The organism is Lysobacter yangpyeongensis (genome assembly GCF_042655745.1).
Lineage (GTDB): Bacteria > Pseudomonadota > Gammaproteobacteria > Xanthomonadales > Xanthomonadaceae > Agrilutibacter > Agrilutibacter yangpyeongensis.
Genome location: NZ_JBHSNM010000001.1, coordinates 288358 through 399213, shown reverse-complemented (window position 1 = coordinate 399213; position 110856 = coordinate 288358). Strand labels below are relative to the sequence as shown.

Below are 110856 nucleotides of genomic sequence, written 5' to 3'. Positions count from 1 at the left end.
CCCGCCCGCCCCTTCGAGCTCCTCACCACAAACCAAAGCGCACTCCTTCCCGCTCGTTGTCCCAGATCGTGCTCACCACCCACCAGCGCCCGTCCTCGTGGCACAGCTGGATGCTGTTGGCGCCGCGCTTGATCACCACCGGCGAATCCGGCGCCGTGCGCGCCTCGTACAGGCTCCACGCATGCGCCACCTGGCCGAAGATCTCCACCCGGTGGGCGATGTCGATCTCGTAGAAGTCGTTGGCCGCGAAGAACGGCGCGACATCCGCGACGTACTGCTCCTGGGTGAAGACCTGCGCCCGCGTCGAGCCGTCCGGTTCGACCACCGTGCGCAGGCTCAGGGCTTCGGGCCGGTGCAGGAAGCGGAAGCGTGCCCAGTCGCGGGGTGCACCGGCCGGGCCGGAAATGCAGGCATAGATCGCGCGGATCAGCGTCGGAATCTCGCGCACGTCGTCGTTCCACTGCGGGTTCATCGCGCCCTCCGGTGATGGAGGCGTCGAGCCTGGGCCCGGACGCCTGCCGTTACACTATGCGCCCAGACCGGCCACGCGCCGGCGTCATCGAGGCTGCCATGAGCGCCCCCGTCCCCCCGAACACTCCGACCACGGACGCCCCGTCCGCGAAATTCGCCGACCTCGGCCTGCCCGACGGCCTGCTCAAGGCCCTGGCCGAAGTCGGCTACGAAACGCCCTCGCCGATCCAGGCCGCCACCATCCCGCCGCTGCTGGCCGGCCGCGACGTGCTCGGCCAGGCCCAGACCGGCACCGGCAAGACCGCGGCGTTCGCGCTGCCGATCCTGGCCCGCATCGATCCCGCGCAGCAGAAGCCGCAGGCCCTGGTGCTCGCGCCCACCCGCGAACTCGCGATCCAGGTCGCCGAGGCGTTCCAGAAATACGCCCACCACCTGCCCGGCTTCCACGTGCTGCCGATCTACGGCGGCCAGAGCTACACCCCGCAGCTGGCGGCGCTCAAGCGCGGCGTGCAGGTCGTAGTCGGCACGCCCGGCCGCGTGATCGACCATCTCGAACGCGGTTCGCTCGACCTCTCGCAGCTGCGCCAGCTCGTGCTCGACGAAGCCGACGAGATGCTGCGCATGGGCTTCATCGACGACGTCGAAGCCGTGCTGAAGAAGATCCCCGAAACGCGCCAGGTGGCGCTGTTCTCGGCGACGATGCCGCACCAGATCAAGCGCATCGCCACCACCTACCTGCGCGATCCGGTCGAAGTGGCGATCAAGGCCACCACCACGACCGCCGCCAACATCCGCCAGCGCTACTGGGCGGTGAGCGGCGTGAACAAGCTCGACGCGATCACCCGCATCCTCGAGGCCGAGCCCTTCGACGCGATGATCGTGTTCGCCCGCACCAAGCTGGGCACCGAGGAACTCGCCGACAAGCTGTCCGCACGCGGCATCTCCGCCGCCGCGATCAACGGCGACATGGACCAGAAGGCGCGCGAGCGCACGATCAACCAGCTCAAGGACGGCCGCATCGACGTGCTCGTCGCCACCGACGTGGCCGCGCGCGGCCTCGACGTCGAGCGCATCAGCCACGTGCTGAATTACGACATCCCCTACGACACCGAGAGCTACGTCCACCGCATCGGCCGCACCGGCCGCGCGGGACGCAAGGGCGAGGCGATCCTGTTCGTCGCCCCGCGCGAGCGCGGCATGCTGCGCGCGATCGAGCGCGCCACGCGCCAGCCGATCGAGCCGATGGCACTGCCCACCGTGGAAACGGTGAACGAGCAGCGCGTGTCGAAATTCCTCGGCCGCATCACCACCGCGCTGGAAAGCGCCGACCTGGCGATGTTCCGCGACCTGGTCGAACGCTACGAACGCGAGAAGAACGTGCCGGCGGTGGAGATCGCCGCGGCGCTGGCCAGGCTCGTGCAGGGCGACATGCCGCTGCTGTTGCAGGCCACGGCGGAACAGCTGCGGCCGCATCGCGAAGGTTTCGAAAAGCCCGGCTTCGACCGGCACGACGGCGGCAAGCCGTCCTTCGCCAAGCGCATGTCCGAACGCGCGCGCGGCGACTTCGACGGCCCGCGCACCGGCAAGTTCGAACGCGACCGCCCGCGTCCGCACGGCGGCGAACACACCGCGGCCATGGACGCCGTCGCGTCCCGGCATGGACACAACGATGCCGAAGCCTTCTTCGACGACGAAGCCCCGCGCGCCCCGCGCCCGCCGCGCGAAGAGCGCCGCGCGCCCGAAGCGGGCATGGAAACCTTCCGCATCGAGGTCGGCCATCGCCACGGCGTGAAGCCCGGCAACATCGTCGGTGCGATCGCCAACGAAGCCGAGCTGGAGAGCCGCTACATCGGCCGCATCGACATCCGCGACGAGTTCAGCCTGATCGACCTGCCCGAAGGCATGCCGCGCGAGATCATGGATCACCTCAAGCGTGTGCGCGTGGCCGGCCAGCCGCTGCGCATCAGCCGTCCGGGCGAGGCGCGTTCGTTCGGCGGCGACGACGGACGCGAACGCCGCGGGCCGGGACCGCGCGGCAACAAGCCAAACCGATCCGGGCCGCCGCGCCGACCGCGTTGATACGATGCGGGGCATGAACGATCGTGCCCCGCTCCGTTTGCTCCTTCCCATCGCCGCCGTCATGGCGGCGATGTTCGTTGGCGGCTGCACGCCGCAGGCGAGCATCGAGGCCGAATGCCGCGCGCATCCGGTCGTGATGCCCGCGCAGCCCCTCCGCACCGACGGCTACTACGCCGCGACGGCCGCGTTGCGTGGCGAGGATGCGCTGGACTGGGCCGCGCGCATGCTGCTGCGACGCGGCTTCGAGCAGGTCGAAACCGATGGCCGCGCATTCGCGTCCGTCGCGGGCGGCCATCCCGCTTACGCGCGCCTGCGCATCGGCCGTGGCGAGGGCGAATGTGCGGCGATGCACGCCCATCTCGAAGGGATGCATCCGCAGCGGCGCGGCAGCTTCACCCGTCAACTGGCCGACATGGGCATGCGACCTTCCGAATGCCTGGTGGTCGAACCGCGCGACGTGCCCGGATCGCGCTACCGACTGGAAGCGCTCGACCTCTCGCCGCGCCGCCACTGGTACGACGGCATCACCGCGCGCTACCTGCTGAGGACGGATTACCGGCTGCGCGACACCCGCGCGCCCGACGTGGCGCCGCCGCTCGCGCATATCCGCAGCACCACCCTTTCCTATCAGGTCACCGTGTCCGGCTATCCGGTCTACGGATGCGGTCGCACCCGCGAACTGCGCCGGTTGCAGGAGGAGTTGCTGCAACCGCTGCACCCGGGACGCGAACCCGCCGCCGTATCCGGATCGCCGGAGTCCGCATCGACGGCCTCCGCGTCCACCGCTTCCATCGTGCGCGCCGCATCGGCACCGTTCGCCGTCGTTGCCGAACGCCCGCTGCAGGTTTTGTCACGACAACCCGGCACCGGCGCGATCGACTGGCGCGAACACAACCGCCTCGGCGAAGTGCGTCCGCCGCCGCTCGCCAACGCCACCGTCTCCACGGCCGGCGGCTGGACCCTGCGCCTGGCCGGTGCCGACGATCGCTGGCACGAAGTGCCGCTGCCGTGGATAAGCGAGCGCACCGAAGCGACAGCGGATGCGGAGCGCATGTACGTCGACCAGCCATTCTGGCTGCTCGCCACGCCGCGTGGCGGCGTCGCCTTCTTCGCCATCTGGCGGCGCGTGTACGACGGCGGCACCGGCGCCGCGCGCCTGACCTACGCCGAATACGACGCGACGGGGACGCCGCTGCGTCGGATCGAAGCGCCCCTGCCGCTCGCCGCGGGCGTCAATCCCTTCATGGCCCATCCGGGCGTGCCGCAGTGGGACGGCAACGCGCTGCGCTTCCGCGTGATCGAGCTGGCCACGCCGCCGGTCGGCGCGGCCGAACGTGGCACCTATCCGCTCGTGCGCACCAGCGAGTACCGCTGGGACGTGCTGGACTGATGGCAATCGGGCATGTCGATGGGCGATGAAGTGCGGTCGCGCCATCGCAGCGCGGGCTAAGCTGCATCGGCCTCCCACGCGCCTTTCGGCCCGCCCCGCTGCATGTCCCGCCTCCTCGTCTTCCAGCACGTCGCCGCCGAGCCGCTGGGCACGCTCGATCCGCTGATCCGCGCGCGCGGCCACCGCATCCGCTTCGCCAACTTCGAGCGGCAGCCCAATGCCGAGCCCAACGTCGACCGCTATCACGGCCTGATCGTGCTGGGCGGGCCGATGAACGTCGAAGACCAGGCGCATCGCCAGCACCTGCGCACAGAGTTGCGCGCGATCGAACGCATGCTGGCGCAGGGCAAGCCCGTGCTCGGCATCTGCCTGGGCGCGCAGTTGCTCGCGCATGTGCTGGGTGCGCCGATCCAGCGCACGCGCGAACCGGAGATCGGCTGGTACCGGTTGCAGACGACCGATGCCGGCCGCCGCGATCCCGTGCTTGCACCACTGGGAGAGCACGCCGACGTGTTCCAGTGGCACAGCTACCACTTCGGGATTCCGCAGGGCGCGGTGCACCTCGCGCGCACGGAGACCTGCGAATCGCAGGCGTTCCGCTACGGCGACAACGCTTACGGCTTCCAGTTCCACCTGGAAATGGACGAACCGCTGATCGAGCGCTGGCTCGCCAATCCAGCCTATCGCGCCGAGCTGGCCGCACTGGGCCACACCGATGAAGCCGCGATCCGCGCGCAGACCCGCGAATGCATCGCCGGCATGCAGCGCCAGGCCGATGCGGTGTTCAACAATTTTCTCGACCTGGTCGGCCGCCCGCAGCGGCTGCGCACGCAGCCCTCGCGCGAAGGCGCCTGAGACCGCGCGGCGTCAGAAGAAGCGCGGCAATCCGAGGTACGGCGCGGCCAACCAGTAGATGCCGAAGATCACCAGAGCCCACAGCAGCAGCTTGAAGAAGAAGCCGGCCACCTTGAACGCAAGGTAGAGGCAGAGGATCACCAGGACGATACCGATCCAGCTCATTTCAGGTCTCCACGGAATGGAGGGAGCTTAACGCCGGCGCCGCGGCGATGGCGTCGATGCCGCCACTGCGACGCCGGCGCATCGCGATCACGCGCGGTTTGCCTCGAACACAAGGCTGCAGCAGGTCGTCGCGCCCTCGGCCTTCTGCAGCTCGGATACGTCGACCGTCACCACTTCGATGCCCGCGTCGCGCAGGCGTTGCGTCGTGCGCGGAAAGCACGCGGGCATCACCGCGACTTCGCCGATCCGTAGCACGTTCGCGCCGTGCTCTTCGTCGGGATCCACTTCGATGACGCGGAAACCGGGGAACGAGGCCGCATCGGCCCAGCGCGGCTGCAGGAGCACGGTGTCGTCGCGCACCGCCGTCACCGCCGACTTCAGGTGCAGGCAGCCGCGGATCGCCACGGGCTGCACGCGATAACCGAAAGCGGCGACCGCGTCCTGCAACTGCGCGATGCCGTCCGCGTTGCTGCGGCCCGACCGGCCGACATAAAGCGTGCGACCGATCCGAAGCACGTCACCGCCGTCCACGGTGCCCGGCGCTTCGATCGCGCGCAGCGGGCGGTAGCGTCCCAGCAGCTCCGCGACGGATGCGCCTTCCGCGCGCCGCGATTCCGCTCCGGGACGGGTCATGACCGCGACTTCGTCCAGCACGATCGCCACGTCCTCGACGAACACCGCATCGGGCAGCGCCGGTTCGGCCGGCAGCGTCAGCACGGTGCAGCCGAGCGAGGCCAGCACGCGCTGGTAGTTGCGGTGCTGGGCATCGGCACGCATGACATCGATCGGCGTGCGCGCGACGTGGGTGAGCTGGCAGTCGGCCAGGCTCGGGCTGACTTCGCGGGTGATGGCGATGCGCATGGTGGACCGGCGTTTGGGATACGGTGTTTTAGCATCCGGGACGCATTGGCACACGTGCGGCAAGCCCGACGATGACTCCGCGACAAACGCTCAGCGCTCGTGTTCTACCGCGCGCTGCGGCGCGTTCGGACGCTTCGCGGCGGAAGGCTTGTCGCGGCGCGGCGCGGCATAATGTGCCGCCCAACGCTCCGGCTGCCCATGTCGTCCTCGCGCATCTCCCTTCCCGGCCTCGCCATCGTCGGCGGCGGCCCCGCCGGCCTGATGGCGGCCGAAGTCGCGCGCGCGGCGGGCGTTGAGGTCGACCTCTATGAAGGCAAGGGCTCGGTGGGACGCAAGTTCCTCATCGCCGGCAAGGGTGGTTTGAACCTGACGCATGGCGAACCGCGCCCCGGTTTCGATGCGCGTTACGGCGCGCGCGCCGGCGAGGTCGCCGCCTGGCTCGACGATTTCGACGCGGACGCGTTGCGCGAATGGGCGCGCGGTTTCGGCATCGACACCTACGTCGGCACCTCGGGGCGCGTGTTCCCCATGGACCGCAAGGCCGCACCGCTGCTGCGCGGCTGGGTACGACGACTGCGCGACCAGGGCGTGCGCTTCCACGTGCAGCATCGCTGGATCGGATGGAACGACGACGGATCGCTGCGCTTTGCCACGCCCGACGGCGAACTGGTCGTGGACGCGCCGGCCACCGTGCTCGCGCTCGGCGGCGGGAGCTGGCCCGAACTGGGCTCGGATGGCGCGTGGGTGCCGGCGTTGCGCCAGCGCGGCATCGACGTCGTCGACCTGCAGCCGTCCAATTGCGGCTTCGACATCGGCTGGAGCGAGCCCATGCAGCGGCATGCGGGCGCGCCGCTGAAGCCGGTGATTGCGCACTGGCGCGATCTTTCCGGGCTCGAACACACATTGCAGGGCGAATGCGTCGTCACCGCCGGCGGCATCGAGGGCAGCCTGATCTACGCACTCTCGGCCACGCTGCGCGACACGATCGCGCGCGATGGCAGCGCCACCCTGCACCTGGACCTCGCGCCGGGGCGCGACCTGGAGCGGTTGCGCAACGATCTGGCGAAACCGCGCTCGGGCCGCAGCTTCAGCGAACACCTGCGCCGGCAGACGGGACTGACCGGTGCCAAGGCGGCCCTGCTGCGCGAAGTGCTGACAAAAGCGCAACTCGATGACGCGACCGCGGTGGCAGGGGCGATCAAACGCTTGCCGTTGACGCTGCGCGCTCCGCGCCCGATCGCCGAAGCCATCAGCAGCGCCGGCGGCGTGCGGCTGGAAGCGCTGGACGCGACGTTGATGGCGAGGGCATTTCCCGGCGTGTTCTGCGCCGGCGAAATGCTGGATTGGGAAGCGCCGACCGGCGGCTATCTGCTGACGGCGTGCTTTGCGAGCGGCGTGCGTGCGGGGCGTGGGGCGGTGGCGTGGTTGGCTGCGCGACGGTAGCGGCGAAAGCAAAAGTGCCCCTCATCTGCCTCCGATTAGAGCATTCGGGGGCAGGCTCTTCGGGCATCTTCTCCCCGCGATGCGGGGAGAAGAGAGTCAAAGGCTAGCTATGCGGAGCAACGCAGGGTGAGGGACGTCTCTACGCCTTCCGCCCCGACACCACCGGCACCTGCCACACCGCGTAATACGGCGGCGTCGCGATCGCGGCGATGATCGTGTCGAAATCCGCGGCGACTTCCGCCGCCGTACGACCGGACGCTTCCGCCAGCACCTGCGAATAGCCATCGCGCCACGCCTGCATGATTCCCGCGAACGTCCCGCGCGGCACACGCAGCGTATCGACGACCACGTAATCCAGCGCGATGTCGCCATACCCTGCATTCGCGAGCAATGCCGGCGAATGCCGGCCAATGCGCCCGTCGCAACCGATACCGCGCAGGTAGGCGATGGCGTTCTCGTTCCAGAAGCGATCCGGATCGAACTGCACGCCATCGCGCTCGATCACCGGCATGTGCAGCATGCCGTAGTCCTCCGACAGCAGGTGCAGCCAGCCGCCGGGCCTGAGCACGCGCGTGATCTCGGCCAGCACCAGCGGGAAATCCGGCACGGCCTGCGACATGTGCCGGCAGACGACGAGGTCGAATGCAGCAGCGTCGTATTTCAGCGCGAACGCGTCGCCCTGTTCGTAATGGATGCGGTCGCCGAACGACGCGCTGTCGCGTCGGGCCAGCGCGAGGTTCCCCTCGAGGATGTCGACGCCTTCGATCCTTGCCTGCGGGTAACGCGAGGCCAGACGCCGCGTGATCTCGCCGGTACCGCAGCCCAGATCGAGGATGCGCAACGCACCGGAAAGTCCGTAGCGATCGAACAGCGGCGCCTCCTGCGGCCAGATCGCCTCGGCCTGGTGTGCGAGGTTGCGCGCCATGGACTCGTCGCCCATCTGTTCGGCTTGCGGATTGCGATCGGCGCTCATGGCAGGGACTCCGTGGGGACTGCTGCGGTTACGGCGTGTCGGGCATCGCGGCGATGGCGTTGCAGCCACCACGCCATCAGGACCAGCCAGGCCAGGATCAGCACGATCACCAGCTTCTGGGTCAGGCCGCGCGGCGCATCGCGCCACAGCGCATGCACCCACATCGCGATGAAGCTCACCGCGGCCAGCGGAAACGCGACGCCGAAGCGCCGCCGCCATTCGCTGTCACGACGCAACCGCACCGCCTGCAGCATCATCGCCACGGTGATGCACAGGAAAGCCGCGCTCGCCGCAAGCCCATGCACCAGCGCGGCCAGCGACGCCCGGTCCGTGTCAGGACCGGAATCGGTACTCGCCGTCACGCCCAGGGCCAGCCCGGCGACGACGAACAGCAACAGCGGCGCCCCACTGCGCGCCGGAACCGCAAGCGCGCGGTAGTAGCCGGCACCCAGCAGCGCCAATGCAGCACCGAGGCCGAAGTACGCGACCCGCACCAGGCCACCGTAATTGCCCAGCAGATAGAAACTCAGCGGCGCGCGGAGCCAGTCGAGGTCGCCGCGCAACACCTGCACCGCACCGGTGACGAGCGCGAAGAAGATCACGGCGGCAAGCGCGGCGCCGCCGAGAACACGGGGTTCGAGCCGGGATGGGCCGGGCAAGGTTTGCATGCGACTCCTTTCCTGTTGGAGCACGCCATCGATGGCGCGCGTCGGGCGGGCGATTCCGTCAGGCGGCGGGATCGACCAGCGGTTTGAGTTCGTGGTCCAGCGCCACGCGCTCGTCGAAGACGAAGCAGCGGCCTTCGTAGCCAAGGCCACCCACGCGTTCGAAGTAGCCGAGGATGCCGCCATCCAGCTGCAGCACGTTGTCCATGCCTTCGGCCTGCATCCACAGCGCGGCCTTTTCGCAGCGGATGCCGCCGGTGCAGAAGCTGACCACCACCGCATCGGCCAGGGCCGTGCGGTGCGGCGTGAGCGCCTCGGGCAGGTCGGTGAAGTTGTCGATCGGCAGCGTCAGCGCACCGCTGAAGGTGCCGTAGGCGACTTCCTCGCGGTTGCGCGTATCCAGCAGCACCAGCCGGCGGCCCTGGTCGTCCGCGCCCTTTTCGATCCAGCGGGCGAGATCTTCAGGCGCGATGGTGGGCGCGCGAGCTTCCAGCGGCGACGAATTGTCGCGGCGGAAGGCGATGATTTCCTTCTTCAGCTTGACCTTGAGTCGCGCGAACGGCTGCGCGTTGCTGCGACTCTCCTTCACCACGATGCCGGCGAAACGCGGATCCTCGCGCAACGCATCGAGGAACACGCGGATGGCCGACTCCGCGCCGGCAAGGAAGAGGTTGACGCCCTCGCCCGCCACCAGCACGGTGCCGCGCAGGTCGCCCGCTTCCGCGAGTGTGCGCAGTTGCACCGCGAGCGCGGCCGGATCGTCGATGGGAACGAAGTGGTAGGCGGCGATATTCAGGATCACCCGCGCATTTTACCGGGCCGCCGCGCCGTGTCGCAGAAAGCGACCCCGCCGGACGACGGGGTCGAAGAGCGGCGGCCGTGGCAGACCGGTGAAACCGCGGCCGCCCCCAGGGATCATGGCAAGGGCACGCCGAGGAACGCCTTGCGCACGCCGGCCGCATCGACTGCACGTCCGGTGATCGCTCCGGTGTTGTTTATGTCCTGCGCGCTGGTCAGCACGCCCGCATAACCCGCTTGCCGGCTGATGTCGCGAGTGATGCCGTTCTCCCACAGGAAGGCGCGGCAATCGACGGCGCCTTCCTTGCACGAGGTGCCCACGACCTGCCGTGCGTCGTTGATGCCCTGTGCGGAGGCATACGCATCGCCCGGCAGCGGCGCGATCATCTGCACCTGCGCGGCACCGTGCATCCAGATGAAGGCGCGCAGGCGGTTGCCGTCGGGATCGTCGGGCGTGCCCATGAAGCCGACCACATCGCCGTTCCGGTTGATGGCATTGGGCGTGTTCCAGTACGGCGCGTCGAAGCCGCCGAGCGTGATCGTGCGCCCGCGATCCCACAGCACCGCGTGCGCGGCCGAATAGCGGCCCACCGCCATGTCGCAGATGCCGGAGATGCCGACGATCTGGCCGCGATCGTTGATCGCGGTCGCGGCGCCGGACGTATCGCCTTCGGGCAAGGGCAGCGCACGGACCGGCCGGCGCCCCGGTCCCCACACGACCGGCTTGAACTGGAGCTTCTGCGGCGCGACGCAGCTGTCGTCGACGGTGCCGTTCTCGGCCCAACCGACGATCTCGCCGATGTTGTTGGCGCCTGCGGCGAAGCTGTGCGTGCCGCCGGGCAGCGGCTCCAGCGGGCGCAGCTTTCCGCGTTCCCAGGCGAAGCCGCGGCAGGCCTTGCCGTTGGCGGCGTGCGGGCCGCTGAAGAAAAAGAAGCAGCTCCACAGTTCGTTGTTCGGATCGGGGGCGTCGGTCTGGCTGATGCCCACGATCGGGCCACCCAGCGCCTTCACCGGCCAGGGCACCGTGCTGTTGCTGGTCGCCGGATCGCCCAGCGTGCCCAGGTCGAGCGTGCGTCCGAAGAACCACGCGGTGGCATGGCGGACGCTGTTGTCGGCGACGGTCGAGTAACCGGCCACGACGCCGAAGTCGTTGATGCTGTTGCCGCGTGCGTTGTTGCCGTCGAGCGATCCGAGTTCTTCGACGCGATAGTGGGTCTGTGCGGCGACGCTGCCGCTGGCGAGACAAGCCAGCAGTGCCAGCGCCGGCGCGGAATGCAAGGTCTTCATGTCGATCTCCCTTCGTGCACGGATGGACGGGCGCGGAAGCCCGCGCCGGAATGGAGGAACCGTGAAGACGCACGCCTGCCCTGGCGGCGAAACCGCACCGGGAATGGCGCATCGTGCGATTGCGCCTTGCATGTGCAGAAGGAAGCGGCGCCTTCCCGTACGACGCTAGGACCGCGGCCTCCGCGCTACTCGCCGCAATCGGACGAGGTTCACCCGTGCCACGCGTTCAGCCGGCGAACGCGCCAACGATCGCCAGGTGCGTCGCGCGCGTCAGGACGCGATGCAGGCGGCCGCGCGTTCCAGCAGCAGGTCGCGCTCGCGTTCGTTGCGGGTCATCTCCGCGGCGCGGGTGAATTCGGCGCGCGCCTCGTCCTTGCGGCCGAGCTTGAACAGCAGGTCGCCCCTCACGCTCGGCAGCAAGTGATAACGAGCCAGCGCGGGATCGCCCGCCAGTGCATCGACGAGTTCGAGACCCGATGCGGGCCCGAACAGCATGCTCAAGGCCACGGCACGGTTGAGTTCGACGATCGGCGAACCGGTCAGCCGCGACAGTTCGCCGTAGAAGCCGACGATGCTCGCCCAGTCGGTGTCTTCCGGCCGCAGCGCGCGTGCATGGCAGGCGGCAATGGCGGCCTGCAACGTGTAGATGCCGCGCGTGCTGGCGAGCTTCTCGGCGCGTTCCAGCGCCGCCAAGCCGCGTCCGATCAGCAATCGGTCCCAGCGCGCGCGATCCTGGTCGAGCAACAGGATCGGTTCACCCGACGGCCCGGTGCGCGCGCCGGCGCGCGAGGCCTGGATTTCCATCAATGCGACCAGGCCGTGCACTTCCGCCTGTTGCGGCATCAGGCCGGCGAGCACGCGGCCCAGACGCAGTGCGTCCTCGCACAGGTGCGGCCGCAGCCAGTGCTCGCCCGCGGTCGCGGAATAGCCTTCATTGAAGATGAGGTAGACGACCGCCAGCACCGCGGCGAGCCGCTCGACCAGATCCTCGCCGCGCGGCACTTCGTAGGGCACGTTGGCTTCGGCGAGCGTGCGTTTGGCGCGGACGATGCGCTGCGCGATGGTGGGCTCGGGCACGACGAACGCGCGCGCGATCTCGTCGGTGGTCAGGCCGCCGAGCAGGCGCAACGTCAACGCGACGCGCGCGTCCTGCGACAGCACCGGATGGCAGGCGGTGAAGACCAGGCGCAGCAGGTCGTCGCCGATCGGATCGTCCAGCGCATCGACGATGTCCTCCTCGTGCACGGGCTGGTGCAGTTCGATCTCGTATCCGAGCTCCTCGTGCTTGCGCTGCTGCAGCTGGTGGCGGCGCAGGCGGTCGATGGCGCGGTGCTTGGCGGTAGTCATCAGCCAGGCGCCGGGGTTCTCGGGAACGCCGGTCTGCGGCCACTGTTCGAGCGCGGTCACCAGCGCATCCTGCGCGAGCTCCTCGGCGAGGCCGACGTCGTGCAGCATGCGCGCCAGGACGGCGATGAGCTTGGCCGATTCCATGCGCCATACCGCGTCGATGGTGCGGCGCACCTGCTGCGCGTTCGCGGTTTCCGGAGATTTGTCGGGGGAATCGGCCATGCCCGGGATCACACCACCGCGCCGATGACGGTGCAAGCGCAAAGCTTGCTCTTCCGGTGCCGGAACCGGCGTCGCCCTGCGACGCCGTTCCCCGCGTATCGCGAGAGTCGCAGTCAGGACTGCAGCCCCCCGTTGACCATCCACGGCACGCCGAAGCGATCGGTCAGCATGCCGAAGCGTTTGGCCCAGAACGTCTCCTGCATCGGCATCGTCACCGCGCCGCCTTCGGCGAGTTCGCCGAAGATGCGCTCGGCCTCGGCCGGCTCGTCGACGGCGAGCGCGATCGAGCAGCCCTTCATGCCGTCGTACGGATGGTCGGGATGATTGTCCGAGGCCATCAGCACCTGGTTGCCCGCCTGCAGGCGCGCATGCATGACCTTGTCGCGCTGCGCCGCCGGCATGCCTTCGCAACCGGGCGTGTCGCCGAAGCGCTGCAGCATCGCCAGTTCCGCGCGCAGGCAGCGGGCGTAGAAGGAGAAGGCTTCCTCGCAGTTGCCGTTGAAGACCAGGTAAGCGTTGATCTGCATGACGGTCTCCTCAGTGCTGCAGCTGTTCGCGCAGGCGGGCGCCCTGCTCGACGAGTTCGGGCGTCATGGCGTCGCCGAAATCCTCGGCCTCGAACAGCGGACGGATCTCGATGGTGCCTTCCTGGCCGGGGTGCGGATGCGGGCAGCGCTTCACCCACTCGACCGCTTCCTCGAGCGAGCTCACCTGCCAGATCCAGAAGCCCGCGACCAGCTCCTTGGTCTCGCTGAAGGGACCGTCGACGACGGTGCGCTTGCCGCCGGTAGCGGAAAACTCGATCCGCTTGCCACGCGACGAGGGATGCAGGCCCTCGCCGGCAAGCATGACGCCCGCCTTGACCAGTTCTTCATTGAACCGGCCCATGTCGGCAAGCAGTTGTTCGCTCGGCAGGATGCCGGCCTCGGATTCCGGGGTGGCCTTGACGATGACCAGGACGCGCATGTTCGTTCTCCTCGTTGGGGTGGGGAGCGCCGTTGTCCGTGGGGGCTTTCCGCGCTCTTGCAGGTACGACGAACCGGTGACGGGGAAATCGACATGGCGGACGGATCTTTTTTCGGCACCACTCCGGCCCGACGGGCGGATAGGCGGAACCGGATTGCGAGGGCGCGGCTCGGCGGGCGCAGGCCGACTTCGCGCGACGTTACGACGCGTCGTGAACGCGCGGCAGATCGACTTCCCCTTGCGCGTGTCGCGATGAACGCGCGCATGACGCCCCGCGGCGGCACCGTGAACGGTGCACGTCGACATCCTCACCGCATCGATGACTGGCAACGACACCCGCACGCTGCTCGCGCTGCGAGGAAACGATCGGCGCGACCATTACTTCCGCTTTACTCGCGGTGGCCGCTGGTCTAACGCGCACTTCCCTAACCTCGCGCATGTCCACCGACTCCGCGATGCGACGGGAGGACGGAGGATCAGAAGCGATGCAACCCGTATCGCGCAGCGACAAGGAGCACAACCGATGCCTACCAACCAGAACCAGGGCCAGAACCGCAACCAGGGCAACCAGGGCCGCGGCTTCGCCGGCATGGACGACGACAAGCAGCGCAAGATCGCCCAGAAGGGCGGCGAAGCGGTCAGCCGCGACCGCCAGCACATGTCCGAAATCGGCCGCAAGGGCGGCGAAGCCTCGGGCGGCGGCAATCGCCAGGGCAGCAATCGCTGACACCCGACCACATCTGCCGGATCGACGAGGGCGCCTTCGGGCGCCTTCGCCATACGGGCGGACCCGTCACTCGACGGAAGGTCGCCCGGCATGACTCCCTGACTGCGCGACACGGCTAGAATCGTGGGCGAACTCCACCCGCAGGGCGCTCATGGCCCTCGTGCGCACACCGTCAACGGATCGGCTGTTGGGCGTGATCCAGGCGCAGACGGAGATCGCGCGCCTCGGCGTGGACCTGGGAGGGGTGATGGCGCTGGCCGCCGAGCGGGCGCAGGCGCTTACCCACGCCGCCGGCGCCGCCATCGAACTCGTCGAAGCGGACGACCTCGTGTACGGGGCCAGCTGCGGTATCGCCGAAATGCACCTCGGCCTCCGCCTGGCCCGCGGACGCAGTCTGTCCGGCCTGTGCGTGGAGCACGGCCGAGCGTTCCGCTGCGAAGACTCGGAGACGGATCCGCGCACGGACACCGAGGCCTGTCGCCGCGTCGGTCTGCGTTCGATGATCGTCGTGCCGTTGCGGCATCACGAGCGGGTCGTCGGTGTGCTGAAGGTCCTGTCTCCGGAACCGTCCGCTTTCGACGACGAGGACCAGCACGTGCTCGGGCTGATCGCGGAACTGATCGCCGCCGCCATGTTCCATGCCACGCAACACGAAAGCGGTGAACTGTTCTATCGCGCCACCCACGACGTGCTGACCGGACTGCCCAACCGCGCATTGTTCTTCGAACGCTTGCGCGCTGCCCTCGCCGTGGCCGCCCGCGAGAAACGCCGCTTCGGCGTGATGAGCCTGGACATGGACGGACTCAAGCCGATCAACGATTCGCTTGGCCATCGTGCGGGCGACGCGGCCATCTGCGAAGTCGCCGCGCGCATTCGCCATGCGTCACGGCCCGCGGACACCGTCGCACGCGTGGGCGGCGACGAGTTCGGCGTGATCCTGGCGCAGGTATCCGGGCGCGAACGCGTGCAGGCCCACGCGCAGCACCTGGTTGCGCGCGTCGGCGCCGCGTTCACGTTCGAATGCGAGCCGGTGCGCCTGGGCACCAGCATCGGCATCGCGATGTATCCCGACGATGGCGCTTCGCTGGAGGCATTGCTGGAAACCGCCGACCAGGCCATGTACGCGCACAAGCGCGCCGCGCGTGCGGCGCGCTGACGGAAAGCTCAGCCGCGGGTACCGCCCCGCCTGGCATTGCCGCCGCCGTTGCCGCGACTGTCGCCGGCCTGGCCATTGCCGCGACCGTTGCCGCGCTGCGGACGCGGTCCGGCATGCGCGTGGCGCTGGGCCGGCTTGCCGTGCGGACGGTGTCCGCGCTGCGAACGCGGAGCGCTGCCGGGCTTGGGCAGTGGTGCATTGAGCTGGATCGGACGGCTCGGCGCGAAGCCGTCCACCGTCACCAGTTCGATCGATGCCCTGAGCATGTTCTGCACCTGGCGCAGCAGGCCGCCTTCCTCCGGCGCGACCAGCGACAGGGCTTCGCCGCTGGCACCGTTGCGACCGGTGCGACCGATGCGGTGCACATAGTCCTCCGCCACCATCGGCAGGTCGTAGTTGATGACCAGCGGCAGGTTGGGAATGTCGAGGCCGCGCGCGGCGACGTCGGTCGCCACCAGCACGCGGGCCTTGCCGGTCTTGAACTGGATCAGCGCCTTGGTGCGCTGCGCCTGGCTCTTGTTGCCGTGGATGGCGACGGCCTTCAGGCCCGCGGTCTCGAGCTGTTCGGCCAGGCGGTTGCAGCCGTGCTTGGTCTTGCCGAAGACCATCACCTGGTCGGTGTGGCGCGTGGCCAGGATCTGCGTCAGCAGCTCGCGCTTGCGCGAGGCGTCGACCGGATGGGCGCGGTGGGTGATCGTCTCGGCGATGGTGTTCTGCGCGGCGATCTGGACCTGGCGCGGATTGCGCATGAATTCCAGGGCCAGCGCCTTGATCTGCGCCTCGAAGGTCGCCGAGAACAGCAGCGTCTGCCGCTGCGCCGGCAGCTTGCCCAGCACCCGCTTGATCGCGGGCAGGAAGCCCATGTCGAGCATGCGGTCGGCTTCGTCCAGCACCAGCATCTCGACGTTGTCCAGGCGCGCGGTGCCGCGCTCGAGGTGGTCGATCAGGCGGCCCGGGCAGGCCACGAGCACGTCGACGCCGCGACGCAGGTTGTCGACCTGCGGCTGCATGCCGGCGCCGCCGTAGATCGCGGTGATGTTCAGACGCAGGTGCTTCGCGTAGGCGCGCAGGCTGTCGGTCACCTGCATCGCGAGTTCGCGGGTCGGCGTGAGGATCAGCGCGCGCGGCTTGCGCGGGCCGCTCGGCGGCGTCTGCTTGGACAGGCGGTTCAGCAGCGGCAGGCCGAATGCGGCGGTCTTGCCGGTGCCGGTCTGGGCGCCACCGAGGACGTCGTGGCCGGCCAGCGCCAGCGGGATCGCCTCGGCCTGGATCGGCGTCGGCGTGGTGTAGTTGTTTTCGGACAGCGCGCGCAGCAGCGCGGGGGCGAGCCCGAGCGATTCGAAGGTCATGTTGAAGCTCCGTTGATCGCAGCCGGCGAACCGGTTGCGAAACTCGAAGCTTTCCTTGGTACCGCGCTTGCGAGTGATCTGATTGAACGGTGCCGGAAGCTCCGGACCGTGTCTGCGCGACGAAAGGCGTACGGGATATGCCAGCAGAAGCTGGGGCCGCGGGGGCCGGCCGGAGGCCGGGAGCGGCGGGGCTTACCTAGGAAAACGGATCAGCCGTGCGCGAAACGGGGCGAACTGTACGCGAATCGGCCCCGTTTAGCCACCTGCGCCGGCCCTGGCCCCGACGCCGCCACGCGTGCTGCAGCGCATTCATCCGCGCTGCAACCCGCCGATTCAAGCCTTTTTCAGGAAGCAGGTCTTCAGCACCAGCCCCTTGATCTTGTCCGAGTTGCCTTCGATGTGTTCGGCGTCGTCCTCGACCAGGCGGATGTTCTTGATCACCGTGCCCTGCTTGAGCGGGATCGAGGATCCCTTGACCTTGAGGTCCTTGATCACGACCACCGTGTCGCCGTTGGCGAGCGTGTTGCCGTTGCTGTCACGAACGACCAGGGCGCCCTCTTCCGTTCCCCCGCCCGCCATCGGCCATTCGAAGCCGCAGTCGGCGCAGACGAAGTTGGTGCCGTCGGCGTAGGTGTTCTCGAGGGTGCATTGCGGGCAGGCGGGCGCGGTGGGCATCGGGGCGGTCCGTGGGGAAACGCGCATTTTACCGCCCCGGGCCGTTCAGTCGTCCGGCGACCCGTAGCGCAGCCAGCGCTCGGCCTCGCGCTGGTCGCTGAAGATCCGCACGTTGATGCCCATGCCTTGGCCGAAGATTTCGGCGTATTCGATCGCCGGGACGAATTCCGGCGTCGGTTCGATCACCGCAACGCGGTCGAAATGGCGCGCCTCGTGCTGGAACAGGCCCGCCAGTTCGGCCAGTTCCGCGGGCGTGGCCGGATGGCCCTTCCTGCGATCGGTCACCAGCAGCTTGCGGATTCCACGCGTCCTGCCTTCGCTGGCGATCTCCTGCCAATAGGCGATCCGCACCCGCTGGGCGTCGATATCGCCGCTCACCTGGACCTGCAACATGTCGCCCCGTTCCTCCAGGCGCAACGCGTAGTCATCGTGGATGCGCTGCTCGGCCATGCCGGAGGGTCCTGCGTCGCCCGATGCGGGTCACTGCGTCCGGTAGAACGCGGCGGCGCAGCGGTAGCGGCCCACGGACGAAGCCGGACCGCCCGACCCGCGCTCACCCGTAGAATCGACGCCCGCTTCCCGCCGCGATCTCCATGCCCGTTCACGCCCCCGCCACCGCCGCCACCGTCGACGTGCTGATCATCGGCGCCGGTGCGGCGGGATTGATGTGCGCGATCACCGCGGGCCAGCTCGGCAAGCGCGTGCTGGTGGTCGAGCACGCCAATCGCGTGGGCAAGAAGATCCTGATGTCCGGCGGCGGCCGCTGCAATTTCACCAATACCGGCGCGTCGCCGGCGAACTACCTGTCGGCGAATCCGCACTTCTGCAAGTCCGCCCTCGCCCGCTACACGCCGGCCCACTTCATCGAGATGGTCGAGCGGCACGGCATCGCCTACCACGAGAAGGAGCTCGGCCAGCTGTTCTGCGACGAATCGTCCAAGCTGATCGTGAAGATGCTGCTCGACGAATGCGCCGACGCGAACGTGCGCATCGAAAGCTCCTGCAGCATCGAGCGCGTGGTGCACGGCGACAGCGGCGACTTCCACCTGCACACCACGCGCGGCGTCTTCACCGCGCCGGCGCTCGTGGTCGCCAGCGGCGGGCTGTCGATCCCGAGCATGGGCGCCACCGGTTTCGGCTACGAACTGGCGCGCCAGTTCGGCCACGACGTGCTGCCCACGCGCGCGGGCCTGGTGCCGTTGACGCTCAGCGGCAAGCACCAGGAGCGATTGCAGGACCTCAGCGGCGTCGCCTTCCCGGTGGAGGCACGCTGCAACCGCAAGTCGTTCTCCAACTACCTGCTGATCACCCATCGCGGCGTGAGCGGCCCGGCGATCCTGCAGATCTCCTCGTTCTGGCAACCCGGCGACGACCTGCGCCTGGATCTGCTGCCCGGCATGGATGCCGCCGACACGCTGCAGCGCCTGCGCCACGAGCGCCCGGCTGCCGAACTCAAGACCGTGCTCGGCGACCTGCTGCCCAAGCGTTTCGCGCAGCGCCTGTGCGAGCACTGGCTGCCGAACCGGCCGATGAAGCAGTTCAACGAACCGCAACTGCGCGAGATGGCCGAACTGCTCGCGTCGTTCCCGCTCGTCGCCAGCGGCACCGAGGGCTATCGCACCGCCGAGGTCACGCTCGGCGGCGTCGATACCGACGGCCTGTCCTCGTCCACGATGCAATCGAAGAAGGTGCCGGGCCTGTATTTCATCGGCGAAGTCGTCGACGTCACCGGCTGGCTGGGCGGCTACAACTTCCAGTGGGCCTGGGCGTCGGGGCATGCGGCGGCACAGGCGGCCTGACTACCGGGTCGGCGACCGCGCGGGCACACGCTGGGCCAGGGACCTGCACGCCTGCGCATCGCAACCGAGGTATTTCACTTCATTGCCGCGTTTCAACATCACCTGCGCAGCGGTGTCGATGGTGAACTGCCACGTGCGCCCCTCCCTGCGCACCAGCCCACCGATCCTGCAGGGCGCGGAACCGCGGTGGCTCCGCTGATAGGCCTGCGCATCGATCTCGTGACTCCGAGTGATCAATGCTTCTGCCTGTGGAGCGGTCACCGTCCACTGCCGGCAAATGGCCGTGTCACCTTCCTGGGCGGAGGCCGCCGGATCGACTTCCGCACTGGCTATGGTCGTCACGATGACGCCTTCCACCAATGGCGCTCGCGGGCTCTCGACAACGGGCTGCGGAGACTGAGCGGTGGGGCGGCACGACGGCAGTAGGATCAGGAGCGCGACAGAGACCAGTCCGCTTGCGCGCCACCTTCCATTCGGGACCAGGGCGTTCATCAGCGCTTTTCCGTCACCGCGCGGCGCAGGTTGATCCGCGCCTGCGCATCCAGGCGCTGGTGGAACCAGTCGCTGAGGAAGATGCGCTCCTTCGCCAGCAGCGCCTTGAGGAAGCGCCGACGGTTGAGCTTGAACAGCCACGCGGGAACGTGGCCGCGGTATTCGGCGGTGATGCCGCGATCGTAGGCGGCGAACACCGCGGGCTCGGCGGCGAGGATCGCCATGTCGCAATCGAGGAACAGCGCGGCATCGCGATCGACGTCCTGCGGCGCGAGCGTGCCGTGGCGCGCGGTCAGGTTGATCAGGTCGGCGACGCGCGCCGCGTCGATACCACTATCCGCAAGCCACTGGTCGATGTGCGCGACGGCCAGCTCGGCCGAGCGCGCTTCGTTGTCCTTGCGGCCGGCTTCGTAGATCGCATCGTGGTAGAGCACGGCCAGGCGCACTTCCTCCGGCTGCGTCCATCCCGGCCCCGCCGTGACTTCGTCGTAGTGGCGCAGCACTTCTTCGACGTGCGCGAAGTTGTGGTAGGCGCGCGGCGGCGTCGCATAGGCGGCCTTCAGGGCATCGAGCTGCGCGGAGGGAAGCGGCAAGGGCGACATCGGGCGCGTCCGGACGGAAACGCCGCGAGCATACGCGAGCTACTGCTTCTGGCAGGTACCGATCAGCTCCGCCTGCGCGACCACGTGGCCTTCCATCGCCTTCAGCAGCGCGGCCTTGTCGGGCTCGTGCAGGTCGGGCAATTCGACATCCAGGGCGTAGAGCTTGAAGAAATAGCGGTGACGCCCCTTCGGCGGGCAGGGACCGCCGTAACCGGTGCGTTGCCAGTCGTTGCGGCCTTCGCGCGTGCCCGCCGGCAGCGGTGCCGCCTTTTCGGGCAGGCCGTTCGCGGCGACCGGCAGGTTGTAGAGCACCCAGTGCACCCAGGTGCGCTGCGGCGCGGTCGGATCGGGCGCATCCGGATCGTCGACGATCAAGGCGAGGCTGCGCGCGTTCGGCGGAACGCCGGTCCACTGCAGCGGCGGCGCCACGTCGCCGCCCTGGCAGGTGTGGCGCGGGGGAATCGACGCGTTCGCGGCGAATGCCGCCGAAGTGAGCTTCATCGACATGGCGGGGGCCCTCGTCTCGCTGCATGCGCACGGCGTGCCGACGAGTGCCAGCACGAGAAGGAACGTGCGGAGCGTGGTGTGGGAACGCACGGTCATGGGCGGCGTCCGTGGGACGATGCAGGGGCGATTCTAGGTGCGCAGGGCGAAAGGCCACGCGAAGCCGGACATCCGGCCGGCGAACGGGGGTCACGGTTCGTCCGTATCATGGCGCATGACCGAATTCACCGATTTGCCGCTCAACCCCGCCCTGTTCCAGGGCCTGGATGCCCTCGGCCACGTGCAGATGACGCCGGTGCAGGCGCAGAGCCTGCCCGCGCTGATCGAAGGACGCGACCTCATCGCCCAGGCGCCGACCGGCAGCGGCAAGACCGCGGCCTTCGGGCTGGCGCTGCTGCATCGCATCGATCCGGCGCAGGTGCGCGTGCAGGCGCTGGTGCTTTGCCCCACGCGCGAACTGGCCGACCAGGTCGCCAAGCACATCCGCAAGCTCGCGACCGGCATTCCGAACGTGAAGCTCACCACGCTGACCGGTGGCGTCGCGCTGGCGCCGCAGCTGGCCTCGCTCGCGCAGCATGCGCCGCATGTCGTGGTCGGCACGCCGGGCCGCGTGCAGGAACTGCTGCGCAAGCGCGCGCTCGACCTGCGCGACGTGCGCGTGCTCGTGCTGGACGAAGCCGACCGGATGCTCGACATGGGTTTCGAGGAACCGATCCGCGAGATCGTCGGCAAGACCCCGTCGAACCGGCAGACGCTGCTGTTTTCCGCCACGTATCCCGAGTCGATCCGCGCCATCGCCGGCAACCTCCTGCGCGAACCGCTGGAAGTCACGGTGGAGGGCGCACAGCAGCAGGCGACGATCGACCAGCGCTTCTTCGACGTCGATCCCGCACAGAAGCCCGCCGCACTGGCCGGGCTGCTGATGGAATACAACCCGGAATCCGCCGTGGTGTTCTGCAACATGAAGCGGGACATCGACGACGTGGCGGCCTCCCTCGCCCACCTCGGCTATTCCGCGCTGGCGCTGCATGGCGATCTGGAACAGCGCGATCGCGACGAGGTCCTGGTGCGTTTCGCCAACCGCAGCTGCAACGTGCTGGTGGCCAGCGACGTCGCCGCGCGCGGTCTCGACATCCACGATCTGGGCGCGGTGATCAATTACGACGTACCCACCGACGCCGATACCTACGTGCACCGCATCGGCCGCACCGGCCGCGCCGGTCGCAACGGCATCGCCCTTACCCTGTGCACGCCGCGCGAACTGCCGCGTTCGACTGCGCTGGCGCAGCAACTGGGCATCGCCATCCGCTGGGAACGCCCGACGCTGGCCACGCTGCGACCGCGCTCGGCGCCTGCGGCATCGACGGTGACCCTGCGCATCGACGCAGGCCGCACCGACAAGCTGCGGCCGGGCGACATCGTCGGCGCGATCACCGGCGAGGCCGGGCTGCCGGTCGAGGCGATCGGCAAGATCGATGTCTTCCCCACCCGCAGCTACGTCGCGATCCAGCGCAACCAGGCCGACAAGGCGCTGGCGCGGCTGCAATCGGGAAAGATCAAGGGCCGCAAGTTCCGCGTGCGCCGGATCTAGCGCGCAGCGAATGCCTCGCGCACGGTGCCGAACACGGCGCGCAGGTCGCGCTGCGCGGCCGATGACAGCGTCATGTCGCCCTCGCCCGTCGTCACGGGCCCCGTCCAGGCGAACGCCACGCGGTTGCTCTGCCGCGGCTCCTCCATCACCAGCACGGACGACGCACCGAAGGCGCGCTGCAGTCGCTCCACGTGCGCGGCGGCATCGGCGCAATAGAGGTTTGCGGCCATCGCGCCGCCTTCCGTCAGCGCGGCGCGGCAGTCGTCGTAGAAGGCCTGCGTGGACAGGGCCTCCGGAATGCCGGTCTCGTCGTAGCCGTCGACCAGCAGCAGGTCGTAGCGACCGGCACGCTCGTGCAGGAAACGCGCACCGTCATCGAGGAACACCCGGAAACGCGCATCGTCGTCGGGCACATGGAACTGGCGCCGCAGCGCCAGCACGTGCGGGTTGTTCTCGACGACCTCGATCTGCGCCTCGGACAGATGCCGGTAGCAGTACTTCGCCTGCGATCCGCCGCCCAGGCCGATCATGCCGATGCGGCGCGGCCGCGGCACGAACACCAGCGCGCCCAGCATCGTGCGGGTGTAGTCGATCAGCAGCCGCTGCGGATCGCGCGTCACCATCGCGCTCTGCGAGACGCCTCGTGCGAACTGCAGTTCCGTGGTGGTGCCGCGCTCGCGGATCCGCGGCTTGCGCAGATGCGGCGGAACATCCGCGCGGCGCGCGCCGAACAGCGCCGCCAGCCACGCGCGCCAGCCAATTCCTGTCGATGCCATGGAAGAACCTCAGCGCAGCTGGCTGTCCTTGCTGCCGCGGCGGTTGTAGCCGCTGAAGCCGGCCTGCTCCTGGTCGCGCGCTTCCTGGCAGGCTACGCACAGGCGCACGCCGGGCACGGCCTTGCGCCGCGCCTCGGGAATTTCCGCGTCGCATTCCTCGCAGTGCGTCCGACCGGGGCCCGTGGGCAACTGGCTGCGCACGCGCTTGATCGCGTCCTTGATGGTCGCGTCGATCTGGTCCTGCACGGCGCCATCGCCTGCCCAGCCGGTGGCCATGGAGATTCTCCGGTAACGGTCTGCCCGCAAAGGATAACGGCCCGGGCATGAACCCGCCCACCGCCCCGGCTGTCGCATTCAGGGCGCCAGGCCGCCGCCAGCCCGGTACCACCGCCAGACCGCCGGCGGCAGCCGCTCTTCCAGCGCGATGTCGAACGCGGCGCAGGCATCGAGCGCGTCGCGGACCACGCGCTGCACGGGCGTGGTCCCGGCGCGCAGTTCGAGTTCGTCGATCGTCAGCGCCGCGTTCGTCCACTCGTGCAGCAGGTCGCTGCGTGCCCGCAGCGCGGCGCGCAACCAGTCCGTCGCGGGCGCATGGACGCGGTGGCCCTGCGCTTCGAGCGCGCGCACCGCATCCTCGAGGCGGGCGCCCGCGCCGCGGAACCATTCGCCATGACCGCCGGCTTCGCGCAGCACGGTGAGCGGCGCGAGCGCGTTCCACTCGGCCAGTTCGTGTTGCAGCGCCAGTTCGATCGCACGCGCTTCGCGGACCGTGTCGGTTTCCACCAGCGCGATGCGCTCGGGCGCGAAGAATTCGAACCAGCGCCGGTGCAGCGATTGCAGGCGCTGCAGCGGATCGCGCGAGTGCCCCAGCTTCAACAGGTCCTCGTAGGCGCACGGCGCGACATAGACGAAGCAGCGGTGGCGGCTGAGCGTGCGGACGCTGGCGGGGTCGCGGGGATCGATCGGCATGCCCCAGCGTAAGCCGCGGACCGGTGCGCGGTTGACCCGGCCGTAACATCCCGCGCGCTAGGGTGACCCTGCTGGAAAGGATGCAAACGGACCGAGGACCGTGGGCACCGATCCGGTACGGAAGGCTCAGCCGCGGGATTCATCTCTCGTTCGCCGCTGGGCCTTCTTGTTTCTGCGGCTCGCATGGCCGAGCCATCTTCGCGGCAGCACCGCCTCACGTATTCGGGCAAGTGAACCCGGCGTGACGCATCCGTAACGGGAGCCGGTTTCCACTGGCGACTCCTGAACCGGAGTCCGCCATGGCGGCTGCCCTGCACGTCCGATCCGGCGCCCTCGTCGCGCACCGCCTGCTGGACGTGGCCAACGAAATCGACCTGGCGCGCGCGGAGTCGCTCTGGCACGCGCAGCAGGGGGGCGCGAGCCGGCGCACGCGCCTGGTGACGGTCGCGGACAACGAACTCAGCTTCGGCGTGCCACCGGCCCTGCTCACGCTGCCGGCGATGCGGCTGCAGCTGGACGACGCCGTGGTCGAAGCCGAACTGACGGTGCGCATCTACGACTTCGGCGCGATCGTGCTCGCCCTGCGGGTGCCGGTGACGGAGCTGCCCTGGGGTGAATTCGCGCGCCGCTTCAACGACCTGGATCGCGCCACCGGCGATGGCGCCGAGGTGTGGCGCGATGCGTTGCGCACCGTTCTCGCGGTGATCGGCCCGGCACTGCACCGTCCGGCGCCACAGCATCTGGAAGAGGACTACCTGTTCGCGATCGTGCACGGCTTCGCCGAGCCGATGACCGCGGCCGAAATTCGCGCACGGGCCAATCTCCCCGCGCTGCTTTCCGGCGAGACGCGCCCGTTGTCCGCGCAGGAGGCCACGGCGATCACCGAGCAGGCGTATTCGTACTTCGACGACGATCTGGTCGTGCTGACCTGGGATCGCGCGTTCCTGTACGAGCCGCGGCGCGATTCCGACGTCGTCGACATCATCGAGGTTGCCAACGCGCAGCTGCTGGAAATGCGCTACTACGACGAACTGCTCGATGCCGAACTGGTGTCGATGTACCACCTGGTCGAAAATGCGCGCGGTGGGCTCTCGTTGCTCGCCTCGCGCCGCGCCGCCCGGCTCGCGCGCCGCCTGTACGGACTGGTGGCCGAGGTGACCCAGCTGACCGAGCGTGTGGAGAATTCGCTGCAGGTCACCGAAGACGTCTACCTAGCGCGCATCTACGGCGCGGCGCTGGAACTGTTCCGCGTGCCGCGCCTGACCGCCGCGGTGAACCGAAAGCTGGCGATCATCCGCGACACCTACACGGCGCTGTACGACGAAGCCTCGAGCCGGCGTGCGGAAATGCTCGAGTTGGCCATCGTCCTGCTGATCGTCTTCGAAATCGTGCTGGCGCTGGCCCGCCCCTAGCCCGTCTGCCGCCAACAAATCGCTACCGGAAACCGCGTTCCCTGCAACGCCGGCCGACGCGGGCAGGACTACACTTCCGCCAGGCCATCTTGCCGCCGAAGCGCCGAGGGTCTGCCATGTATGCACTGCTGCTTGCGGCGCTCTCGCTGGCGGGTCCCGCCAATGCACCTGTCGTCGAACCGGCGCCGGTGCCGCCGCCGACCGCGGTGATGGCCCTGCCGCCGGAGCTGCGCGAGCGCATGCGCGAAGCCGTGCTCGCCACGCCGGCCTCACCCGCCGAACGCCTGGCGCGGCTGTTGCACTTCATGCTCGACGAGGACGCACTCGCGATCGTCTACGACGAGGACGCCACTTATTCGGTCGCGGACACCTACGCGGCGCGGCGCGCCAACTGCCTGTCGTTCACCCTGCTGTTCGTCGCGATGGCGCGCGAAGCGGGGCTGGACGCGCAGCCGCAGGAAATCGAGAACACGCTCTCGTGGCGCCAGGAAGCCAACACGATCTACCGCAACAACCACATCAACGCGCGGGTGCACATCCAGGGACGCCGCCTGACCGTGGACACCTCGGGCGACACGGTGATCGCGGTCGATCGGCCGGTCGCGATCGACGATCGGCGCCTGATCGCGCACTACTACAACAACCTCGCCATGGCGCGGATGGCACACGGCGAGATCGATAGCGCGATGCAGCTGATGGATGCCGCACTCGCGCTCGAACCGGCGTACGCGCCGCTATGGAGCAACGCCGGCGTGCTGCAGGTACGCGCGGGCTACCTGGCTGCGGCCGGACGCGCCTACGACAAGGCCCTTGCGCTCGATCCGAAGGAGGACGGCGCACTGTTCAACATGATCGGACTCGCCCATCGCCTCGGCGACAACCGGCGCGAGGCCGCATTCCGCGACCGGCTATCGCGCGTGCAGCGCCGCGATCCGCTGCACCAGTTCATGCTGGGGATGGATGCCGAGCGCAACGGGGACTATCGCCAGGCCATCGCCAGCTACCGGCGCGCGATCCATCTGTATCCGGGCGAGCACCGTTTCCACTCGGCGCTGGCGCGTGCGTACCTCAAGGCGGGCGATGCGCGACGCGCGGGCAAAGCGCTGCGTCGCGCGCAGGCGCACAGCGAGGGCGAGGTGCGCGCGGCGTATCGCGCGCAACTGCGGGAACTGAAGCGATCTTCGAACTGAGGGTCTTCGACCTGAAGCAGCGCGGGCTCAGCCGCGCTGGCGCGCCATGCGCACGCTTCGGATCACGCCGGCAACGATCACGCCGGCGAAGAGCGGCAGCGGTTCGAAGTGACCCGTGGCGGAAGCGGTAACGGCACCGGCGACGATGGCCAGGACAAGGATGATGAGGAGGTCGGGACGAAGCACGGCAGTTTCCGGAACACGGGCATGGCGGACGATCGGTCGCAGGCATGCGCTTGCGCGGGAAAGGAGCGCCCTGCGCGCGGTGTGGTCGTTGCGGACCCCTGCTTGCGAAAAAGTGTAGGTGTGATCGCCACGTGAAGCATGAACGTGGTTCCGCTTTCGTGCAGCGCCCAGCGGGAAGGCGCCGGATCGCGCATTCAGCAAATGCATTTGTGCCCGGTCATTGCCCCGGCGATTCAGGAATTTCACCGTCGGGCTGCCAGTCACCCCGACGGCGTCAGCGTGCGGCTGTCGACGAGCTCATTTCCCGGCACGTGCGCAGCGCACGGTACACGCGCAGGATCGCCTCCGCGCTGCGCGCCGCATCCTCTTCCGTGGTGGCCCAGTTGGACACGGAGATGCGCATCGCACCCAGACCGTGCCAGGTCGTGCCGCTGAGCCAGCAGGTGCCTTCGTCCTGCACGCCGCTCACCACCGCGCGGGTCAGTTCGTCGTCGTCGCCGAAGCGCACCAGCACCTGGTTCAGCACCACATCGTTGAGCACGCGCACGCCCTCTTCTGCGCCGAGCAGTCCCGCCATCTGTCGTGCGCGGGCGCAGCAGCGCTCGACCAGCGCGGCGACGCCGTCCCGGCCGAGGGTGCGCAACGTGGCGTAGACCGGGATGCCGCGCGCGCGCCGCGAAAACTCCGGCACCCAGTCGACGGGATCGCGTTCCAGACCGCCGGTCTGGATGAGATACGCGGCAACCGACGTCATCGCGGTGCGGTGGTCCTGCGCATCGCGCACGATGGCGACGCCGCAGTCGTACGGCACGTTGAGCCACTTGTGCGCGTCGGTGGCCCAGGAATCGGCGAGTTCGATGCCGTCCGCTACCGCGCGCAGCGTTGCGTTCGCCCGCGCCCACAGGCCGAAGGCGCCGTCGACGTGCAGCCAGCCGCCACGCTCGCGCACGATCGCGCCGATTTCCCGCAACGGATCGAAGGCGCCGGTATTCACGTTGCCGGCCTGCGCGCAGACGATCACCGGGCCTTCCAGCCGCGCGAGGGTTTCGCGCAGACGCCTGGGCAGCATCCGCCCCTGCGCATCGGATTCCACGCGATGCAACGCGCGCGTGCCGAAACCGAGATAGCGCATCGCCACGTCGATGGTGACGTGCGATTCGGCCGAAGTGACGACGTGCACGCGCGGCGCGCCATACAGGCCTTCGGCTTCGACGTCCCAGCCGGCGCGACGCAGCACGCCGTGCCGCGCGGCGGCCAGACAGGTGAAGTTCGCCATCTGGCAGCCGGTGACGAAACCCACGCCGGAGTCGCGCGGCAGATCGAACAGTTCCAGCAACCACTGCGCGGCGACTTCCTCGGCCGCGGCGGCGAGGGGCGAAATCACGTGGATGCCGGCGTTCTGGTCCCAGGCCGAAACCATCCAGTCGGCCGCCAGCGCCACCGGATACGAACCGCCGATCACGAAGCCGAAGTAGCGCGGCGACGCGCAGGCGGAGGTGCCCTGCACTGCCTGCGAGGCCAGCAGATCGAGCACGGCGCGGCCGTCTTCGCCCTGCGCGGGCAAGGGCGTGTGCATTGCCGCCATCAGCGCGGTGCGTCCGAGTCGGGCACCCACGTGACGTTCGGGAAGGTCGCGCAGGTAGGCCGTGGCATGCGCGTGCGCGCGCTCCAGGCAACGCGCGAATTCGTCGATCTCGAAGCGGTCCTGACTCATGGCGGTCCTCGTCGCTGCGACGGCGGCCCGCCAGTTATACAAGGCGGAGGGCGCCCCACAGCGGCATCACTGCAACAGTGCCATGCCGTTTGCGCGCTCGCTGGCGGCAAGAACGATCGGTTGTGCGGCGCGGAAGCGCGGCAAGACGCCGACGAATCGCCGCGGCCCCTCCCAGCCAGGCATGGAAGCGGCCGGCTCGCGGAAAGGCCTCACCCGACAGAGGGATGGTCATCGCGTGGCGTACGCGTGTTGTCTTCGCCGCGCCGTACGCGCAAAAAAGCCCGCCCTTGCGGGCGGGCCTTCAGGAGTTACGAGCGACGATCAGCCGCCGGGCGGCGGCATGGTGCCGCGTTGCGCATCGACCTCGGCGCGCGACAGCGTGCCGTTGCCGTCCTTGTCGGCGGTCGAGAAGTCCTGCAACAGCGGGCTGGTGGCCGGGAGTTCGTCGCGCGACAGCGAGCCGTCGTTGTTGATGTCCATGTCGTCGAACGGCGTGGTCGCATCGGCCGTCGTGGTCGGCGGCGTCGTCGCCGGTGCGGTCGTCGGAGCCGGCGTACTCGCCTCGGGCTGGGTGCCGGCGGTGTCGGTGGCCGCAGTGCTGGTGCCGGTATCGGCCGGCGGCGTCGTGGCAGGCTGTTCCGGCGTCGCTGCCGGCTCGGTGCCGTAGGTGTCAGCGGTGTCGTCGGACTTGTTGCAGCCGCCCGCCAGGGCCATCGCCGCAAGCACTGCTACCAGGATCGAAGAATGTTTCAGATTCATGGAACCTCCACATGGGTGCTGGCCATTTGCATGCGTACGCTCGCAGCCGGGGCGTAAACGGGCGGTGACACTTCCGTGGAAACGTTGCTGCGCTGAATGGCGTTTTTGCGCGGGCGCGGCCCTGCCGCGGCGCGGGGCGACCCGCGATTCGCGTCGAAACACCCGCAATAACCGCGGCTGGATCGTCGGTTACGCGCCGCACGATCGCCGAATTCCAGATTTCCCGGCTCTACCCTTCGAACCGTGCACGCACGATCGACGGCGCCAGCTGTCCCGGCCAGTCGCGATCGTTGGCGACCTGCGCATTCCCGCGGCTGCGTTCGAGGCGCTCGAAATCGAGGTCTGTGATCGCCCATCGCTGCTCGCCGCGCGTGACGGCGACGATCCCGTCCGCGGGCAGGTCGCGGTCCATCGGCGCATGGATCGTCGCTTCGCCCGTGTTGATGTCCAGCGCCGGGCTCCATTCCGCGATCCCGGCGGTCACCGATTGCGCAACGAAAATCCGGTTCTCCAGCGCGCGTGCCAGGCATCCGACCCGCACACGCGTGGCGCCCGCTTCGGTGTCGGTGCAACTGGGCACGACGAGCAGCCTCGTCCCGGCTTCGCACTGCGCACGCACGGGCAGCGGGAATTCCGCGTCGTAGCAGACCGCGATGCCCGCGCGCACGCCGCCGGCATCGAACACCTTCAACGCATCGCCGCCTTCGATCACGCCCGTTTGTTTCTCGAAGCCGGTGAGCTGCAGCTTGTCCTGGAACCGGCGCGACCCGTCGGGCGCATACCACCAGGCGCGATTGCGATAGCGCCCGTTCTCCACCGCCGTGAGGAAGGTGCCCGCCTGGATGCGCAGCGCGAATTCGCGCGACAGGTCCGCGAACAGCGCATGCCAGGCCGGTTCCAGCGGCTGCAGCGCGGCCAGCGATGCCGGCAGGTCGGCGCGCGTCGCCGCGTCAAAGCCCGCGGCGAGTTCCAGGGCCAGGTATTCCGGCAGCACCGCGACCTGCGCGCCGGCACGCGCCGCCTCCTGCAGCAGTGCGCGCTGCTTGGCCGCGAAGGCCTCGAAATCCTGCGGCATCCCGATCGGGTATTTGCCGACGGCGACTTTCATGCGTCGTTCTCCAGCGGCCGCAGCCAGAACGTCAGCGGCTTCTCGCTCTCGTGCGCTTCGTCCAGTTCCTTCCACGCCAGTTGCATGGTCATGCCGGGTTGGCGGCGGTAACCGCGCGCGGTCCAGAACGCGTCGTTGCTGCGCGCATTGGGTGGTCGCCGCGGATCGTCCGCGGCGCGGTCCACTGCCGCGAACGCGGTCCAGCGCAAGCGCTGCAGGCGCCGTGCGTGCGCTTCGCGCTCGTCGAAGAAGCGGTGACCGATGCCGCGCCCGCGGTAATCCGGCAGCAGCACGGATTCGGTGCAATAGAACACGTCACCGACCTCGATGCCGCGTTCGACGAACGGACGCTGGAAATCCGCTTCCTCGTCCGCCAGCGGGAGCCCGGTCGATGCGCCGATCACGCGCCCGCCGTCGAACGCAAGCACGAACACGCTGTCGGGCGATCGCAGGTAGGTCTGCAGGTAGCGCGCCTCGTAGTCGGCGTCGCCGTCGTAGAGGTACGGGTATTCACGGAACACCGCGATGCGCAGGCGCGCGACGTCGTCCAGATACGCACCGATGGCGGTTCCGGAAATGCAGGCGACGCGCGGGCCGTTGCGATCCATGTCAGCGCGAGACCTGATCGATCCAGTCCTGCAGGTTGTAGTAGTTGGTCACGCGCGAGATGCGCCCGCCCGCGAACTCGAAGAACGCGCCGCCGGGCAGCACGTAGGTCTGTCCGCGCGCAGGCGGCAGGCCTTCGTCGTCGGCCTTGTAGGTGCCGTGGACGACGTATTCGGCTGCGGCGCGGGTTCCGTCGGCGCTGGCCATGACCACGATGTCGCGCAGCTGCTCCGCGTAGCTGCGATCCATTCGCGCCAGGAATGCGCGGAACGCATCGCGCCCGACTTCGCGCGGCCCCTGGTTGAGGTCGTGTGCGACATCGTCGGTGAGCAGCTCGAGCATGGCGTCCCGGTCGCCGCGGTTGAAGGCGTCGTAATAGGACTGGACGAGTTCGGTACGGTTCATCGACACGGCACCTGTGAGGGAGCGCCAGTCTAGCGAGCGCGTGCGCGCCGCGTCAGGGCAACGCAAGCTTGCAGCGACGGTCGAGCGGATCGGCGGCTTCGTGCTTTGCGCGCTTTTGGCGTATAAGGCACCCGTCAACCCGGAGCCGCCCATGAAACCGATCAAGTTTGCCGTTGTTGGCGCATTTGCCGCCGCTGCCCTCATCGCGTTCGCCGCACCGTCCCTCGCCGCGCTGAAGACCGGCGCGAAGGCGCCCGACTTCACCGCGTCGGCCTATCTGGCCGGCAAGCCCTTCACCTTCAAGCTGTCCGATGCGCTGAAGAAGGGCCCGGTGGTCGTCTACTTCTTCCCCGCCGCGCACACGCCCGGCTGCAATCTCGAAGCCCATCAGTTCTCCGAAGCCGTCGACGACTTCAAGGCGCAGGGCGCCACCGTCATCGGCGTGACCGCGGGCAACGTGAACGAACTTGCCGACTTCTCGCGCGAAACCGAGCACTGCGGCGGCAAGTTCGCCGTCGCCGCCGACCCGGGCGCGAAGATCGCGAAGGAATACGACGCGATCCTCGACAAGAAGCCCGAATGGTCCAGCCGCACGTCCTACGTGATCGGCCGCGACGGCGCCATCGCCCACGTCTATTCCGACCTGAACCCGAACCGGCACGTGCAGGAAACGCTGGGCGCCGTGAAGGCCCTGAAGAAGTAAGCGCGGCGGAAGTCGCGACCATGCTGCCCCCAACGGGCCGGCGCCGTTCGATGTCGAATGGCGACCGGCCCGTTCGTCGTATGGGCAAACCCACCACGTGAGTTCGTCATGACCGCAACGCGTCCCCGCCTGTATGCCCATCCGTTCTCGTCCTACAGCCAGAAGGCGCTGATCGCGCTGTACGAAAACGGCATCGACTTCCACTACCGCAATCTCGAGGACGCGCAGGCCGAGTCCGAACTGGCGGCACTGTGGCCGATGCGCCGCTTCCCGATCCTGGTCGACGGCGAACGCACGATCATCGAGGCCACCGGCGTCATCGAATACCTGCAGCTGCACTACCCCGGCCCGGTGCGGCTGATTCCCGACGATCCGCAAGCCGCGCAGGAAACGCGGATGCTGGACCGCTTCTTCGACAACTACGTCTCGACGCCGCAGCAGAAGGTGGTGTTCGATCGCCTGCGCCCCGAACCGGACCGCGATCCCTATGGCGTGCGCGAAGCGCGCGCGATGCTCGAGACCGCCTATGCCTGGCTCGACGAGCGCATGGCAACGCGCGAATGGGCGATCGGCGCCGACTTCACCCTCGCCGACTGCGGCGCGGCGCCGTTCCTGTTCTACGCGGACTGGACGCATGCGATCGACGCGCGTTTCGCCCACGTGCATGCCTATCGCCGGCGCCTGCTGGCACGGCCGTCGGTGGTGCGCGCCGTGGACGAGGCGCGGCCGTACCGTCCGTATTTCCCGCTGGGCGCGCCGGACCGCGACTGACTCGATACAGACCGCAAACGACAAGGCCCGCATGCGCGGGCCTTGTCGTGGGATGCACCTGGACCGTTACCAGATCCGCACGCGCTGTTCCGGCGGCAGGTACATCGCGTCGCCGGGCTTCACGTCGAACGCCTGGTACCAGGGATCGAAGTTGCGCAGCGGGCCGTTGGCGCGGAACTGCACCGGCGAGTGCGGGTTGGTCTTGATCAGGTTGACCAGCGCCTCGTCGCGGTACTTGCCCTTCCACACCTGGCCCCAGGCGAGGAAGAAACGCTGGTCGCCGGTCAGGCCGTCGATCACCGGCGCGGGCTTGCCGCCCAGGCTCAGCTGGTAGGCGGTGTAGGCCATCGAGATGCCGCCCAGGTCGCCCAGGTTCTCGCCCATGGTCAGCGCACCGTTCACGCAGGTGCCTTCGATCGGGCAGAAGCCGTCGTACTGCGCGCCCAGCGCCTTGGTGCGCTGTTCGAAGTTGGCGCGGTCCGCGTCGGTCCACCAGTTGCGCTGGATGCCGGCGAAGTCGGACTTGCTGCCCTGGTCGTCGAAGCCGTGGCCCATTTCGTGGCCGATGACCGCGCCGATCGCGCCGTAGTTCACTGCCGGATCGGCGTTGAGGTCGAAGAACGGCGGCTGCAGGATCGCGGCCGGGAACACGATCTCGTTGAACGTCGAGTTGTAGTACGCGTTGACGGTCTGCGGCGTCATGAACCACTCGTCGCGGTCCGGACGCGTGCCGATGCGGCGGTTCTCGTCGTCGCGGTAGTAACGGCGCATCTGCATGACATTCGCCATCAGGTCGCCCGGCACGATGGTGACGCTGCCGTACTCGCGCCACTTGCTGGGATAGCCGATCTTCGGGCGGAACGTCTCGAGCTTGTGGTAGGCCTCGGCCTTGGTGGCCTCGCTCATCCAGTCGATCTTTTCCAGGTTGTGGCGCAGCGCCGAACGCAGGTTGGCGACCAGCTGGTCCATCGCCGCCTTGCTCTGCGGCGAGAAATGCCGCTCCACATACAGCTTGCCCAGCGCATCGCCGAGGCCGTCGGTATCGCCCACCAGGGCCACGCCGCGCTTCCAGTCCTCGCGCTGCGCCTTCTGGCCGCTGAGCACGGTGCCGTTGAACGCGAACGCCGCCTCGTCGATCTCGCGGCTCAGCAGCGACGCGTTGTTGCGCACCGCGTGGAAGGTCAGGTAATCGCGCCACACCGGCAGTGGCGTGCGCGCGATCACGTCCAGCACCGGCTGCACGGCACTGGGGGTGAGCACGTTCACGCGATCCAGCGCCGGCATGCCCTGCGCCTTGACCTGTGCGGCCCAGTCGTAGCCCGGGTACTGCTTCACCAGGTCGGCGAACGACACGACGTTGTAGGTCTTGTCGCGGTTACGCAGCTGCGCGCGTTCCCACTGCGGCTTGGCCAGTTCGGTTTCGAGCGCGAGCACCGCTTCGGCGCGCGCCTTCGCATCCTTCACGCCGGCAAAGCCGAGCATGCGCTGGATGTGCTCGACGTACGCCGCGCGGATCCTGACGAAGCGCTCGTCACCGTTGAGGTAGTAGTCCTTGTCGGGCAGGCCGAGGCCGCCCACGCGCAGGCCGACCAGGTACTGGTCCGGATCCTTGCGGTCGAGGTCGACGCCCAGGCGCACCGGCGCGGTGGTTCCGTCGAGTTCGACGTTGGCGAACGCGGCGACCAGGTCCTTCTGCGACCTGATCGCACCGATGCGGTCGAGCACCGGCTGCAGCGGCTTGATGCCCGCCGCGTCGCGCGTGGCGCGGTCCATGAAGCTGGCGTAGTAGTCGCGCACCTTCTGCGCATCGCTGCCGGCCGCCAGATCCTTGCGCTGCTGCAGTTCCTCGATGAGGGCGTGCACCTGAGCCTCGGAACGATCGCGCAGCTCGTTGAACGAACCGTACGAGGTCTCGTAGTCCTTGAGCTGGTAGGTATCCAGCCAGTGGCCGTTGACGTAGCGGTTGAAGTCGTTGCCCGGTTTGACCGAGGCATCGCGCGCGCCGAGGTCGACGCCGAACGTGCCCAGTTGCGGCTTGGCATCGATGTCGGCGGCCTGTACGAGCGGAATGGCCGTCAACGCGACGGCAAGGGCCAGCCCGAGGCTGAGCGGTGAGCGTTTCATGGTGGTCCCCTCTGAAGAGTCCGGCGAGACTAGCCGAACCCCGGGGGCGCGGTCGTAGGCCGATGGTTGGGGCGACGTACCGGGTCGTGGCGGATCCTTTGCCGATCCGGGCCGATGCTGACCCGTTCAGGCCACCGGCCGGCAAGCCTTGCGCAGGCTGCCCGCCGGGCGTACTCCTGGCGTCCTTCGAAGGGGGAACGCCATGGCCACGCACGACATCCCGCACACGGACGACGTCCTGCTCAACGCCGTGCTCCGTGTCGTGCACGACGAAGGGGCGCATGGCCGCGAGTGGCGTGAACTGGAGCCCGCGCTCGCGGCCACCTGGGAACGGATGCGCAGTCCGGCTGCGCCGCGCTGGGAAGACGTTGCCGATCGCGTGCGCGATTGCTGTCGGGACCTGCGCACGCCCCACTGATTCACGCCGTAGAGCGAGCGCCATACGGCGGGGAGGCCCCGCCGCTTGCGAGTCGTGTGCAATGGCGGCGCGCGCCGTTCCCGATGTCAGCGCTTCGATGGCGCCGGCTGCGCCAGTCCCCGGGCGACCGCGTCGTCGATCAACCGCAGGGTTTCGCGTTCGGCCTGCTCGCTGAGCGCGTCGATCTGCTTGCCCAGCTCTTCCATCTGCTTGCCGAGTGCCTCCATGGGCTTGCTCGCCTCCGCCATCTGGCGGCTGAGCGCTTCCATCGGCTTCGTCTGCTGCTCCATCCGCGCGCTCTCGGCGTCCAGGATCTTCGACTGCGCATCCATCTGCCGGGACAAGGCGTCCTGCTGCTTCGACAGCGCATCCATTTCGGCGGAGAGGCGCTCGCGCTCCGCTGCGTCGGCGTCTGCCATCGCCTCGGCGAGGCTGGCCTGCTTGTCTCCGAGGATCTCCTGCTGCCGGCCGAACTCCTCCATGCGCCTGCCCGCCTCCTGCATGGCCGGACTCTCGTCATCGACGTCGGAGAGCTTGTCCATCTGCGCCTCGAGCGCTTCCATCTTGCGGTCGTACACTTCCATCTGCGCATCCAGCGCTTCCATGCGGCCGTCGAGCTTGTCGCTTTCCGCCCACGCCCGCGCGGCGCGCTCCACGGTGTCCGGATCGACCACCACGTAGGCCTGGTCGCCCTTGCGGAACCAGACGAAATCCCGACCCAGCTGGCTACGCACGGCCTTGATGTCGTCGATCTCGTCGGTGGATCCCGACATGATGAATCCGTCCGAATCCTTGCGGACGATCGCGAACGGCCGGTCGTCGTGGCGGTCGATGCGCACGTGCGCCGGGGGCTGCGACTTGCTGCTGCCTGCCGCGGCGTCATCGCTCGCCACGGTCGCGACGTCGTGACGGATCTGCGCCTGGGCATAGAACGCCAGGCACGCGGCGGCCAGACCGACGAGCGGGAACGCGATGCGTCCGCCACTGTGGCGCCGGCCGGGACGGACGAGCTGTTCGATACGGGACATGAGGTGGCCTCCGTGGGCGGAAAGCGCCAGCGACGGCGTGACATCGCGAGCGGGATGCGCGGATGCGAGGCATCCGGAAAGTTCGGACAGGGCGATGGCGAGGCGGCGCGGCGCACCGATGGCTTCGGCGGCGAGCTGGTCGGCGATGAGTTCGCGCTCGATGCGGATCCGGCGCGACAGCCACCACGTCACCGGGTGGTAGAACAGCATCGCTTCGACCGCGCCCTGCAGCAGATTGACGAGATAGTCGTGGCGACGGATGTGCGCGAGTTCGTGCGCGACCAGCGCTTCGAGCAGTTCCACCGGCATGCGCGCGAGCAGCGCGGCGGGCATGAGGATCACCGGCCGCCACCAACCGACTACCGCGGGCGTTTCCAGCGAATCGACCAGGCGCAACACGACCGGCTTGCGCAGCCCGAGCCGCGCGGCGAGTGCATCGACCCGCGCCTGCCAGGCCTGGCGCGCAGCGTCCGGTGCGGTGGCGCACAGGCGGCGGATCCACCACACGCCCATCGCCATGCGCAGCGACATCGCGCAGGCGCCGGCGGCCCACAGGGCCACGATCCACGGCAGCGCCTGGTCGATGCGCAATGCGGCCAGTCCCGCGTAGGCCACCGGCACCAGCGGCGCCAGCGACAAGGCATTGCCGAAAGCCGCATGGCGGCTGCCCGTATCGGCGGCGGCGATGACCGGCGCCACGGTCCCGGTGGCGTCACGCAGTTGCAGGGCGATATCGGCGACCGGCGCGAGAGCGCAGGCCAGCAACGTCAGGCAGGCCACCGCATAGCGCGCCTGCGGGCGCGCATTGCGCAGTGCTTGCAGCAGCACCGCGGCCAGCAGGCCGATCAGCACGCCCTGCCAGAGGAAGTGCAGCAGCGCACGGCCAAGCACCGGGACGAACCATGCCAGGGCGTCATTCATCGCGGGTCTCCCTGAGGAAGCGGCGGATCTCTTCGCGTTCCTTGTCCGTCACGTGTTCGCTCAGCGCGGCGAGCACGAGGTCCTTGCCCGATCCGGCGAACGCCTTCTGGATCAGGTCGCGCAGGAGATTGGTCTGCAGCGCATCCTGCGGATGCGCGGCGGCGTACACGTGGGAGCGCTGGCTTTCGTCGCGGGTGAGCAGCCCCTTGCCATGCATCACCTGCATCAGCCGCAGCACCGTGGCGTAAGCCAGGTCGGGCTTCTCGGCCAGGCGCGCCTGGTGCACGTCGCGCACGGTCGACGGCCCCAATCGCCACATCACGCGCAACAGGTCGAGTTCGGTCGCGGTGGGCTTGGGCGGCTTGCGGGTTTTGGCGGTGGTCCTGGTCATCCCCTGATCCGAATGCGGCTACGGGACGCACGCTAGACCATCTAGACCGAATTGTCTAGACCTCTTTGTCTAGGAAGGAAGTCATGGTCGTGCGGTCGAAGAAGGCCAGGGCAACGCTCTTCTCATCCCTGCATAACGCCCCGGCATCCAGCATGGCGGCTTGTGTCACTGGAGCCCGCGCATGAACACACGCCCCATTCCTCCCGGCTATCACAGCATCACGCCATCGGCCGTCGTCGACGATGCGAAGAAGGCCCTGGATTTCTACGCCCGTGCATTCGATGCGCGCGAAAACTATCGCCTGCCGGTGGGCGACAAGATCGGCCACGCCGAGATCCAGATCGGCGACTCGCGCTTCATGCTCTCGGACGAATTCGAGGACTGGGGCGCGCTCGGCCCGAAGCGTCGTGGCGGCGCCACCGGCAGCTTCCTCATCTACGTGCCCGACGTCGATGCGGCGGTCGACAAGGCGGTCAAGGCCGGCGCGCGTGTCGTGCAGCCGGTCGAAAACCAGTTCTGGGGCGACCGCATGGGCACCGTGGAGGATCCCTTCGGACACAGGTGGATGCTGGGAACCCACGTCGAAGACGTCAGCGACGAAGAGATGCAACGACGCGGCGAAGAGTGGGCGCGCAGGCAGGCGAAGCACTGAGGCACCGTCGCGCCGCCGATGGGTCGCGCAGTGATGGACGGTCGCTGCACCCCGGATGCGGCGCACGCGTCCGCCCATGCGCACACGCCGCAGGCAGCGCGCACGGGCGCCGGATGGCCCGTTTCGCGCGGATGCGCCGTTGCACAGAGGGTCCAACCGAGGTTTCCCGCCATGGATACGGAAAGGCGTCGCCATCCCCGCCAGAACACGCTGAAGGCGATCATGTTCACGCCCAACGGCGAGCGGCATGCCGCCACCGTGCTGGACGTCTCCCAGGGCGGCGCGCGCATGCGCCTGCCGGAGGACGACTGGACGCCCCGCGAGGGCGCCAACCTGCGCCTGTTTTTCGAGATCGATCCCGTGCAGACCGTGGCGGTGCAAGGGCGTGTGGTGCGCGTCTGCGTCGACCACCTCGGGGTGCAGTTCGCGCCCGCGCAGGAACGCCAGATCTACGAATTGCTGACCAGCCTCAGCTGAGTCCGACTTGCATCGCCGAGGCCGGCGCCGACGCATTGCGCGAGGTGCCGGCACGTGCCGCTTCGACATGCGATGCTCCCTGCCGCGATGCCTTCCCTCTCCGCCCCTGCCGCGCCCGCTCCGCCATCCGACGCCGACGCAGCCGCGCAGGTGCTGCGCGAGTGGCTGGACGAGCACCGTTCCGTGTTCGTGCTGACCGGCGCGGGCGTGAGCACCAATTCGGGCATACCCGATTACCGCGACGCCGATGGCGCATGGAAACGCCGCGCGCCGATCACCTACCAGGAATTCACACGCGATGCGTCGATGCGGGCGCGCTACTGGGCGCGCAGCTTCGTCGGCTGGCCCGTGGTCGCGCGCGCCCGGCCCAATCGCGCGCACGCGGCGCTGGCGGAGCTGGAAACCCGCGGCAAGGTGTCGATGCTGGTCACGCAGAACGTCGACGGCCTGCACGAACGCGCCGGACAGCGCACGGTGATCGACCTGCACGGTCGGATCGACCGGGTGGTGTGTCTCGGGTGCGGCGCCCGGCTCGCACGCGCCACGGTGCAGGCGATGCTCGCCGATGCGCATCCCGACTGGGCCGACATCACCGCGTCCACGGCGCCCGATGGAGATGCCGACCTGGAATCGCAGGACTTCAACGGATTCCAGCCGCCGCCGTGCCCGCATTGCGAGGGCCTGCTGAAGCCGGACGTGGTGTTCTTCGGCGAGAACGTACCGCGCACGCGCGTCGATGCCGCTGCCGAAGCGCTGCGCCGTTCCGATGCCATGCTCGTGGCCGGTTCTTCGCTGATGGTGTACTCGGGTTTCCGCTTCGCCCGCATGGCGCGCGAGGCCGGACTGCCGCTCGCCATCCTCACCCGCGGCGTCACGCGTGCCGACGAATTGGCGACGCTCAAGCTGCACGCCGATTGCGAGAGCACGCTGTCCGCCAGCACGGACCTCGCGCCGGCGTGACCGACGCGGCCCGCACCGCGGGCATCGCATTGGAGCGGCCTTCGCGATTCCCCCGATCGGGTGAACCCATCCCCGCGGCGGCCACCAACGACCCGTCGCCCGCATCCTTTTCCGCCCAACCGCCAGGAGTGCGCCCATGAACGCCGTGACACCCGATGCCATCCTCCAACTCGGTTTCGCCTTCTGGGGTTCGAAGACGCTGCTGAGCGCGGTCGAGCTCGGCGTGTTCACCGCGCTGGCGCAGGGACCACAGGACGGCGACGCGCTGGCCCGTCGCCTGGGCCTGCATCCGCGCAGCGCGCGCGACTTCCTCGATGCGCTCGTCGCGCTGCGCATGCTCGAGCGCGACGGCAGCTCGTACCGCAACACCGAAGCCGGCGATCTTTTCCTCGATCGCAACAAGCCGTCCTACGTCGGCGGCATGCTCGAGATGGGCAACCAGCGGCTGTACCCGTTCTGGGGCGCGCTGACCGAAGCGCTGCGTACCGGCGAACCACAGAACGAAGCGCGTCGCGGCGAAGACTTCTTCGCCACGCTGTATGCCGATCCCGCGCGCCTGGAAGGCTTCCTGAAGGCCATGACCGGCATCAGCCTGGGCGCCGCACGGGCGATCGCGGAGAAATTCCCGTGGCAGAAATACCGCAGCTTCATCGACGTCGGCGCCGCGCAGGGTGCGGTGCCGGTGCAGGTGGCGCGCGCGCATCCGCACCTGACCGGCGGCGGTTTCGACCTGCCGCAGGTGCGACCGGTGTTCGAGCAATACGTGCAGGCCAACGGCCTCGCCGACCGGCTGCGCTTCCACGAAGGCAACTTCTTCGCCGATCCCCTGCCCCGCGCGGACGTGCTGGTGATGGGCCACATCCTCCACGACTGGAACCTCGAGGAAAAACGCCAGCTGCTCGCCAAGGCCCACGCGGCGTTGCCGGAAGGCGGCGCGCTGATCGTGTACGAGGCGCTGATCGACGACGACCGTCGCAGGAATGCGTTCGGCTTGCTGATGAGTCTCAACATGCTGATCGAGACGCCCGGCGGCTTCGACTACACCGGCGCCGACTGCATCGGCTGGATGCGCGAAGCCGGCTTCCGCGAGGCGTACGTCGAGCACCTGGTCGGCCCCGACTCGATGGTGGTCGGCATCCGATAGGCGCCCGCCCGCGGATCGCGTTAAGGTGGCTCCGCTTTCACCGCGGAGCGAACCATGCGCGTGCATTTCCACGGCGCTGCCGGCGAGGTCACCGGCTCGCTGCATGAAGTCGAAGCCGCCGGCCATCGCCTGCTGCTCGACTGCGGCATGATCCAGGGCAGTCCGGAAGCCGAACGCCGCAACTTCGATCCGTTTCCTTTCGAACCCTCGCGCCTGGACGCGCTGGTGGCGAGCCACGCGCACATCGATCACATCGGCCGCATTCCCTTGCTGGTGAAGCGCGGCTTCGCCGGCCCGATCTTCGTGCAGGAAGCGACCGCGGACCTGATGCCGATCATGTTGCTCGACGCGGCCTCGATCGCGGAAAACGACGCGGAGCGCGCCAATCGCCACCGTCGCCCCGGCGAGCCACCCGCTCAACCGCTGTACACGCGCGCCGATGCCGAAGCCGCGATGCGGCAGGTGCGGCCCCTGCCCTACGCGCAGCGCACCCAGGTGCTGCCGGGCGTGGAGATCGTGTTGCGCGATGCGGGCCACATCCTCGGCTCGTGCGTCGTCGAAGTGTTCGCGGAAGGCCGCAAGCTGGTGTTTTCCGGCGACCTCGGTCCGAAGGGCACGCCGATCCTGCGCGATCCGGCGACCATCGATCGCGCCGACCTCGTGCTCATGGAATCCACCTACGGCGACCGCCTGCATCGCGATCGCGATGCGACGATCGCAGAGCTCGGCGACGTGTTCGGACACGCCTGGCGCGAAGGCGGCAACGTGCTGATTCCCGCGTTCGCCGTGGGCCGCAGCCAGGAACTGCTGTACTGGTTCGCGCGGCACTGGAACGACTGGAACCTGTCGCGCTGGAAGATCTTCCTCGACAGCCCGATGGCCGCGAAGGTGGTGCAGGTCTACGACCGCAACCACGATCTGTTCGACGAGGATGCGCGTCGCGTGTGGGCGGCGCAGCCGAGCCCGTTCCGGCTGCCCAACCTGCGCCTGGCCGCGACGCCGCAGGATTCGATGGCGATCAACCACGTCGACCGCGGCGCGATAGTGATCGCCGGCAGCGGCATGGCCAACGCGGGGCGCATCCTCCATCACCTGCGCCATCGCCTGGGCAATCCGCGTACGCACGTGGTGTTCGTCGGCTACCAGGCCGAGGGCACGCTGGGCCGCCGGCTGGTCGACGGCGCGCGCTGGGTGCGCATCCACGGCCGCGACGTGCGCGCCAATGCGCAGCGCCACACGATCGGCGGGCTGTCCGCGCACACCGACCAGCGCGGCCTGATCGAGTGGTATGGCCAGATCGCCGATCATCCGCCGCTGGTGCTGGTGCATGGCGAGGACAAGGCGCGCGAGGCGCTCGCCGGCGAGATCGGCGAACGCTTCGGCACCAGCGCGGTGCTGGCACGGCCGGGACTGATCCTGGACGTCTGACGACGCGCACTGTCGCCCCGTCACCGCGATGTTCACGCCGACCTAATCAGCCGTGGGCAGACTGACGGCCGACAGCTGCGGGAGGGCGCATGCATCCGAAGGAACGGCGCAGCAACAAGCCGATACCGCTGGATCCCGAAGTCCTGAGCGAAGGGCTCAACGACGCCCAGCTGCGGACACTGTCCACGCTTCGCCACTTCCACTGGACGCTGCGCTTCGTGCGCCGGCCGATGTTCCGCGATCCCGTGCCGGTGCTGTTCGACCGCAGCAACAACCGCTATGTGGTGATCGAACCCGACGGCTCGGTCAACGAGCATCCCGACATCACGTTACGCGACGAGAATCCGTAGACCGCCCCGCTTCACTGGCCGGCAGCAGTCGCATCCGGCAATTCGAACAGCCACCGCACCGCGCGCGGAAACTCGGCGCGCCACGCGACCTCGTTGTGCTCGCCTTCCGGCACCACATGCACGGCCACGGCGCTTTCCCCATTGGGCTGCGCGCGCAGGATCGTGGCCATTCTTTGCAGCAGCGGGACCGCTTCATCGCCCTCGCGACCGCCCATGTGGAGGTAGACGCGCGTCCCGGACGGCAGCGGCGTGCGCTGCGCATTCGCGAAAGGTTCTTCGGATACCCAGTACGACGGCGAGAACACGCCCGCCTTGCCGAACACCTGCGGATAGCGATGGACGGCATAGTCGGCCGCCAGCCCGCCGAACGAGCTGCCCAGGATCGCGGTGTGGTCGCGATCGGGCAGCGTGCGGTAGTTGGCATCGACGTAGGGCTTGACCACTTCCACCACGTCCGCGATGAAGGCGGCACCGGCATTGGGCAGGAAGCGCACGTTCCAGTACGGGATGAGTTCGTTCGCGCGCAGGTCGCCGCCGTGATCGATGCCGACCACGATCGCGGGAAAGCCCTCGCGTGCGAGCGCGTCCATCGTTTCGTCCACGCCCCACTCGCCCGCATAGCTGGTGGCTTCGTCGAACAGGTTCTGCCCGTCGAACATGTACAGCACCGGATAGCGCCGCGTGCCGTGGCCGTAGTCCGGCGGCAGGTACACGCGCAACCTGCGTGCGAATCCGAGGTGCGGCATGCGCAGCGGCGGAACGAGGATGCGCACGGTCGGACCGGCGGTATGCGGACGTTCGCCCACTTCCGCGGCCGCGGCGAGGGGGACGCACAGCAGCAGGAGGGCCAGGGCGCGCAGCAGCATGGGGGATTTCGTTCTGCAATCGACGCGCCACAATGCCGTGCCGGGCACCGGGGCACCCGTCCCATCCGTCACGGAGGCACGCTCGATTTTCGGACAGATGCGGGTTCCGGCCCGCGCGCGCTAGCCCTTGCGCAGCGTCCGTCCGAACAGCGCCAGCATGCGCTTCCACGCCTCGCGCGCGGCCGCTTCGTCGTAACGCGGCGTGGTGTCGTTGTTGAAGCCGTGCTGCGTGCCGGGCGGCTGGTACAGCGTGTAGCGCACGCCCGCCTGCTTCAGCGCCGCCTCGTACGCAGGCCATCCGGCGTTGACGCGGTCGTCGTTCGCGGCGAGCACGATCAGCATCTCGGCCTTGATCTTCGGCACGTCCTCCACCGGCGGGGCACTGCCGTAGAACGGCGCGGCCGCGCGCAGTCCCGGCAGTTGCGTCGCCAGGAAATTCGCCATGCCGCCGCCGTAGCAGAAACCGACCACCCCCATGCGGCCGTTGCCGCCGTCGATGTGCTCCAGCATCCGCGCCGCGGCCAGGAAATCCTGCCGTGTTTTCGCCTGGTCGAGTTTCGCGAATTCGGCGCGCGCCTTGTCCTCGTCGCCCGGATAGCCGCCGAGCGGAAACAGCGCGTCCGGCGCGAGGGCGATGTAGCCCTCCAGCGCGAGGCGCCGAGCGATGTCCTCGATATGCGGATTCAGCCCGCGGTTCTCGTGCACCACCAGCACTACCGGTAACGGCCCACGCTTCTCCGCCGGCCGGACCAGGTAACCGCGCGCCTTGCCGTAGCCCTCCGGCGAAGGAAATTCGATGTAGCGCATCGAGAGCCGCGCGTCGTCCGGTTTCACCTGCTGCGCAGCCGCGAACTGCGGGCTCAGGGCGGCCAGCAGGCCCGCGGCCGTGGTCGCGCCGACGGCGAAGCGCGCGGCGCCGGCGAGAAAGCCGCGCCGGTCGATGATGCCGTGCACGTACTGGTCGAACAGGCGCAGCACTTCCGGATCGAAATCGCTGGCCTTGCGGCGGGGTGGAACGGACATGGCAGCCTCGTCTGGCAGGGACGTCCGCCGACCATAACCCAGCCCGCGTCAGGCGCCGATGCGCACGGGCCGCGGCCCGGGACGGTGTGCCGCCGGTCACGGCATCGCCATGCGGTTCAGCCCGCGACGTGCACTCGCAGGTAGGCTTGGCGCCTCCTCACCCACCGACAACCACCATGCTTCGAACGCTCCTCGCCGCCAGCCTCCTGCTCGCCTGCTCCGCTCCCGCCTTCGCCAGCAGCTTCGCCGGCACCACCGGCGGTGCCAGTTCCGCCGGCAGTTCCGCTTCCTCGGACAGTTCGTCCGGCAACGACAAGGTCGTGCTGCAGGCACGCGACGACGCCGCCAGTTTCGTCGCCAGCGAAGGCCGCATCCGCGGCGCGCAGCTCGAAGCCGCACTGCGCCACCTGCGCGAACGCAACGCCGACGCACGCCGTGCCAGCGACATGGAACTGGCGCAGGCGATCCTCGCGCTGTGACAGCGCGCATCGGACGCGCGTGTTTCGCGCGCGCTGATCCCGGCACCGTGAACTGCCCGTCGTGAAACCGCGGCCGCACCGCTGCCGCATCGCCTGGCTGCTCTTCCTGCTGCTCGCCTGCGCCCTGCCGGCGCAGGCGCTGCAGTTCGACGCGGACGAATCCGGACTCACCCGCGAGGAAGCCGAGGCCTCGCGGGCGTTGCTCGCTGCGACGGTGCAACGCCTGCCTGCTCGCTGGACGCAGGCGCTGGATCGCGTCCGCGTCGAATGGCGCGACGACCTGCCCGCGCACGTGCACGGCCGCGCCATCGGCAGGCGCATTCTGCTGCGTCGCGCTTTGCTCGAAGCGGGTCGGACCGGGTTCAGCGGCGAGGACGCCGCATCGCGCGCCGCGTTCGCCGCCGTCATCCACGAACTCGCCCACCTCTACGACCGTGCGCCGCACGGCCGGCTGTCGCGCGATCCGCGCCTGCTCGACCTGGCGGGGTGGCAACGCGCCGCCTTGCGACCTGGCCGCACCCGCAACGCATTCACCGATCGCAGTCCCGACGCGTACGAACTGACGAGTCCCGCGGAATTCGTCGCGGTCAATCTCGAACATTTCCTGCTCGATGCGGACTACGCCTGTCGTCGTCCGGCGCTGGCGCGCTATTTCGCCGCGCGTTTGGACACGGTGCCCGACATGTCTCCATGCGCGCGCGAACTGCCGTTCGTGCAGGCCGACGGTACCGACGCCGATCCCTTGCTGCAGCTGGATCCCGGGCGCGTCTACGCGGTGGATTACCTGCTCGCCGAAGGCAACGAGCAGGCGATGAGCCGCTGGGGCCACAGCATGCTGCGCCTGGTGGTCTGCGCGCCGGGACGCCCGCGCGGACCCGACTGCCGGCTCGACCTCGCCTACCACCGCGTGCTCTCGTTCCGCGCCTTCGTCGACGACGTGCAGATCTCAGGCTGGCGCGGCCTGGCCGGCTCGTATCCGTCGCGTCTGTTCCTGCTGCCGCTCGACCAGGTCATCGACGAATACAACCGCATCGAGTTGCGTGGATTGCAGTCGTTGCCGCTGCGTCTGCAGCCGGACGAAATCGCCACGCTGCTCGAACGCGCCGCGCAGCTGCACTGGAGCTACGACGGTCGCTACTGGTTCGTGAGCAACAACTGCGCGGTGGAGACATGGCGACTACTGCACGACGGCGTGCCGCGGCTGGCCCGCGAGCGGCTGTCGGCCATCACCCCGACCGGTCTGCTGCGACGACTCGTCCGCGCGGGCATCGCCGACACCTCGGTACTCGACGATCGCGCCGAGGCCGCGCGCCTGGGTTACTACTTCGAATCCGCGGCTTCGCGTTACCAGGCGATGTTCGACATCGCCCGCACGGCGCTCGGGCTGTCGCAGACTAACGTGCACGCGTGGCTGGACCTGCCGCCACGGCAACGCGCGCCCGTGATCGCACACGCCGACATGCGCAGCAGCGCCGCCCTGCTGCTTCTGGAACAGGCGGCGCTGCGCCGCGAGGAATTGCGCGCCCGCGATGAGCTCAAGCATCGCCTGCTGGGCCGTGGCGCGCGCGATGACGCCGGTCGGCAGGCGCGATCGGCGACGCAGGACCTCCTCGCACTGGAGAATCTCCTCAGCCGCCCCGCCCTGCTGCTGCCGGATGGCTACGGCCTTCCGCAGCGCGACGAACTGGATGCCGTCTCGCGCCGCAGCGGCGACCTGGCCGCGCAATCGAAGCAGGAGCGCGAGGCCCTGTTCGCGCAGGCGCGCCGCTGGCTGCCGCCGCAAACGCAGGCAATGCTCGCCGATACCGAAGCGAACCTCCGCCAGCTCGGCGATCGTCTGCGCCAGTTGCATCGGGAACAGGGCGGCGTGGGGTTGCCATAGCGAATCAGGGACCGAGGGCGAGCGTAGCGAGTTGCTCCCCTTCTTTTCGAGGCAAGAGCAAAGGCAGCTCGCTACGCTCGCCGCCCCTCATCTGCCCTCCGGGCATCTTCTCCCCGCAAGCGGGGAGAAGAAGAAACAAAGGCTTCCGCCCGGCTCGCCGATCCGGATGATTCCCTTCTCCCCGCACGCGGGGAGAAGAAGCAACACGTTCTCCCCATCCCGCATCGCCCGGCCAGACGCAACGCGACGGCGTAGCAAGCGCCTACTGCGCGTAATAGTTCGTTCCGACCGTAGCCACGCTGTCCGTGGTGATCTCCAGATGCCAGGTCGTCTTCGGATTGGTGGTCACGCTGGTGCCCGTCACCGTGATCGGCGTGGTGGTCGTATTGGTCACGCCGAAGTAGAGCGTCTTGTTGTTGCGGAACGTGTTCCCGTCGACGCCGTAACCGGTCGTCGCAACGCGCAGGCCGACGCCGTACAGGCGGTTGTGCGCCAGCGTGTTGTTGGCGATCGTGCCGTCGACCGCGCCGATCGCCAGCACGCCATAGCCCTGGTTGAACTCGATCCGGCAGTCGCGCACGGTGACGTCGTGGACTTCCTTGTAGATCTGGATGCCGTTGCCGGCGTTGTCGTGGATCCAGCAGTTCTGGATCAGCACGCCGTCGGTGAGCGAGGTGCCGATGGGATCGGGCTCGATGTCGATGCCGCAGCCTGGCTTGATCCCGCCGGTGTAGCAGAACTGCGAATCGTGCACGCGCACGTCGCGGGTGCGGCCGATGGTCAGGCCCTGGCGACGGTTGTTGCTGCACACGACGTTCGCGACCGCCACGTCCTCGCTGAGCACGGTGGTCGAGCCGTCGGCTGCGCCGATCGAAAGCCCGTCGCCCCAGCCATCGGCCATGCGCATGTCGCGCACGGTGACGCGCTTGCAGCCGCGCACCATCACGCAATGACCCCATTCGCCGGTGCTGCCCAGATGGTTGTTGCGCTCGCCGATGACCTGGCCGCCGGAGATCTCGACGTCGTTCACCTTGTAGGCATTGACCACGTAGTAACGATCGGCCGCGTTGGATCTGGCCACGAGTTTGGCCTCGTGGTCCAGCTGCAGGTGCATGAGGCTGCGCAGGCGCACGCTCTTTTCCGCATCGATCAGATAGACGCCGGGAGGAACGACGACGGTGCCACCGGTGGACGGCAGCGCATCGATCGCGCGCTGGATCGCGGCGGTGTCGTCGTGGATGCCATCGCCGTATGCGCCGTAGTTGCGCACGTCCAGCACCGCGCTGCCGCGGGCGCGGCTCGGCGGCACGTAGACGGTCGCCTGCGACGGCTCCGCCACGCGCACCGCCGGCAGCGGCTTGCTGCTGCGCATCTCGCGGGCGATCGCCGGCAGTGCCATGCCGCCCGCGGCCAGGAGCGCGAGGGTCGAGGACTGGCGCAGGAAGCGGCGGCGCGCCCGGTCGGCTGCGTCGGCATGGCGCGCGGAATGGTCGTTGTTCACTGGGATTCCCTGGAGGCCAGCGCCACCGACCTCACGGCCTGGCGCCACGGGCGCAAATGTAGGAATCGCGTGAAAAAAATCAGCGACCGGTTGCCCGTTCCGGCGGGCCGGCCGGCCCGGGCAAAAATGGCGTCCGCGGGCGGCCTCCTGAACCGCAAAAACCGCGGCTCGAACGCTGAATTCTTCAGGACGTTCAGGCGTTCATCAGGCCGCGGCTGCGGCCCGATGCCGGCCTTCGCTGGCCACTGCGCGCCGGCCCCATCCCCGTCTGCAGTTCCCCCCAACCTGAACCCGGACGCTCCCGATATTTGCTTTATCGCTCCGCTGCCACTAACGTGCGCGGGCTGAGTTCGCCAAGGGTCACCGTGAATCGTGGCCCGATGCTGTAGATCCACTACATCGTTGCACCCCGCTTCCTCCTTGCAACCAGCTGCCCGCCGCCATCGCGGCCTCCATCCGTTCCAAGGAAAATCAACGATGTCCAACCGTGAAACCGGTACCGTGAAGTGGTTCAACGACGCCAAGGGCTTTGGCTTCATCAGCCGTGAAAACGGCGAAGATGTGTTCGTGCACTTCCGCGCGATCCAGACCCAGGGCTTCAAGAGCCTGCAGGAAGGCCAGAAGGTCACCTTCGTCGTCGCCCAGGGCCAGAAGGGCCTGCAGGCCGACCAGGTCCAGCCGCTCTGAGCCTTGCCACGACGCCTCCGGGCGTCGGCAATGAAGAAATGGAAAGCCCGGCGCAAGCCGGGCTTTCTTTTTTGCACGGAGCCATCGCGCATCCGGGCCTTCCGGAAGACGGCCGCCGCGGATGTCGTACGGGTTCGAGGCGACAGAGTGTGATTTCGTACTCAAGTCCGGCGCTGCGCGGCCGCTATCGGGACCATGACGCCCACGGATGCCATCGGCGAGCCTGTTGGCGAGCTTGATCACGACAGATGCCTGGTGCACGGCACCGGGGAAATCCGCAAGTACCTGCAGCGCCTGTTCGATGCGCGCTGCATCCTGTCGGGACAGGCCGACGGCACGACGGCCTCGCAGGTCACTGCCCTGCTCCATGTCGGCGATGCGTCGCTGCTGATCGACGTCCCGCGCGGGAAGGAAACCCTGCGCCAGTGGCTGGAGAGTCCGCGGCTGCGCTTCGAAAGCAGCCTGGAACGGATCAGCGTGGGTTTCGCGACCGGGCCCGTGTGGCTCGACCAGCACGAGGGCCAGCCCGCACTGGGCCTGCCATTGCCGACGCGCCTGCATTACCGGCAACGCCGCGAATACCTGCGGGTCGCACCGCCCATGGGCGCGCTGCGCTGCCATTTGCCGCTGCGCCAGGACGACGAGACGACCTGGGTCGATGCGGCGATCGGCGATATCGGCGGCGGCGGCCTCGCCCTGCTGATGCGCGCCGATGCGATGCCGCTGGCGGTGGGCGACGTGCTCGAGGGCTGCCAGGTCCACCTGCCCCAGTGCGAGCCGGTCGCGATCGACCTCGTCGTCCGCCATGTCGTCGCCCGCTGCGGGCACGGACCGCCGGTCGTGCAGGCGGGCTGCGAATTCGTCGACCTGCCCCGGGCGCTGCAGGACCGCCTGTTCCGCTACCTCATGCAGCTCGACCGCGAACGTGTGTCGCGGCGACGCACTTGGGAGTGAAGCCCGGACAACGCGTAGCGGACAGCGTGCAGGTTCGCGGACAAGAGAAGACCCGCTTGGGCGGGCCTTCTGCACTGCGTCGCGAGTGGCGCTGCGTCCGCCTCACCACACCTCGCAGCGATCGGCCTCGGCACGCACCATCGGCGCATCGGCCTTGCACTGGAACGCCGCGCGGAACTCCGGCAGGTTCGACACCGGTCCGTTGACGCGATACTTCGCGACCGGGTGCGGGTCGCCCTGGACCATCGTGCGCTGCGTCTCCAGGCGGGTCTCGTCGCCGCGCCACTGGCCCCACGAGAGGAAGAACTGCTGCTCCGGCGTGAAGCCGTCGATCGTCGGTTCCGGACCCTTGCCTTCGCGCGACTTGAGGTAGGCGCGGTAGGCGATCTTCGCGCCGGCGAGATCGCCGATGGATTCGCCCAGCACCAGCTTGCCGTTGTGGTGCACGCCCGGCTCGATGAAGTAGCCCTCGAACTGCTTCACCACGCACTGGCCCTTGGCCTGGAACTGCGCGTTGTCCTTCGGCGTCCACCAGTTGGCGAGCCGGCCCTGCGCGTCGAACTGCGCGCCCTGGTCGTCGAAGCCGTGGCTGATCTCGTGCCCGATCACCACGCCGATCGCGCCGTAATTCACCGCGTCGGTCGCGTTCACGTCGAACGCCGGCGGCTGCAGGATGCCGGCCGGGAACACGATCTCGTTCTGCAGCGGGTTGTAATACGCGTTCGATGTGGGCGGCGTCATGCCCCAGCGGCTGCGATCGGTGGGCTTGCCCACCTGGCCGCGGTTGTCGGCGGTGTTCCAGCGCGAGGCCGAAACGAGGTTGTCCCACGCCGACTCGCGCGACACCACGACACCCTTGTAGTCCTTGAACTTGTCCGGATAGCCCAGCTTCGGGAAGAAGGTGGAGCGCTTCTCCAGCGCCTTCTTCTTGGTTTCCTCGTCCATCCAGTCCAGGCCGCGGATCACGTCGTCCATCGCCAGCAGGATGTTCTTCACCATCTCCTGCATCTTCGCCTTGGCTTCGGGCGGGAAGTACTTCTCGACGTACTTCTGGCCCAGCGCTTCGCCCAGTTGCTGGTCGGTGAGTTCGGCGCAGCGCTTCCAGCGGGGCTTGATCTCGGTGGCGCCGGTGAGGAACTTGCCGTTGAAGGCGAAGTTCTCCTCGACGAAGGGCGTGGACAGCGCGTCCGCCGCGACGTTGAGCAACTGCCATTGCAGGTAGGTCTTCCACTGCGGCAGTGGCGTGGTGGCCAGTTCCTTTTCGACCTGTTGCAGGAACCTGGGCTGGGTCACGTTGACGGCGTCGTGCGGCATGCCGGCGTCGTCGAAGTACTTCGCCCAATCAAAATCGGGGGCGATCTTCGACAGGTCGGCGAAGGCGGTGAGGTGGTCCTGCAACTGGGGATCGCGCAGCTGCACGTTGTCGAACGAGGCCTCGGCCAGGCGCTTCTCGAATGCGAAGACGGTGTCGGCGTTCTGCCTGGCCTGCGCCGCCGGGGTGCCGGCGAGTTCGAACATCTTCGCCACGTGTTCCAGGTACTTCGCGCGCGCGTCGACGAAGCGCTGTTCGGGCTTGAGGTAGTAGTCGCGGTCCGGCATGCCCAGGCCACCGGCGTAGATGTGCGCGATGGTCTTCGAGGGTTCGTGCAGGTCTTCGGTGGCGTAGACGATGAAGGGCACCGCGACGCCGATATCGTGCAACTTGCCGATCACGCGCTGCAGGTCCGCCTTGTTCCTGATGGCGCCGATTTCGTCCAGCCAGGGTTGCACCGGCTTGCTGCCCAGCGCATCGATGCGCGACTCGTCCATGCACGCGGCATAGAAGTCGCCCGCCAGCTGGCCCGAACTGCCCTTGGGCCAGTCGGTGCGCGCCGAAAGCTCGGTGAGGATGTCGCGCACGTGTTCCTTGTTGACCTCGCCCGACTCCCAGCGGCGGCTCCAGCGGTCCATGTAGTCCGGAATCGGGTTCTGCTGCCGCCACGCGCCATTGGCGTAGTCGAAGAAGTCATTGCAGGCATCGCCGCTGCGGTTGATGTCCTCGGTGTGGATCCCGTGCAGCGCGCCGGCGGACGCGGTGGTGGCTGCGAGCAGCATGGCTAGCGAAAATGGGGTCCTGCGCACGGTGACGTCTCCTTGGTGATGGTCCGGGTGAGAGTGCGAACGATGGTGCGATGCGGTGCGGATGAGAGGCGCGGTCGCGTCGACCAGCGGTGGCGGGAACGATCGTGGCGGCACTATCGATCGCCACCGGACGGAAGACCCGTCCCAGAAGTCCTGCATGAATGGAGATCCAACCGACGCAGCATCGCACGCGGCGTCGGCCCGGGCCTTCGCGGATCGGGCCTGTGCGGATTCAGAAGAACAGCCGCACGCCCAGCTGCACCTGCGTGTCGACCTGGCGCGCACCGAGCCCGGCGCGGCTCCGCTGGTTGCGGGTGCTGTCGATGCGCAGCACTTCGCCGGTCACGCGCACGCGCTCCGCGGGGCGCCAGTTCAAGGCCAGGGTGACAGCGTTGCCGTGCTCGTCCAGCGGCGGCGACCGCAGCTGCGGGGTTTGCCGGGCCTGGAACAGATCGACGCGCATGGCGGGGCGCCAGGCGCCGTGCTCGCGCGCCAGCATCAGGTAACCGGCATTGAAGTCGGTCGCCAGCACGATCCGCCCCGGCATGGGCGAGAAAGTGGTGGTGCCGTGCATGGCCTGGCCGAGCAATGCCCACTCGCCGAAGCGCTGCTCCGCGCCCAGGTTCCAGAACCAGGTGCGCCATGCGAAGAGCCTGCGTCCGGCATAGCGCACGGAATAATCGAGTTCGGTCTGGTTGTCGTAGTACAGCGCGGAGAAGCGGCGCTGCGAGGAAGGCTCCCAACCCACCGCGGCATAGAAGCCCGGCCTGTCGTCCATTTCCACGAACGGGCGAAAGCGCATTGGCACCGGCGCGCGTGCGACGGGAGCGTAGACGTCGGGCTGGCGCAGGCTCGTGTCGAAGCCTGCCACGACGTCGCCCATCGCCCAGCCTCGCGAACTCAGCAGCTCGCCGGCCGGATCGTTGCGGAAGAACATCGCCGCGCGTGCATCCAGCGTGCCGCGCCGGCCGCGGTATTCCACGTGCAGTTCGGTGCCGAAGATCCGCAGTTCCTCGCCCACCCACGTGTTGAGCGCGGACGGTGTCAGCGTGCGCGTGGTGCTCCAGCCGACGCCGTCGTGCTCCAGCGAGATCGGCGGAAAGAACGCACCGGCCTTGAGCGCCCATCGCCACGGCGTGATCGAGACCGGGCGATAGCGCAGGTAAGCCTCGAGCACGTCGACGGAATGACGCAATTCGGGCTGGTACTGCACGGTGGCGGTCGCGAGCAGCGCGGGCGTCGCCTGGAATGCCGCGGTGATCGCGGCGCCACCCGATGCGGCATCGTCGTCGCCGCCGAACCGTGTCTTGCCCAGTCCGCCGTCGAGCCAGCTGTCCTCGTGCGCGGGAGCGGCCGCCCGCAGGTCGAGGTAGCCATCCAGGCTCAGCGATTGCGCGCATGCATCCAGCGCGGCCAGGGACAGGGCCACCGTCGCCAGGGTTGCGGTCGTCCGTGCCATCAGTGCTCCAGTGCCGCCGCCTGCGGCCAGTGTGCGTCGAGCAGGTATCCGAAGCTGTCCACCGGCATGGGCTCGGCAATCAGGTAGCCCTGCGCATGGTCGCAGCCGATGTTGCGCAGGCACGCGAGGGCTTCCGCGTCGTCGACGCCTTCGGCGGTGACGCGATAGCCGAGGCGATGGCCGAGTTCGACGATGGAACCGACGATGAGGCGGTCTTCGCGCACGCGCGCGAGCTGGGTGACGAAGGTCTTGTCGATCTTGAGTTCGCGCACCGGCAGGCGCCGCAGGTAGGCGAACGACGACTGGCCGACACCGAAGTCGTCGATGGCGAGATCGATGCCCGCATCGGCCAGGCGCCGCAGTACCGAGATCGCCGCTTCGGGCTTGCCCATGATCGCGCTCTCGGTGATCTCCAGCGCGATCTGCTCGGGTGCGACGCCGTAGGTGTCGAGCAGGCCGATGATGCGGCGTGGCAGCTCGGCATCGTCGAGGTCACGCGCGGACACGTTGATGGAGACGCGGATCGCGTGGCCTTCGGCCTTCCAGCGTGCGGCCTGCGCGACGCCGGCGGCCAGCGCCCAACGCGTCACGCGGCGGATGTTGCCGGTTTCCTCGGCGAGCGCGATGAAGGCGTCGGGGGCCACCGGCCCGGCCACGGGATGGCGCCAGCGGATCAGGCCTTCGGCGCTGTCGATGCGGCCTTCCTGCAGGTTCAGCTTGGCCTGGTAATGCAGCTGCATGCCGTCGTGCTCGAGCGCATGGCGCAGGTCGCCCATCAGCGACAGGCGTTCGGGGCGGTGCGGATCGGTGGCGGCATCGTAGACGACGATCGGATCGTCGCCGCGCAACGCGCCGATCATCGCGACCTCCGCGCGACGCAGCAGCGCGCCGGCATCGGTGCCGTGCTCGGGCGCGAGCGCGATGCCGACCGCGGGCGCGAAATCGAGCGTGAGATCGGCTTCGCGATACGGTTCGCCCAGCACTTCGACGATGTGCCCGGCCACCACCTGTGCTCCGGACAGCGTGGCGTCGGGCAGGAAGATCGACAGCTGCGTGTCGGTCGCACGCGCGATCAGGCCGGTGCCGGCGGAATCCTGCAACCGCGCGCCGGCCGCGACCATCAGCCGGTCCGAGACCACGTGGCCCAGCGTCTTGATGATCTCGGGCAGGCGCCCGAGTCCCAGCATCAGCAACGCCGCCGACGCCTGCGGACGCGCCGCGAGCGCGTGCTGGATCGCGATTTCGGCATGGGCGCGATTGGGCAGGCCCGTCACCAGATCATGCCCGGCCTGGTGCAGGATGCGCGCTTCGCGTTCGCGGATCGCATCGGTCATGTTGGCGAACGCGCTGGCGAGCTGGCCCAGTTCGTCGTTGCGTCGGGGCGCATCGGGCGCGCTGTAATCGCCGGAGGCGATGCGCCGCGCGTGCGCGGCCAGTGCCTCGACCGGTCGCGACACGCTGCGCGCGATGAGCCACGCGCAAACGAGGCCGATGATCAGGCCCAGTGCCAGCAGTCCCGCCCACGCAGCGGCAACCGGGCGGTAAGGCCGCAGCGCGTCGTCCACGGAGAAACCGAGCACCGCCGCGATGCGCGCGCTCTGCCGCGAACCGCCCAGCCACACGGCCTGCGAAACGAACTGACGCCCGCCGATATCCACGACAGCGGGACGGATTGGCAACGGGCCACGAGCGGCGAGCGGGACGGCCAGTTCGCCATGCTCGCTGCCGCGCGCGAGCACGGTGACGCCGCCGCCGGCGTGCATCGCCACCAGCTCGATGCCCTTGGGCAGCGCCGACTGCTGTTGCAACCGGATCAGCACGCGATCGTCCACGGGAATGGCCGCGCCGATGTATCCGACGAGATCGGGCGCGAACACGGGCACCACCACCATCCAGTAGGCGCGCCCCTGCCACGCCACCGTCGCGACCGTCGGATCCTGCAAGGCGCGATCGACGAGGTCGGGATACGGGAACGGCGCACCCTTGCGCAACTGCTGCGCGGTATCGGCTTCCACGCTCCCGTCGACGCCTACCAGCAGCATCTGCGCGGCGCCGACACGACGGCCGTGGTTGCGCAGTGCGGAAACGACCGTCGCTTCATCGCCCTGCGCCACGGCCGAGCGCAGCGCGAAATCCTGCGCGAGCACCTTCACGCTCGCTGCGGCGCGCTCGGACATGTCCTGGAACTGATGCGCGAACGATTGCGAGGCGCCCTGCAACTGGCGCTGGCCTTCGCCGATGAGTTCATGCCGCGTGACCTGGTAGACCAGCACGCCGGTGAGCACCTGCACCAGCACGAGCGCCACGACGAAGAAGGAAGCCAGGCGGAAGCGGAAGCCCATGGCGTCGGCTCGCCGTCAGTACCGCGTGTGCTCGCGGTCGAACTGCAGGCGCGAGTCGGGCAGCAGGGACAGGGAGAAGTCCAGGCGGCGATGCTCGTCGGTGCGCAGATTGAGGTCCGATTGCACCAGGTCCGGCCGCTTGGGCGGCAAGCGCGGCTGCCAGACGCGCACGTCGAATGCGCCGGCCGGCAGATCGCGGAACGCGACCACGCCGCCGCCATCGGTGCGCGCGATCCACGGCGCATCGGAGATGTACAGGTAATTGATCATCCCGTCGTGGATGTTGCAGCCGACCGCGATCACGCCGGATCGCTCGAGTTTCAGCGGCTCGGAGCGCGCGCCCGGAGCGAGCACGAATTCGAACGCCTTGATCGGCGAGAACGAATACACGTGGTGCCGGGTGCGGTCGCTGTTGCGGTACACGACCTCGTCGCCGGGGCGGAAGACTTCGACGTAAGGCGTGAAGGCGAGCGACTTCTGGTCGATCACGCGGGTGGACGGAGCACGCGCGGGCAGACGGCGTGATTCGTTCGGCGCTTCGTTGCGCACGACGACCGTCACCACCGCATCGGCGACGGGAGCGCCGTGGCGATCGACGACACGCACTTCGAGTTCCGCCGCCGACAGATCGGCAACGCATAGCAGTGCGACCAGGCCGAACAGACTTCCCTGCTTCCGCATGCCCTCCCCCGAGACGCCTGACGGAAGGACCGGATCGGTCCGAATGGGGCCGAGCGTACCACCGGCGATGCGAAGTGCATTCGCAGGCGTGGCGATGCGGGGGATGGAAGGCGCGGGTTCGTGAGCATGCGGTTGCAATGCACCGCTGGGGGCAATTCGCGACGCGGCAGTTCCCTGATCGCGGATGACACGGTGGTGCGGGCAGGCAAGCGCCTTGGCGTCGGTGGCCGGCGTCCGGTGCGCGCGGCACCGGCGACCGCGCGCACGCTGCGGTTGTCGGGACTGAGCACACCGGGAGGGGTGCCTTTTGGCCTATTTTTATCGAAAAACGATATGTTTATTATCGTTCCACGATACCAACAGGGCCTACCCCGCCATGAACCGAACCTCCGCCCGCGCCCTCACTGCCGCCCGCCCGGTCATCCGCGTCCTGACCGTCCTCAACATCCTCTACGGGCTGGGCATCGTCGCGTTGCTCGTGGCCAGCTTCTTCACCGAGGGCTGGCCGATGCGTCCCCTCGGCATCCAGCTCGCCAGCCACCCGTGGGCGGCTGCCGGCCTGCGCACCATCATGGTCATCGGCGTGCTCGGCGCGGGCATCGTGCACACGATCCTGCAGCGCCTGCTCGCGATCGTGGACACGGTCCGCGATGGCGACCCCTTCATCCTCGACAACGCGCAGCGCCTCCATGCGATCGCCTGGCGCCTGGTGGCGCTGGAAGTACTGCGGGTGCTCGTGCTCGCAATTGCGTCCGCGGCCTGGGAGTCCGGCCGGCTGGGCGAGTACAGCTTCACGCCGTGGCTCGCCGTGCTGTTGCTGTTCGTCCTGTCGGGCGTGTTCGCGCATGGAGCACGCATGCGCGCCGATCTCGAAGGGACGGTGTGAGATGGCCATCGTCGTACGCCTGGACGACCTGCTGCACGCGCGGCGGATGACGCTCACCGAACTTGCCGCGCGCGTCGACATCACCCTGGCCAACCTGTCGATCCTGAAGACCGGGAAGGCCAAGGCAATCCGCTTTTCCACGCTCGAGGCCATCTGCCTTGCGCTCGAGTGCCAGCCGGGCGATCTGCTCGCCTTCGATCCCACCCTGCCTTCCAGCGAGGACTAAGCCATGCCCGACGCATCCCGCCATCCGCTGATCCGCTTCTTCGCACCCGATCCGCGTCACGAAGGCGTCCGCCCCATCCAGCTCTGGGGCCTGCGCCTGTTCTATCTGCTGATGCTGGTGTTCGTCGCGCCCACGGCGTGGCAGGTGCTGCTGTCCCACGAGGGTCCGTGGGAGCCGCTGCGCGCGATGGCGTGGACGGTGTGGGCGACCTATCCCGCGCTCGCGCTGTTCGGACTGTTCCGGCCGCTGCGCTGGCTGCCGCTGATGTTCTTCACGATCGGCTACAAGGCCATCTGGCTCGGCTTCGTCGCGTATCCGCTGTGGCAAGCCGATACCCTGTGGGGCACGCCGACCGGTGAAGTGGCCGCTGCGTTCCTCGCCGTGCCGCTGCTGGCGGCCGTGGTGCCGTGGGGTTATGCGTGGCGCACCTATTTCGGCTGGTCGCGTCGCAACGCCGGGGCACCGGTGACGGCCCAGGCAATGCCTGGCTAGTCAGCCATTGGCTGCCGCTGTTGATTCCAGTTGTTGATTCCAGCTGCTTGTTTCCAGCCGCCCGCGCCTATTCGATTGCGGAAGCCTGACGCACCGGTGCGCGCTTCGTCGCCGGTGCGTCGCTCTCCGGCTGCAACAGGTGCTGTTCCCACGCTGCAAGCACGCGCACGTACTGCTCCATCAGCCGGGCGTCGTCGAGGTGCAGTCCGGCGCGATGGCCCCGACTGACGGTGGCGATACGGTCGAGCCGGGCAAGCACTTCGCGATAGCGCGGGTCGTACGTCTGGCTGATTCCCATGGCATCCCTCCTGTTCGTACGCAAACCTAAACAGGTCGGCCGTCAAGAAGATGCATAGCCGCAGACGTACAGTTCACGCACGTGCTGCTCGTTCACGCTGCAGGCACGCGCGGAGCGCCTACCCTGCCTCCACCGCCGTCATCGGGCAGGCACACCATGCTCCAGACCGCGACCGTCCTCTTCGCCATCGCCGCGCTCGGCGGCCTGCTGATGGCGGGCATCCGCTTCACCACCCGGCACAATCCGCCCGCATGGCTGGCGATGCTGCATGGATTGCTTGCCGCTTCAGGCCTGACCTTGCTCGCCTATGCGATTTGCACGATGCCGGTGTCGTCGCTTGCGTTGCCGGCCCTTGTGCTGTTCCTGCTGGCGGCCGCGGGCGGCGCCGTGATGAGCCTCGCCTACAAGTGGAAGCAACGCCTGTTGCCGGCATGGCTGGTGATCGCCCACGCCACGCTGGCAGTGATCGCGTTCGTGCTGCTGGTACTGGCCGCGTTCGGCCAGGGCTGAGTTCTTCGCAGCAGCTGCTGGTGAATCCCAACCGCTAGCGCACACGATCGCTCGCGACGAAGCGGCGCGTCCTCCACGCCACACTGAACTCGCCGACGGCCGGCACGATGCAGAGGACGACCGGCGGCAGCAGCGCCACTGCCCAGGCGGCGAACGGCAACGCCGGTGCGCGCAGGCGCAACTCCCAGTCGCCGTCGATTGCCGCAGGCCAGCTGGAGACCACCACCCACACGAGCGCCACGATCGGTGCCATGTCCAGCACGCTGTGCACGTGCTGTTCGACCGGGAGGATGACGCGCCGCCGAGCGAAGGCGATCCGCGTGTCGATGTATCCCACTACCGCGTGCGCGATCACCAGCGCGAACATCAGCATCACCGTCAATGCCGTGATGTCGAAAACCAGCCAGGCGACGACCGCAGCGCCCAGCAACGCGAGCTCGACGAGATGCGTCGTCGATTCGGCGACACCGGAGGTATGCGGCAGATCCGTGCGCCAGTGGCACAGGAAGTCGGCCGTTCCGGCCAGCAGCCAGACGAGGTACCCGATGCAGGCCAGCCAGAGTTCGGTGCTCATCGCCGCGCTCACTCGTGGCCTCAGCGCACCGGCGTCATGCGCCATACCGTGTTCGACAGATCATCGGCGACGATGAGCGCACCGCGCGGATCCACGCTCACGCCCACGGGACGTCCGCGCGTGCGTCCGTCCTTGCCGCGGAATCCGGTCACCACGTCCACCGGCGGCCCGGCCGGCCGCCCATTGCGGAATGGCACGAACACCACCTTGTAGCCGACCGGATCGCTGCGGTTCCAGCTGCCATGCTCGCCGACGAAAACCCCGTCGGCGAACCGCGCACCCATGGCGGGAACGGAGAACGCGACACCGAGCGCCGCGACATGCGATCCCAGGCTGTAGTCCGGACGGATGGCCGCGGCGACCTTGTCCGGATCCGGCGGACGCACGCGCGGATCCACATGCTGGCCCCAGTAGCTGTAAGGCCAGCCGTAAAAGCCGCCATCGCGCACCGAAGTGAGGTAATCGGGCACCAGGTTCGGACCGAGTTCGTCGCGTTCGTTCACCACCGCCCACAGGCGACCGCTTCCGGGCTGCACGGCGAGCGCCGTGGGATTGCGCAGGCCAGTCGCATACGGTCGGTGGGCGCCGGTCGCCGGATCGACTTCCCACACCATCGCGCGGTCCACTTCGGCCGTCATGCCGCGCTCGGTGATGTTGCTGTTGGAACCGATGCCCACGTACAGCAGGCGCCCGTCCGCACTGGCCGCCAGCGATTTGGTCCAGTGGTGGTTGATCGCCGACGGCAGATCCGTGACCTTCACCGGCGCGCCGACGGCGCGCGCCTGTCCGTCGTGATAGTCGAACTGCACCAGCGCGTCCTGGTTGGCCACGTACAGATGCCGGCCCACCAGGGCGAGGCCATAGGGTGCATTGAGACCCGTGGCGAAGACCGACTTGAGTTCGTAGCGGCCATCGCCGTCGGCATCGCGCAACAGCGTCAGCCGGTTGCCGCCCTGCACCGGCGTCGTGCCCTGGGCCTTGATGCGGCCGGCGATGATGTCCTTCGGACGCAGCTTCGGCGCATTGCCGCCCCGCCCTTCCGCTATCAGGATGTCGCCGTTGGGCAGCACCAGCGTCTGCCGCGGAATCGCCAGCCCGTTCGCGATCGCGGTGATCGCGTAACCGGATGGCACGAGCGGCTGTTGCTTGCCCCAGGGCGCGGGATCGGCGATTTCCATGCGGGGCACCAGCGACTCCTGCTGCTGGGGTAGCGCGGGGTTCGCACCGTATTGCGATGGATCGGGATCCTGGCCGCTGCACGACGCGAGCGCAGCAGCCAGCGTGGCGACGATCGCGTTCTGTCGCTTCATGGCGGGCCTCCCGCACGCAGTCCGGCGAAACCGATCCATGCGGCAATGCCGGCCAGTACAAGGACGACAACGGACAGCGTCAGGCCCGCCGGCATGCTTGCCCACGCATCGCGCGCATGGATGAACGCGTCGATGACGCCGAGCACGCAGCAGGCCAGCAGGACGAGGAAACCCGCCAGGGCGCCCGCACTTCGCCACGGTGGACGCAGCAGCGCCGCGAATCCGCAGGCGAGCGCCGCCACCGCGAATACGAGGCCGCCGACGATCAGCCATGAAGCGAAGTTGATCCACTGCACCTCGTAGCTCTTCGCATAGGCAATATCGCCGAGCGTGGCGCCCAGGAACGCCGGCACGCTCGCAGCAAGCAGGAACGCATGGGCCGGATGCGTCGATCCGTAAGGCCGTCGCTCGGCAAGGCTGGACACGATCGCACCTCCCGTGGGGCAGGTCTCAGGCAGCGTCGTTGCGAACGTCGCGCAGCGCGTCCGCGGAGTTGCGGATGTTCTAGACCACCTCCCGTACAGGCCTTGTGTTTGGCGGTTGCGTACGGGTGCGGTGTCAGCTGCGCCCGACTGCGCAGACGTCGACCATCAGCTTGCGCAGCCAGCGATGCGCCGGATCGGCATCCATGCGCGGATGCCAGAACAGCGAAATCGTGAACGCCGGAACCGGCATGGGCAGCGCGAAGCGATGCAGGCCGTGCCACAGACGGCGCGTGTGCTGCTCGGGCACCGTGGCGATCAGGTCGGATTCGCCCGCCAGTGCGATCGCGGGTGCGAAGCCGCCGACCGTCACCGCGCCGCGACGCATCAGGCCGAGGGTTTGGAGCGCCGCATCCACGGCGCCCATTTCCAGCCCGCGTCGCGAGATCAGCACATGCGTGCCGGCGGCGTAGCGTTGCGGCGTGACCCGGCCGCGGCTCAACGGGTGGCCCTTGCGCACGATGCCGACGAAGCGATCGCGGAACAGGCCCTGCGTGCGCACCTCGGGCCCCATCGCCTTGCCGATGGTTCCCGTCTCCAGATCCACCGTTCCCTCACGCAGGGGCGTGCTGTCCTTGTCGGGCTTTGGCACGAACCACAACCGCACGCCCGGCGCTTCGGCAGCGATGCGCGCCAGCAGCGCCGGACCGAAGGTTTCGACGAAGCCTTCGCTGCTGCGGATGGTGAAGCTGCGTTCCAGCGTCGCGAGGTCGAATTTCATCGCCGGGCGCAACACGGCTTCGGCTTCGCCCACGACCTGGCGAACGCGATCGCGCAGTTCGAGCGCGCGCGGCGTCGGCACCAGCCCGCGCCCGGCGCGCACGAGCAGCGGATCGCCGGTTTCCTCACGCAGTCGCGCCAGCGCACGGCTCATGGCGGACGCGCTCAGCTGCAGACGCTTGGCCGCGCCGACCACGCTGCCCTCCTGCAACAGCACGTCGAGCGTCACCAGCAGGTTGAGGTCGGGCATCGCCATGCGGGAGAAGTACCACGAATCGCGCCAGACATGGCGTTTCGTGCACGAATACTTTGCGATCCGTGCGCCTTCCGCCATGGCTGATGCGCTCCTACGCTGGCTCCGTACCGCGCTGCACGGCCATTGCATCCGCCCGGACCGCAGCGCTCCAGCTTGTCGGAGGTCCCGCGTCGTGTCCCGTCCCGCTGCAACCGATCCCACGATCCCCGTCCCCTCCGCGGCTGCGTTGGGCCTGGCGGGACTCGCCCTCACGATGCTGCTCTCGTCGCTCGGCACGAGCATCGCGAACGTCGCCCTGCCGACCCTGATGCGGGATCTCCACGCATCGTTCCAGGCCGTGCAGTGGGTGGTGCTGGCCTATCTGCTGGCGGTCACCACGCTCATCGTCAGCGTCGGCCGGCTGGGCGACGTCGTCGGGCGACGCCGCCTGATGCTCGCGGGGATCGGCCTGTTCACCGCGGCCTCGATCGCTTGCGGCTCGGCCTCGGGGCTGGGAATGCTGGTCGCCGCTCGCGCGGCCCAGGGGTTGGGCGCGGCGGTGATGATGACGCTGACCATGGCCCTGGTGGGCGATGCCGTTCCCGCCTCCCGCGCAGGCAGCGCGATGGGGTTCCTCGGCACCACCTCCGCCATTGGCACGGCGCTGGGCCCGTCGCTGGGCGGCCTGCTGATCGCGAGCTTCGGCTGGCGCTCCATCTTCCTGGTCAATCTGCCGCTCGGTGTCGCGGCCCTGCTACTCGTCTACCGCTGCCTGCCGGCGGATCGCGCGGCGACCGCGCGTCCGTCCTTCGACCTGCCCGGCTCGGCACTGCTCGTGTTGACGCTCGCAGCGTACGCCCTCTCGATGACGCTCGGCCGCGGACGCTTCGATGCAACGAACGGCGCGCTGTTGCTCGTCGCGCTGGGTGGTGCGGTGCTGTTCGTCCCGGTCGAATCGCGCATGCGCGCTCCGCTGGTGCGCCCGGGACTGTTCCGCGACCGCGTGCTCGGCACGGGCTTCGCCATGAGCAGCCTGGTCACCACGGTCGCGATGACCACGCTGGTCGTCGGCCCCTTCTATTTATCGGGCGCGTTGCGGCTGGAATCGGCCGGAGTCGGCCTCGTCATGACTGCGGGACCGCTCGTCGCAGCCGTGGCGGGTGTGCCGGCGGGCCGCTGCGTGGATCGCTTCGGCACGCACCGCACGACGATCGCCGGACTCGCCGTGATGGCGTTGGGCGCAAGCGCGCTGGCGTTCGTGTCGCCCTCGACCGGCATCGTCGGCTACGTCGTGCCACTGGTGTCGGTGACCGCCGGATTCGCGATCTTCCAGGCCGCCAACAACACGGCCGTGATGACGGGTGTCGACGCCGGCCAGCGCGGCGTCGTGTCGGGACTGCTCAACCTGTCGCGCAATCTCGGCCTGATCACCGGCGCTTCGATGATGGGCGCGATCTTCGCGTCCGCTTCCGGAACGCGGGACATCGCGACCGCCGGCGTCGCCGCGGTGGTGTCCGGAACGCATGCCGCATTCGCCGTCGCCGCGCTCTTCGTCGCTGTCGCACTGCTCCTTGCCGCCGGCCGCAAGCGCCGCGCGCCGGCTCCCTCGCCACGTTCGTGAGAACCCCCATGTCCCGCCCAACACGCCCCCTCGTCCACGCCGGGCTGCTGTCGCTGTTCCTCCCTCCGGTGGTGGTGGCTGCGACGCATGACGAGAACAACGCCGCGCACGCCCGCTGCGCGGGAACGACCCAGGCCGGCGCCCTCGCCCCGGTACCGGCGGATCCCTATCCGCTCATGGCCGCCGGATGGGGGCCGGAGTCGGGCCGCGGCCTGATGGCCAGCCGGTGGGCCGAAGACTGGTCGGGCGTGCGGAATGCGGGTCGCGCACCGGCTTTCAAGGCCATGGCGCTGGGCGATGCGGCCCGTCTCACCCTCAGCTCGGAAGTGCGGTTGCGCCATGCGGTTTCGGACAACGCGAAACTCGTACGCGGCGACGATTTCGCGCAGACGCAACTGCGCGCGATCGTCGGCGCCGACCTGCGGGTCGATCCGCACCTGCGCGTCTATGGCGAACTCGGCACCGCCCGGGTCGACACGCGGCGCGCCACCGCGACACCCAACTTCCGCAACGACCTCGCCCTGCAGCAACTGTTCGCGGACATGCACGTCGTCGGCAGGCGCGACGGCGCGGGCGATACCCTGCTCGGCGTAATGATCGGCCGCCAGGAATTTTCCGACGGCCCGCGCCAGCTCATCAGCCTGAGCGATGGGCCCAACCTGCACCGGTCCTGGAATGGCGTGCGGCTGTATGCGCACGGCGCACGGTATCGGGTCGGCGCCTTCGACCTGCGGGCGACGCGGCTCGGTCATGGCGGATTCGACGAGACAACGGATCACGCCGAGGCTTTGCGTGGGCTGACGGCCAGCTTCATCGTGTCGCGCGGCGAGGGCCCGAACACCTATCTGGATCCCTTCTGGTTCCACACCACGAATCCGCGATTGCGCGTGGCCGGCCGGACCGGTCGCGACGACCGCGACACGATCGGTGCGCGCCTGTGGGGCCGCGTTGGAGCGGCACGATTCGACTGGACGGCCGTGCGCCAAAGCGGCAACTCCATCGATGGGCGACGCATCGATGCCTGGGGCATATTCGCCGTACAGAGCCTGGCGTTGTCCGACGACGGCTGGAAAGCGCGCATGACCTCGCGCGTCGACGTCGCCTCCGGTGGCGGCGCCTATGGCTCCGGTCCGATCCGCGACTTCCATCCGCTGTACGCAAGTTCCAACTATCTCGGCGAAGGCCAGTTCCTCGGCCTGAGCAACCTGTTGATGGTCACGCCCGGCATCGCGCTTTCGCCGACGCCCCACACCACGCTGTCCTTCGAGTACGGCCACGCGCGCCGGCTGCGCACGAACGACGCGGTCTATGCCGGTGGCCTGCGCGCATACGCCGGCACGCAGGACGTCTCCGGCCACGACGTCGGCCGCCTGGCCCGCGTGTCGGGCAACTGGAACGCGACGCCGAACCTGTCGCTGTCGATGAATGTCGAGCACTTCGCCACGGGCGATGCGCTCGCGCGCGCCGGCTATCCCTCGGGCCACTACGCCTACGTCTCCGCCACCTACCGCTACTGAGATCGCCATGAACGACGCCTCCATTCATGCTGCATCCGACACGACCCATAACGCGTTGCCGTTGGCGACCGCATCGCGCCACTTCGAAGCACGCCTGGACTTCTTCGCTTTCGGACCCGACGCCATGCAGGCCATGGGCGCACCGGAACAGCGCATCGCGCGTTCCGGCCTGGCAAAATCCCTGATCGAACTCATCCGCCTGCGCGTCTCCCAGATCAACGGCTGTGCCTACTGCATCGACAAGCACGCCAGCGCTGCACGCAGTCTCGGGATCGACGAACGCCGGCTCATGCTGTTGCCGGTGTGGTGCGATACCCTCCTCTTCACCGACTCCGAGCGCGCTGCGCTGGCGTGGGCGGAGGCGCTGACCCGCGTCGCGGATTCGCAGGTGCCGGACGAAACCTGGGAACACGCGAAGCGCTGGTTCCTGCCGTCGCAGCTGGTCGACCTCACGCTGGTGGTGACGACGACCAACGCCTGGAACCGCTTCGCCGTCGGCTTTCGCAAGCGGCCGCTCTGAACAGCCATGGGCGCCCTTGACAATGCCCGGCGACCGCGGGCTTCGCATGCCCGGACCCGCGGCAGGAGCAGCGGTGATGCCGTGCGCAATGCCGAGCGCTGCATCGACGTGCTTTCCGCCCGGCCTCCCGGCGCCAAACCCATATCCCGGTGGAGCAGATCCTCATGAAATGGTTGAAGCGGCTTGCGCTCGTGCTTGTCATCGTCGTCGTGGCCGGCATCGCCCTGGCGATCGGGACGGCGCGACGTACGGAAAGACCCGTCGGCTTCCAGGTCGTGCGCGTCGACAGCCCCGGCGGTCCGGTGGCCGTGGCCCTGTGGTATCCCACCTCTGGCACGCCGTGGCCGACGACCTTCCTGGGCGGCCAGTTGCTCAGCGTGGCTCGCAACGGTCCGGTGGCGGGAGAGCGATTGCCGGTAGTGCTGATCTCGCATGGCAACGGCGGCAGCGCGCTGAGCCACGTCGATCTCGCCATGGAACTGGCGAGCTCGGGGTACGTCGTCGCCGCGCCCACGCATGCCGGCGACAACTACGCCGACCAGAGCCGCCAAAGTTCGCCGGCGCTCTTCAGCCAGCGCGCGCAGCAGATGCGTTCCACGCTCGACCACGTTCTCGGTCCCTGGTCCGGCGCATCGCACGTGGATCGCGATCGGGTCGGCGCCTTCGGCATGTCCGCCGGCGCCTTCACCGTCCTCACGCTTGCGGGCGGCGTGCCGAGGATGGCCGCCATTCCGGAGCACTGCAGCCGGACGCCCGAATTCATCTGCACGGCGTTCGCGCAGGTCGGGTCGCCGCTGCTGGCTGGCGCGCAGGGCGCGGGCCACTTCAGCTCCGATCCGCGCATCAAGGCCGTTGTACTCGCCGCGCCGGGCCTGGGCTTCACGTTCGCACCGGATGGCCTGTCGGGCGTGCGCGTGCCGGTGCAGCTGTGGAGCGGCGATCGCGATGAGACCGTGCCGTTCGCCAGCAATGCCGGCATCGTGGCCGCGGGTCTGGGCGATCGCGTCGAAGCGCACCGGATCGCCGGCGCCACGCACCTGTCCTTCCTTGCACCCTGCGGCCTGATGCAGCCGCCTGCGTTGTGCGCCGACCCGAAGGGATTCGATCGCGCGGCGGCGCACACGGCCATGAACGCGGAGGTGATCCGCTTTTTCGATTCGCACCTGCCCGCATCGGCGATCGCGCGGTGAGCGCCGGGACGCGACAGAACGCAATCAAGCCATGCCGAGCGCGCGTCACGCCATCGAAGGTTCGCGCGCGCTCGTTTCCGCCGCCTGCTTGACGCGGTTGCGTCCACTGGCCTTGGCGACATAGAGCTGCCGATCGGCCTCGGCGAGCATCGCGGACAACCCGCCACCGACATCCGGACACACGCCGATGCTCACGGTGAGGCGGACGCTGCGGCCATCGCCCAGCGGCACGCTCATGGCTTCGATGCCGGCGCGCAGCGATTCGAAATACGCAGCCGCAGCGTCGCCCCGCAGACCGGGTGCGAGCAGCACGAATTCCTCGCCACCGAAACGCGCCGGCAGATCCTGACCGCGCGCGTGCTGCGCCACCGCGTTCGCCACTGCCTTGATCGCAAGATCGCCGGCGTCGTGGCCATGGCTGTCGTTGATGTGCTTGAAGTGATCGATGTCGATCATCGCCACCGACAGACCCCGTGCGCGCGCCCCCTCGAACATCTTCGCGCCCAGGTCGAAGAAGTGCCGGCGATTCGGCAAGCCGGTCAGGAAGTCGCGCGTGGCCAGGTCCTGCAGCGTGCCGATCAGGTCGAGGTTGTCGACGTTCTGCGACACGCGGCAGAAGAATTCCTCGCCCGACCACGGCTTGTGCAGGAAGTCGTTGGCCCCGTGCTTGAGGAACTGCGCGACCAGCGGCGCGGTGCCGGAACCGGACACGCCGATGATCGCGAGGCGGTCGCGCGCGTGGGTCCGGCGCAGGTGGCGGATCAGTTCGATGCCGTGCATGCCCGGCATCTCGTAGTCGGTGATCACCAGGCGGATGCCGGGGTCGGCCGCGATGGCCAGCAGCGCGTCGGCGCCGTTCGCGGCTTCGGCGACCTGGAATCCGTACAGGCGCAGGCGCGAACTCGCCAGCGCACGCGCCGCCGGCGAATCGTCCACGACCAGCGCGCCGATGCGGCGGTTGCGCTCGAGGCGCTGCGCCAGCCACACCAGGTAATCGATGCTGCCCGGCGTGTCCTTCAGCACGCAGTCCACGATCGGCTGCGCCTGCAGCTTCTGCCGGATGGCGTCGTCGTAGGCGCCCGACACCACCACCAGCGGCAAGCCGGTCGAAACGAAGAAGCCGAGGATCGCGTCGGCGTCCGCATCGGCCAGCACCAGCCCGGTGAAGACCAGGAAGTGGCGGTCCGATCCGGCCAGCGCCTGCCGGGCCTCGGCCAGCGACGCGACCACGGTGACCGGCAGCCCCAGGCGCTCGCCGATCGAGGCCGACAGCATTGCCGCGAACGAGCGCGAATTGTCGACGAGCAGGATCGCGTCGCCTGGATGCCCGTCGGGAACTGCTGCTGGAGTGCGGAAGAGTGGTTGCACGGCGCCGGATGCGATATCGCTGCCAGTCCGTTATCGACCGTACGCGGGCGTCCTGAACGGTGAACCGCGTCCGGCGCGTCGGTGAGGCTGAACGGTAAAGGCAACCCGCCTCCGCGCGCCTGCAGCGGTGCCGGCCGCTGCGCGCTCAGCCCCGCCAGTTCGCGTGCGTGCGCCAGAACTCGACGCTGCGGCGGTAGGCCTCGCGATCCAGCGGCACGCCGGAGCCACCTTCGTCCACGCCCAGGGCGTTGCGCATCATCGTCACCGGCGCCATGGGCGTCTCGACCGGCTCGGCGGTGTACATGCAGCCCACCACACCCCAGTCGGCTTCGATGTTCGTGCCCTCCTTCGCCAGTTGTTCGCGGCTGTAGAGGATCGCGATCAGGTAGTCGGCGACCGGCGGCTCCAGGCCCTCGAACCAGCGCACCAGCACCGGCAATTCGTCCTGTGTGCGGGCTTCGTAGTCGGAGCGCAGCAGGTGGCGGTTGGCATCGGTGATCGGCACCGCCAGACAGCGCGTGGAAGTCCAGTTGCGATGCACGTGCAGCTTGCAGAACGGCGCGTAGCCGTCGAGCACGCGCAGCGGCGGCACGTCGTTGAGGTGCCGCTCGAACTGATCGGGCGTGCAGTCCTGGATCGTGTTGCGTCGCGGCTCGCGCGGGAACAGGCGGGGACGGGCGAAATCGGTCAGGACGATGGACATGCGCGAGCGGCGGGATCGGGAAACCGGCCGGCATTATCGGGCACCAGGGCACGTCTCCGATCACGAGGGCATGTCGCGATGGCATGACCGCCGGCACCTGTCACGCGCGTCGTGCGCCTGCTAGCTTGCGCGCTGCTTCTCCAACAGCCCAAAGGACACAGGCCCCCATGACCAGTTGGTATTTCCATTCCGGCACCGGCGACCGCATCGGACCGTTCGAGGACGCCCCGGCGCAGCAGTACGCGCAGCAGCATCCCGGTCACTTCTGCTGGCGCGAAGGCTTCACCGGCTGGCGACCGATCGCCGAGGTCGCCGAACTGCGTCCCGCCGCGCCGCCCGAACACCTCCCGCCGCCGCTGCCCGGCGCGTCGGGCGCACGCAGCACGCCGCGCAACGACGACATCGACTACCGCATCGTCGGCAACGACATGCAGTTCGTCGAAGTCGAACTCGATCCGGGCGAAAGCGCCATCGCCGAAGCCGGCGCGCTGATGTACAAGGACGCGGCGGTGGAGATGAACACCGTCTTCGGCAGCGGCGCGCAGTCGGGCCAGGGTGGCGGCTTCCTCGACAAGCTGATGACCGCCGGCAAGCGCGTCATCACCGGCGAGAGCCTGTTCACCACCGTCTACACGCACACCGGCAGCGGCAAGGCGCGTGTCGCGTTCGCGGCCCCGTATCCGGGCACGGTGCTGGCGATGAAGCTCGACGAGCACAACGGCCGCCTGATCTGCCAGAAGGACAGCTTCCTCGCCGGTGCGCGCGGCGTGCAGGTCGGCATCCACTTCCAGCGCAAGATCCTCACCGGCCTGTTCGGCGGCGAAGGTTTCATCATGCAGAAGCTGGAAGGCGACGGCTGGGTCTTCGTGCACGCCGGCGGCACCGTGGTCGAACGCGAACTGCGCGCAGGCGAACGCATCGACGTCGACACCGGCTGCGTCATGGCCTTCCACGACAGCGTCAGCATGGACGTGCGCGCGGTCGGCGGCATCAAGAGCATGTTGTTCGGCGGCGAAGGCGTGTTCCTTGCGACGCTCACCGGCCCCGGCAAGGTCTGGCTGCAATCGCTGCCGTTCTCGCGCATGGCCGGCCGCATGCTCGCCGCGGCGCCGCAACGCGGTGGCGGCCGCGACGAAGGCTCGGTACTCGGCGGCCTTGGCCGCCTGCTGGACGGCGACAACAACTTCTGAGTGAAGGGATCCTGCAGTGCTCCTGCGCGGTCGTGCCGCGCAGGAGGACCGGCTGCAGCAAACGCGCTCGAACTGCACTGCTTCCTTACGTCGTGACGAACGATCGCGACGCGCTCGCCCCTCAACGCTCGATCAGCAAACGTCGCCCGGGATAGTCGATGACGAAGCGGCGATCCCCCAGCAGGTCCAGGCCCACGATCATCGCCGGCGCCTGATCCATGCCGATCGGCGCGAACACCGGCAGGTCGCTGATCGCCAGTTCGCTCGGGCGGAACCGCGTCGACCCGATCGCGATGACGTCGAACGTGCACAGGCTGTAGCGCACCGCATGCTGCGTGGCGCCGCCGGCCGTTTTCGCGGCGTCGCGTCGCGGCTGCGCGGAAACGCCGGCCGCATGTGCGGCACGCCAGTTCACGAAGGTCTTGCGCGCGCCGGTATCGAGCACCGCGGTGACCCTGGCGCCATCCAGCATCACGTCGAGCATGACCAGGCCGACACGCGGCATCAGGCGGATGGGCACGGCGTTCCAGCCTCGCCGGGAGGACGGCAACTCGCCCGGGTTGTAGAGGCCGAAGCGGTTGGCCGACAGGTCGAACTCGACCAGATAGCGGCCGAATACATCGCGCCCCAGCACACCCGTCACGTCGCGGCCGTGCTGGATTCCCTTGGGCAGCCCCGAAACCAGCAGGCGGTCCGCGCTCATGCCCGCCACCGACAGCGACGGCAAACGGTACCGCCGGACCTTCTGCGAACCACCGGCGCCATGCATTTCAATTTCGCTGCCCGGCTCCGCCGGCAAGCCCATGCGCAAGCGCGCATGCGCATACAGCGCACTTTCGCTGGCGCCCGTGTCGACGACGAACCATTGCTCGCCGAAGCCCGCGATGCGCACCCGCGTGACCAGATGCCCCTTGCTCGTGCGCGCGAGATCCTGACTACCCGCGTGGAGCGTCAGGGGCACCAGGAAAACGATCGTCAGCAGGAACTTCCAACGCTTCATCGGACGTACGCAGAGCAAGTGCCCGAAGCCTAGCCCTGCCATCCGCCGTTGGCCACCATGAAAGCTCAGGAAGGTGAACCCGGGCATTCCCGTCCCTACTCGCTGCCGCGCGCTGGCTTGCACTACACCGTTGCCGGACACGAGCGGGCCCATCGCCTACACTGCCCCTCCCTTTCGAGCGCACCGCCTTGGCCAAGCCCAACTATTCCTTCGAAAAGCGCCAGCGCGAGCTCGCCAGGAAGAAGCAGCAGGACGAAAAGCAGGCCAGGAAGCAGAAGGCACGCGACGCGGCCAAAGCCGCGGCCGATCCAGGTCCCGAGACTTCCGGAACGCCATGACCGACCCCACGCCCTCCGCGCCGCCCGCTCCGCAGATCTGGGTGGACGGCGACGCCTGCCCGGGCGTGATCAAGGACATCCTCTTCCGCGCCGCCGAGCGCGCGCGGGTGCAGGTCACGCTGGTTGCCAACCAATGGCTGCGCGTACCGACGTCACGCTACATCCGTGCGCTCCAGGTGCGGGGCGGCTTCGACGTGGCGGACGACGCCATCGTCGAACGCGCATCGGCTGGCGACCTGGTGGTCACGCAGGACATTCCACTCGCGGCCCGCGTGCTCGAAAAGGGCGCCATCGCGCTGAATCCGCGCGGCGAGCGCTATACCCCCGACACCATCGCGGAGCGACTGTCGATGCGCAATTTCATGGAAGAACTGCGCGGCGCCGGCATCCAGACCGGGGGCCCGGCCACGTTGCACGCACGCGATCGTCAGGCATTCGCGGGCGAACTCGATCGCTGGCTGCAACAACGCTGACGCACGGGCCGCGTACAAGGGCCCGCGACAGCGCCTTCAGGGCGCCGGCGCACCGAACCAGTGGCGCAGTGTCGCGACGAGCGACTGCGGATCGTCGCCCACCCACGCCACATGGCCGTCCGGCCGCAATAGCGCGGCAGGCGCGTCGAGTTCCTCGCTGGTCGCGACGACGTGGTCCACACGATCGTCCCAGCCCGTGACCGCGAGCCGGCTGGTCTGGTCCAGCAGCAGGCCGCGACCGCCGTGCATGCGCGCGTACAGGCGTCCGCCGTCGAGTGCGATGTCGCGCAGGCGCCGGCCCACCAGCGGGTGAGCGTCGCCGAAGTCGTAGCGGATGCCGATCGCGATGATTTTTTCGATCACATGCCGGTTCACTTCGGGAAAGTCCATCAGCTCCGACAGCAGCCGGCGCACGGCCTGGGGGCCAGGTTCCGTGGACAGCAGGAGCATCTGCGCGCGGGTGTTGTCGAGGACGTCCGCCGCCACCGGGCGGCGCTCGGTCTCGTAGCTGTCGAGCAGGTGCGACGGCGCCCAGCCGGCGACTTCCGCGGCCAGTTTCCAGCCGAGATTGAAGGCGTCCTGGATGCCGAGATTGAGCCCCTGCCCGCCCACGGGCGGATGCACGTGCGCCGCATCGCCCGCGAGCAGCACGCGATCGACGCGGTAACGCTCGGCCAGGCGCGTCGCATCGCCGAAGCGCGACAGCCAGCGCGGCGAATGCACGCCGAAATCGCTGCCGCCGATTGCGCGCAGCTGCTGCCGGAACTCGTCGAGCGTCGGCGGACTCGCGCGATCCTCCGCGACGCCCGCCGCCGGCACGATGACGCGATACAGGTCATCGCCGAGCGGCATGAAGCCGAACCGCTTCTGCGTCTTGCGGATTTCCAGCATGACCGCCATGAGCTCCTCGCGAGGCATGCTCACCGCCATTTCGCCGAGCAGCGTGTCGACCCGCGTGGGTTCGCCCGGAAAATCGACGCCGATCAGCCGGCGTACCGTGCTGCGGCCGCCGTCGCAGCCCACCGCGTAGCGCGCACGCAGCCGCGTGCCGTCTTCCAGTGCAACTGTCACGCCGTCGGCATCCTGCTCCAGTCCGACCAGCCCGCAACCGCGGCGCAGTTGCGCGCCGAGTTCAATCGCGCGCTCGGCGAGCAGACGATCGGTCCTGGGCTGAGGAATGCCGAGCACGTAGGCATGCGCGGTGTCGAGATTCTCCGGCGCGGACTTGGCCATGCCCGCGAAGAAGCCGCTGATCGGATGCTGCTTGCCCTGCGCGAGGAAGCGCTCCAGCAGACCGCGTTGATCCATCACTTCGATGCTGCGCGCATGCAGGCCGAGCGAGCGCACCACCGGGCTCGGCTCCGTGGCCTTTTCCACGACCACCACGTTCACGCCATGCAGCCGCAGTTCGCAGGCCAGCATCAGTCCGGTGGGACCACCGCCCACCACGATCACGTCGAATACCCGCATCGCGCCTCCCGCCGTCATGGATTCACCGGGCCGCGGACTCTGCATTGCGCGACGGGTCTTGCCGCAAGCCCCCGCAAGCGCGGTACATTGGCAACAGGGACGAAGAAGTGCTCCGTTCGGTTTTTTCACACGCTGAACACACCTGCACGAGGCCCGGGCGCTCCGGAACCGGAGTCGCCGGAATTCGGCACCGACGCCCGATGCGACCCGCGATCACCCCGTCCACCGCCGCGTGATCTTCTGGAAGAACTGGCTGTTGGGAATCTGCAGCATCGTGCCGTGCCTGTGGCCGTCGCCGGTGTCCGTCTCCTGCAGCGTCGTGTAGAGGAAGTTGATGTCGACCACGCGGCCCTTGAGGCCCGGCTTCTCGCCGTCCTCCAGCAACTCGATTTCATCGTGCAGGCGGAACGGTCGCGTGGTGACGATCAGCAAGGCGCAGAAGATGTTGGACAGCACGCTCCACGCGGCGAAGAACGCCACCGCGGCGACCGCGATGAAGCCGGTCAATGCCGTCCACAGCACGGCACCACTCACGCCCATGCGGCGCAGGATCAGCACGCCCGCCGCGACATACACCACGATGCCGAACAGGCGCCGCGCGCCGATGACGAGCTCCGGCGGCAGTTCGTAGCGATCGCACAGCCGCTTCACGCCGCCGCGCAACAGGCGGTTGAGCAGCCAGGCCACGGCGAGGATCAGCGCGGCCTCGGCGAGATTGAGCGAGATATCCAGGCCTGCGCCCGTCCAGCGCGGCGCAGTCGACATCCAGGGCAAGACGGACTCCGGCTTCATTCGGCACAGGCGGATGCACGTGAATCGCCAGTGTCGCCTCGCCGCCGTCAGCGAATGGCGAAAGTCCGTCGTTGCCTGCATGTCGATGCAATTCTTTGCGGCATTGGTCCATGTGGGCCTGAACCGGCAGGTGATCGAAGCGACGCGTTCACATCCGCGCAGGACAGTGGTGTAGGCTGGGGCTGCAGGAACGTTCCATTCGCGCGTCCCCCGACCTCGGTCCCGGCTTCGCTCCCCTCCACGCGCCACCACCCGTCCTGGGTGTGCATTCGGGAGCGCCGATGCCAGGCCATTCCATCCGCAAGTCCGTTTCGCCCCTCGGCCGGCGCCCTCGCCTGCGCATGTCACGCATCCGTTGCGAAGTGCGCGCATGACGACCGCCGCTCCCGCGAAGGCGCATTGCAGCAACTGCGACGCGGTGTGCTGCCGCCTGACGGTCGTGGTGATGCCCGAGGACAATATCCCGGGACATCTCACCACGCGCACCGATGCCGGATTGCGCGTCATGGCCCGCGACGAGGAAGGCTGGTGCGTCGCGCTCGACAGCGCGCGCATGTGCTGCTCGATCTACGCGACGCGTCCGGACATTTGTCGCAAGTTCGCGATGGCAGGCCCGTACTGCAACGACGTGCGCGCCGACTATGCCGATCGCCGCAGCCGCGGCATTCCCCTACTCCTCTATTGAGGCCACGCCATGACACGCACCCGCACTCCCGCCGCCAAGGCACCGTTCCAGCGCAAGGAACCGGACAAGCGCCCGCTGGACAGCTCACGCATCGCGGACGACATCGAGGCGTTCCAGTCGTCCGGTGGCCGCATCGAGGTCCTGGGCGTGACCCGCGTGCTGAAGAAGCTCGACGAAACCGCCGAGGCGCCCGCAACCCGGCCCGTGCAGCCACGCAGCGGCTCGCGACGATCATGAAGCGGCTGCACGCAGAGGGAGGGAGCATGAAACACCAGATCGCGATCTTCCGCTTCACGCTGGGGCCGCACCAGAGCATCGGCCCGGCCCTGCTCCACGCGTTGTGGGCCGCCGCGTGCCAGAGCCCGAACGTGAGCGTCGGCCGCCACGACGACCGTGCGAGCGGACGGGCCACGTACTCGCTGTATGCCTCACAGCAATTGCCCGATCTGCCGCTGGTGGAACTGCGCCTGCGCCAGGCACTGGATCGGCACCACCTGCGCGCGTCGCTGATCGTGTTGCATGCACACTGACTGACCGGCGTCGATGCGGACCAAAAAGAAAAGCCCCGCGAGCGGGGCTTTTCTGCGTACCGCGTAGCGACGCTCAGGGAGTCCCGCAGGTCGGACAGGTCGTGACCCGGCACGTGCACGTCGTCGGGTTCCACGTGCCGCCCTTGATCTCGCACTGCAGCGGGCCATTGAGCGGACAGGTCGGCGCGGGCGCGGACACCGGAGGCGCCTCGTAGTCGCGACGATCGTCGAACAGCTGCGACCAGCGTCCGTCGTAGCCCCCGTTCTGCGGCAGGTACCACGCGCCCACGAGCCACATGCCGGCTTCGTAGTGCTCGCGCGAATCCAGCGTGCCGGAGTGGACGAAGAAATCGTGCTGGCGCCAGTAGTTCCCGAGCGAACCGGCATCGCCGCTCGCCGTCGCGCGCGTGCGTCCGTAGCTGTCGCGGCCCGAACCATCGTAACCGCCGAAGTCGTCCGATCCGGAGGTGAAGTCATCGGCGTTCTCTTCGGCCGAATACGCACCCCAGAACCACGACTTCGCGATCACGCCTTCGCGGCCGTCGGTGCCGTCCGAGCTGTACGCATCGCGCGAGCCCAGGTAGAAGCGCTGCAGGCCGGCCGGCACTTCCGCGACGCCGGCTTCGCTGGCGAGCGCACTGTCGAGCAGCACGTCCTCGATGGCGTCGTCGGTCCAGCTGGTCCACCACGTCGTACCGCTCCACTGCGAAGCGAACACGTCGGCCAGGTCCTGCAGCTCGTACGTGATGCGCTTGACGTTCGACCACGTCGTCTGACTGTCGCGTCGCGAGGCCAGCGAGGACGCGCTGGAATAGCTGATCGGCTTCGCGTTCCAGGCCGTCACCGCTGCCGTGGAGGCTTCCGGCACCCAGACGTAATGCACGTTCTTGTCGTCGTCGTTGGTGACATCGACGTCGGCGGTGCCGTTGGTTGCCACGCTCGCGCTGATCGAGCTGTACGAGTCCTGCACGAAATGCAGTTCATGCGCATGCGTGCTGCCGATCCCCTTGTCCTCGTCCGCCTGCCAGATCAGCACGTGCTTGCCGGTGGCGACCTGCATGAACTTCAGGTCCGAGCTGCCGTTGCTGCGCATGACGTGATCGCCGTGGCTGGTCACGGTGACATGGCCGACGACTTCGCCCGCACCGCCGGGCGTGCCGGTCACGCCACGGACAGAGATTTCGATGCGCTCCCAGTCGTGGATGGCTTCGCCTTCCTTATCGACCGGATGGAAGACGTGGTAGAGCAGCAGCACGCCTTTGCTGCCGCCGTCCATGTACTCGACCATCGAGGCGTACAGCGTCGGCCGGATGCGCCAATTCTGATAGGCGCCCGAATTGGCGGCGCCCGCGGCGACGTAGCTCGACAGCAGGCTCGTCCAGGTGTAGCGGTTGTTGGAGAAATTCGCGTCGCGATCGAAGTCGTAGTTGGAAATCCAGTCGCGTCCCGGCTTGCTGCTGCTTTCCTCGGCGCGCTGCAGGATTACCGGCGCGTAGTAGTTCAGGTACGCCTGGCGCTGCGCCTGCGTCAGCGACCAGGCCTGCGCATGGGCCGCCCCGGGAACGAGCGCCGCCCCGAACAGCAACAGCAACGTGCACAGCAATCCCCTGGTTCGGGCAAACCGCAGCGCGGTTGAAAACGGATGTATCGACTGCATTGTCTAGCTCCTTTAGTCATGCCATTCGAGGGTCTTCACTTTCCGGTGGCCGCGCATGACGGCCACCTTCCTGCCGCCGCAAAGGCGCGACGGCAGGCACGAAGCGCCGGGACCCGGCGGCGCTCCCGATGCACCGGTTGCGTCTCCTGCATACGGGTGATGTCGCACGGCCGGATTGCCACGTGCGCGCAATGAGAGTTCGAGTTGCTACCTGCGACTCAGGGTAGCGAAGCCCGATTGCACCGGTTGAGACGGGTCGCGAAGTTCGCGCGCGGCGGGACACCATCAGCAGATCGAGCGCGCGGCGCGTTGGGCGGCGAAGTGGGCTTGCGCCTACCTACGCTCCTATGTTCCACCGGCCTGCTACGAGCGGAGGAACACCTGCCGCTGCGCGTCGAATGCGCGCCTGAAGGCCGGCCGTGCCTGGCCGCGGGCGACGTAGGCGGCAAGGTTCGGGTATTCCTCCAGCAATCCGGATCCTTCGAGCCGGAACAGCACCATCACCATCATCAGGTCGCCGGCACTGAACCTGCCATCGAGCCAGTCGGCATCACCCAGATGATGCGAGAGCCGGTCGAGCCGCTGGCGGATGTTCTTCTCCAGGATCGGCATGCGCTGCTCGTACCACGGCTCGCCACGCTCGAGGATCACCGCCATGCTGCGCTCGACGATCGGTGGTTCCACCGTGCTGAGTGCGGCGAACATCCACATGATCGCGCGCGCCCGTGCATTCGCGTCTTCGGGCAACAGGCGGGCATGCTGCTCGGCGATGCGGAGCACGATCGCACCGGACTCGAACAGGACGAGATCGCCATCCTCGTACGTCGGGATCTGTCCGAACGGATTCAGCGCCAGGTGCGCCGGCTGCTTCATTGCGTCGAACGACAGCAGCCGGACTTCGTAGGGCTTCTCCACTTCTTCCAGCGCCCAGCGCACGCGCATGTCGCGCGCGAGACCCCGGCCGCGATCGGGCGATTTTGCAAAGGCGGTGATGACAGGTGTCATGCGTTGGCTCCCTTGAGTCCGGTGGCGCCATCGCGCCTGATCGACTGCCTGGCCAGGCGCCTTTCACGAAAAAGTCGTTGCCAGCCGATCTTCACCAGCGGCATGTCTGCCGTATGCAAAGAACCTGCCGGCGGCGCGCCCTTGTCCCGACAACCGTTGCCCTGCTTCCGAGATGGACGAATCAGCGGGCATGTATTCGACACGGGGAGGCACCTTCTCTTCTCGCCACGCACGTTAGTTCCACGACGGCAACCGTACTCCACCCAAAAAAGGACCCTGGCCCCATTCCTTCTCCCCGCCAAGCGGGGAGAAGGTCGAAGCGGGCAATCGCCCGCTGAGCGCGCAGCGCCGGATGAGGGGCGCTCTTCGCTCCAGCCGCAATCCCGCACCAAAAAAAGAACCCCGGCCGAAGCCGGGGTTCCGTGCACATCATCCGGTACCGAAACGTACCGGCAAAACGATCAGAACGCCGCAGCAGCAGCCACCGCCGCATTGGCATCGATGATGCCGTTGCCGATCGGCTTGTCGTTGCTGCCCGGGAACGCACGCAGCGTGCTCTTCAGGATGCTCTCCACCTGCGCCGGCGTCAGCGGCGTGGTGCGCACTGCCTGCATCAGCGCGACGGTGCCCGCCACGTGCGGCGCCGCCATCGAGGTACCCGCCATGCACAGGTAGTTCTCGGTGGTCGGACCACTGGTGCCGTCGTTGCCGGTCGACACGATCAGCGTGGTGCAGTCCGGGCTGTCGCCGCCCGGTGCGGCCACGTCGATCTTGCTGCCGTAGTTGGAATAGCTGGCGCGCGTGCCGTTCTTGTTGGTCGCGGCCACCGTGATCACGTTGTTGCAGCTGGCCGGCGTGAAGCCCGCGGCATCGGCGTTGTCGTTGCCGGCGGCCACTACTATCGTGGTGCCACGGGCGACGGCAGCATCGATCGCGGTCTGGTAAGTCGCCGAGCAGGTGCCACTGCCGCCCAGCGACATGTTGATGACCTCGGCCGGGTTGGCATTGGCCGGCACGCCCGACACGCTGCCGCCCGACGCCCAGGTGATGCCGTCGACGATGTCGGAGGTGTAGCCGCCGCCGCGACCGAGCACGCGCACCGGCACGACCTTCGCGCCATAGGCCACGCCGATCACGCCCTTGTTGTTGTTGCCGACCGCAGCGACAGTGCCCGCGGTGTGCGTGCCGTGCCAGCTGGAATCGTCGCGGCGGTAGTAGTCGCCCGGATCGTGCGCGTCGGCGTCGCGGCCGCCGCCGTCACCGGCAACGTTCTTGCTGGAAATGAAGTCGTAGCCCGGCAGGATGTTGCCGACGAGATCGCTGTGGTCGGTGTAACCGGTGTCGAGCACCGCGACGACGACGCCGTTGCCGTTGGTGGTGTTCCATGCCTGGTCGGCGCGAATACCGCCGGTGCTGGTCTGCATCCCCCACAGATACGTGCCGTAGTGCGTGTCGTTCGGCGTCATCAACGCCTTCATCTTCTGGTCGACTTCCACGTACTCGACGTTGGCGTCGGCGGCGATGCGGTTCATCAGCTTCTCGGCATCGGCGCGACCCAGGCCGCGGTTGGTCTGGATGACTTCACCGCCGACCGACAGCGAGCGCAGGCGGCCGATCGCCAGGCCCTGGGCATCGCCCTTCGCGGCGCGCGCGAGGTTGGACTGCTGCGCCGCCAGGCTGGTGCCCGCCCGGTACTTGACGATGAAACGATCGAAGCTGGTCTGCTCCGCGTCATGCAGGCCAGCGGTGTTCACGTGGCCGGCGGCAGCGGCAGAACCGGCGAAACCGGCGGACAGCGCGACCGTCATGGCGGTGGCCAACACGCGCTGGTGCAACTTGTGCGACTTCGACATCAGGTGATTCCCTCTCGGATTGGAAGGTCGGTTTGCATCGAATTCGGCTCCAAGCCTTTTCCCCGGTGCACGCTCCGGTGGCCCATCCGGGCGCGCGCTCCCTGGTTACCGGGGACGACCGGCAGAACGCCGGCGCCTTCCGAACGTAACGACAAATCCCACCCCCCGACAATGGGGGGTTGCACTTACGCGACCCGCATTCCCTTCCGCGAGGAAGCCGCTTGGGATTTCGCGGGAAAAATGCCGCGGAACCGCCGACAGGCTTTTTTGTGAACCGTTAGCGGGGCGCGCTGGAACGCGAACGGCGTCACATTCCTTGCTGCATCGCGGCAAGCCTGATTCGTTTGAGCCTCGCCGTCCCTTGGCCACAGGGCACCTGACCGCTACCCGGAAAGCTCGCCGTTCCCATGGAAGAGGGAGCGCGCAACGGCCATCGAAAGGAGCGGCACATGGCAGGAATACCTTTCATCCCGCAGGTCCTGCACCACCACGACTGCGATGCCGAAGCCGATGGCCCGGGCCACACGCAACGGCCCACGGCAAGCGCCTGCTGCGCACCGTCGCCGACCTGCTGCGAAAGTCGAAGCTGATGCACCGGATGCCGCGGAACGCGCGTCCGGGACGAACTGCGCGCGCTCCGACCGGCCCCAAGGAGGATGGACATGAACGTCAGATCCACGCTGTACGCCACACTGCTGGCGCTGCTCGCGTCATGCCAGGGAACGACCGCCGATCCGCGGACCGAACTCGCGCGTTCGCTGAAAGGCGCGGACGTCGAAGGCTACGCATTCGCGATGAAGGAGGATGACGCCTTCGTCGTCGCCACACTCACCAACCCGCAGGCACGCACGGTGCTGAAGCTGGGCGAGGCACAGCGCATCCCGCTGCAATACACGCGCGTCCTGGACCGGAAAACGAAATCGACGACGCTGTACCGGACCGACGTCGTCCGCGACAAGTCGTCGCTGGCGCTGCTCGTCACCGACTTCGCCACCGGCGCCGTCGTCAGCCGCCGTGCGTTCCCGGCGCCGCAGGACGACGGCACGCCGCCGCCTGCGACGACCACCGGCTACGACTCGCTGGAGCAATGCATCGCCGACTTCAACTGCGAGCACGGCGGGCAACTGCAATGCCAGGCGAACCGCACGTGCCAGGACCAGCTCGCCGCGCTGACCTGCTGTCTCAAGAGTGGCGACTGCTACAGCGTGCACCTGGTGATCAAGCCGACGTCGCCGCGATGCATGCTCAAGGACCTGGTGCCGCCGATCGAAGGCGTGGTGTTGGAGCGATAGCGACCTCGTACCGGGAGCGGCAGGAGCGCTCCGTCAGCGAATGGGCGCTTCCGCCGTGGCAGCTCCCATGGCTGCGCCGCGGCCGGCTATCCCTTCGCGTACTCGAACAGCTCGATCACATTCCCCGACGGATCTTCGAGCAGGATCTGCCGCCCTGCTCCCGCTTCCGCGATATCGCCGCGAAAGCTCGCACCATCGTCGTGCAGGCGCTGGATCATCCCGTCCAGGTCGTCGGTGACGAGCATGAACCGGCTCCAGCCGCCCGGCTGCGGGTTGCCACCGGCTTTTCCGGCGCTGCCTGCGCCGGGCGCATTCAGGAACAGGTGCAGGTCGTCGCGCGCGAGTTCGGCGAACTTCCCCGGGTTGTGCTTTTCGACCGCAAAACCCAGCAGGTCCCGATAGAACCCGACGGATCGGTCGACCTCGGTTGCGATGTATCGGACGGATGCCATGTCGGCCTCCTGCAGCAGCGCGTGTGCGAAGGGTCTCGCCGATGGTATCGGCGCACGTGCACAGGGTCCGTGATCCCTGGAGGCGGCGAACAACATATTCGCCACAAACCCGCAGCCCGGATAAGCGCAGCGCATCCGGGTGCTCCATCCACGCAAAAGCCACCCCGGGTGCGCTGCGCTTACCCGGGCTACGTGCTACGACCCCAGCATCGCGCGATTGCAGTAGGTTGCCTTTTCGAATTCGGAAATGTTGGCGGCGATGTACGCGACCTGCGGAAACATCGCGACCAGCGTTTCCACCAGCCGTCGCGACAGGTCGGCCCGCTGCGCGACGCTACGTCCTTCCATGATGCTCGCGAACACATGGATGAAGTCGCGGGCGCTACCGCCGACGCTCTGGACGGCATACGGATGCACGCGGACCTTGATGTCGTGTTCGTCGAACAGTCCGCTGGCGACGGCGGCCTCGTGCAGCCGCTGGAGAATGGCCTCCTCGGGCTGGTACTGCAGGATGCTGCGTGAGCATTCAACTACGAAATGCGGCATGTGTTTCTCCAATCCGGGAATGGATGGTCAATCGCCTGCGCCAGACCGAAACGGGGATGCTTCCATCCGGGCGGGCCGGCACGCGGTAGCTCAGCACGCCGTTTTCCAGCGTGTAATCGCGCCGCTGCACTTGGCCCTCCCAGTTGGGATACGACGCCGACTCGATGCGGAAGGTCAGGACGCCGCGCTTGCCGTCCACCGCCACGGTGCCGTAATGGGTGCTGGATCCCATCACCGCGGATGCGTATTCGTCGGCACTGCCGGAAGCCTTGGCGTCGCGGGCGAAACGCAGCCGCTCCGCACGGAAGATCTGCAGGGAATAGCGACCCTGCGCATCCACGATCAGCAGCCCTTTGGGCGCTGCACCGTAATCCCGGGTCCGTTCGCCGCCGGGGAGGATCCGGTCCGCCGCCACGAGCGTCCAGGTGCCGCGCAACGGCGATTCGGGCGGCGACGACGCGGGCATGTCCCGGGTGGCCAGTCCGGCCAGCACCGCAAGCGTCATGGCGGTAAGGGAGTTCATGGGAATCACCTCGCTGCGTTGTGGTCTCGACGCGATGCAAGGTACGCTGGCCACATGATTCGAAAAACATATTCACGGCTATATCTGAAATTTCAGTTTCGAATGATTGACCGGACGATTGAACGATGACGACGCTCGACATCAGCGCAGTGAAGGCGTTCGTCCTCGCCGCCGAACTGCAGAGTTTCACCCGCGCCGCCGACGCGCTGGGCACCACGCAATCGGCGGTCAGCCTCCGCCTGCGCCGGCTGGAAGAACAGCTGGGTCGTCGCCTGCTCGAACGCACGCCGCGAAGCGTGCGCCTGTCCGCCGAAGGCGTGGCGTTCCTCGATGCCGCACGCGATCTGATCGCGACCCACGACCGCGCGATCGGCGCGTTCGAAGCGGAACCGCGCCGGCTGCTGATCGGCCTCAGCCACCAGCTGGTCGGCACCGAGCTGCCCGCGCTGCTTCGGCGGATGCGCGACCTGGATCCGCACCTGCACCTGGAATTGCGGATCGCCGGGACCGGCGAACTGATGCGTGCTTACGAAGACGGCGCGCTGGATGCCGTGCTCGTATTGCGACCCGACGATCGACGCAAGCAGGGCCGCCCCGCGTTCACCGAAGACTTTTCGTGGTTTGCCGCTGCCGGATGGTTGCCGCAGGCGGGCCAGCCGCTGCCATTGGCCACGCAGGGACCGGAGTGTCGGGTCCGGTGCGCTGCCGTACGCGCGCTCGACAAGGCCAGCATCGCCTGGAGCGAAGTGTTCGTCGGCAAGGGCGCGGCCGTGCTGGGCGCAGCGGCGAGCGCGGGGTTTGCGGTATCCGTGCTGTCCGTGCGCGCGGCCCCTGCCGGAACCGTGGATGTCAGCGCTGCCCTGTCGTTGCCGCCGATCCCGCGCCAGGACGTGATGCTCTACAGCGCGCTCAACGACCACCGCTCGCGCGATGCACTGCGCACGCTGGTGCTCGCCTTCCAGCGCACGCGTTGAGCGCCCTGTCTTGTGGCGACGCCCGCGTGCAGCGGTGGGACCTCGGCATGGTGGATTTCGTCACCAGCCATCGTCATGGCGGAGCGCCGGCACGACAGGATCAACCGAACCTACCTCGCCCGACGCGCGTTCTCGTCCCGCCGCGACACGACATCGCGTCGCTCGTCTTCCATCGCCACCACCGGCACCAGCAACTCTTCCAGGAAGAACGCGGCGAGTTCCGACCTGCCCGCCAGACCTGCCTTCGCATAGATCGACGCCGACTGCGCGCGCACGGTCTTTTCGCCGGTGCCGCGCAGTTGCGCGATCTCCTTCAGGCTCAGGCCCTTCAGCAGCAGGAAGGCGATCTCCTTCTCCGCCGCCGACAGTTGCCACTGCTCCAGCTGCTGGTCGATCGAACGCGCCAGCCCTTCCACGTGCAGGCGCGCCTGTGCCTGCCACGCTTCGGCCTGCGCGCGGTATGCGGACAGATCCCGCCCCTGCTGCGCCAGTCGCCAGCGCATGCGCAACGTGTCGCGCAGCAGGTAGGAGGCTCCTGCGGCCGCCGCGATGCCAGCCACGATTTCGGCCGCGACGTGCCACGTCGACGCGCCCTGCCGCAGGTCCACCACGACATCCACGGCCACCACCGCGGCAATCAGCAACAGGATGCCGACCACCACCGCGCGCTCGCGCGCGTTGACCACCGGACCGGGCCGGCCGGCAGCCGCGGCAGCGGCAGCGGCGTCAGTCTTCGGAAGCTTCGTGCCCATCCTCGTGTCCATCCGCGACATCGTGCGATTCGCTGCCCGCACCGGACTCGCGCGCCGCTTCGCCCAGCGCGAGCGTCGTGCCGAACAGCGCGAGCGTGCCGCTGGCCGGATCGTAGGAACGCAGCAGCTGCGCCCCTGTGCCCGCCAGCACCACCAGCGCGAGCACCGCGACCACACCACGCGCGGGCACGTCGCGCGTTTCCGCAGGCAGGTCGCGCTTGCGGCCGCTGAGCATGCTCAGCGGCAAGGCATCGCGATGGCGCAGCACATGCACCACCAGGCCGCCGATGTGCAGCAGCACGATCGCGAGGAAGACGTTGGCCATCAGTTCGTGCGCTTCTTCCACCCATTCCGGCGCGACGCCGGTGGCCATGGCCAGGCCGCTCGCGCCCAGCGCCAGTGCGAGCGCCATCATCGACAGCGCGGCCCAGCTCGACGCCGGGTTGTGACCCACCCAGCGGCGGCCGCCGCCGGCGACCACGCCCTTCAGGTAAGCGGCGAGCTGCCGCGGATCCAGGCTCAGGTCCGACCAGCGCGCGTGGCGCGTGCCGATCACGCCCCACAGCAACCGCAGCAGCACCGCCACGCCCAGCGCGATGCCGGCGAGCATGTGCCACGCGAAGCGCGCCGATTCATCGTCCACCAGATTGGCGATGGCGTATGCCGCGACGAACAGCGCCGCGAAGCACCAGTGGAATGCCCGGGTGGGCAGGTCGTATACGCGAACGGTATTCATGGTGTCGTCTCCGCTTGGGGAACTCCAGACTGCGCACCACACCGGGCGAAGGCATGGGGCGAATGCCGCATCGGCCTGCGGCGCACGCAGCAGTCGCTGTCTCCGACCATCCATTGCCCGGCGACCGGCGTGCGCGTGCCCTACAGCGGTACGCTGCCGAACAGCCGCCCGATGCCCGCGGTCAGCGCCATGGCGAGCGCACCCCAGAACGCGACGCGGAACGCGCCCTTGCCCACCGGCGAGCCGCCGGCGTATCCCGCGAGCCCGCCCAGCGCCAGCAAGGACACGAGGGTGGTGACGATGGTGACGGTCGACGATCGCCCCGCGGTCGCGAGCGTGGCGACGATCGGAATGACCGCACCCGCCGCGAACGAAGCCGCGGAGGCGAGCGCCGCCTGTACCGGTCGCGCGCGCAGGGTTTCGGTGATGCCCAGCTCGTCGCGCACATGGGCGGCGAGCGCATCCTTCGCCATCAACTGGTCGGCGACGCGCTGCGCGAGCTCGCGGTCGAGCCCACGCTTGCGATAGATCGCGGCCAGTTCCGCGTGTTCCAGCTCCGGCTGCGTTTCCAGTTCGCGGGTTTCACGGGCGATGTCGGCCCGCTCCGTATCGGCCTGCGACTGCACGGACACGTATTCGCCCGCGGCCATCGACATCGCACCGGCGACCAGCCCGGCCAGGCCCGCCGTAAGCACCGCCGACGGCGTCGATCCGGTCGCCGCGACGCCGACCATCAGGCTCGCGGTGGAGATCACGCCATCGTTGGCGCCCAGCACCGCCGCCCGCAACCAGCCGATCCGCTCGGAACGGTGCCATTCGCGATGCGCCATGGGTTCCCCCTCGCCGACCTTCGTTGCAGGAACGATAACGCCGCCGCGCGGCGCGGGATTTGATCCGGGTCAGGTGCACCCAGGTGGCGGTAATCCGCGGTTGCACCGATAGCCCCGGCTACGCCGCTATCCGCGCGAGGCGGGGGTGTCGCCATGCCCCCCTGTTCCCGCCGCCCGCATGGCCAAGCTGGTGGCGCGCGACCGCCCGACCGTGGCAGCCGAATGGGGATCGTTCCTGGTGCTGGGCGTGTTCGCGTTGTGCGAAACCGCGGCGGCCGTCGCCGCGCTGCCCGGCACCGAGTCGGGCCTGCGCTGGTACAAGGCGATCAACTTCCTGTCGCTGCCCTCCGTCTATATCGGCACGGGCCTTTGGTGCTCAACATCGCCTCGGACATGTCGGAGGAGATGAAGTCGCCCGCATTGCGCGATCCGCTGACCGGCCTGCTCAACCGCCGCGGTTTCCAGGAAGCGAGCGAGCGGCAACTGGCGGAAGCGCGCCGACGCGGCACCGCGGTCTCCGTCATCGTCTCCGACGTCGATCGCTTCAAGGCGATCAACGACGGGCACGGCCACGCAGCGGGCGACGAGGCGCTGCGCCGCTTCGCCGACTGCCTGCGCAGCTTCGGCCAAGGCGACGATCGGCATGCGAGCGAGCTTCGGCGTCACCGCGCTCGATGCCGGCGATACCGGCATCGAAGCCCTGCTGTCGCGCGCGGATGCGGCGCTGTACCGCTCCAAGCAGCTCGGCCGCGACCGCGTCACGCTGGCGGAGCGGGAAACGGCGCTGGCTTGAAGCGCCGGCGCGCGGGCGCCGATTCACACGCAGGACGTCGCGCCGTGCTGTCTTGATCCGGCCTCGCCAACGCGCCTGCGATAATCCGCACCATGACCGCACCACTCGACACCGCCGACATCGCCCGCCTGGTCGATCGCTTTTACGACCGCGTGCAGGCCGATCCGGTCCTGGGCCCCGTGTTCAATCCCGCGATCGAGGACTGGGACGAGCACAAGCGCACGCTGGTCTCCTTCTGGAGCTCGGTCGCCCTGGGCACGCGCAGCTATCGCGGCAACCCGATGGCGGCGCACCGCCCGCATCCCATCGATGCGGGGCACTTCACGCACTGGCTCGCGCTGTGGCGCGAAGTCGCCGAAGCCGAACTGCCCCCGGAACACGCCGCTCAGATGATCGACCACGCCGCGCGCATCGGGCGCAGCCTGCGTTATGGACTGGGGCTGGAAGAGCGCGCCAACGCGCTGGACCTGCCGGTGATCAACACCGCGAACAGGACGTAGGCCCGTAGGGCGCAATAAGCGCAGCGCATTGCGCCGAAAGCGAAGCGGAGCCATTTACTTCCACACACTCTTCCGGCCCGGAAGCAGAGACTCGGCGCTCCTGATGCCTGAGAAGCTCCGTAGGGCGCAATAAGCGCAGCGCATTGCGCCGAAAGCGAAGTGGAGCCATTTACTTCCACACACTCTTCCGGCCCGGAAGCAGAGACTCGGCGTTCCTGATGCCTGAGAAGCTCCGTAGGACGCAATAAGCGCAGCGCATTGCGCCGAAAGCGAAGCGGAGCCATTTACTTCCACACGCTCTTCCGGCCCGGAAGCAGAGACTCGGCGCTCCTGATGCCTGAGAAGTCCACTAGTGTCCTGACACGCATCGGCACATGGCGCGTCGATGAACGGGGAAAGGAGACGCAGCCATGAACCCTCGATCCAATAATCCGGATCACCACCAGGACGAACAACGTCTACAGTGGGACCGCGTTGCCGACGCCTGGAAGCAGTGGTGGCCGGTCATCGAGAACGGCGCGCGTGGCGTCAGCGAACGCATGCTCGAGCTGGCGCGCATCGGACCTGGGCAGCGCGTGCTGGATATTGCGACCGGCATTGGCGAACCCGCGCTGCTGGCGGCAGGTCGTGTGGGGCCTGCCGGACAGGTCGTGGCGACGGATCTTTCCGCGCGGATGCTCGATATCGCCCGTGAGCGCGCACAGGCACTGGGGCTGACGAACGTGGCCTTCATCGAAGCCGATGCCGAGCGCCTGGATTTTCCCGACGGCGGTTTCGACGCGATTGTCTGGCGCTGGGGACCATCCGATCTTTCGAACCCATCCGACGCGTTGGCCACGATACGACGCCTGTTGCGTCCCGCCGGCGCGTTCGCGGCCGCCGTATGGGAAGCCGGGCCGAGGGCGCGGCCGCTGGCGAGCCTGGCGAACGACGTCGCCCGCGACATGTTCGCTCTGCCGTCGGATTGCGCTGCAGAGCCGACTCCGCCTACGGAGTCGCTGGAAAGCCGGATGCGTGGTGCCGGGTTTTCGGAGGTTCGCGCGGAAGAGGTGGCGCTGTCGCTGGAGTTCGCCTCTGCCGATGACTGCACGCGATACCTCGTGGAGGTCTCGCCGGCATTCGCCGAATTGCTTTCCGACAAATCGCCAGCGCAGCGGGCGGAGTTCCGGCATCGACTCACCGAACGGCTTCAGCCGTATGTGCAGGCCGATGGGCGCGTGCGGATTGCGGATGTCACGCTGTGTGTCGTTGGCCAGGCGTGATGATCGCGCGGTGGGCTTGGGCTGGCTGCCTTTGGGACGGCGGGTCAAGACCCGCCCTACGCTTGTGAAGCTGTTCGTAAGGGGGGCAACCCGCCGTGTCCGACCATCGGGCCGCGCGGCTTCAGTCGGCGCGACTCAATGCGCCGCGTAAACAGGCGGCCACCGCCCGCCACATGACCCGCTTTCCCCGGCGCCCGCGTTGTCCATGGCATGCCATCCGGATGGAAACCGCCATGAACCCGATGCTCCGCTGCCGCGCTGCCGTCCTGGCGCCCTGCTTCGCCCTGTCGCTCGCCGCCCTGCCCGCGCAGGCGGACGAATCCGTGCACGCCGCGCATGCGCTCGGCTCGGTGCATTTCCCGGTGTCGTGCAGCGGTGCGGCGCAACGCGAGTTCGACGGCGCGATGGCGCTGCTGCACCACATGACCTATCCACAGGCTCGCACTGCGTTCGCCGCGCTGGCCGCGCGCGAGCCCGATTGCGCGATGGCGCATTGGGGTGTGGCGATGACGTTGTTCCAGCCGCTGTGGCCGACGCGGCCGACGCCGGCGGATCTCGCACGCGGCCGTGAAGAGATCGCCGCGGCGCGCAAAGCGCACAGCGACGATCGCGAGAAGTTGTTCATCGATGCAGGCGCAGCCTTCTTCGACGACAGCGGCTCGCCGGCGTACTGGGAACGGATCAAGCGCTGGGAAGCGGCGATGGCGAAGGTGCACGCCGCGTATCCCGACGACGACGAGGCCACCGTGTTTTACGCCCTGTCGCACCTGGCGATCGCGCCGCCGAACGAACAGGCGCGCGCGTATGCCGATCGCGCCGCCGCGCTATTGCTGCCGGTGTACCGGCGCAACCCGGAGCATCCGGGCGCGATGCATTACCTGATCCACGCCAACGATGTCCCGGGCCGCGAGCACGAACTGCTCGAGGTGGTGCGCAAGTACGAAACCATCGCGCCGCACAACCCGCATGCGCTGCACATGCCCACCCACATCTACACGCGGCTGGGCGACTGGCCGTCGGTGATCAACGGCAACCTGCGCGCTGCCGAAGCCGCGCTGGCGAGCCCGGCCGGCGAACACGGCGAGTACGTGTGGGACGAATTCGCGCACGCGATCGAATACCTGGTGTACGCCTGCCTGCAGCAGGGCGACGACGCCGCCGCACAGGCGCAATGGCGCCGCCTGCAGGAACAACCGCGGCTGGAACCGAGCTTCAAGAGCGCATTCCATCTGTCGTCGGTGCCGGCGCGCTATGCGCTGGAGCGCGGCGACTGGAAAGCGGCCGCGGCACTGCCCGTGCGCACGCCGGCGTCACTGACATGGGACAAGTTCCCGTGGCCGGAAGCCGTCACCTGGTTCGCGCGCGGCGTGGGATCGGCGCGACAAGGCGATGCCGATGGCGCGCAACCCGCGATCGCACGGCTGAAGGAACTGGAAGCAGCGACCACGGCCAGTGGCGAAGACCTGTTCACGCGCAGCATCCGCGTGCTGCGTCTCGCGGTGGAAGGCTGGGGCGCGCAGGCGCAGGGCGATGCGGCGAGTGCGCGCGATCTGCTCGCGCAGGCGGCGGCACTGGAAGCCGCGACACCCAAGCACGCCGTGACACCGGGACCGACGCTGCCTGCCGCGGAGCAACTGGGCGACCTGCTGCTGTTGCAGCAGCGCCCCGCCGAAGCGTTGGCGGCCTACGACCGCGCGTTGAAGGCGTACCCCGAGCGTTTCAACAGCCTGCTCGGCGCCAGTCGCGCCGCACTCGCGACCGGTGATCGCGAACGCGCACGCAGCATGTGGGAACACCTCATGGCGATCGCGAAAGACGGGCCGCGTCGACGCGAGGCGGAGGCGTGGGGGCGGAAGGAGCTGGTGGCGACGCGGGATTGAGTCGCGATGCCGCGGTGCGTGGCGTCGTCACGAAGGCGACCCGGGAGCTTTTCGTTCAGGTCGCGAATTCCTCCGCCCAGAAAAACACGGCCGCCGCAGTAAGCGGCGGCCGTGCAGGTCACTACGCCAGGACTTACTGCGCGTCCGGCTGTACCAGGAACGGCAGTTCGGCATCGAACTGCGCGCCCAGCCACAGCGACGGCTGGATGTGTCCCTGCTTCTGCGCCGAAGCGGCCACGTCCGCGCCCCAGGTCGAGCTGCGCAGTCGCTGGTTGGGCGTGCCGTGGTGGCCGTCGGAATCGAAACCGCAGTCGCCGACCTGGTAGAACGAGGCTTCCGACGGCAGCAGGCGCTTGGCATTGAGCGCCAGGCCGCGCTTGTGGGTCAGGTAATACGTGCCGAAGGCGTCCGCCATCAGTTCGGTGCGACGCGTGGCTTCCGCGCCCGTCAGCGGCGAATCGAACAGGTTGTCCTTGAACTGCACCTGGTGGCCGAACTCGTGCGCGAGGATCGCGCGCGGACCGGTGTCGCCCAGGCCCACCGCTTCCATGCCCTGCATGATGCCGTCGCCGACGACGATGCGTTCCGGAATGCCCAGTTCCGGCAGGCCCGGGAACGCGAACGCATTGAAAGTGAACAGCGGATGCGCACCCTTCTGCAGCGCCGGATCGCTCTGCACGACGCTGTACAGGAGTTCGGCGATCTGGTGCGCCAGGTCGCCCGGGCCGTACAGCAGTTCCACCGCACGCTCGGTGCTTTCGACGCTCGCGTATACCTCGGTGCCGTGCATCGGCACCATGTCGAAGCTGCGCGTGTCGACGTCCCAGAAGCGCTTGAGGTCGCGGAACTCGTGGGTCAGCTTGAGCGTGTACTCGCCATTCGCACCATAGGCATTCGCCGGCGTGTCGCTGCCGTAGACCAGAGCGTCGTAGTTGGGCAGGTCGAAGCCGCCGAGGATCGCCAGCACGAACAGGCTGCCCGGATCGATCTTCGCGATCTCGTTGTCGAGGTAGGTGTTCAGCGCGGTGCTCTTGCACTGATAGTCGCCCGGATTGATCGCATTGCCGGCGAGTTGCGCCCACTGGGTCGCGCCGACGGTGCGTTCGAGCGCGGCCACGCCCTTCGTGCCCGGCAGGCGGGCCTGCAGCGCCTGCGCGCGTGCGACCAACTGCGGGAAGCGGGTCTGGGTGACGGCAGGCGCCGACGGCGTGGCCGCCATCGCCGGCGTAGCGCCCGCGATGCCCAGGGTCAGGGCGGTGGCGAGGCATGTGGCGAGCAGCTGCTGCTTGAACATTGGATGCTTTCTCCGAAAACCGGTCAGGGGAATACCGCCTGCACCAGGCCGCCAATGGCTGGCGGCCTCGCACGGAAACCACAACGTGTGCAGGGGCACCCCTCCCCACCTGCGCAGTGCATCGGGTCAAGGCCGGCCCGCTCTGCCGCGCGGGAATCGATCCTCAACGACGGGTGCTTACGCTGGTGTCTACGACTTCCTGACTGCGACTTTGCCGTTTCGGTCGCCTGTCCCGGGGTGATCCCCGATCCTCTATCCTTGGGTTCCTGGCGCCGGATGCGCCTGTCATCCACCGGTGCCGGCTTTCGCAAAACCGATGACTCCGAAGTTGCCTCCCCTCACCGACGTGTTGAACCTGCTGCCCGATGCGGTGTGCCTGGTCGACGTCGACGGACGCTACCTCTTCGTGAGCGAGAGCTTCGAGCGCATCTTCGGTTATGCCCCCGGCGAGGTGATCGGACTGCGCGCGTTCGACCTGGTCCACCCCGACGACCGCGCGGCGACCATGCAGCAGGCCGAGCGCGTGATGGACGGCGAATTCCAGCGCCATTTCCGCAACCGCTACCTGCACAAGGATGGCCACGCCGTGGACATCCTGTGGTCGGCGCGCTGGCTGCCCGAGTACGGCGTGCGTATCGGCGTCGCGCGCGAAATCTCCGAACTGCGCCGCGCCGAGCGCGAACTGGAGCACCGCGCCGCCCACGACCTCCTGACCGGCCTGCCCAACCGCCTGCTGCTGGAGCGTCGCCTGCGGGAACACATGCAACGCGCCGCGCAGTCCGGCGGCGGCCTGGCCGTGCTGTATCTCGACCTCGACGGCTTCAAGGCCGCCAATGACCGGTGCGGTCACGGCGCCGGCGACCAGGTGCTGCGCGAAGTTGCGCAACGCCTGCAGCAAAGCCTGCGCCACGGCGATCTGGTGGCGCGCATCGGCGGCGACGAATTCGTGGTGCTGCTGCCTGGCTGCAGCGATGCGGCCGATGCAGGCGCCATCGCCGACACCCTGCGCGCACGCCTGCAACCGCCCTACACGCTGCCCGATGGCCCCCTCCAGCTGGACGCCAGCGTCGGCATCGCCTGTTACCCCGGCGACGGACGCGATCTCGACACGCTGCTGGCCAACGCCGACCGCGCGATGTATGCGGACAAGCGGCAGGCAGCGCGCCGCCGCGCATAAGGCACGGCATCCCTCGCGCTAAGCGCAGGATTTCGTTCGGCATGGCCGCACGGGCCTTGCCCGACCGGCTTCAGCGCATCACGGGCCCAGCAGCCGCGCGGCGAACGCGTGCCATCCTGCGGTATCCCACAGCACGAACGTGGCGATCGCGAAAGGCAGCCCGGCAGGCCCAAAGCCTCGCGATGAAGCTCGGAGCACGCAACATGAAGCAAAGGAGCTTGGAGTCGAGGCAGAAAGCCTTGAGCGCGAGGCAAAAAGGCTCGGGCTTGGGACTCGGCAGCCTGGGCGTCGAGGCAAAAAGCCTCACGGGTGAGGCAAAAAGCCTCGGGCTTGAGGCTCGGCAGCCTGGGCGTCGAGGCAAAAAGCCTCACGGGTGAGGCAAAAAACCTCGGGCTTGAGGCTCGGCAGCCTGGGCGTCGAGGCAAAAAGCCTCACGGGTGAGGCAAAAAGCCTCGGGCTTGAGGCTCGGCTGCCTGGGCGTCGAGGCAAAAAGCCTCGCGGGTGAGGCAAAAAGCCTCGGGTGTCGAAGCCCGGAGGCTGGGAAGCGAGGCCGAAGGCTTCGTGCGCGAGGCAGAACAGCTCGGGCCTGAGGCTCGGGCGCCTGGGCATCGAGGCAAAAAGTCTCAGTGGGGAGATGAACAGCTTCGGCAGTCGAAGCTCAAAGGGTCGCGCTCGAGGTTCGACACCGGGAGCCTTTCCCGCATCGCGTCGCGGGCGTGGCCCGCTCCTACGGGCGGCCGCCCCCTTCAGTCCCGCGCGCGATTGCGCGCGGAGGTGGCCGCGGTCTGCAGGACCCGGATATACCCGGCGCGGCTCGCCGGCGCCTGACGCGCGGCGGCTTCCAGCCCATCGGCAAAAGCGGTCAGCAACGCCGACGCATTGTGCAGGTCACCCAGCTCACTCAGGGTCGCGGCCAGCGCATCGCGCAGATGCCAGTCCACGTTCACGCCCAAATCTGCCTTTTTGGCCAGGTCGACGACCCGCAACAGATGCGGCGTCACCAGACCGACGACGGTTTCTCTCATCCATGCCACCCAGCTTCCGGAACGGCGCAAGGTTAGCGCGGCCGGCCTCCCTCGTGGAATGGAGATCGGATGATGCGCAGGGGCGATCGGTGAAACACGTCACTGCCCCGCCCCCGCGACGGCTCATGTACGACGCCGGCACAGCGGGCGGAGCGGCCGTAGGGCGGGCTCAAGGCCGCCGCACGCGCATCACCGCAGCCCGACAACCAGGGCATGGAGGATGCCCGCATCCTCCTCATCGAGCGTCGTCGTATCGATCCCGCGGTAATGCAGATGGAACGCGCGAATGGCGGCCGCCGGATCGTCCAGCGGATAACCCAGCAGGCGCAGTGCCAGCATCGGATCGAACCCGGGCGGCGTGGGGCCGCGATCCGCCGCAGGCCAGCGGCCGAAGCCCGCTTCCGCGAGGCGTTGCCACGGAAACAGGCGTCCCGGATCGATCTTGCGCGACGGCGCCATGTCGGCGTGGCCGATGACATTCGTGCGTGGAATCCCGTGGCGCGTGCACAGATCGCCGAGCAGGCGCAACAGCATGGCGATCTGCGCTTCGGTGAAAGGCTCCTGGCCGTCGTTGTCGATCTCGATGCCGATCGAAGCCGAGTTCACGTCGCTGATCGTGCCCCAGCTGCCGCCCCCGGCGTGCCAGGCGCGACGCTCATCGGCGACGAGCTGGTAGAGCTCGCCCTGTTCACCGATCAGGTAATGCGCACTGACCGGCCCATCGGAGTTGCCCGTGCGCAAGGTGCGCAGGCTGTGCGCTACCGATTGCTGCTCGGTGTAATGCAGGACGATCAGCATGGGCTTGCGCGCACTGTGGTTCGGCGACGGCACCCACTGCGCCATCGGATTGCGCGGCGGCGCGTGCGTGCACGCGGCCAGCAGCAGGGTGATGCAGATCAGCGCCAGTCGCCAAGGATTCGATGGCATCGACAAGCCCCACGCATTCGAAGGGCACCCATGGTGCTTGCATCGAATGCGTGAGTCCATGCCTGGGTCACGCCGCGCTTTCATTGCGCCCTGCGGTGCTGCGACGATTGACCCGCCATCCGTAGGGCGCATTAGCCGAAGGCGTAATGCGCCGGATGCATCGGCTCCGGACAGGCATGCGGCGCAATTGCATTGCGCCCTACGGTGCTACGGTGTTACGACGATTGCCCCGCCACTCGTAGGGCGCATTAGCCGAAGGCGCAATGCGCCGGATGCATCGGCTCCGGACAGGCATGCGGCGCAATTGCATTGCGCCCTACGGTGCTACGGGGGGCTGCGACGATTGCCCCGCCACTCGTAGGGCGCATTAGCCGAAGGCGTAATGCGCCGGATCCATCGGCCCCGGACAGGCATGCGGCGCAATTGCATTGCGCCCTACGGTGCTACGACGATTGACCCGCCATCCGTAGGGCGCATTAGCCGAAGGCGTAAGCGCCGGATGCATCGGCTCCGGACAGGCATGCGGCGCAATTGCATTGCGCCCTACGGGGGCAATCCCGCCTTACTCGCCTTGCGACGTCCCGGCCACGAACCGGATCGCTTCGGCCACGGCCTTCGGATTCTCGCGATGAATGTTGTGTCCGGTCGCGTAGTACCGGTGCAGTCCGCGTGTCACCCCGGCGAAGAGTTCCGCGTGCTCGCGCTTCCACAAGGCCTTGCCCTGCGCGGTTTCCTCGAAGACGAACGGCTCGGCCGCCACCTGCGTCGAGGTGAGCAGGGCCACGGGAAGGTCCGGCAGGCTGCGGGGCGTGGCGGCGGTGTCGCTGTCCAGTTGGGCGATCAGCAACTTGTAGTCCGCGGCCATGTTCGGCGGCAGCATCGACAGCAGGGTCTTGTCGTCGGCCAGCACGCGCTCGCGGTCGGCCTGCATGAAAACGTGGCGCTGGCCCATCGTGGCCGGATCGACCAGCACCAGTCCGAGCAGCCGCTGCGGATAGCGACGCGCGAACTCAGTCGCCAGGAGGCCGCCGTAGGAATGACCCACGAGCACGACCTTGCGATCGGGCGCGAGCTTGTCCATGACGGCAGCGAGATCCTGCAGGTGCTGCTCGATGGTCTTCGCTGCACCGTCCGTCCCCGACTTCCCCAGGCCCGCGCGCGCATAGGCGATGCAGGTGCAATCGGCGCCGAGGTCGGCAATCGTGTCCTTCCATACGCTCGCGCCCTGGCCGAAACCGGATTCGAACACCACGGTGACCGCGCCCTGCCCCTGCTGGTCCGCCTGCAGGGTGTAACCCGTGCGAGCGACCTGCACTTCCCCTGCCTGTGCCGTCGCCGCTGCGCACACCAGCGCGAACGACAGCATCCATCCCTTCATTCCGGACCTCATCCCCATTGCAACCTCCACGTTGTCGATGCGCGGATTGTGGATGGGCCGATGGCTTCAGCACCGGTGCACTCGGTCATGTAGATAGCTGGACGCAGTTGTGCGTAGGTGCGCCTTGGGATGCGCGTAGGCTGGGCTCAAGCTCGCCTGGATGAGCCCCTCACCAGTGACGTAGGGCGGGCTCAAGCCCGCCTTCTCCGCCTTGCGCGGGCTATTTCGCCGTCTGCTCCGCCGGTGCCGGCACAGGCGCCGCATCCGCCGCCTTCGCAGCCGCCGGTGCCGATGGCGCGCCCAGATACTGCTGCAGGAAACCGGCGACCCCAGTCCACACGACGTCGGCCATGGCCGGTTCGTCGAGGCTATGTCCCATGTCGGGAATGGCCATCACCACCGGTGGGCGGTTCTCGAGGTTGAGCATGCGCACCAGGCGACGGGTGTGCTCGAAGTCGACACGCACGTCCTCGCGGCCGTGCACGAGCATCACCGGGAGCGTGAGCTCGCTCGCGTGATACAGCGGCGAGGTCGCCTGCATCTCGGCCATGTCCGTGCGCGGATTGCCGAGCAGGCGCTCGACCTGTTCGCGCGCCTTCACCGAGCGCACGTTGTCGCTGGCGCTGAAGAACAATGCGCGATCGCTGACACCCGACATCGAGATGGCGCAGCGGAAGCGTCTGGGGTTGCGGATCGCCGAGATCAGCGCCGAGTAGCCGCCGTAGCTGGCACCCAGCGTGCACATGCGCGACTCGTCCAGCGGATATTCCGCAAGCGCCTCACGTAGCGCGGCATCGATGTCGTCCTCGATCTGCCGGCCCCAACCGCGATATCCCGCTTCGCGGAATGCCTTTCCGTAGCCTTCCGAACCGCGATAATTCACCTGCAGCACGGCATAGCCCTGCGATGCGAGGAACTGCACGTCGCGGTTGAAATTGAGGTCGTCACTGACCCCGACCGGTCCGCCATGCGGATACACCACCAGGGGTCGCTTGCCGTTGCCGGCCGGCAGCGTGAGGAAGGCCTCGACCTGGAGGCCATCGCTGCTCTTCGCCTTGATCACATGCGCGCTCGCGAAGGTCTTGCCGGACAACCACGGCGCAACGTCTTCCAGCAGCGACGCCCGCTTGCTGGCGACGTCGAGGTGATAGATCTGCGGCGGAGCGTCGGTCCCGTCCACCCACAGGATCAGCTGCTTATTGTCGTCGCTGCGATCGATCACCATCACCTGCCGGCCAGGAAACGCGGTGCGGATCCATTCGCCGGTCCTGCGGTTGGCATCGTCGAAGTACTCGGTCACCACGCGGCCGTCTTCGTAGTAGCGCGCGGCAACCGGTTCGCGCCTGCTGTTGAACACTGCACTGACGATATCGATGCCGGGTTTGGAGAACACCGTGCGTGTGATCTTGCGGGAGACGGGATCGAGGGCGACCAGGTCGCGCTGCGCCCGATCCTCGTCCGTCAGGCCGTAGATGGTGTTGCCGTCGAAGGACAGGCCGACGGGATCGAAGGTGAAATCGTCGTCGGCCTTCAGCACATCGTGGAAGACGCCGTCGGTGCCGTGCACCAGCACGCTGGTGTCGTCGCGCGCGACGATGGCCACGCGCAGGCGACCGTTGCCGTCGGCGAACCACGCACGGTCGTTGCTGGCGCCCTGATTGAGGCGATCGCGCGATTTGGCGGTGACGAAGCCGCGGATGGACTTGTCGCCGACCAGCACGACGCGGTGCACGACCAGCTTGCCGGCGGTGTCGTAGCCTTCGAACAGGATCGTGCCCGGTTCCTGCGGCAGCAGATCGACGATGCGGCCCTCGCCCAACACCGGCAGCGCCCTGACCTCGTGCTTGTCGCCTTTCAGGAGCGAGCTGACCTCATAGACGGTGTGCTCGCCGTGCCAGCCGCCACTGGCGGCGATCAGCGTCCGGCTGTCCTTCCATACCAGGGTGTCGGGCAGCTTCCACGTCGTCGTCAGCACCTGCGACACGCCGGCACGCAGGTCGATCAGGTTGAGGGCCCAGTAGCCCTTTTCCTCGCGCACGGTTTCGGCGAGCAGGTCGCCGGTCGGATTCAGCGCAATGGCGGCGATGCGCGACGGCTTCCACATCACATCCGCCGGGATCGGCAGCGCCGCAGGCTTCGGCGCTTCACGTCCCGCATTGAGGTCGGCGCCCGGATGGGGATGCTTCGCTACGGCCGCGCGGTAGTAGTCGGGAAAGGGATCGGGGTAGTAACCCGTGTACTCGAACGGAAGCCGGCGGTACACGTCCGGATGCTTCGCCTCCAGCCAGTCCATGATCGGCAGCGTGCGGTTGTGCACCTGGATATACGAGTAAGTGAGACTCGTCGGGCGCAGCACGAGATCGCCTGGATAGACGATTTTTCCCGGCACGACCGTGAAGCGGAATTCCGGCTTGCCGATCTTGAACCGGCTGTACATGTTGTAGGTGGTCAGCTTCATCTGCGACCACTCGTACTCGCCCGCCTTCGCCGCATACAGATGCGGATTGCGCCCGACCGCCATGTAATTGAGCACCGTGGCCGTGCCACCGCCGACGCGCGCGATGTGCACAGTGTTGATGGGCGCGCTGGTGTCCACGGAAAGCACGACGAGACCTTCGTCGGGCGCCAGCTTCGGATCCTCGCCCGGATCGATGCGGCGCATGGCCAGCACGTCGAGTGCGCAAACCATCAATACCATCGCGAACAGCCATCGCGAAAACCCGCGACGAACCCGTACCGGGCGGCCTCCACCGCCCCTTCCCACCTGCGACATGCCACGTCCCCACTTCAAGTCCTGCCGGGCTCTCGCCCGCCCCGGAAACAGAATATCGCAGGTCGCCGGACGGGCTTGTGGCGCAATTTCGTTCAACCCGGCGCGTCGGCGGGCGACCATGGTTCTCCGCGGCGGCGTTCGGGAACGCACATACTTCCGCGGTCTTTTTGATTCGATCGCGGATTGCGACCGATGGTCCAAAGAGGAAGGAAGAAATGAATCGATACCGCGAAAATGGGGCATTGGCCATGATCCTGGCCGCAAGCATGGCGCTGGCCGGCTGCACCTCGATGCACGTTGTCGGCGCACAGGCCGGGAGATCGGCCACCGCTGTCGGCGGCTCCGTCGCCGGTGTCCCCTCAGGTTGGCCCGAAGAAGTGCCGATCCCGCAAGGCGCGACGATCGATGGGGTCAGGTGCGGAGACCGGTACTGCAGGCTATGGTTCGGCCTGATGAACTTCGACCAGATGTCCGCGCTCCGCCGCGACTACCTGGCGCTCATCAAGGACAGCGGCAAGTGGGAGCGGCTCGGCTGGCCGGAAGAGCTGTACGAGTATCACGTGTATCGGTACACGGCCGCGACGTCATCGTCGAAGTGCGGATACACCTGGGAAATGCAGCACGGACAGATCGCGGGCGATGCCCAGCATCGCTGGCGGGTGTTTGTGTCGCTTACCTGGTAGCGACAGGACGTACGCTTCCGAAGTGCTGCCGCGACACTGCCCTTCGGATCAATTCCCTCCGAAGGCGTCATGCACCGAGTGCATCGGTTCCGGACAGACATGCGGCGCGATTTCATTGCGCCCTACAGCCCTCTTTGTGTGATCGCTACGGGCGATCGGAGCGGGAGCGAGTGCCAAAGGGATGGGAGGTTTGGAAAGCACGAGACCCGCCGGGTGGCGGGTCTTGGTTGGCGATGCGTAGGCTGGGTTGGCTTTATCAACCCAGCGATGGTTTCGCGACGAAGAGCTACGAGCCGGGCGACTTAGTTACCTCCGTCCCCATTGGTCCAGGCAAAGAGAGTCACCCCAAAGCGGCTTCCCCGGGTGCAACGGCGAAGGACCGGGCCGCGAGGCTCGGCTCAAGCCCACCTACAGCCGCGTAGACCGACCTACAGGCGTAGGGCGGGCTTAAGCCCTTGCGAGCGTTGCTCAGCACTCCACCAGATCGATATGGCCGAAGCCCTGAGAGTAATCGAGCACCGACACGACCGTGGGTTGCACGCGCATGATCCGGACCTGCTCGGGGCTCGGCATCGGGAACGGAAGCGGCACGGTCTGCAGCGGGTAGCGCGACGGCAGCAGGGCGATGATCCGCGCCGCTTCGACCGGGTCGAGGACCGGCTGCGCGCGCGCCGCCATCGACAGGCCGGTGATTCGCATGACGTCGTCGGGGTCCGAGCCGACCGTGATCGACACGCGATCGTCGCGCGCGATGTTCGCCGCCTTCTGGCTGTCGAGCCCGCATAGGAAGTACAGCGTCAGGCCTTCGTTGACGTAGCCGACGACCGTCGCCTGCGGCCAGCCGTCCGGCCGCAGCGTCGCGATCGTCATGACGCGGTGGGAATCGAGCAGGTCAACGATCCTGCGGTGCATCGAAGCGTCCATGGGTGCGCTCCCGGTCGGCGTCCCAGCGGGGACGCACCGAGCATGGGCACGCCGCAAGGGGCCGGCATTGACGCAGGTCAACCCCGGTCCCAGCAGCGAGCGTAGGGCGGGTTTCAACCCGCCGCACGGCCAGCCATAGACAGGTCTAACCCGCCTTCCCCGCCATACCCCGCATCCGCTCACCTCCGCCACGTCCCGCCAGCCCAATCCGACGGCAACACACCATCACGCACGTAACGATGGAAGCTCGAATACGGCCAATCGATCACCCGTGCCACATGGCGATGCTTGAGCGGATTCGCATGGATGTAGTCGACATGCGTGGCGAGATCGCGTTCGTCCGCAATCAGGTGTTCCCAGTATCGGCGTTGCCAGATGCCGCGTTCGCCCTTGGCCTGCCTTCGGCGTGAACGCCGCTCGCCAGCGGTTATGGATCGGGAAAACAGGGTCTTGATGTGACGCCACCGCGTTGCGTTGTCCGCATCGCCTTCTGGCAGGCGCCACACGCAATGCAGGTGATCGGGCAACACCACCACGGCCACCACGTCGAACGGGCGCGCAATCCTTGCCATGTGGAACGCACCGCGAAGATCATCGATGCGATCAACCAGCAGCCGCCGGTCGCGTTCGAGCAGATTGACCGTGAAGAAATAGGTGCCACCCGGCACCCAGGCACGTCGATAGTTGGGCATGCCCCACGTTGCCGCTCCCCGACCGACACCCCCATCGGAAAACGCCGCGCGCACATGTCAGCCGATGCCGCGGATATCACCGCTCCGCCGCAAAAGCGGTGGGTCAAGACCCACCCTACGCAAATCCGCGAGAAGGTGTAGGGCGGGTTTTAACCCGCCGTACGGCCGTATGGGCGATCGGAGCGGGAGCGTTGCCAAAAGGGATGGGAGGTTTGGAAAACACGAGACCCGCCGGGTGGCGGATCTTGGTTGGCGATGCGTAGGCTGGGTTGGCTTTATCAACCCAGCGATGGTTTCGCGACGAGAGCTACGAGCGTGGCGACTTAATTGCCTCCGTCCCCATTAGTCCGTCCCCATTAGTCCCTACCGGTTATTAGGCGGACCGCTTTGTCGCATCAGCGAGCTGCCAGTAATCATGGTACGCAGCTTCACCCTATTTGGTATGCCAAGCACATTGTGGGCCCATTCGATATCAGGAAAACTCGTCCTAAACATGTACATGTGATAGACGACCAACACCTGTACTACTCGATCTACAATTAGGCTACCCGCCCCACCACGGCGGACTGCTTCGATATCAACGCGAGGCAGCCCACGCTGCCCATCCAGTAGCGTGGCAAGACGGATAAGCATGTGACCTAGATCGGCACGGCGTTGGACGACTGCCCGCAAGTCGTCGGCAATTGCATTTGATCCGACCGCCTCCGCAACTTTCCTGATGAAGCCGAACGTTATGCTCAGAACGATCGAGCCGACAACCTTCTCCGCGATCGTCCTCCGGGAGTCGGCATCGCCATCACCGCCCTCCTCGGCCAACCGAGCTTCGAAATCGGCTACCAGCGACTCCGGACTCTCGCGCAGACTCGCATAGAAAACTTCCAATGCACGAAGCGGTCCATTGAGCATTTCCTCAATTATGGCCTCGCGCTTGACGCGAGGGATCCTTGAATACTGCGTTTTAAGTATCTGCCCAAGGATTTCTACTGTCTTGAAAACGACCGTTAGGCGCGCAGAAAAACTTAACTCCTCCGCCTCCTCTGCAGCGTCTCGCAACCCGTCGTGCGGCTCCCGTCGCAATGCGTCTTGACGCCGAGCCTCCGCCTCCCTGTTTTCCTCTGGCTTTCCGCCTTCGTAGACAATTCCAGGGAGTTGCCGAAGCATCTTTTCGACAGACTCGTTTCTATCAGCGAACTGCGCAATCGGAAGGCCTCCGAACTGCTCTTTGAGCGTGGCCACGATCGCGTCAATGACCGTCGACTTATTTGCAAAGTGGGTAAGAAATACCAAAATGTTGGCATTCGATCGAACATAGAGCTGACTCGCCGCAGACGCAACAAACTCCTGCGCTTCTGGCTCATCAAAATTCTCGGCCAGGTATTTGGCGACGAAAAAGTAGTAGATGTAGCTGTAACGGAACTCGACTATCTCGCCCGTAGCGCTAAGGATGCGACAGCGGAGTAGTTGATCTCGAAGGAGCGCAAAATCTAGCCCGACCCATTTTTCGGCGAACACCCTATTGAAATCGCCAAGCTCATCGAACGATACATACGTCCTCCCGAGTCCCTTTATCCACCATGCCAACTGGCTGCAATATTGCTCGACCTCAGTAAGCTCATCTTTCGCCAGCCCAACCGCTAGCATCGAGTCGCTTATCAAGTATTGGTAGTAATAACCCAGCCCGCTGTCCTTAAAGTTTTCTGGACTCCCGGCCTTTTGCGCCTGCAAAAGCGTTAACAAGTAGATGGGATATCTTGGGACGACGTTCCATCGGACTACGGTTTCCATGTACTTTGTGGCTTCGTCAATACGGGCGATTCGCTCGTCTTCGGAAAGGAACTCTTCCGAATCAATCGTCACCCATTTGCCTATCAATTTCGTTCGACTTAGGCGACCAAATGGGAGAATCCTGTATTTCGGGAGCGCATCGTCGGCGCTACCATCCTCCATGTCGGCAAACTGCGCCGCCTCGAAAACGTCGCTAACGGAGAGCACAGTAGCTCCGCAGCGCGCCCTTAAACGGCTGAGCAGTTGCGCTCGAGCGCGCTCGGACTTGATTGGCACCTCATCGAAGTCATCAATGAGTAGCACACGTTTTGCACGCGGCAGCTGCAGATAGTCGGGGAGCAGCCGGTCATATTGGGCTCGAATGTGCGATTCCAAGATCGCATCGACCGCATCTTCTGTTGCACGTGACATTACCGTGCCATTAATCAATATCGGCACGCATCCGGCGTCGTAATATTTCCGAAAGAAGTGCTTCAGAAGCGTTGTACGGCCTGACCGATCATCCCCTTCAAGCACGAAGCCATTAGCGTTAGCCGGATTTTGAACAAGCGTCTCTCCGTGAACGCTCGTAGAGGCATCGTCACCATCGTCTGAGGCGGCCTCAAGGTCTGGAAATATAAACACGTCTTCCAAGCATACGTCGGCCTTGCCCCCTACGCGCAATGTAGCGCCAAGGTCAGAGAGCTCACGCTCGATTGCCTTAGTGGGCACCCAAGAATCAGCAGGCGCGGTTAGCTCAAATCGGCGGAAGCGTGCCCACGCACCCGAGTCTTGTCGCTCATAATGCGTGCTGCCCCATGCATACTTGAAAACTCGGTACTGCTGCCCGGCCAGATCGAGCTCTACGATTGCGAATCCCGAAACTTCGGAGCGCCGCTCTTGAAGAACCGAGCCTTCAAATTGCACGCATCGGCCGGCCTCACGCTCCTCGGTTTCCACCACATTCCACTCGTGCTCATGACCTGTGAACACGAAGTCGGCATTGGCACGAACCCTTCTTCGGAAATCTCGATAAGACGAAGGGTGCAGCCAATTAAAAGGATGATGCATCGCCGTGATAACGCAACCGTCGTCTGCTCGCCATCCGGGCAAAATTGAGGCAGGAAACGTTACCTTGTCCTCTTTTAGTTGCGAAACCCACGCCAAATTCAGGCAATCGAATGCGACGCGCACACCGCGTATATCCAGTACCTCGTGATAGCGAAGACGATCAGCTCCATCTAGATACGCTTGACCCGTGAGGTCAGAGCGAAAGCGAAAAAACTCGTCTTGCACGCGAACGCATGTGTCGAGGAACTGCGGGGAAAGCTCGTCCGCTGGTTTCTCGGACAATTGCTTGAGGACTAGCTTTCTCAGATCCTGCGGCCCTGAAAGGTCGCAGTCGTGATTGCCGGGGCAGACAATGAAACGCGACTCAACTCCTGATTCGGTTTTGACGTATTGCTGAATACGTCGAAAGAATGTCAGGGCGAGCTGGTATTCGTCGGCGCGACCGCTTTGGGCCACGTCACCAGTAACGAGGATGACGAGCTGGTCGTCGATCCCTACGTGGCTCGCAATTGCTGCGCCGATTTTTTCGGGTCGCGCGAGAGCAGGATCCAAGTCGTTAAGAATATGGATATCGGTGATGTGTGCAATTAACAGCATCGTCTCTCCCCCTGAGAATAGAAAGGCCCGCGTGCGCGGGCCTGTCGTCAATTACATATTCCGCCTGTACTCCCCACCCACATCGTACAACGCATGACTGATCTGCCCGAGGCTATGCGTCTTCACCGCCTCCATCAAACTCGCAAACACATTCCGCCGCTCCCGCGCCGTAGCCTGTAGCGACTTCAACCCCTCAGCCGCATACCCATTCCGATTGCGCTGATATCCCGCAACGTTCTCGATCTGCTGCCCCTTCTCCCCTTCCGTGCTCCGGATCAGCTCGATCTCGGTAACGATGTCGCCGCCATGATCCTTCGGCAGGAAGGTATTGACGCCAATCAGCGGCAGCGACCCATCGTGCTTCTTGTGCTCGTAATACAGCGACTCTTCCTGGATCTTCCCGCGCTGGTACATCGTGTCCATCGCACCGAGCACGCCCCCGCGCTCGCTGATCGCCTCGAACTCCTTGTAAACCGCTTCCTCGACGATGTCGGTGAGCTTGTCGACGATGAAGCTGCCCTGCCAGGGGTTCTCGTTGAAGTTCAGCCCCAGCTCCTTGTTGATGATCATCTGGATCGCCACGGCACGACGCACTGACTCTTCGGTCGGCGTGGTGATGGCTTCGTCGTAGGCGTTGGTGTGCAGGCTGTTGCAGTTGTCGAACAGGGCGTACAGGGCCTGCAGTGTGGTGCGGATGTCGTTGAACTGGATCTCCTGCGCGTGCAGGGAGCGGCCGCTGGTCTGGATGTGGTACTTCATCATCTGGCTGCGGGCGCTGGCGCCGTAGCGTTCGCGCATGGCGCGGGCCCAGATGCGGCGGGCGACGCGGCCGATGACGGTGTACTCGGGGTCCATGCCGTTGCTGAAGAAGAACGACAGGTTGGGCGCGAAGTCGTCGATCTTCATGCCGCGGGCAAGGTAGTACTCGACGATGGTGAAGCCGTTGGACAGGGTGAAGGCGAGCTGGCTGATGGGGTTCGCGCCGGCTTCGGCGATGTGATAACCGCTGATCGACACCGAGTAGAAGTTGCGGACGTTCTTGTCGACGAAGTACTGCTGGATGTCGCCCATCATGCGCAGGGCGAACTCGGTGCTGAAGATGCAGGTGTTCTGGGCCTGGTCCTCTTTCAGGATGTCGGCCTGCACGGTGCCGCGCACGACCTTGAGCGTTTCGGCCTTGATCTTCTCGTAGACCTCGGGCTCGACGACCTGATCGCCGGTGACGCCCAGCAGGCCCAGGCCGAGGCCGTCGTTGGTTTCGGGGAGCATGCCGCTGTATTCGGGGCGCTTCTTGCCCTCGAACATCGTCTCGATCTTCTCGTGCGCGGCGTCCCAACGGGCCTGTTCGGCGCGCAGGTACTTCTCGACCTGCTGGTCGATGGCGGTGTTCATGAACATCGCGAGGATGATCGGCGCCGGGCCGTTGATGGTCATCGAGACCGAGGTCGTCGGCGCGCACAGGTCGAAGCCGGAGTACAGCTTCTTCATGTCGTCCAGCGTGGCGATGTTGACGCCGGAGTTGCCGATCTTGCCGTAGATGTCCGGGCGCACGGCGGGGTCTTCGCCGTACAGGGTGACGCTGTCGAAGGCGGTGGACAGGCGCGCGGCGGGCTGGCCGACGCTGAGGTAGTGGAAGCGGCGGTTGGTGCGCTCGGGCGTGCCCTCGCCCGCGAACATGCGGATCGGGTCCTCGCCGGTGCGGCGGTACGGGTAGACGCCGCCGGTGTACGGGTAGTAGCCGGGCAGGTTTTCTTTTTGCAGGAAGGTCAGCAGTTCGCCCCAGGATTTGTAGGTGGGGGCGGCGATCTTGGGGATCTTCTGGTGGCTGAGGGATTCGCGGTAGTTTTCGACGCGGATGGTCTTGTCGCGGACTTTGTATTCGTTGACGTCGTCGGTGATGGACTTGAGGCGTTGCGGCCAGTCGCGCAGAAGCTTGAGGGCTTCGGAGGCGAGGGATTGCACTGCGTCGTTGTAGCGCTGGCGCAGGGTGAGCAGGGTCTTGTCGCCGCCGTCGGTCAGGGCGTCGCCGGGGAACAGGTCGAGGGCGTTGGGCAGCCTGTCGTCGCCCAGGTCGTGCAAGGACTGCCAATACGACTGCGCGCGATCGGCAATCTCCGACTGCGTTTCGATCTGCTTGTTGATGCCGCGGCCTTGTTCGGCAATCTCGGCGAGGTAGCGCACGCGGCTGCCGGGGATCAGGACGGTGGCGCGCGGTTCTTTCAGGCTGGTGTCGATCTGCGGGGTCCACTTCTCGGCCGGCAGGGCGAGCTTGTCGCGCAGCAGGCGGCAGAGGTTGGCGAACATCCAGCTGATGCCGGGGTCGTTGAACTGGGAGGCGATGGTGGGATAGACGGGGACGTCTTCGTCCTTGGTCTGGAAGGCGACGCGGTTGCGCTTCCACTGTTTGCGTACGTCGCGCAGGGCGTCTTCCGCGCCGCGCTTGTCGAATTTGTTGAGCACGACCAGCTCGGCGTAGTCGAGCATGTCGATCTTCTCGAGCTGGCTGGGCGCGCCGAAGTCGCTGGTCATCACGTACATCGGGAAGTCGACGAGGTCGACGATCTCCGAGTCGGACTGGCCGATGCCGGCGGTCTCGACGATGACGAGGTCGTAGCCGAGCGACTTCAGGAAGCTGATGCAGTCCTTCAGCACGACATTCGTCGCCATGTGCTGGCGGCGCGTGGCCATCGAGCGCATGAAGACGCGCTTGCTGCGCAGCGAGTTCATGCGGATGCGGTCGCCAAGCAGCGCGCCGCCGGTGCGGCGACGGGTCGGGTCGACCGAGATCACCGCAATGCGCATGTCGGGGAAGTTGCCGAGGAAGCGGTTGAGCAGTTCGTCGGTGACCGACGACTTGCCGGCGCCGCCGGTACCGGTGATGCCGATGACGGGCGTCTTACCGCCGGCGAGCTGCCATTCCTTGCGCAGGTGGGCGAGCTCGGCTTCGTCCAGCGCGCTCTCCTCGATCGCCGAGAGCATGCGGCCGATCTCGATCTCGTTGTCGAAGGCGACCTTGTGCGGCTTCTCCACCGGCAGGCGCGCGGCCTCGGCGCGGCGGACCACGTCCTCGATCATGGACACCAGGCCCATGTGCATGCCGTCGTTGGGGTGGTAGATGCGCTCGACGCCGTAGGCCTGCAGTTCGCGGATTTCTTCCGGGGTGATGGTGCCGCCACCGCCACCGAACACGCGGATGTGCGAGGCGTTGCGCTCCCTGAGCATGTCGACCATGTACTTGAAGTACTCGACGTGGCCGCCCTGGTAGGACGACAGCGCGATGGCGTCGGCGTCTTCCTGCAGCGCGGCGCGGACCACGTCCTCGACCGAGCGGTTGTGGCCGAGGTGGATGACTTCGGCGCCCTGCCCCTGGATCAGCCGGCGCATGATGTTGATCGCGGCGTCATGGCCGTCGAACAGGCTGGCGGCGGTGACGAAGCGCAGCGGGGTGCTCTCGGTCTGGGCTTCGGGAAGGTTGCTGGCGGGGGTGCTCATGTGCAGCGCTCAGTACGGAAACGATCGAATCCGCATTGTAGCGCGATGGTATGGGGCGGCTTTTTGGGGGTGATGTGCCCTTCTCCCCGCGTGGGGAGAGAAGGTGGCGCGTAGCGGCGGATGAGGGGCGCGCTTTTCCCTCGCATCGCCACACGTCCCCTCACCCTGCGTTGCTTCGCAACGCTGTCCCTCTCCCCGCAAGCGGGGCGAGGGGCTGCAAGGGCAATCGAGGCGTGTCCTTCTCCCCGCCTGCGGGGAGAAGGTGGCGCGTAGCGCCGGATGAGGGCGCGCTTTTCCTTGCATCGCCAGACGTCCCCTCACCCTGCGTTGCTGCGCAACGCTGTCCCTCTCCCCGCAAGCGGGGCGAGGGGCTGTAAGGGCAATCGAGGCGTGTCCTTCTCCCCGCCTGCGGGGAGAAGGTGGTGCGTAGCGGCGGATGAGGGGCGCGCTTTTCCCTTGCATCGCCATACGTCCCCTCACCCTGCGTTGCTTCGCAACGCTGTCCCTCTCCCCGCAAGCGGGCGAGGGGCTGCAAGGGCAATCGAGGCGCGTCCTTCTCCCCGCCTGCGGGGAGAAGGTGGCGCGTAGCGCCGGATGAGGGGCGCGCTTTTCCCTCGCATCGCCATACGTCCCCTCACCCTGCGTTGCTTCGCAACGCTGTCCCCGCAAACGGGCGAGGGATGTGTTCGAGGTTGCCCTCTCCCAGCAGACGGAGCGAGGGGGGATACTTGTGCGGGGAATCGGGGAGACAAAGCATGCGGCGATTGGCGCGTCTGATGGCCTGGGGACTGCTGGTACTCGTGATGCTGACCCTCAGCGGCTGGCTGCTGGCAGACCATCTGACGCCACCGGCGACGGGCAAACCCAGCCATGCCCTGCCCGTGCAGGCGGCGCAGACGGATCTGGATCGCGAACTCGTCCCGCTGCTGGCCACGCAACCGGGCAAGACCGGCGCAATCCTGGTGCCCGATGGACTCGACGCCTTCGCCGCGCGCGCGATCTCGGCGCGGCGCGCGGGTCGCAGCCTCGATCTGCAGTACTACATCTGGCACGACGACCTGACCGGTCGCCTGCTCGGGCGCGAAGCCTGGCTCGCGGCCGAACGCGGCGTGCGCGTGCGGATGCTCCTGGACGACATGAACGCCGAAGGCCTCGATCCCGGCCTGCTCGCGCTGGACGCGCATCCCAACATCGAGATCCGCCTCTACAACCCGTTCCGCAACCGCGGCGGCGTCCTGCGCATGTACGAACTCGTGCAGCGCGTGGTGAGCGTCAACCACCGCATGCACAACAAGGCCTGGATCGCCGACGGCCGCATGGCGGTGGTCGGTGGCCGCAACATCGGCGAGGAGTATTTCAACGCCGGCAGGGAGACGAACTTCCGCGACCTCGACCTGGTGCTGTTCGGACCGGCCGTGGCGCAGGCCAGCGACGTGTTCGACCGCTACTGGAACAGTGCGGCGGCGGTGCCGATCGCGGCGCTGAGCCGCAAGGAACCGCAGCAGTTGCAGGCGTTGATGGCGAGCGTGGCGAAGGAAGCCGAAGGGCCGGAAGCGCGGCGTTATCTGCAACGCGTCGAAGCCTCCCCGCAGGTGCGCGCCTACTTTGCCGGGAAACTGCAGCCGCACTGGAGCGACGGCATCCACGTGGTCGCCGATCCGCCGTTGAAGTGGAAGAACGACGATCGCAGCGGCTGGATGGTCGAGCGCCTCGCCGCGCAGCTGAATCGAGCGCACCGGAAGGCCCTGCTGATTTCGCCCTACTTCGTCCCCGGCGAGTTCGGCACGCAAGGCCTGGCCGGGCTCACCGGCCGCGGCGCGTTCGTCGGCGTGATCACCAATTCGCTGGCTGCCAACGACGTACCGGCGGTGCACAGCGGTTATGCGGGCTATCGCGGGCGGCTGCTCGCGGTCGGCGTGCGGTTGTATGAGATCCGCGCGCAGGGGCGCCCTGAGACCGCGGGCATCTTC

Annotated in this window: 110 protein-coding genes and 1 pseudogene (1 of these 111 only partly in view); 48 read left to right on the top strand and 63 right to left on the bottom strand. The window is 67.7% G+C overall.

Features of this window, described 5'->3' with window-relative positions; all coding sequences use genetic code 11:
• Positions 1 to 22: 22 nt before the first annotated feature.
• The gene (locus tag ACFPN1_RS01845; protein WP_386752492.1) at positions 23 to 472 is read right to left on the bottom strand and encodes a hypothetical protein; all 450 of its coding nucleotides are present in this window, start codon (positions 470 to 472) and stop codon (positions 23 to 25) included.
• Positions 473 to 570: 98 nt separating this feature from the next.
• Between ACFPN1_RS01845 and ACFPN1_RS01840 the strand changes: the two genes are divergently transcribed.
• From ACFPN1_RS01840 to ACFPN1_RS01830, 3 genes are all read left to right on the top strand, one after another.
• On the top strand, positions 571 to 2550 hold the full coding sequence (locus ACFPN1_RS01840) for a DEAD/DEAH box helicase (RefSeq protein WP_386752491.1): 1980 nt from the start codon (positions 571 to 573) through the stop codon (positions 2548 to 2550).
• 13 nt (positions 2551 to 2563) lie between these two features.
• Positions 2564 to 3940 carry a hypothetical protein gene (locus ACFPN1_RS01835; protein ID WP_386752490.1) on the top strand — a complete coding sequence of 459 codons (1377 nt, stop codon included), beginning with the start codon at positions 2564 to 2566 and terminating at the stop codon, positions 3938 to 3940.
• 102 nt (positions 3941 to 4042) lie between these two features.
• The gene (locus ACFPN1_RS01830; RefSeq protein WP_386752488.1) at positions 4043 to 4795 is read left to right on the top strand and encodes a type 1 glutamine amidotransferase; all 753 of its coding nucleotides are present in this window, start codon (positions 4043 to 4045) and stop codon (positions 4793 to 4795) included.
• Positions 4796 to 4807: 12 nt separating this feature from the next.
• Here the strand turns inward: ACFPN1_RS01830 and ACFPN1_RS01825 are convergent, their stop codons facing one another.
• Together ACFPN1_RS01825 and ACFPN1_RS01820 are read right to left on the bottom strand one after the other, a co-directional pair.
• A complete protein-coding gene (locus ACFPN1_RS01825) occupies positions 4808 to 4960 on the bottom strand; it encodes a hypothetical protein (protein WP_386752486.1) in 153 nt (50 codons plus the stop codon).
• A gap of 87 nt (positions 4961 to 5047) precedes the next feature.
• Positions 5048 to 5821 carry a dimethylarginine dimethylaminohydrolase family protein gene (locus tag ACFPN1_RS01820; RefSeq protein WP_386752484.1) on the bottom strand — a complete coding sequence of 258 codons (774 nt, stop codon included), beginning with the start codon at positions 5819 to 5821 and terminating at the stop codon, positions 5048 to 5050.
• Between the two features lie 198 nt (positions 5822 to 6019).
• Here ACFPN1_RS01820 and ACFPN1_RS01815 point away from each other — a divergent pair, with 198 nt between their 5' ends.
• Positions 6020 to 7264, top strand: a complete 1245-nt coding sequence (locus ACFPN1_RS01815; RefSeq protein ID WP_386752483.1) for a TIGR03862 family flavoprotein — start codon at positions 6020 to 6022, stop codon at positions 7262 to 7264.
• A gap of 139 nt (positions 7265 to 7403) precedes the next feature.
• Here the strand turns inward: ACFPN1_RS01815 and ACFPN1_RS01810 are convergent, their stop codons facing one another.
• The 7 genes from ACFPN1_RS01810 to ACFPN1_RS01780 form a co-directional block, all read right to left on the bottom strand.
• Positions 7404 to 8237: a class I SAM-dependent methyltransferase gene (locus ACFPN1_RS01810; protein WP_386752481.1), complete on the bottom strand. Its 834-nt coding sequence runs from the start codon at positions 8235 to 8237 to the stop codon at positions 7404 to 7406.
• Positions 8234 to 8905: a DUF998 domain-containing protein gene (locus ACFPN1_RS01805; RefSeq protein WP_386752479.1), complete on the bottom strand. Its 672-nt coding sequence runs from the start codon at positions 8903 to 8905 to the stop codon at positions 8234 to 8236. Before ACFPN1_RS01805 ends, ACFPN1_RS01810 begins: the two co-directional genes overlap by 4 nt.
• A gap of 58 nt (positions 8906 to 8963) precedes the next feature.
• Complete coding sequence (locus tag ACFPN1_RS01800) at positions 8964 to 9704, bottom strand: sulfurtransferase (RefSeq protein WP_386752477.1); 741 nt, start codon at positions 9702 to 9704, stop codon at positions 8964 to 8966.
• Between the two features lie 113 nt (positions 9705 to 9817).
• Positions 9818 to 10987: a hypothetical protein gene (locus ACFPN1_RS01795; RefSeq protein ID WP_386752475.1), complete on the bottom strand. Its 1170-nt coding sequence runs from the start codon at positions 10985 to 10987 to the stop codon at positions 9818 to 9820.
• Between the two features lie 270 nt (positions 10988 to 11257).
• Positions 11258 to 12556 (bottom strand): RNA polymerase sigma factor, encoded by a 1299-nt coding sequence (locus tag ACFPN1_RS01790; protein ID WP_386752473.1) that lies wholly within the window; start codon positions 12554 to 12556, stop codon positions 11258 to 11260.
• Between the two features lie 113 nt (positions 12557 to 12669).
• Positions 12670 to 13083 (bottom strand): VOC family protein, encoded by a 414-nt coding sequence (locus tag ACFPN1_RS01785; RefSeq protein WP_386752471.1) that lies wholly within the window; start codon positions 13081 to 13083, stop codon positions 12670 to 12672.
• A gap of 10 nt (positions 13084 to 13093) precedes the next feature.
• Positions 13094 to 13522, bottom strand: a complete 429-nt coding sequence (locus tag ACFPN1_RS01780) for a YciI family protein (protein ID WP_386752469.1) — start codon at positions 13520 to 13522, stop codon at positions 13094 to 13096.
• 523 nt (positions 13523 to 14045) lie between these two features.
• Between ACFPN1_RS01780 and ACFPN1_RS01775 the strand changes: the two genes are divergently transcribed.
• Together ACFPN1_RS01775 and ACFPN1_RS01770 are read left to right on the top strand one after the other, a co-directional pair.
• On the top strand, positions 14046 to 14249 hold the full coding sequence (locus tag ACFPN1_RS01775; protein WP_386752467.1) for a KGG domain-containing protein: 204 nt from the start codon (positions 14046 to 14048) through the stop codon (positions 14247 to 14249).
• Positions 14250 to 14442: 193 nt separating this feature from the next.
• Positions 14443 to 15405 (top strand): diguanylate cyclase domain-containing protein, encoded by a 963-nt coding sequence (locus tag ACFPN1_RS01770; protein WP_386754005.1) that lies wholly within the window; start codon positions 14443 to 14445, stop codon positions 15403 to 15405.
• Between the two features lie 8 nt (positions 15406 to 15413).
• Here ACFPN1_RS01770 and ACFPN1_RS01765 read toward each other — a convergent pair whose 3' ends face one another.
• The 3 genes from ACFPN1_RS01765 to ACFPN1_RS01755 all read right to left on the bottom strand — a co-directional run bounded on the left by ACFPN1_RS01765 (position 15414) and on the right by ACFPN1_RS01755 (position 17879).
• Positions 15414 to 16754 carry a DEAD/DEAH box helicase gene (locus ACFPN1_RS01765; RefSeq protein WP_386752466.1) on the bottom strand — a complete coding sequence of 447 codons (1341 nt, stop codon included), beginning with the start codon at positions 16752 to 16754 and terminating at the stop codon, positions 15414 to 15416.
• Positions 16755 to 17087: 333 nt separating this feature from the next.
• Entirely contained in the window at positions 17088 to 17429 is a 342-nt protein-coding gene (locus ACFPN1_RS01760) for a zinc ribbon domain-containing protein YjdM (RefSeq protein WP_386752465.1), read from the bottom strand.
• Between the two features lie 45 nt (positions 17430 to 17474).
• A complete protein-coding gene (locus ACFPN1_RS01755; RefSeq protein WP_386752464.1) occupies positions 17475 to 17879 on the bottom strand; it encodes an STAS/SEC14 domain-containing protein in 405 nt (134 codons plus the stop codon).
• A gap of 143 nt (positions 17880 to 18022) precedes the next feature.
• Here ACFPN1_RS01755 and ACFPN1_RS01750 point away from each other — a divergent pair, with 143 nt between their 5' ends.
• On the top strand, positions 18023 to 19228 hold the full coding sequence (locus ACFPN1_RS01750) for a BaiN/RdsA family NAD(P)/FAD-dependent oxidoreductase (protein ID WP_386752463.1): 1206 nt from the start codon (positions 18023 to 18025) through the stop codon (positions 19226 to 19228).
• Here the strand turns inward: ACFPN1_RS01750 and ACFPN1_RS01745 are convergent, their stop codons facing one another.
• From ACFPN1_RS01745 to ACFPN1_RS01735, 3 genes are read right to left on the bottom strand one after another with little or no spacing between them, the layout of a single operon-like run.
• Complete coding sequence (locus tag ACFPN1_RS01745; RefSeq protein WP_386752462.1) at positions 19229 to 19720, bottom strand: hypothetical protein; 492 nt, start codon at positions 19718 to 19720, stop codon at positions 19229 to 19231.
• Positions 19720 to 20322, bottom strand: a complete 603-nt coding sequence (locus ACFPN1_RS01740; RefSeq protein WP_386752461.1) for an HD domain-containing protein — start codon at positions 20320 to 20322, stop codon at positions 19720 to 19722. Before ACFPN1_RS01740 ends, ACFPN1_RS01745 begins: the two co-directional genes overlap by 1 nt.
• 39 nt (positions 20323 to 20361) lie before the next feature.
• On the bottom strand, positions 20362 to 20925 hold the full coding sequence (locus ACFPN1_RS01735; RefSeq protein ID WP_386752460.1) for a YbhB/YbcL family Raf kinase inhibitor-like protein: 564 nt from the start codon (positions 20923 to 20925) through the stop codon (positions 20362 to 20364).
• A gap of 115 nt (positions 20926 to 21040) precedes the next feature.
• Between ACFPN1_RS01735 and dbpA the strand changes: the two genes are divergently transcribed.
• Positions 21041 to 22417 (top strand): ATP-dependent RNA helicase DbpA, encoded by a 1377-nt coding sequence (gene dbpA / locus ACFPN1_RS01730; RefSeq protein ID WP_386752458.1) that lies wholly within the window; start codon positions 21041 to 21043, stop codon positions 22415 to 22417.
• Here the strand turns inward: dbpA and ACFPN1_RS01725 are convergent.
• The 3 genes from ACFPN1_RS01725 to ACFPN1_RS01715 form a co-directional block, all read right to left on the bottom strand.
• Complete coding sequence (locus ACFPN1_RS01725) at positions 22414 to 23193, bottom strand: fused MFS/spermidine synthase (RefSeq protein ID WP_386752457.1); 780 nt, start codon at positions 23191 to 23193, stop codon at positions 22414 to 22416. The two genes, dbpA and ACFPN1_RS01725, sit on opposite strands and share 4 nt — an antisense overlap.
• Positions 23194 to 23202: 9 nt before the next feature.
• Positions 23203 to 23469: a DksA/TraR family C4-type zinc finger protein gene (locus ACFPN1_RS01720; RefSeq protein WP_386752455.1), complete on the bottom strand. Its 267-nt coding sequence runs from the start codon at positions 23467 to 23469 to the stop codon at positions 23203 to 23205.
• Between the two features lie 78 nt (positions 23470 to 23547).
• Entirely contained in the window at positions 23548 to 24162 is a 615-nt protein-coding gene (locus ACFPN1_RS01715) for a GIY-YIG nuclease family protein (protein ID WP_386752454.1), read from the bottom strand.
• Positions 24163 to 24461: 299 nt separating this feature from the next.
• Between ACFPN1_RS01715 and ACFPN1_RS01710 the strand changes: the two genes are divergently transcribed.
• Entirely contained in the window at positions 24462 to 25574 is a 1113-nt protein-coding gene (locus ACFPN1_RS01710; RefSeq protein WP_386752452.1) for a hypothetical protein, read from the top strand.
• 116 nt (positions 25575 to 25690) lie between these two features.
• Complete coding sequence (locus ACFPN1_RS01705; RefSeq protein WP_386752450.1) at positions 25691 to 26764, top strand: tetratricopeptide repeat protein; 1074 nt, start codon at positions 25691 to 25693, stop codon at positions 26762 to 26764.
• A gap of 27 nt (positions 26765 to 26791) precedes the next feature.
• Here the strand turns inward: ACFPN1_RS01705 and ACFPN1_RS01700 are convergent, their stop codons facing one another.
• The 6 genes from ACFPN1_RS01700 to ACFPN1_RS01675 all read right to left on the bottom strand — a co-directional run bounded on the left by ACFPN1_RS01700 (position 26792) and on the right by ACFPN1_RS01675 (position 31542).
• Positions 26792 to 27196 (bottom strand): hypothetical protein, encoded by a 405-nt coding sequence (locus ACFPN1_RS01700; protein ID WP_386752448.1) that lies wholly within the window; start codon positions 27194 to 27196, stop codon positions 26792 to 26794.
• Between the two features lie 28 nt (positions 27197 to 27224).
• Positions 27225 to 28664 (bottom strand): pyridoxal phosphate-dependent decarboxylase family protein, encoded by a 1440-nt coding sequence (locus ACFPN1_RS01695; RefSeq protein ID WP_386752447.1) that lies wholly within the window; start codon positions 28662 to 28664, stop codon positions 27225 to 27227.
• 321 nt (positions 28665 to 28985) lie between these two features.
• Positions 28986 to 29423 carry an EF-hand domain-containing protein gene (locus tag ACFPN1_RS01690; RefSeq protein WP_386752445.1) on the bottom strand — a complete coding sequence of 146 codons (438 nt, stop codon included), beginning with the start codon at positions 29421 to 29423 and terminating at the stop codon, positions 28986 to 28988.
• A 229-nt stretch (positions 29424 to 29652) separates the two neighbouring features.
• Positions 29653 to 30531: a carbon-nitrogen hydrolase family protein gene (locus ACFPN1_RS01685; RefSeq protein ID WP_386752443.1), complete on the bottom strand. Its 879-nt coding sequence runs from the start codon at positions 30529 to 30531 to the stop codon at positions 29653 to 29655.
• Positions 30528 to 31139 (bottom strand): GNAT family N-acetyltransferase, encoded by a 612-nt coding sequence (locus ACFPN1_RS01680; RefSeq protein ID WP_386752442.1) that lies wholly within the window; start codon positions 31137 to 31139, stop codon positions 30528 to 30530. The genes ACFPN1_RS01685 and ACFPN1_RS01680 overlap by 4 nt, the downstream gene beginning before the upstream one ends.
• A 1-nt stretch (position 31140) precedes the next feature.
• A complete protein-coding gene (locus ACFPN1_RS01675) occupies positions 31141 to 31542 on the bottom strand; it encodes a ketosteroid isomerase-related protein (RefSeq protein ID WP_386752440.1) in 402 nt (133 codons plus the stop codon).
• A 151-nt stretch (positions 31543 to 31693) separates the two neighbouring features.
• Here ACFPN1_RS01675 and ACFPN1_RS01670 point away from each other — a divergent pair, with 151 nt between their 5' ends.
• Both ACFPN1_RS01670 and ACFPN1_RS01665 read left to right on the top strand, forming a co-directional pair.
• Positions 31694 to 32245 carry a peroxiredoxin gene (locus tag ACFPN1_RS01670; protein WP_386752438.1) on the top strand — a complete coding sequence of 184 codons (552 nt, stop codon included), beginning with the start codon at positions 31694 to 31696 and terminating at the stop codon, positions 32243 to 32245.
• Positions 32246 to 32353: 108 nt separating this feature from the next.
• Positions 32354 to 33016 (top strand): glutathione S-transferase family protein, encoded by a 663-nt coding sequence (locus ACFPN1_RS01665; RefSeq protein ID WP_386752436.1) that lies wholly within the window; start codon positions 32354 to 32356, stop codon positions 33014 to 33016.
• 66 nt (positions 33017 to 33082) lie between these two features.
• Here ACFPN1_RS01665 and ACFPN1_RS01660 read toward each other — a convergent pair whose 3' ends face one another.
• The gene (locus ACFPN1_RS01660; protein WP_386752435.1) at positions 33083 to 35140 is read right to left on the bottom strand and encodes a M13 family metallopeptidase; all 2058 of its coding nucleotides are present in this window, start codon (positions 35138 to 35140) and stop codon (positions 33083 to 33085) included.
• A gap of 202 nt (positions 35141 to 35342) precedes the next feature.
• On the opposite strand from ACFPN1_RS01660, the gene ACFPN1_RS01655 reads away from it, so the two are divergent.
• Positions 35343 to 35558: a hypothetical protein gene (locus tag ACFPN1_RS01655; protein WP_386752434.1), complete on the top strand. Its 216-nt coding sequence runs from the start codon at positions 35343 to 35345 to the stop codon at positions 35556 to 35558.
• Positions 35559 to 35644: 86 nt separating this feature from the next.
• On the opposite strand, the gene ACFPN1_RS01650 is transcribed toward ACFPN1_RS01655, so the two are convergent.
• Both ACFPN1_RS01650 and ACFPN1_RS01645 read right to left on the bottom strand, forming a co-directional pair.
• Positions 35645 to 37507 carry a M56 family metallopeptidase gene (locus ACFPN1_RS01650; RefSeq protein ID WP_386752432.1) on the bottom strand — a complete coding sequence of 621 codons (1863 nt, stop codon included), beginning with the start codon at positions 37505 to 37507 and terminating at the stop codon, positions 35645 to 35647.
• Positions 37500 to 37898, bottom strand: coding sequence for a BlaI/MecI/CopY family transcriptional regulator (locus ACFPN1_RS01645; protein WP_386752430.1), 399 nt, complete (start codon positions 37896 to 37898; stop codon positions 37500 to 37502). Before ACFPN1_RS01645 ends, ACFPN1_RS01650 begins: the two co-directional genes overlap by 8 nt.
• A gap of 181 nt (positions 37899 to 38079) precedes the next feature.
• Between ACFPN1_RS01645 and ACFPN1_RS01640 the strand changes: the two genes are divergently transcribed.
• The 6 genes from ACFPN1_RS01640 (at position 38080) to ACFPN1_RS01615 (ending at position 42909) form a co-directional block, all read left to right on the top strand.
• A complete protein-coding gene (locus tag ACFPN1_RS01640; protein WP_386752429.1) occupies positions 38080 to 38550 on the top strand; it encodes a VOC family protein in 471 nt (156 codons plus the stop codon).
• A gap of 171 nt (positions 38551 to 38721) precedes the next feature.
• The gene (locus ACFPN1_RS01635) at positions 38722 to 39027 is read left to right on the top strand and encodes a PilZ domain-containing protein (protein ID WP_386752427.1); all 306 of its coding nucleotides are present in this window, start codon (positions 38722 to 38724) and stop codon (positions 39025 to 39027) included.
• 87 nt (positions 39028 to 39114) lie between these two features.
• Complete coding sequence (locus ACFPN1_RS01630) at positions 39115 to 39987, top strand: NAD-dependent protein deacetylase (RefSeq protein ID WP_386752425.1); 873 nt, start codon at positions 39115 to 39117, stop codon at positions 39985 to 39987.
• A 136-nt stretch (positions 39988 to 40123) separates the two neighbouring features.
• Positions 40124 to 41131: a methyltransferase gene (locus ACFPN1_RS01625; RefSeq protein ID WP_386752424.1), complete on the top strand. Its 1008-nt coding sequence runs from the start codon at positions 40124 to 40126 to the stop codon at positions 41129 to 41131.
• A 54-nt stretch (positions 41132 to 41185) separates the two neighbouring features.
• Positions 41186 to 42559, top strand: a complete 1374-nt coding sequence (locus ACFPN1_RS01620) for an MBL fold metallo-hydrolase RNA specificity domain-containing protein (protein ID WP_386752422.1) — start codon at positions 41186 to 41188, stop codon at positions 42557 to 42559.
• An 89-nt stretch (positions 42560 to 42648) separates the two neighbouring features.
• Entirely contained in the window at positions 42649 to 42909 is a 261-nt protein-coding gene (locus ACFPN1_RS01615) for a hypothetical protein (RefSeq protein WP_386752420.1), read from the top strand.
• Positions 42910 to 42920: 11 nt separating this feature from the next.
• Here the strand turns inward: ACFPN1_RS01615 and ACFPN1_RS01610 are convergent, their stop codons facing one another.
• Positions 42921 to 43775: an alpha/beta hydrolase gene (locus ACFPN1_RS01610; protein WP_386752419.1), complete on the bottom strand. Its 855-nt coding sequence runs from the start codon at positions 43773 to 43775 to the stop codon at positions 42921 to 42923.
• 120 nt (positions 43776 to 43895) lie between these two features.
• Entirely contained in the window at positions 43896 to 44798 is a 903-nt protein-coding gene (locus tag ACFPN1_RS01605) for a dienelactone hydrolase family protein (protein WP_386752417.1), read from the bottom strand.
• A 176-nt stretch (positions 44799 to 44974) separates the two neighbouring features.
• Here ACFPN1_RS01605 and ACFPN1_RS01600 point away from each other — a divergent pair, with 176 nt between their 5' ends.
• Complete coding sequence (locus ACFPN1_RS01600; RefSeq protein WP_386752415.1) at positions 44975 to 45277, top strand: DUF2388 domain-containing protein; 303 nt, start codon at positions 44975 to 44977, stop codon at positions 45275 to 45277.
• A gap of 61 nt (positions 45278 to 45338) precedes the next feature.
• Complete coding sequence (locus ACFPN1_RS01595) at positions 45339 to 47159, top strand: DUF7844 domain-containing protein (RefSeq protein WP_386752413.1); 1821 nt, start codon at positions 45339 to 45341, stop codon at positions 47157 to 47159.
• A 262-nt stretch (positions 47160 to 47421) separates the two neighbouring features.
• Here ACFPN1_RS01595 and ACFPN1_RS01590 read toward each other — a convergent pair whose 3' ends face one another.
• The gene (locus tag ACFPN1_RS01590) at positions 47422 to 48660 is read right to left on the bottom strand and encodes a right-handed parallel beta-helix repeat-containing protein (RefSeq protein ID WP_386752411.1); all 1239 of its coding nucleotides are present in this window, start codon (positions 48658 to 48660) and stop codon (positions 47422 to 47424) included.
• A 477-nt stretch (positions 48661 to 49137) separates the two neighbouring features.
• Here ACFPN1_RS01590 and ACFPN1_RS01585 point away from each other — a divergent pair, with 477 nt between their 5' ends.
• Both ACFPN1_RS01585 and ACFPN1_RS01580 read left to right on the top strand, forming a co-directional pair.
• Positions 49138 to 49347, top strand: a complete 210-nt coding sequence (locus ACFPN1_RS01585; protein WP_386752409.1) for a cold-shock protein — start codon at positions 49138 to 49140, stop codon at positions 49345 to 49347.
• Between the two features lie 195 nt (positions 49348 to 49542).
• Positions 49543 to 50301, top strand: coding sequence for a flagellar brake protein (locus ACFPN1_RS01580; protein ID WP_386752407.1), 759 nt, complete (start codon positions 49543 to 49545; stop codon positions 50299 to 50301).
• Positions 50302 to 50403: 102 nt separating this feature from the next.
• Here ACFPN1_RS01580 and ACFPN1_RS01575 read toward each other — a convergent pair whose 3' ends face one another.
• The 4 genes from ACFPN1_RS01575 to ACFPN1_RS01560 form a co-directional block, all read right to left on the bottom strand.
• Positions 50404 to 52422, bottom strand: a complete 2019-nt coding sequence (locus ACFPN1_RS01575; RefSeq protein ID WP_386752406.1) for a M13 family metallopeptidase — start codon at positions 52420 to 52422, stop codon at positions 50404 to 50406.
• A gap of 232 nt (positions 52423 to 52654) precedes the next feature.
• On the bottom strand, positions 52655 to 53881 hold the full coding sequence (locus ACFPN1_RS01570) for a hypothetical protein (RefSeq protein WP_386752404.1): 1227 nt from the start codon (positions 53879 to 53881) through the stop codon (positions 52655 to 52657).
• Positions 53881 to 56223: a putative bifunctional diguanylate cyclase/phosphodiesterase gene (locus ACFPN1_RS01565; RefSeq protein ID WP_386752402.1), complete on the bottom strand. Its 2343-nt coding sequence runs from the start codon at positions 56221 to 56223 to the stop codon at positions 53881 to 53883. Before ACFPN1_RS01565 ends, ACFPN1_RS01570 begins: the two co-directional genes overlap by 1 nt.
• Positions 56224 to 56238: 15 nt before the next feature.
• On the bottom strand, positions 56239 to 56904 hold the full coding sequence (locus ACFPN1_RS01560) for a carboxypeptidase regulatory-like domain-containing protein (protein ID WP_386752401.1): 666 nt from the start codon (positions 56902 to 56904) through the stop codon (positions 56239 to 56241).
• A 376-nt stretch (positions 56905 to 57280) separates the two neighbouring features.
• On the opposite strand from ACFPN1_RS01560, the gene ACFPN1_RS01555 reads away from it, so the two are divergent.
• Genes ACFPN1_RS01555 through ACFPN1_RS01545 form a run of 3 tightly spaced genes read left to right on the top strand, consistent with a single transcriptional unit; the run spans position 57281 to position 58508 of the window.
• On the top strand, positions 57281 to 57790 hold the full coding sequence (locus ACFPN1_RS01555) for a DUF2975 domain-containing protein (protein ID WP_386752400.1): 510 nt from the start codon (positions 57281 to 57283) through the stop codon (positions 57788 to 57790).
• A gap of 1 nt (position 57791) precedes the next feature.
• A complete protein-coding gene (locus tag ACFPN1_RS01550; protein ID WP_386752398.1) occupies positions 57792 to 58016 on the top strand; it encodes a helix-turn-helix domain-containing protein in 225 nt (74 codons plus the stop codon).
• Between the two features lie 3 nt (positions 58017 to 58019).
• Complete coding sequence (locus ACFPN1_RS01545; protein ID WP_386752396.1) at positions 58020 to 58508, top strand: hypothetical protein; 489 nt, start codon at positions 58020 to 58022, stop codon at positions 58506 to 58508.
• A 67-nt stretch (positions 58509 to 58575) separates the two neighbouring features.
• On the opposite strand, the gene ACFPN1_RS01540 is transcribed toward ACFPN1_RS01545, so the two are convergent.
• Positions 58576 to 58806 (bottom strand): hypothetical protein, encoded by a 231-nt coding sequence (locus ACFPN1_RS01540; protein ID WP_386752395.1) that lies wholly within the window; start codon positions 58804 to 58806, stop codon positions 58576 to 58578.
• 156 nt (positions 58807 to 58962) lie between these two features.
• Here ACFPN1_RS01540 and ACFPN1_RS01535 point away from each other — a divergent pair, with 156 nt between their 5' ends.
• Positions 58963 to 59316 carry a hypothetical protein gene (locus ACFPN1_RS01535; RefSeq protein WP_386752393.1) on the top strand — a complete coding sequence of 118 codons (354 nt, stop codon included), beginning with the start codon at positions 58963 to 58965 and terminating at the stop codon, positions 59314 to 59316.
• A 34-nt stretch (positions 59317 to 59350) separates the two neighbouring features.
• On the opposite strand, the gene ACFPN1_RS01530 is transcribed toward ACFPN1_RS01535, so the two are convergent.
• The 4 genes from ACFPN1_RS01530 to ACFPN1_RS01515 all read right to left on the bottom strand — a co-directional run bounded on the left by ACFPN1_RS01530 (position 59351) and on the right by ACFPN1_RS01515 (position 62736).
• Entirely contained in the window at positions 59351 to 59890 is a 540-nt protein-coding gene (locus ACFPN1_RS01530) for a hypothetical protein (protein ID WP_386752391.1), read from the bottom strand.
• Positions 59891 to 59910: 20 nt separating this feature from the next.
• Positions 59911 to 61200: a PQQ-dependent sugar dehydrogenase gene (locus ACFPN1_RS01525; protein WP_386752389.1), complete on the bottom strand. Its 1290-nt coding sequence runs from the start codon at positions 61198 to 61200 to the stop codon at positions 59911 to 59913.
• A complete protein-coding gene (locus tag ACFPN1_RS01520; protein ID WP_386752388.1) occupies positions 61197 to 61625 on the bottom strand; it encodes a DUF2231 domain-containing protein in 429 nt (142 codons plus the stop codon). Before ACFPN1_RS01520 ends, ACFPN1_RS01525 begins: the two co-directional genes overlap by 4 nt.
• Before the next feature lie 133 nt (positions 61626 to 61758).
• On the bottom strand, positions 61759 to 62736 hold the full coding sequence (locus tag ACFPN1_RS01515; RefSeq protein WP_386752387.1) for a LysR family transcriptional regulator: 978 nt from the start codon (positions 62734 to 62736) through the stop codon (positions 61759 to 61761).
• A gap of 94 nt (positions 62737 to 62830) precedes the next feature.
• Here ACFPN1_RS01515 and ACFPN1_RS01510 point away from each other — a divergent pair, with 94 nt between their 5' ends.
• The 4 genes from ACFPN1_RS01510 (at position 62831) to ACFPN1_RS01495 (ending at position 67485) form a co-directional block, all read left to right on the top strand.
• Positions 62831 to 64258, top strand: a complete 1428-nt coding sequence (locus ACFPN1_RS01510; RefSeq protein WP_386752386.1) for an MFS transporter — start codon at positions 62831 to 62833, stop codon at positions 64256 to 64258.
• An 8-nt stretch (positions 64259 to 64266) separates the two neighbouring features.
• Positions 64267 to 65775 carry an alginate export family protein gene (locus ACFPN1_RS01505; RefSeq protein ID WP_386752385.1) on the top strand — a complete coding sequence of 503 codons (1509 nt, stop codon included), beginning with the start codon at positions 64267 to 64269 and terminating at the stop codon, positions 65773 to 65775.
• Positions 65776 to 65782: 7 nt separating this feature from the next.
• Positions 65783 to 66295, top strand: coding sequence for a carboxymuconolactone decarboxylase family protein (locus ACFPN1_RS01500; protein WP_386752384.1), 513 nt, complete (start codon positions 65783 to 65785; stop codon positions 66293 to 66295).
• Between the two features lie 164 nt (positions 66296 to 66459).
• Positions 66460 to 67485, top strand: a complete 1026-nt coding sequence (locus tag ACFPN1_RS01495) for an alpha/beta hydrolase family protein (RefSeq protein WP_386752382.1) — start codon at positions 66460 to 66462, stop codon at positions 67483 to 67485.
• A 45-nt stretch (positions 67486 to 67530) separates the two neighbouring features.
• On the opposite strand, the gene ACFPN1_RS01490 is transcribed toward ACFPN1_RS01495, so the two are convergent.
• Together ACFPN1_RS01490 and ACFPN1_RS01485 are read right to left on the bottom strand one after the other, a co-directional pair.
• Entirely contained in the window at positions 67531 to 68853 is a 1323-nt protein-coding gene (locus tag ACFPN1_RS01490) for a diguanylate cyclase (protein WP_386752381.1), read from the bottom strand.
• Positions 68854 to 68998: 145 nt separating this feature from the next.
• A complete protein-coding gene (locus ACFPN1_RS01485; protein WP_386752380.1) occupies positions 68999 to 69556 on the bottom strand; it encodes a DUF3228 family protein in 558 nt (185 codons plus the stop codon).
• A 167-nt stretch (positions 69557 to 69723) separates the two neighbouring features.
• Between ACFPN1_RS01485 and ACFPN1_RS01480 the strand changes: the two genes are divergently transcribed.
• Positions 69724 to 70746 (top strand): TIGR00266 family protein, encoded by a 1023-nt coding sequence (locus ACFPN1_RS01480; RefSeq protein ID WP_386752378.1) that lies wholly within the window; start codon positions 69724 to 69726, stop codon positions 70744 to 70746.
• 121 nt (positions 70747 to 70867) lie between these two features.
• On the opposite strand, the gene ACFPN1_RS01475 is transcribed toward ACFPN1_RS01480, so the two are convergent.
• Positions 70868 to 71833: an aspartyl protease family protein gene (locus ACFPN1_RS01475; protein WP_386752376.1), complete on the bottom strand. Its 966-nt coding sequence runs from the start codon at positions 71831 to 71833 to the stop codon at positions 70868 to 70870.
• A gap of 101 nt (positions 71834 to 71934) precedes the next feature.
• Here ACFPN1_RS01475 and ACFPN1_RS01470 point away from each other — a divergent pair, with 101 nt between their 5' ends.
• Positions 71935 to 72084 (top strand): hypothetical protein, encoded by a 150-nt coding sequence (locus ACFPN1_RS01470; protein ID WP_386752374.1) that lies wholly within the window; start codon positions 71935 to 71937, stop codon positions 72082 to 72084.
• Positions 72081 to 72557, top strand: a complete 477-nt coding sequence (locus tag ACFPN1_RS01465; protein WP_386752372.1) for a YaiI/YqxD family protein — start codon at positions 72081 to 72083, stop codon at positions 72555 to 72557. The genes ACFPN1_RS01470 and ACFPN1_RS01465 overlap by 4 nt, the downstream gene beginning before the upstream one ends.
• Positions 72558 to 72593: 36 nt before the next feature.
• Here ACFPN1_RS01465 and rox read toward each other — a convergent pair whose 3' ends face one another.
• Positions 72594 to 74045 carry a rifampin monooxygenase gene (rox, locus tag ACFPN1_RS01460; RefSeq protein ID WP_386752370.1) on the bottom strand — a complete coding sequence of 484 codons (1452 nt, stop codon included), beginning with the start codon at positions 74043 to 74045 and terminating at the stop codon, positions 72594 to 72596.
• 195 nt (positions 74046 to 74240) lie between these two features.
• Entirely contained in the window at positions 74241 to 74792 is a 552-nt protein-coding gene (locus ACFPN1_RS01455; protein WP_386754004.1) for a mechanosensitive ion channel domain-containing protein, read from the bottom strand.
• Between the two features lie 397 nt (positions 74793 to 75189).
• Between ACFPN1_RS01455 and ACFPN1_RS01450 the strand changes: the two genes are divergently transcribed.
• The 3 genes from ACFPN1_RS01450 to ACFPN1_RS01440 are packed head-to-tail and all read left to right on the top strand — an operon-like array spanning position 75190 to position 76034.
• On the top strand, positions 75190 to 75504 hold the full coding sequence (locus ACFPN1_RS01450; RefSeq protein ID WP_386752368.1) for a YkgJ family cysteine cluster protein: 315 nt from the start codon (positions 75190 to 75192) through the stop codon (positions 75502 to 75504).
• A 9-nt stretch (positions 75505 to 75513) separates the two neighbouring features.
• Positions 75514 to 75741, top strand: a complete 228-nt coding sequence (locus ACFPN1_RS01445; protein WP_386752367.1) for a hypothetical protein — start codon at positions 75514 to 75516, stop codon at positions 75739 to 75741.
• Between the two features lie 26 nt (positions 75742 to 75767).
• A complete protein-coding gene (locus tag ACFPN1_RS01440) occupies positions 75768 to 76034 on the top strand; it encodes a hypothetical protein (protein ID WP_386752365.1) in 267 nt (88 codons plus the stop codon).
• Between the two features lie 73 nt (positions 76035 to 76107).
• On the opposite strand, the gene ACFPN1_RS01435 is transcribed toward ACFPN1_RS01440, so the two are convergent.
• The 3 genes from ACFPN1_RS01435 to ACFPN1_RS01425 form a co-directional block, all read right to left on the bottom strand.
• Positions 76108 to 77691 carry a hypothetical protein gene (locus tag ACFPN1_RS01435; protein ID WP_386752363.1) on the bottom strand — a complete coding sequence of 528 codons (1584 nt, stop codon included), beginning with the start codon at positions 77689 to 77691 and terminating at the stop codon, positions 76108 to 76110.
• A gap of 363 nt (positions 77692 to 78054) precedes the next feature.
• The gene (locus ACFPN1_RS01430; RefSeq protein ID WP_386752362.1) at positions 78055 to 78696 is read right to left on the bottom strand and encodes a glutathione S-transferase family protein; all 642 of its coding nucleotides are present in this window, start codon (positions 78694 to 78696) and stop codon (positions 78055 to 78057) included.
• A 461-nt stretch (positions 78697 to 79157) separates the two neighbouring features.
• A complete protein-coding gene (locus ACFPN1_RS01425; RefSeq protein ID WP_386752360.1) occupies positions 79158 to 80549 on the bottom strand; it encodes a S8 family peptidase in 1392 nt (463 codons plus the stop codon).
• Positions 80550 to 81211: 662 nt separating this feature from the next.
• Between ACFPN1_RS01425 and ACFPN1_RS01420 the strand changes: the two genes are divergently transcribed.
• Positions 81212 to 81841: a hypothetical protein gene (locus tag ACFPN1_RS01420; protein WP_386752358.1), complete on the top strand. Its 630-nt coding sequence runs from the start codon at positions 81212 to 81214 to the stop codon at positions 81839 to 81841.
• 86 nt (positions 81842 to 81927) lie between these two features.
• Here ACFPN1_RS01420 and ACFPN1_RS01415 read toward each other — a convergent pair whose 3' ends face one another.
• The 3 genes from ACFPN1_RS01415 to ACFPN1_RS01405 are packed head-to-tail and all read right to left on the bottom strand — an operon-like array spanning position 81928 to position 83362.
• Positions 81928 to 82428: a VOC family protein gene (locus tag ACFPN1_RS01415; RefSeq protein WP_386752356.1), complete on the bottom strand. Its 501-nt coding sequence runs from the start codon at positions 82426 to 82428 to the stop codon at positions 81928 to 81930.
• A 60-nt stretch (positions 82429 to 82488) separates the two neighbouring features.
• Positions 82489 to 82839 (bottom strand): 5-carboxymethyl-2-hydroxymuconate Delta-isomerase, encoded by a 351-nt coding sequence (locus ACFPN1_RS01410; RefSeq protein WP_386752355.1) that lies wholly within the window; start codon positions 82837 to 82839, stop codon positions 82489 to 82491.
• Positions 82820 to 83362, bottom strand: coding sequence for a lipocalin-like domain-containing protein (locus tag ACFPN1_RS01405; RefSeq protein ID WP_386752353.1), 543 nt, complete (start codon positions 83360 to 83362; stop codon positions 82820 to 82822). Before ACFPN1_RS01405 ends, ACFPN1_RS01410 begins: the two co-directional genes overlap by 20 nt.
• A gap of 125 nt (positions 83363 to 83487) precedes the next feature.
• Here ACFPN1_RS01405 and ACFPN1_RS01400 point away from each other — a divergent pair, with 125 nt between their 5' ends.
• Positions 83488 to 84336, top strand: coding sequence for a LysR family transcriptional regulator (locus tag ACFPN1_RS01400; protein WP_386752351.1), 849 nt, complete (start codon positions 83488 to 83490; stop codon positions 84334 to 84336).
• A 110-nt stretch (positions 84337 to 84446) separates the two neighbouring features.
• Here ACFPN1_RS01400 and ACFPN1_RS01395 read toward each other — a convergent pair whose 3' ends face one another.
• From ACFPN1_RS01395 to ACFPN1_RS01385, 3 genes are all read right to left on the bottom strand, one after another.
• Positions 84447 to 85088 carry a helix-turn-helix transcriptional regulator gene (locus tag ACFPN1_RS01395; RefSeq protein ID WP_386752349.1) on the bottom strand — a complete coding sequence of 214 codons (642 nt, stop codon included), beginning with the start codon at positions 85086 to 85088 and terminating at the stop codon, positions 84447 to 84449.
• Positions 85063 to 85824, bottom strand: a complete 762-nt coding sequence (locus ACFPN1_RS01390; protein WP_386752347.1) for a cytochrome b/b6 domain-containing protein — start codon at positions 85822 to 85824, stop codon at positions 85063 to 85065. The genes ACFPN1_RS01395 and ACFPN1_RS01390 overlap by 26 nt, the downstream gene beginning before the upstream one ends.
• A 140-nt stretch (positions 85825 to 85964) precedes the next feature.
• On the bottom strand, positions 85965 to 86654 hold the full coding sequence (locus ACFPN1_RS01385) for a VIT1/CCC1 transporter family protein (RefSeq protein ID WP_386752345.1): 690 nt from the start codon (positions 86652 to 86654) through the stop codon (positions 85965 to 85967).
• A 178-nt stretch (positions 86655 to 86832) separates the two neighbouring features.
• On the opposite strand from ACFPN1_RS01385, the gene ACFPN1_RS01380 reads away from it, so the two are divergent.
• From ACFPN1_RS01380 to ACFPN1_RS01355, 6 genes and pseudogenes are all read left to right on the top strand, one after another.
• Entirely contained in the window at positions 86833 to 87063 is a 231-nt protein-coding gene (locus ACFPN1_RS01380; RefSeq protein ID WP_386752343.1) for a hypothetical protein, read from the top strand.
• Positions 87048 to 87281: pseudogene (locus ACFPN1_RS01375) on the top strand (GGDEF domain-containing protein); the annotation flags it as partial. The gene ACFPN1_RS01380 and the pseudogene ACFPN1_RS01375, both read left to right, overlap by 16 nt.
• A 16-nt stretch (positions 87282 to 87297) precedes the next feature.
• A complete protein-coding gene (locus ACFPN1_RS01370; RefSeq protein WP_386754066.1) occupies positions 87298 to 87447 on the top strand; it encodes a nucleotidyl cyclase domain-containing protein in 150 nt (49 codons plus the stop codon).
• A 92-nt stretch (positions 87448 to 87539) separates the two neighbouring features.
• On the top strand, positions 87540 to 87947 hold the full coding sequence (locus ACFPN1_RS01365; RefSeq protein ID WP_386752342.1) for a group III truncated hemoglobin: 408 nt from the start codon (positions 87540 to 87542) through the stop codon (positions 87945 to 87947).
• 410 nt (positions 87948 to 88357) lie between these two features.
• The gene (locus ACFPN1_RS01360; RefSeq protein ID WP_386752340.1) at positions 88358 to 89209 is read left to right on the top strand and encodes a class I SAM-dependent methyltransferase; all 852 of its coding nucleotides are present in this window, start codon (positions 88358 to 88360) and stop codon (positions 89207 to 89209) included.
• 233 nt (positions 89210 to 89442) lie between these two features.
• Entirely contained in the window at positions 89443 to 91089 is a 1647-nt protein-coding gene (locus tag ACFPN1_RS01355) for a tetratricopeptide repeat protein (RefSeq protein ID WP_386752338.1), read from the top strand.
• A gap of 133 nt (positions 91090 to 91222) precedes the next feature.
• Here the strand turns inward: ACFPN1_RS01355 and ACFPN1_RS01350 are convergent, their stop codons facing one another.
• Entirely contained in the window at positions 91223 to 92383 is a 1161-nt protein-coding gene (locus ACFPN1_RS01350; RefSeq protein ID WP_386752337.1) for a hypothetical protein, read from the bottom strand.
• A gap of 316 nt (positions 92384 to 92699) precedes the next feature.
• On the opposite strand from ACFPN1_RS01350, the gene ACFPN1_RS01345 reads away from it, so the two are divergent.
• Positions 92700 to 93560 carry a diguanylate cyclase domain-containing protein gene (locus ACFPN1_RS01345; protein WP_386752335.1) on the top strand — a complete coding sequence of 287 codons (861 nt, stop codon included), beginning with the start codon at positions 92700 to 92702 and terminating at the stop codon, positions 93558 to 93560.
• A gap of 746 nt (positions 93561 to 94306) precedes the next feature.
• Here ACFPN1_RS01345 and ACFPN1_RS01340 read toward each other — a convergent pair.
• The 4 genes from ACFPN1_RS01340 to ACFPN1_RS01325 all read right to left on the bottom strand — a co-directional run bounded on the left by ACFPN1_RS01340 (position 94307) and on the right by ACFPN1_RS01325 (position 99588).
• The gene (locus ACFPN1_RS01340) at positions 94307 to 94585 is read right to left on the bottom strand and encodes a hypothetical protein (protein WP_386752333.1); all 279 of its coding nucleotides are present in this window, start codon (positions 94583 to 94585) and stop codon (positions 94307 to 94309) included.
• A gap of 189 nt (positions 94586 to 94774) precedes the next feature.
• Positions 94775 to 95512, bottom strand: coding sequence for an N-acetylmuramoyl-L-alanine amidase (locus tag ACFPN1_RS01335; protein ID WP_386752332.1), 738 nt, complete (start codon positions 95510 to 95512; stop codon positions 94775 to 94777).
• Positions 95513 to 96074: 562 nt separating this feature from the next.
• The gene (locus ACFPN1_RS01330; protein ID WP_386752330.1) at positions 96075 to 96890 is read right to left on the bottom strand and encodes an alpha/beta fold hydrolase; all 816 of its coding nucleotides are present in this window, start codon (positions 96888 to 96890) and stop codon (positions 96075 to 96077) included.
• Positions 96891 to 97110: 220 nt separating this feature from the next.
• The gene (locus ACFPN1_RS01325; protein WP_386752328.1) at positions 97111 to 99588 is read right to left on the bottom strand and encodes an alpha/beta hydrolase family protein; all 2478 of its coding nucleotides are present in this window, start codon (positions 99586 to 99588) and stop codon (positions 97111 to 97113) included.
• Positions 99589 to 99878: 290 nt separating this feature from the next.
• On the opposite strand from ACFPN1_RS01325, the gene ACFPN1_RS01320 reads away from it, so the two are divergent.
• Positions 99879 to 100346, top strand: coding sequence for a hypothetical protein (locus tag ACFPN1_RS01320; RefSeq protein WP_386752327.1), 468 nt, complete (start codon positions 99879 to 99881; stop codon positions 100344 to 100346).
• Positions 100347 to 100814: 468 nt separating this feature from the next.
• On the opposite strand, the gene ACFPN1_RS01315 is transcribed toward ACFPN1_RS01320, so the two are convergent.
• From ACFPN1_RS01315 to ACFPN1_RS01300, 4 genes are all read right to left on the bottom strand, one after another.
• Complete coding sequence (locus ACFPN1_RS01315; RefSeq protein ID WP_386752325.1) at positions 100815 to 101270, bottom strand: pyridoxamine 5'-phosphate oxidase family protein; 456 nt, start codon at positions 101268 to 101270, stop codon at positions 100815 to 100817.
• A gap of 179 nt (positions 101271 to 101449) precedes the next feature.
• Positions 101450 to 101962 (bottom strand): REP-associated tyrosine transposase, encoded by a 513-nt coding sequence (locus ACFPN1_RS01310; protein WP_386752323.1) that lies wholly within the window; start codon positions 101960 to 101962, stop codon positions 101450 to 101452.
• Between the two features lie 363 nt (positions 101963 to 102325).
• The gene (locus ACFPN1_RS01305) at positions 102326 to 105394 is read right to left on the bottom strand and encodes a metallophosphoesterase (RefSeq protein WP_386752321.1); all 3069 of its coding nucleotides are present in this window, start codon (positions 105392 to 105394) and stop codon (positions 102326 to 102328) included.
• A gap of 51 nt (positions 105395 to 105445) precedes the next feature.
• Complete coding sequence (locus ACFPN1_RS01300; protein ID WP_386752319.1) at positions 105446 to 108886, bottom strand: methylmalonyl-CoA mutase family protein; 3441 nt, start codon at positions 108884 to 108886, stop codon at positions 105446 to 105448.
• Between the two features lie 755 nt (positions 108887 to 109641).
• On the opposite strand from ACFPN1_RS01300, the gene ACFPN1_RS01295 reads away from it, so the two are divergent.
• Positions 109642 to 110856, top strand: the 5' portion of a protein-coding gene (locus ACFPN1_RS01295) for a phospholipase D family protein (RefSeq protein ID WP_386752317.1). Its footprint extends 342 nt past the window's final position; the window shows 1215 of its 1557 coding nt (coding positions 1-1215); it begins with the start codon at positions 109642 to 109644; its stop codon lies off the right edge, out of view.

Coding starts and splice junctions, on each gene's coding strand:
- ACFPN1_RS01430 (WP_386752362.1), bottom strand. CDS start 78,696: ATGACACCTGTCATCACCGCCTTTGCAAAATCGCCCGATCGCGGCCGG.
- ACFPN1_RS01345 (WP_386752335.1), top strand. CDS start 92,700: ATGACTCCGAAGTTGCCTCCCCTCACCGACGTGTTGAACCTGCTGCCC.
- ACFPN1_RS01315 (WP_386752325.1), bottom strand. CDS start 101,270: ATGGACGCTTCGATGCACCGCAGGATCGTTGACCTGCTCGATTCCCAC.
- ACFPN1_RS01835 (WP_386752490.1), top strand. CDS start 2,564: ATGAACGATCGTGCCCCGCTCCGTTTGCTCCTTCCCATCGCCGCCGTC.
- ACFPN1_RS01810 (WP_386752481.1), bottom strand. CDS start 8,237: ATGAGCGCCGATCGCAATCCGCAAGCCGAACAGATGGGCGACGAGTCC.
- ACFPN1_RS01805 (WP_386752479.1), bottom strand. CDS start 8,905: ATGCAAACCTTGCCCGGCCCATCCCGGCTCGAACCCCGTGTTCTCGGC.
- ACFPN1_RS01450 (WP_386752368.1), top strand. CDS start 75,190: ATGACGACCGCCGCTCCCGCGAAGGCGCATTGCAGCAACTGCGACGCG.
- ACFPN1_RS01765 (WP_386752466.1), bottom strand. CDS start 16,754: ATGACCTTCGAATCGCTCGGGCTCGCCCCCGCGCTGCTGCGCGCGCTG.
- ACFPN1_RS01690 (WP_386752445.1), bottom strand. CDS start 29,423: ATGAATCTGAAACATTCTTCGATCCTGGTAGCAGTGCTTGCGGCGATG.
- ACFPN1_RS01825 (WP_386752486.1), bottom strand. CDS start 4,960: ATGAGCTGGATCGGTATCGTCCTGGTGATCCTCTGCCTCTACCTTGCG.
- ACFPN1_RS01425 (WP_386752360.1), bottom strand. CDS start 80,549: ATGTCGAAGTCGCACAAGTTGCACCAGCGCGTGTTGGCCACCGCCATG.
- ACFPN1_RS01650 (WP_386752432.1), bottom strand. CDS start 37,507: ATGAATGACGCCCTGGCATGGTTCGTCCCGGTGCTTGGCCGTGCGCTG.
- ACFPN1_RS01580 (WP_386752407.1), top strand. CDS start 49,543: ATGACGCCCACGGATGCCATCGGCGAGCCTGTTGGCGAGCTTGATCAC.
- ACFPN1_RS01350 (WP_386752337.1), bottom strand. CDS start 92,383: ATGTTCAAGCAGCAGCTGCTCGCCACATGCCTCGCCACCGCCCTGACC.
- ACFPN1_RS01645 (WP_386752430.1), bottom strand. CDS start 37,898: ATGACCAGGACCACCGCCAAAACCCGCAAGCCGCCCAAGCCCACCGCG.
- ACFPN1_RS01505 (WP_386752385.1), top strand. CDS start 64,267: ATGTCCCGCCCAACACGCCCCCTCGTCCACGCCGGGCTGCTGTCGCTG.
- ACFPN1_RS01545 (WP_386752396.1), top strand. CDS start 58,020: ATGCCCGACGCATCCCGCCATCCGCTGATCCGCTTCTTCGCACCCGAT.
- ACFPN1_RS01480 (WP_386752378.1), top strand. CDS start 69,724: ATGACCAGTTGGTATTTCCATTCCGGCACCGGCGACCGCATCGGACCG.
- ACFPN1_RS01740 (WP_386752461.1), bottom strand. CDS start 20,322: ATGTCGCCCTTGCCGCTTCCCTCCGCGCAGCTCGATGCCCTGAAGGCC.
- ACFPN1_RS01395 (WP_386752349.1), bottom strand. CDS start 85,088: ATGGGCACGAAGCTTCCGAAGACTGACGCCGCTGCCGCTGCCGCGGCT.
- ACFPN1_RS01435 (WP_386752363.1), bottom strand. CDS start 77,691: ATGCAGTCGATACATCCGTTTTCAACCGCGCTGCGGTTTGCCCGAACC.
- ACFPN1_RS01515 (WP_386752387.1), bottom strand. CDS start 62,736: ATGGCGGAAGGCGCACGGATCGCAAAGTATTCGTGCACGAAACGCCAT.
- ACFPN1_RS01300 (WP_386752319.1), bottom strand. CDS start 108,886: ATGAGCACCCCCGCCAGCAACCTTCCCGAAGCCCAGACCGAGAGCACC.
- ACFPN1_RS01440 (WP_386752365.1), top strand. CDS start 75,768: ATGAAACACCAGATCGCGATCTTCCGCTTCACGCTGGGGCCGCACCAG.
- ACFPN1_RS01550 (WP_386752398.1), top strand. CDS start 57,792: ATGGCCATCGTCGTACGCCTGGACGACCTGCTGCACGCGCGGCGGATG.
- ACFPN1_RS01775 (WP_386752467.1), top strand. CDS start 14,046: ATGCCTACCAACCAGAACCAGGGCCAGAACCGCAACCAGGGCAACCAG.
- rox (WP_386752370.1), bottom strand. CDS start 74,045: ATGACGGCGGGAGGCGCGATGCGGGTATTCGACGTGATCGTGGTGGGC.
- ACFPN1_RS01680 (WP_386752442.1), bottom strand. CDS start 31,139: ATGGATCGCAACGGCCCGCGCGTCGCCTGCATTTCCGGAACCGCCATC.
- ACFPN1_RS01605 (WP_386752417.1), bottom strand. CDS start 44,798: ATGTCCGTTCCACCCCGCCGCAAGGCCAGCGATTTCGATCCGGAAGTG.
- ACFPN1_RS01360 (WP_386752340.1), top strand. CDS start 88,358: ATGAACCCTCGATCCAATAATCCGGATCACCACCAGGACGAACAACGT.
- ACFPN1_RS01310 (WP_386752323.1), bottom strand. CDS start 101,962: ATGCCCAACTATCGACGTGCCTGGGTGCCGGGTGGCACCTATTTCTTC.
- ACFPN1_RS01785 (WP_386752471.1), bottom strand. CDS start 13,083: ATGCAGATCAACGCTTACCTGGTCTTCAACGGCAACTGCGAGGAAGCC.
- ACFPN1_RS01555 (WP_386752400.1), top strand. CDS start 57,281: ATGAACCGAACCTCCGCCCGCGCCCTCACTGCCGCCCGCCCGGTCATC.
- ACFPN1_RS01660 (WP_386752435.1), bottom strand. CDS start 35,140: ATGAAACGCTCACCGCTCAGCCTCGGGCTGGCCCTTGCCGTCGCGTTG.
- ACFPN1_RS01465 (WP_386752372.1), top strand. CDS start 72,081: ATGACCGACCCCACGCCCTCCGCGCCGCCCGCTCCGCAGATCTGGGTG.
- ACFPN1_RS01795 (WP_386752475.1), bottom strand. CDS start 10,987: ATGAAGACCTTGCATTCCGCGCCGGCGCTGGCACTGCTGGCTTGTCTC.
- ACFPN1_RS01365 (WP_386752342.1), top strand. CDS start 87,540: ATGACCGCACCACTCGACACCGCCGACATCGCCCGCCTGGTCGATCGC.
- ACFPN1_RS01625 (WP_386752424.1), top strand. CDS start 40,124: ATGAACGCCGTGACACCCGATGCCATCCTCCAACTCGGTTTCGCCTTC.
- ACFPN1_RS01610 (WP_386752419.1), bottom strand. CDS start 43,775: ATGCTGCTGCGCGCCCTGGCCCTCCTGCTGCTGTGCGTCCCCCTCGCC.
- ACFPN1_RS01540 (WP_386752395.1), bottom strand. CDS start 58,806: ATGGGAATCAGCCAGACGTACGACCCGCGCTATCGCGAAGTGCTTGCC.
- ACFPN1_RS01735 (WP_386752460.1), bottom strand. CDS start 20,925: ATGACCGTGCGTTCCCACACCACGCTCCGCACGTTCCTTCTCGTGCTG.
- ACFPN1_RS01385 (WP_386752345.1), bottom strand. CDS start 86,654: ATGGCGCATCGCGAATGGCACCGTTCCGAGCGGATCGGCTGGTTGCGG.
- ACFPN1_RS01390 (WP_386752347.1), bottom strand. CDS start 85,824: ATGAATACCGTTCGCGTATACGACCTGCCCACCCGGGCATTCCACTGG.
- ACFPN1_RS01570 (WP_386752404.1), bottom strand. CDS start 53,881: ATGGCACGGACGACCGCAACCCTGGCGACGGTGGCCCTGTCCCTGGCC.
- ACFPN1_RS01475 (WP_386752376.1), bottom strand. CDS start 71,833: ATGCCCGGGTTCACCTTCCTGAGCTTTCATGGTGGCCAACGGCGGATG.
- ACFPN1_RS01750 (WP_386752463.1), top strand. CDS start 18,023: ATGCCCGTTCACGCCCCCGCCACCGCCGCCACCGTCGACGTGCTGATC.
- ACFPN1_RS01585 (WP_386752409.1), top strand. CDS start 49,138: ATGTCCAACCGTGAAACCGGTACCGTGAAGTGGTTCAACGACGCCAAG.
- ACFPN1_RS01445 (WP_386752367.1), top strand. CDS start 75,514: ATGACACGCACCCGCACTCCCGCCGCCAAGGCACCGTTCCAGCGCAAG.
- ACFPN1_RS01600 (WP_386752415.1), top strand. CDS start 44,975: ATGCTTCGAACGCTCCTCGCCGCCAGCCTCCTGCTCGCCTGCTCCGCT.
- ACFPN1_RS01565 (WP_386752402.1), bottom strand. CDS start 56,223: ATGGGCTTCCGCTTCCGCCTGGCTTCCTTCTTCGTCGTGGCGCTCGTG.
- ACFPN1_RS01525 (WP_386752389.1), bottom strand. CDS start 61,200: ATGAAGCGACAGAACGCGATCGTCGCCACGCTGGCTGCTGCGCTCGCG.
- ACFPN1_RS01640 (WP_386752429.1), top strand. CDS start 38,080: ATGAACACACGCCCCATTCCTCCCGGCTATCACAGCATCACGCCATCG.
- ACFPN1_RS01400 (WP_386752351.1), top strand. CDS start 83,488: ATGACGACGCTCGACATCAGCGCAGTGAAGGCGTTCGTCCTCGCCGCC.
- ACFPN1_RS01355 (WP_386752338.1), top strand. CDS start 89,443: ATGAACCCGATGCTCCGCTGCCGCGCTGCCGTCCTGGCGCCCTGCTTC.
- ACFPN1_RS01710 (WP_386752452.1), top strand. CDS start 24,462: ATGGCGGCTGCCCTGCACGTCCGATCCGGCGCCCTCGTCGCGCACCGC.
- ACFPN1_RS01485 (WP_386752380.1), bottom strand. CDS start 69,556: ATGTCCATCGTCCTGACCGATTTCGCCCGTCCCCGCCTGTTCCCGCGC.
- ACFPN1_RS01760 (WP_386752465.1), bottom strand. CDS start 17,429: ATGCCCACCGCGCCCGCCTGCCCGCAATGCACCCTCGAGAACACCTAC.
- ACFPN1_RS01495 (WP_386752382.1), top strand. CDS start 66,460: ATGAAATGGTTGAAGCGGCTTGCGCTCGTGCTTGTCATCGTCGTCGTG.
- ACFPN1_RS01830 (WP_386752488.1), top strand. CDS start 4,043: ATGTCCCGCCTCCTCGTCTTCCAGCACGTCGCCGCCGAGCCGCTGGGC.
- ACFPN1_RS01620 (WP_386752422.1), top strand. CDS start 41,186: ATGCGCGTGCATTTCCACGGCGCTGCCGGCGAGGTCACCGGCTCGCTG.
- ACFPN1_RS01420 (WP_386752358.1), top strand. CDS start 81,212: ATGAACGTCAGATCCACGCTGTACGCCACACTGCTGGCGCTGCTCGCG.
- ACFPN1_RS01305 (WP_386752321.1), bottom strand. CDS start 105,394: ATGCTGTTAATTGCACACATCACCGATATCCATATTCTTAACGACTTG.
- ACFPN1_RS01340 (WP_386752333.1), bottom strand. CDS start 94,585: ATGAGAGAAACCGTCGTCGGTCTGGTGACGCCGCATCTGTTGCGGGTC.
- ACFPN1_RS01370 (WP_386754066.1), top strand. CDS start 87,298: ATGCGAGCGAGCTTCGGCGTCACCGCGCTCGATGCCGGCGATACCGGC.
- ACFPN1_RS01780 (WP_386752469.1), bottom strand. CDS start 13,522: ATGCGCGTCCTGGTCATCGTCAAGGCCACCCCGGAATCCGAGGCCGGC.
- ACFPN1_RS01380 (WP_386752343.1), top strand. CDS start 86,833: ATGGCCAAGCTGGTGGCGCGCGACCGCCCGACCGTGGCAGCCGAATGG.
- ACFPN1_RS01500 (WP_386752384.1), top strand. CDS start 65,783: ATGAACGACGCCTCCATTCATGCTGCATCCGACACGACCCATAACGCG.
- ACFPN1_RS01535 (WP_386752393.1), top strand. CDS start 58,963: ATGCTCCAGACCGCGACCGTCCTCTTCGCCATCGCCGCGCTCGGCGGC.
- ACFPN1_RS01455 (WP_386754004.1), bottom strand. CDS start 74,792: ATGTCGACTGCGCCGCGCTGGACGGGCGCAGGCCTGGATATCTCGCTC.
- ACFPN1_RS01330 (WP_386752330.1), bottom strand. CDS start 96,890: ATGAAGGGATGGATGCTGTCGTTCGCGCTGGTGTGCGCAGCGGCGACG.
- ACFPN1_RS01415 (WP_386752356.1), bottom strand. CDS start 82,428: ATGCGCTGCGCTTATCCGGGCTGCGGGTTTGTGGCGAATATGTTGTTC.
- dbpA (WP_386752458.1), top strand. CDS start 21,041: ATGACCGAATTCACCGATTTGCCGCTCAACCCCGCCCTGTTCCAGGGC.
- ACFPN1_RS01695 (WP_386752447.1), bottom strand. CDS start 28,664: ATGAGTCAGGACCGCTTCGAGATCGACGAATTCGCGCGTTGCCTGGAG.
- ACFPN1_RS01530 (WP_386752391.1), bottom strand. CDS start 59,890: ATGAGCACCGAACTCTGGCTGGCCTGCATCGGGTACCTCGTCTGGCTG.
- ACFPN1_RS01715 (WP_386752454.1), bottom strand. CDS start 24,162: ATGCCGATCGATCCCCGCGACCCCGCCAGCGTCCGCACGCTCAGCCGC.
- ACFPN1_RS01705 (WP_386752450.1), top strand. CDS start 25,691: ATGTATGCACTGCTGCTTGCGGCGCTCTCGCTGGCGGGTCCCGCCAAT.
- ACFPN1_RS01670 (WP_386752438.1), top strand. CDS start 31,694: ATGAAACCGATCAAGTTTGCCGTTGTTGGCGCATTTGCCGCCGCTGCC.
- ACFPN1_RS01745 (WP_386752462.1), bottom strand. CDS start 19,720: ATGAACGCCCTGGTCCCGAATGGAAGGTGGCGCGCAAGCGGACTGGTC.
- ACFPN1_RS01685 (WP_386752443.1), bottom strand. CDS start 30,531: ATGAAAGTCGCCGTCGGCAAATACCCGATCGGGATGCCGCAGGATTTC.
- ACFPN1_RS01845 (WP_386752492.1), bottom strand. CDS start 472: ATGAACCCGCAGTGGAACGACGACGTGCGCGAGATTCCGACGCTGATC.
- ACFPN1_RS01405 (WP_386752353.1), bottom strand. CDS start 83,362: ATGAACTCCCTTACCGCCATGACGCTTGCGGTGCTGGCCGGACTGGCC.
- ACFPN1_RS01840 (WP_386752491.1), top strand. CDS start 571: ATGAGCGCCCCCGTCCCCCCGAACACTCCGACCACGGACGCCCCGTCC.
- ACFPN1_RS01720 (WP_386752455.1), bottom strand. CDS start 23,469: ATGGCCACCGGCTGGGCAGGCGATGGCGCCGTGCAGGACCAGATCGAC.
- ACFPN1_RS01755 (WP_386752464.1), bottom strand. CDS start 17,879: ATGGCCGAGCAGCGCATCCACGATGACTACGCGTTGCGCCTGGAGGAA.
- ACFPN1_RS01560 (WP_386752401.1), bottom strand. CDS start 56,904: ATGCGGAAGCAGGGAAGTCTGTTCGGCCTGGTCGCACTGCTATGCGTT.
- ACFPN1_RS01725 (WP_386752457.1), bottom strand. CDS start 23,193: ATGGCATCGACAGGAATTGGCTGGCGCGCGTGGCTGGCGGCGCTGTTC.
- ACFPN1_RS01325 (WP_386752328.1), bottom strand. CDS start 99,588: ATGGTATTGATGGTTTGCGCACTCGACGTGCTGGCCATGCGCCGCATC.
- ACFPN1_RS01655 (WP_386752434.1), top strand. CDS start 35,343: ATGGCCACGCACGACATCCCGCACACGGACGACGTCCTGCTCAACGCC.
- ACFPN1_RS01815 (WP_386752483.1), top strand. CDS start 6,020: ATGTCGTCCTCGCGCATCTCCCTTCCCGGCCTCGCCATCGTCGGCGGC.
- ACFPN1_RS01615 (WP_386752420.1), top strand. CDS start 42,649: ATGCATCCGAAGGAACGGCGCAGCAACAAGCCGATACCGCTGGATCCC.
- ACFPN1_RS01665 (WP_386752436.1), top strand. CDS start 32,354: ATGACCGCAACGCGTCCCCGCCTGTATGCCCATCCGTTCTCGTCCTAC.
- ACFPN1_RS01675 (WP_386752440.1), bottom strand. CDS start 31,542: ATGAACCGTACCGAACTCGTCCAGTCCTATTACGACGCCTTCAACCGC.
- ACFPN1_RS01820 (WP_386752484.1), bottom strand. CDS start 5,821: ATGCGCATCGCCATCACCCGCGAAGTCAGCCCGAGCCTGGCCGACTGC.
- ACFPN1_RS01320 (WP_386752327.1), top strand. CDS start 99,879: ATGAATCGATACCGCGAAAATGGGGCATTGGCCATGATCCTGGCCGCA.
- ACFPN1_RS01630 (WP_386752425.1), top strand. CDS start 39,115: ATGCCTTCCCTCTCCGCCCCTGCCGCGCCCGCTCCGCCATCCGACGCC.
- ACFPN1_RS01635 (WP_386752427.1), top strand. CDS start 38,722: ATGGATACGGAAAGGCGTCGCCATCCCCGCCAGAACACGCTGAAGGCG.
- ACFPN1_RS01790 (WP_386752473.1), bottom strand. CDS start 12,556: ATGGCCGATTCCCCCGACAAATCTCCGGAAACCGCGAACGCGCAGCAG.
- ACFPN1_RS01335 (WP_386752332.1), bottom strand. CDS start 95,512: ATGCCATCGAATCCTTGGCGACTGGCGCTGATCTGCATCACCCTGCTG.
- ACFPN1_RS01410 (WP_386752355.1), bottom strand. CDS start 82,839: ATGCCGCATTTCGTAGTTGAATGCTCACGCAGCATCCTGCAGTACCAG.